This window comes from Enterobacter sp. SM3, assembly GCF_009811935.2.
GTDB classification, from domain to species: domain Bacteria; phylum Pseudomonadota; class Gammaproteobacteria; order Enterobacterales; family Enterobacteriaceae; genus Enterobacter; species Enterobacter asburiae_D.
Genome location: NZ_CP099971.1, coordinates 4,012,562 through 4,127,353, shown reverse-complemented (window position 1 = coordinate 4,127,353; position 114,792 = coordinate 4,012,562). Strand labels below are relative to the sequence as shown.

Here is a 114,792-nt window from a genome sequence, read left to right as displayed (position 1 = left end):
CGGCGGTATGCCGGGCTCGGTTTCTGTCGACCTCGGCCTGGACGATGACGCTCTGGCGCTGGAGTGGACCGTTGGCGGTCTGCCGGACGCCGCGCTGTGGGCGCAGTACGCCTCTCCTGGCGCGGACAGCGTGCCTCTGCGCTTTACCGGCTCTTATCAGCGCGATGATACCGGCGAAATCTCCGCCGTCGAAATCGTCATGCGCGGCCGTCATAAAGAGTTTGATGGCGGTGAAAACAAGCAGGGCGAGAGCGGCACCACCAAGATGTCCACCGAGTGCGCTTACTACCAGCTGACCATTGATGGCAAAGAGATCATCGAAATCGACATCATCAACATGGTGCTCAAAGTCGATGGCGTCGATCGCCTGGCAGAACACCGTAAGTCCATCGGCCTGTAACCCTTTAACCGGCCGGGATTACCGGCCGGTGAGTTAACTTTCTGAAGAGTAACGAAATGGAAAATATCAACGAGACCGCCATGAACGAAAGTGAAAACCCATATATCGTCACGCTTGATAGCCCCGTTCAGCGCGGTGAGCAAAAAATTGAAAAGGTGACGGTGTCTAAACCCAATGCGGGGACCCTGCGCGGCGTATCGCTGGCGTCGCTGGCGCAATCTGACGTCGATGCGCTGATTAAGGTGTTGCCGCGAATGACCTCGCCGGCGCTGACCGAGCATGAGGTTGCGCGCCTGGATGCCTGCGATCTGCTCTCTTTTGCAGGTAAGGTGATCGGTTTTTTGTCACCGGCTTCGGCTCGCTGAAATTTCCGGAAAATGTGTCGGTCGACGATCTGATGGCGGATATCGCGGTGATCTTTCACTGGCCGCCGTCAGAACTGTACTCCCTTAGCGTGACCGAACTCCTCTTATGGCGCGAAAAAGCGCTGCAGCGAAGCGGAAACCACCATGAGTAATAATGTCAGTCTTCAGGAGCTGCTTAAGGCAGTCGACCGGGCAACCCGACCGCTTAACGCTCTCCAGAACGCCAGCCTCACTCTCGCGAGCGATATCCGCGAGGCGCAGACGGCGCTGGGGGCGCTCGATGAGCAGGCGGGGCGTATTAACGGCTTCAGGAAAGCAAACGCCCAGCTCGCCGTGACGGAGCAGTCGCTTGCTCAGGCGAAACAGCAGGCAGCGGCGCTGGCGGTGCAGCTTAAAAACACGCAAAACCCCACCCAGGCACAGGCTGATGCGCTGACAGCAGCCCGAAAATCGGCGGCCGACCTTAAGCTTGAGTACAACAGCTTACGCTACTCGGTACAGCGTCAGCGCACTGAACTCGCTCAGGCGGGAGTCAACACGCGCACGCTCTCGTCTGATGAGCGTCGTTTACGAACGCACATCAGCGAAAAAACGCAGCAGCTTAACCGACAGCGTGATGCGCTGGCCCGCGTCAATCAGCAGCAGGAGCGGCTGAGTACCGTTCAGAATCGCTACGAGTCAGGCAAACGCATTACCGCGCGGGTGCGTCAGCTTGCGAATGCGGGCGTGGGCATGGCAAAAGCGGGCTTTGACCAGACGTCCCGGTTTATGGCGCCTGGCATCAGCTTTGAAAAGCAGATATCGGCCATTCAGGCAAACCTTGGTCTGGCGAAGGGGGATCCCCGGCTTGAGGCGATTCGCCAGCAGGCGCGGGAGGTCAGTGCCAGCACCGGAGTACCTGCAGATACGGTCCTCCGGGCACAAACCGAACTGACTCGTTCAGGCTATGACGCCGATGGGCTGCTTGCGGCCACCGCGCCAACGGTCAACCTCAGCCTGGCGGGGAGTGTCGACGCGGCTAACGCAGCCGATATGATCGCCAGCACGCAGGCCGCGTATAGCCTGGCCGATACTGACGCGGGACGCATCGCAGATGTGCTTACGCGCGGATCTACCTCTTCAAATTCCAGCCTCGCTGAGATGGTGGCGGCCGTCACCTCCGCTGCGCCCGCTGCGGGTGCATCCGGTATGGGGCTTGAAGAGACCACCGCGCTGCTTGGCGTTCTGGCGGAAAAAGGGATGAAAGGCGCCGCCGCCGGGGACGCGCTCAGCGCGATGTTGCGCCATGTTCAGACTCCGGATGCCATAAAAGCCGCGGGAGCGCTGGCTTCCGCTGCGGGTGATGGATCGCTTGATGAAAAACGCCAGCAGTTGCAGGGGGCAAAAGGCAGTACCGCGATTGCGGCGTCCGTGCAGACCGACAATCTTGACGGCGATATCAACCGATTCCAGGCCGCGTGGAACGGGTTGAAGATTGATGTATTTGATAAAGCGGATGGCGCACTGCGCAACCTGATAACAACCGCAACCGGCTGGCTTGGCACGGCCTCTCTTTGGGTGAATGCCAACCCTGAGCTGACGCAGACCCTCGCCAGCATCGTTGTCGGCGCCCAGGCGTTCTCTGGCGTACTGGGTGGCGTAGGCACGGTTGTCGGCCCGGTTCTGACGGGCGTCAATATGGTTATTACCGCGGCCGGGATGTTGGGAACGGTATTCAGCGTGGTAGGAGGCGCCATCATGACGGTGCTGGGTGCCCTTAGCTGGCCGGTAATTGCCCTTGGCGCGGCGATTGCTGCCGGTGCCTTACTGATTTTTAAATACTGGGAGCCCATCAGCGCCTTCTTTGGCGGGGTGATGGAAGGGCTTTCGACGGCTTTCGCACCGCTGGGTGCGATGTTCTCACCGGTGATGGCGGTATTTGACTCTATCTCGGAGAAGCTGGGCGGTATCTGGCAATGGTTCACCGACTTGATTACGCCGATCAAGGCGACGCAGGAAACGCTGGATGGCTGTAAAAACGCTGGCGTAATTTTTGGTCAGGCGCTGGGCGATGCGTTAATGGCCCCGCTTGATCTCTTTAACAGCCTGAGCGGCAAGGCCAGCTGGCTGCTGGAGAAGCTCGGTCTTATCAAAAACGAGTCGGGCGATCTCGACGCCGCTGCGGCAAAAGCAGAAGCGGCTTCCTCTCCTGCGGGCAGCACTTATATTCCAGGCGCGGGGATCTCTGGCGGCAGCCTGGGGTATCAGCCGACCATCGCTACTGGAGGACGCTCTTACGTCGATCAGAGTAAAAGCGAATATCACATCACGCTGCAGGGGGGCACGGCCTCCGGAACGGATCTGACGCGTCAAATCCGGGAGACGATAGATAATATTGAGCAGGATAAAGCGAGACGGCAGCAATCCAGCTTTATGTATGGTTGAGGAGAGAGAAATGTTAATGGTGCTGGGTCTGTTTGTCTTTGAACGACGAACCTTACCGTATCAGTCAATGATATTCACAAAAGACTACCGCTGGGCATCCAGCGCTCGCATCGGGAAACCCAAAGCCTGGCAGTACCTTGGCGAAGGGGAGACATCCTTCAGCCTCTCCGGCTTACTCTACCCGGAACTCACGGGAGGGCGGCTTTCTCTCAAGGCGGTTGAGCTGATGGCGAATGAGGGGCGGGCATGGCCGTTGATAGACGGTACCGGCATCATTCACGGCATGTTTATCATTGAGAAAGTCACGCATACGCATTCGGATTTTTACAGTGACGGTACCGCACGAAAAATTAATTTTACCCTGTCGCTAAAACGCGTGGACGAATCACTGATGGCGACGTTTGGCGACCTGCGAACGCAGGCCTCAGAGCTGGTGGAAAGCGCACGGAATAGCATTGGAGGGCTGGTGGGATGATCGCCGAAATGAATATCCGGGCGGGTGGGAAAATCGCCCCTGATTTTATGCTTAAGCTTGACGATCGTGATATCACGCAAAATTTCAGCCATCGTCTTATCAGTCTGAGTATGATCGACAAACGGGGGCTGGAAGCCGATCAGCTGGATATTCAACTGGATGATTCCGACGGGCTGCTGGACTTGCCTGCCCGGGGGGCAAGGCTGTCCTTATGGCTGGGATGGGAGGGAACCCCGCTCGAGGAGAAAGGGGACTTTACGATTGATGAGATTGAATTCCGGGGCGCGCCGGACACGCTGACCATCCGGGGATGCAGCGCAGATTTTCGTGGAAAGCTAAACGTGCGGCGCGAACAGTCGTGGCATGATACGACGATTGGCGTGATAGTCGATACCATCGCTCAGCGTAACCAGTTGACCGCCAGCGTCGCGTCGGGGCTTGCAACCATCGCCATCTCTCATATTGACCAGTCTCAGGAGACAGACGCGGCGTTTCTCGCCCGCCTTGCCGAACGTAATGGTGCATTTGTTTCAATCAAAGCCGGGAAGATTATCTTTATGAAAGCGGGCCAGGCCGTGACGGCCAGCGGCACCCCGCTTTCCTTAATGGTGATTGAGCGTGGGGATGGCGATAAGCATCTTTTTTCCGTCACTGACCGTGAAAACTATTCCGGCGTAACGGCCAAATGGCTGCAAACGCGCGACCCTAAACAACAAAATCCTCAATTGAGTATTTCTCGTCAGCCCGGAGGACAGCCGGCAGCAGCACTGCAGCACCCGGATGCCGCCGCACCGGTAGCGGAAGCAGGAGGCAAGGAGCAGAAACCGCAAGAGAGGCTGGTGGGATCGGCGGAAAACGTATTTGAGCTCACTACGGTTTATGCTTCTGAAGAGCAGGCGCTCAGGGCCGCAGAGGCGAAGTGGCGCGCGCTTCAGCGGGGAACCGTGAAGTTTTCCATCCAGCTTGCGCTGGGACGCGCCGATCTGTTCCCCGAAACGCCGGTGCTGGTAAACGGTTTTAAACGCGTCATTGACGAGCAGGCGTGGATCATCAGCGAGGTGGTGCATACCCTCAACGACAGCGGATTTACCACGCAGGTTACGCTTGAGCTGAACGTCACCGACGAAAAATTTACTGTTGATAGTGAGTAATGTAGTTGCTATTGGTTTTGTTTTGGGTATTATTGATTCACAAAATGTGAATCAAGTGGAGGGGTACATGTTTCATTGTCCTAAGTGCAAGCACTCTGCGCATGCGCGTACCAGTCGCTATCTAAGTGAAAATACCAAAGAGCGCTATCACCAGTGCACCAATGTGGACTGCAGCTGTACGTTCGTGACGATGGAGTCCGTGGAGCGCCTGATTGCGACTCCCGCTGCGTCTGAGCGGGTCAGAACGGCTTCGCTGAACCACGGTTAGCGGCTGCGTCATCGGCTCTTAAAAACCAATAAAAAAGCCACTCAGTCGAGTGGCTTAATCATATGATTCTAAAACTAAAATCTGGTGGCCCCTGCTGGACTTGAACCAGCGACCAAGCGATTATGAGTCGCCTGCTCTAACCACTGAGCTAAGGGGCCGTGGCGGTGAATTATAAAGTAACTCCCCGCAGCAATCCAGCCATTCACACCTGCCTGCTGTTTTTATAAACAACGCATAATCAATCCTTTATACTTCTCTGACGATGTATCGAGCGGGAGTAAAGATGATCAACGATATTCTGGCCCCGGGCCTGCGGGTGGTGTTCTGTGGAATCAACCCGGGTAAGTCCTCGGCGCACACCGGTTTTCACTTCGCCCATCCGGGGAATCGCTTCTGGAAGGTGATCTACCAGGCCGGGTTTACCGACAGGTTACTCAAGCCCGAAGAGGAGCAGCATCTGCTGGACACGCGCTGCGGGATCACCATGCTGGTCGAGCGGCCTACGGTACAGGCGAGTGAGGTCAACCTGCATGAGCTGCGCAGCGGCGGGCGGGAGCTGGTGAAGAAGATTGAAGACTACCAGCCTGCCGCGCTGGCGATTCTCGGCAAGCAGGCCTACGAGCAGGCATTTAGCCAGCGCGGGGCTAAGTGGGGTAAGCAGAGCATTATGATTGGCGTGACGCAGGTGTGGGTGCTGCCGAACCCGAGCGGGCTCAACAGGGCGACGCTGGATAAGCTGGTAGAGGCGTATCGGGAGCTGGATGAAGCGCTGATGGTGCGGGGGCTTTAGGGTCTCTGCGGCCTGATGCCCTCACCCTGGCCCTCTCCCACAGGGAGAGGGAATAAACAAAAAAAGCTCCCGATTGGGAGCTTTTTGCTGTTTACCTGTATTAGTCGTCCAGGAAGCTACGCAGCACTTCAGAGCGGCTTGGATGACGCAGCTTACGCAGCGCCTTCGCTTCGATCTGACGGATACGTTCGCGGGTAACGTCGAACTGTTTACCCACTTCTTCCAGCGTGTGGTCGGTGTTCATATCAATACCGAAACGCATACGCAGGACTTTCGCTTCACGGGCGGTCAGGCCGGCCAGAACGTCGTGCGTCGCAGCACGCAGGCTCTCGGTGGTCGCAGAGTCCAGCGGCAGCTCGAGGGTGGTATCCTCGATGAAATCACCCAGATGCGAATCTTCATCGTCACCGATTGGTGTTTCCATGGAGATTGGTTCTTTGGCGATCTTCAGCACTTTACGGATCTTGTCTTCCGGCATCAGCATGCGCTCGGCCAGCTCTTCCGGCGTCGGCTCGCGGCCCATCTCCTGCAGCATCTGGCGGGAAATACGGTTGAGCTTGTTGATGGTCTCAATCATATGCACCGGAATACGGATGGTGCGCGCCTGATCCGCGATAGAGCGGGTGATAGCCTGACGGATCCACCAGGTTGCGTAGGTGGAGAACTTGTAACCACGACGGTATTCAAACTTATCTACCGCTTTCATCAGACCGATGTTGCCTTCCTGAATCAGATCCAGGAACTGCAGGCCACGGTTGGTGTATTTCTTGGCGATAGAGATAACCAGACGCAGGTTCGCTTCAACCATCTCTTTCTTCGCACGGCGGGCTTTCGCTTCACCGATGGACATACGACGGTTGATGTCTTTAACCTGCTCGATGGTCAGGCCGGTCTCTTCTTCGATCTGCTGCAGCTTCTGCAGACCACGATAGACATCGTCCTTCACGTCGTGCAGTTTTTCAGACCACGGCTTGTTCATCGCGATAGCCGCGTTGAACCAGGTTTCGCTGGTTTCGTTGCCGGTGAAGAGGGTGATGAAGTTCTTCTTCGGCATTTTGCACTGCTCAACGCACAGCTTCATGATGATGCGTTCCTGGGTGCGTACGCGATCCATCATCACGCGCATGCTGTTTACCAGGTAGTCGAACTGTTTTGGCACCAGGCGGAACTGTTTGAATACTTCAGACAGTTTCAGGATCTCATCCTGAGCGGCGGCATGGCTGCGGCCTTTCGCTTTGATGGTGTCACGCGTCACTTCGTACTGGGTACGCAGCTCGGCAAACTTCTCACGCGCCAGCTCCGGGTCGATGCTGTTGTCATCGTCCGCGGTGTCGTCGTCGCTCTCTTCCTCATCTTCGTCTTCGTCATCATCCATCTCTTCCTGAGACAGTTCAGAACCGACGTGAGTGGCGGTAGGCGCCATATCTTCTTCAGCGTTCGGGTCGACAAAACCGGTGATCAGGTCAGACAGGCGCGCTTCTTCCGCTTCAACGCGATCGTACTGCTCCAGCAGATAGGTGATCGCTTCCGGGTACTCGGCAACGGAGCACTGAACCTGGTTGATCCCGTCTTCGATGCGTTTTGCGATGTCAATTTCGCCTTCGCGGGTCAACAGTTCAACGGTACCCATTTCGCGCATGTACATGCGGACCGGGTCAGTGGTACGCCCGATTTCAGATTCCACGCTGGACAGTACCTGTGCAGCAGCTTCTTCCGCATCTTCGTCAGTGTTGTTGGAGGTTTCAGCCAGCAACAGATCATCGGCATCAGGTGCTTCTTCCATCACCTGAATGCCCATGTCATTGATCATTTGGATGATATCTTCGATTTGATCTGAATCGACGATATCTTCCGGCAGATGGTCATTGACCTCGGCATAGGTCAGATAGCCTTGCTCCTTACCGCGTTGGACAAGAAGTTTCAGCTGTGACTGCGGGTTTTGCTCCATAAGACGGTATCCACACTTAATTCGTTTGATTGGTGTCGGCGATGGGGCTGCCAACCTTTAAAGCGAGGGCGTACTTATATTTTTGCCGCTGCCTCTCAGTGCGGCTGCCGGGGGCTTCCCGATCGATATTCGGCACTTAAGCCGTTAAATTTTTTATTTCTTCGCCAGTTCCTGGTTAATCATCCAGAGCTCCCGGCGTTCTTCGCTGCTCAAACCGTGTGTGCGCTCGCGAGCAATTAACTCTTCCTGGCGCAGCTCAAGCATCGAATCAAACATATGGTTGAGTGAGTCGGTGAACGTTTTTTCTGCAATGTCCTTATCTGCTATATCGTCCCACATCGACAATTTTTCAAGGGTAGCGGCCTCTTTTGTGCCGCGATAGTGCTCTAAAAGTTGTCCGGTGGTCAGACCTGGCTGAGACAAACACGTGTTGACCAGTTCTGAAAATAAGCCAAGCCCGGGCAATTTCTCATGGTTAAAACCCGCCAGCGACGGCACCTGCGGTGCGAGCTCGGGGTTTTGTACCAGCAACCCTATCAGTATACGCATGGTTGTGCGTTTTAGCTGAGGCGCGGGGCGAACCGCACCGTTTTCAGCCTGTTTAGGCATTAAACGTTCAAGCTGGCTGTCATCCAGAATGCCGAGCTTGTTGCCTAATTCCTGACGCAGATAGATGCGCAGCGTTTCGCCGGGCACCTGGCTGATTAACGGCAGCGCCAGCGTACTGAGCTGCGCGCGCCCGTCAGGGGTACTCAAATCGACCTGCGGCATCAGGCTGTTAAACAAAAACGTGGAGAGCGGCTGAGCCTGCTCCATCCGCGCTTCAAACGCCGCTTTGCCCTCTTTACGCACCAGCGTATCCGGGTCTTCGCCGTCGGGCAGAAACATAAAGCGTAGCTGACGCCCGTCGGTCATATACGGCAGTGCGGTTTCCAGCGCACGCCAGGCGGCGTCGCGTCCTGCGCGGTCACCGTCGTAACAGCAGATGACGTTGTTGGTCACCCTGAACAGCAGTTGAATATGATCGGCGGTGGTGGACGTGCCTAACGACGCAACCGCGTAGTTGATGTCGTACTGCGCCAGTGCCACGACGTCCATATAGCCTTCGACGACCAGAAGACGCGGAGGTTCCGCATTATTCTGCTGCGCCTCATAAAGACCGTACAGCTGGCGGCCCTTATGGAAAATATCGGTTTCCGGGGAGTTGAGGTATTTCGGCAGGGCATCACCCAGCACGCGACCACCAAAACCAATTACCCGGCCACGCTTGTCGCGGATCGGGAACATCACCCGTTCGCGGAAGCGGTCGTAGCTTCGTCCCTGGTCGTTGGTGACCAGCATGCCTGCATCGATGAGAGACTTACGATCTTCGCTATTGCCGCCAAAACGCTTTAACACGTTGTCCCAGCCGGGCGGGGCGTAACCAATAGCGAAACGCGCAATGACATCGTCGCTCAGTCCGCGCTTGTTCAGATACTGACGCGCAGGCTCAGCCGCAGAGTGCTTAAGTGACTGTTGGTAAAACGAATTCAGGCCATCCATCAGTTGATACAGCGTTTGCCGTTGATGGCGCTCGATCTGACTTGGCCCACTGCCTGCTTCATACGGCACTTCAAGGTTATGCATCGCCGCCAGCTCTTCGACGGTTTCAACGAACTCGAGCTTGTCGTAGTTCATCAAAAAATCGACGGCATTACCGTGTGCGCCACAGCCGAAGCAATGGTAGAACTGCTTTTCACCGTTTACGGTGAAGGAGGGGGTTTTTTCGTTATGGAACGGACAGCACGCATGGTAGTTCTTGCCCTGCTTTTTTAGCTTTACCCGCGCGTCGATGAGATCGACGATGTCGGTTCTGGCAAGCAGGTCATTGATGAAAACGCGTGGGATTCTTCCGGCCATATGCCCCAAAATTTTAAGCGACTTATAAACGAAAACAAGCCGCGCATTCCTTCCGGAAGCACGGCCTTACGACTATTACTCTGTCTGTCAATTGAGGGCTGAGGCCCTCAACCAATTAGTACAGACGAGTACGGCGTGCGTTTTCGCGAGCCAGTTTCTTCGCGTGACGTTTCACAGCGGAAGCTTTAGCGCGCTTACGTTCGGTCGTTGGTTTTTCATAAAACTCACGACGACGAACTTCAGCCAGAACACCTGCTTTCTCGCATGAACGTTTGAAGCGACGCAGTGCTACGTCGAACGGCTCGTTTTCACGTACTTTAATTACCGGCATGTAACTCTCACCTTTAATAAATTCGGTTTGCCGCTGGCATCAACGCCAGCTTATTTCAAAATGGTGCGGAATTTTACTGCAAATGCTGCTGCTTTGTAAAGCACCGATGCGATTTTGAAAGGGACTTTAATAAGGGTGAGGAGTATACACGAGCCTTCTTCCTGGGGCGAACAAAGTTTTACATCAACCCGCCCAGGCTCTACACTGCGCGGTATTGAAACGAGGTAAAACAAGTCATGCGTGTACTGGGTATTGAAACATCCTGCGATGAAACCGGCATCGCCATTTACGACGACGAAAAAGGGCTTCTGGCCAACCAATTGTATAGTCAGGTGAAATTGCACGCTGACTACGGCGGCGTCGTGCCTGAACTGGCCTCTCGTGACCACGTGCGTAAAACGGTTCCCCTGATTCAGGCGGCTCTGAAAGAAGCGGGATTAACGGCAAAAGAGATTGATGCAGTGGCGTATACCGCAGGCCCGGGACTGGTCGGCGCGCTGCTGGTTGGCGCAACGGTGGGTCGTTCACTGGCGTTCGCGTGGGATGTGCCGGCCATTCCGGTTCACCATATGGAAGGGCACCTTCTGGCGCCGATGCTGGAAGAGAATCCGCCTGAATTCCCGTTTGTGGCGCTGCTGGTCTCCGGTGGCCATACGCAGCTGATTAGCGTAACGGGCATTGGCAAGTACGAGCTGCTGGGCGAGTCGATCGACGACGCTGCCGGTGAAGCCTTCGATAAAACCGCCAAGCTTCTGGGGCTGGATTACCCTGGCGGCCCGATGCTCTCGAAAATGGCGTCTCAGGGAACGGAAGGGCGCTTTGTCTTCCCGCGTCCGATGACCGACCGTCCGGGGCTGGACTTCAGCTTCTCCGGGCTGAAAACCTTCGCGGCGAATACGATCCGTAATAACGATGACAGCGAGCAGACCCGCGCCGATATCGCCCGCGCGTTTGAAGATGCGGTAGTGGATACGCTGATGATCAAGTGCAAGCGCGCACTGGATCAGACCGGCTTTAAGCGTCTGGTGATGGCCGGTGGCGTGAGCGCTAACCGCACGCTGCGCGCGAAGCTCGCCGAGATGATGCAAAAGCGTCGCGGAGAAGTGTTTTACGCCCGTCCGGAATTCTGTACCGATAACGGCGCGATGATTGCTTACGCCGGAATGGTGCGCCTGAATGCGGGTGCGACGTCCGACCTGAGCGTGTCCGTGCGTCCGCGCTGGCCGCTGGCGGAACTGCCGGAGGCGTGAGTTTTTTTGCCCGGTGGCGCTGCGCTTACCGGGCCTACAACACCCACGTGTGCCAACGTGCAATAAACCGCACTACACCCTCAGCATCCCTTTCTCTTCCAGAAACGCAATAATCGTCGCTAACCCGTCACCTGCCTTCAGGTTGGTAAACGTCCACGGACGATCGCCGCGCATGCGGTTGGTGTCGCGCTCCATCACCTCCAGCGACGCACCGACGTACGGCGCGAGGTCGGTTTTGTTGATCACCAGAAAATCGGATTTGGTGATCCCCGGCCCGCCCTTGCGCGGAATTTTTTCCCCTTCGGCCACGTCGATCACGTAAATAGTGAGATCCGCCAGCTCCGGGCTGAAGGTGGCGCTGAGGTTATCGCCGCCGCTTTCAACGAAGATCAGATCCAGATTGCCGAACTTCTCGCTTAACGCTTCCACCGCCGCCAGGTTCATTGAGGCATCTTCACGGATGGCAGTATGCGGGCAGCCGCCTGTCTCCACGCCCACGATGCGCTCCGGCTCCAGCGCGCCAGCCTCGGTCAGAATGCGCTGATCCTCTTTGGTATAGATATCGTTGGTCACCACCGCAAGATGATAGGTATCGCGCATCGCCTTGCAGAGCGCTTCCAGCAGCGCGGTTTTGCCCGACCCTACCGGGCCACCCACGCCCACGCGCAGGGGATGTTTGTAATCAGCCATGTTGACTCCTCAGGAACGGAATAGTCGTGAATATTGGGTTTCGTGGCGAGTGGAGGCGATGGCTGACAGCGGCGTTGCTGCCCCCAGCGCGTCGTCGCGACGTAAAAATGCCTGTTCAAAACCAGCGGCGTAGTGGTCGCTCAGTTCGATAATCAGTTGCTGCGCGGCCTGCTGCCCAAACGGCACCAGCTTGACGCCCGCCATCACCGCGCTCTCCATCCAGCTGTAGCCGAGACTCAGCGCCAGCTCGCGCGCGCTAATGCCCCAGCGCACGCCGAGCCAGGCCATTCCGCAGAGCTGGCTCTGCATAAACAGCGGCAGCCATTCGGGCGGACTGTCAGGTTCCCAGCTCTTTATCAGCCGCGTAAAGGCCGCCCCGCGGTTGCGCTCTTCTTCTCGCAGCTCGCGCGTTTCCCGGCAGGCGAGAAGGTATGCCGTCCAGCGTTTTGCATGAGTAAGATCGCGTTGCTCACAGGCCTGATAAAGACGGATAAACAGCGGCAGGTCGACGCAGAAAAAGCTTTGCTCCATCTGCTGGATTTGCCAGCGTTTAAAGGCGTCGGCGTCGGTGACCCAGCCTGCCTCAACGGCCCACTCCAGCCCCTGCGACCAGGTAAATGACCCGACCGGCAGGCTGCTGCTGGAGAGCTGCATCAGGCGCAGCCTCTGGCGGGCGTGCTCCATCAGCTCATCAGCGCCAGCAGGGCGGAGACAATCAGCCCGCCGCCGAAGGTTTTACGCAGGCCGTCGTGACGGCGCAGCAGCAGCCCTGCGGCGAAACTGGCGCACAGCACCGTGGCGCTGGCGAGCATAAACCCGCTGGTGAAGAGCCAGAAGCTGTGGCCGGACATCTCCACGCCGTGCGCCCAGCCGTGGAACATTGCCAGGGCAGGCACCGCCAGCAGCAGACGGTTTTCAGTTTTAAACATCATCACGCCGGATACCGCCAGCGAGGCGATAATCAGCATCTCCATACCGCTGAAGCCGCCGAGCAGGCTACCCGCAATGGCGCCGACAAGCATCATCCCGAGGGTGGCAAACGGCAGCAGGAGCCTGCGACCGCTCAGCGCCGAGAGCACGCCTGCTCCCGTCAGCATCAGCAGGTGATCGAGCCCGGTCAGCGGGTGGAGAAAACCGGCCTGAAAGCTGTCGGCGCCGTGGCCGGGATGCGCGAGCGCGGGAACGGAAAAAGCCAGAAGCAGCAGAGGTAAATACTTACGCATGATTAATCCTTAATGTGAATGAGCGTGAGAATGGCTGTGGGCATCGCTGGTGTACGCGCCCGCTTCCGGTTCAAACGGCAGGCTGGCGTAGGCCACCTCCAGCCCGAACTGGCGCAGCATGTCGTCGAGAACGTGGTCGTGGTGATAGCGCAGCTCGCCGGGCATGATCTGCAGCGGCACGTGGCGGTTGCCGAGGTGGTAGCAGGCGCGGGCGAGCAGGAACGGATCGGCGCAGCGCACCACGGATACGGACTCCGGGGCGGCGATCACCTCGACAACCTCGCTGCCGTCGTCGGTAGTCAGCAGGTCGCCCCCGCGCAGCAGCAGGCCGCGTGGCAGCATCAGCCCGGCTTCGCGGCCATCGTTCAGCGATACGCGGGCGCGGCTTTTCACCCGCACGTCAATCGGCAGCGTGACGCTGGCGGTAATCGGGTGCGCATGGTCCAGGCGTTGGGTTAAATAGATCATCATCACTCCTCAAAACAGGAAATAGCGTTGCGCCATCGGCAGAACGTCAGCCGGTTCACTGGTTATCAGTTCGCCGTCGACGCGCACCTCGTAGGTTTGCGAGTCGACGGTGATATTCGGCTGCAGGCCGTTGTGGATCATGTCCGCCTTTTTCACCGTCCTGCAGCCTTTCACCACCGCGGTGGCGCTTTGCAGGTTGAGCTGCTGCGGGATGCCGTTCGCACTGGCGGCCTGCGAGATAAACGTCAGCCGGGTGGCGTGGCGCGTGGCGCCCAGCGATCCAAACATCGGGCGGTAATGCACCGGCTGCGGCGTAGGGATCGAGGCGTTGATATCGCCCATCGGCGCACAGGCGATCATCCCGCCCTTGACGATGGTGGCGGGCTTCACGCCGAAGAACGCCGGGGACCAGACCACGAGATCCGCCAGCTTGCCCGCCTCAATCGAACCGACTTCGTGGGCGATGCCGTGGGTGAGCGCCGGGTTAATGGTGTATTTGGCGACATAGCGCTTCACGCGGAAGTTATCGTTATCGCCGGTCTCTTCCGGCAGCGCGCCGCGCTGGACCTTCATGCGGTGCGCCACCTGCCAGGTGCGGATAATGACTTCTCCGACGCGGCCCATGGCCTGCGAATCTGACGAGGTGAGCGAGAACGCGCCGATGTCGTGCAGCACGTCTTCAGCGGCGATGGTTTCACGACGAATGCGGGATTCGGCAAACGCCACGTCCTCGGCGATATCCGGATCGAGGTGATGGCAAACCATCAGCATGTCGAGATGCTCGTCGATGGTGTTCACCGTGTAGGGCAAGGTCGGATTGGTAGAAGAGGGCAGAATATTCGGGTGCGCGCAGGCGGTGATGATATCCGGCGCGTGGCCGCCGCCCGCGCCTTCGGTGTGGAAGGTGTGGATGGTGCGCCCTGCGATAGCCGCCAGCGTGTCTTCGACAAAACCGGACTCGTTCAGCGTGTCGCTGTGCAGCGCCACCTGAATATCCATTTCTTCCGCGACTTCCAGCGAGCAGTTGATCGCCGCAGGCGTCGCGCCCCAGTCTTCGTGGATCTTCAGCCCGATAGCACCGGCGGCAATCTGCTCGCGCAGGGCATCCGGGTTGGAACCGTTGCCCTTACCGAGCAAGCCGATATTTACCGGCAGCGTATCGGCAGCCTGCAGCATGCGGGCGATATACCACGGCCCCGGCGTGCAGGTGGTAGCGTTGGTGCCCGCCGCCGGTCCGGTGCCGCCGCCGATCATAGTGGTGACGCCGGAGACCAGCGCCTCTTCCGCCTGCTGCGGACAGATCCAGTGGATGTGGGTGTCGATCCCGCCAGCGGTGACGATCTTCCCCTCGGCGGCAATCACCTCCGTTGCCGCGCCAATCGGAATCGTCACGCCGGGCTGAATGTCCGGGTTTCCGGCTTTGCCAACGGCGAAGATCCGCCCGTCCTTGACGCCAATATCGGCTTTTACGATCCCCCAGTGATCGACGATCAGCGCGTTGGTGAGAACCAGATCCACGCAGCCGTCAGCGGTCATCTGCCCCTGGCCCATGCCGTCGCGGATCACCTTTCCGCCGCCGAACTTGACCTCTTCGCCGTAGACCGTGAGATCGTCTTCCACTTCGATCCACAGCTCGCTGTCGGCCAGCCGCACCTTATCCCCGGTGGTGGGGCCGAACATATCGGCATACGCCCGGCGTGAAATCTCAGCCATGTTTCACCTCTCCCATCACCTCGCCGCGAAAGCCGAAAATGCGCTGCGCACCGTTGACCTGAACCAGCGTCACTTCCCGCTTCTGGCCGGGCTCGAAGCGCACAGCGGTGCCCGCCGGGATGTTCAGCCGGTAGCCTTTGGTGGCTTCCCGATTGAACTTCAGCGCCGGGTTGACCTCGTAAAAATGGTAGTGCGATCCGACCTGGATCGGCCTGTCGCCGTGGTTTTCGACAACCACGCGTTGGGTTTCACGCCCGACGTTGAGGGCAATGTTTCCGGGCTGGATCCGGTATTCACCTGGGATCATCTCGCGCTCCTTAGACGATCGGGTTATGGACGGTGACGAGCTTGGAACCGTCCGGGAAGGTGGCTTCGACCTGAATATCCGGGATCATCTCCGGAACGCCCTCCATGACCTGATCGCGCCTCAGGACGTGGCGGCCCGCCTCCATCAGCGAAGCGACGGTTTCGCCATCGCGCGCGCCTTCCATAATGAAGGCGCTGATCAGCGCGACCGATTCCGGGTAATTGAGCTTTACCCCGCGCGCAAGGCGGCGTTCGGCAACCAGCGCGGCGGTAAACAGCAACAGCTTGTCTTTTTCTCTGGGGGTCAGTTCCATAACGTTTCTCTTATGTCTGCCAGATACGCGGCGAACAGGCGGGTTTGGTGGTGAGAAGCGGGCGAAGCGACTGCCAGATATCGCGCATCACCCGCTGGCAAATCAGGTTGTCGTGGGAGAGAAAACGCACCGACAGCAGGTCATCGGTGAGCGTTGCACCCGCATAATTTTCCAGCAGTGCGAGCCGTTCGCGCACCGCGTCGAGATGTTCTTCCCGGGCTGGGTAGAACAGCAGCGTGCCGATCCACGGATGCCCGGCGACGGGCGTGAGATCGCCGTCGCTAAGATGCTGGCGCTCAATCAGGCGCGGTTCGTCTTCAACCCAGATTTCAAGGCGGCTCTCCAGCGCGCCGTGGCTGAAGGCTTCGTTTATCACCGGGCGGCCCAGGCAGTACAGCTCCCACGCCAGCAGCGTGCTGGAGGCCTTCAGGTGGAAGACGGAGCGCAGCGCGGCATTCGCGCCGGGAAAAATAATCGTGTCCTGCGGCAGCCACTCGAGGGTGGAATCTTCATCGAGGTAAAAATGCTGGCTCAGACGAGCCTGCGGGCCGCTGCTGCGATAGAACTTACTGGCACCGGGCATGGTGATGAGCGCGTGGCTTTTGGCGTCCAGCCGAACGGAAATGTCCAGCGTATCGCCGCCCACAATCCCGCCGGGCGGGTGCAGCAGGTAAAGGTGGCAGGTTTCCCCTTCGGGGTAAAACGGACGTTGAACGGTGAGCGGCCCGACGTGGTGGGCGGAGTGCAGGAGGGTTTTCTCAGGGGTATGACAAAACTGCAGGGCAAGCGATGCCTGCCAGCCTTTGTACGTATTATAAGTGACCTGAGCTGCTAACATGCTGCATCCATTTCCACACCATCGGGATACGTTTCAGTATGCCCTGGCGGAAATGAAGCCTGTCATATGAGTCGCTTATGGATAAAAAACGGCTCATGTGATTTTCGCCCGGCGGCGCTACGCTTGCACGGGCCTACAAGATAATGCGCAGTGTAGGCCGGGTAAGCGCAGCGCCACCCGGCAGGAAAGGCTAGCGATAATCCTCCGCATCCACATCATACCCGGACGGCTCCCAGCGGATCGCCAGCAGCGACGCCAGGCCGATAAACGGCGCCAGCGCAATCACCCAGAACACGGCGGTATCCAGCGAGGCGACCAGCAGCGGGAACAGGAATAGCGACAGCGTCGAGCTGCTGCGCATCAGCGTCTGGTTGAGACCCACGCCCACGCCGCGCAGGGAGGTCGGGTAGCTCAGCGAGGCAAACGTCATGGTATGCGCGCCCGGGCCGAAGCCCTGACCGAACAGGAATAGCGCCAGCATCGCGACCGCGAGCACCCCTTCAGAGGCGCCTTCGGGGCGGCCAATCAGCGCCAGCCCGAGCAGCGCCACAAGCTGGCAGGCATAACCCGCAAGCGACATCCGCCAGGCGCCGAAGCGCGGCACGTAGCGTACCGCCAGCAGTCCGCCGACGAAGGCAAACAGCAGGTTAAGCACCAGAGAAATGAGAATGGTGGTGAGCATTGACTGGACAAAGAAGCTGGAGATGATCACCGGCAGACCAAACGCCACGGCGTTATAGGCGAAGGAAGAAACGACAGACAGCAGCGTGGCGAGCGTCGTGCGGCGTAAGTAGATGCCGCGGAACAGGTTCAGATAGTTTGACCATTTCGCTTTATTCACGACAGGTGCAGGCTGGCTGAGCGCGTCCTGAGGCACGTGGGCATTGATGTTATACGACTGGCGTAAAATCGACGCCGCCTCTTTCAGGTTGCCCTGATTCGCCGCCCAGACCGGGGATTCGCTCATATAGCGGCTGCGGATGGCGATAATCACCAGCGCGGGCACCGCGCCAAATCCGAGGATCAGGCGCCAGAGCCAGTCGCTGTGGCTTTCCGGCAGCACGGCGTAGAAGAAAAGTACCAGCAGGTAGGAGATGCTGATGGCGGCATACCAGGTGGGGCACCACATCGCGACGCTGGAAGCTTTATTTCCGGGCCCTTTCAGCCTGGCGAACTCGCTTAAAAACGCCATCGCCACGGGAAGGTCGATCCCGACCCCAAGCCCCATCACAAAGCGGGCGCCCGCGAGCACATATTCGTTCGGGGCCAGCGCACAGGCGATAGCGGCGACGACAAAGAAGACCATATCGGCCATAAAAACGCGGTAGCGCCCGATTTTATCCGTGAGGTAGCCGCCAAGCAGCGCCCCGACGATAGCGCCAAAGGTAATCGCCGAGGCTACCATGCCGGTACCGGCGGGCGTCAGGTTAAATTCGCGGGTGATGTCTTTAATGCCGAACGCCAGCGCGCCAAGATCGTAGGCGTCGAGGAAAATGCCGCCCAGCGCGATACCGACCACGATACGGGCGTTTGCCCGGCCCTGAGAACCATCATTAACGAGGCGTGATACATCCGATGCGCTGCGCACCCACTGGATGTCGCCATCAGGAGGATTACCTGCCGTTGAAAGGGGAGTTGTTTCTGTGATTTCAGCCATTTTCTTCTTGTATGGTTGTGTTGTGTCCCTAACAGTTACCACAGGCAGAAGGTGACCAAAATCACATTTGGCTATAAGGCATAACTAACCCTTCGGAGCGTCTTTTTTCTTCCTCTTGAGCTTCGTCCAGATTTTGGTCTCCTGACGACGCCACAGGCGCTGGATATTGTCGTGATGACGCAGCAGGATAAGACAGGAGAGCATCGACACCGGGAAGGTGAACTGGGGTTTGAACCACCAGACGTAGAACGGCGCGATCAGCGCGCTGACGATAGCGCCCAGCGACGAATAGCCGCTCAGAAGAATGGTCAGAAGCCAGGTCCCGGCCATGACGCCGGTTAAGTCCCAGCCGATGGGCGCAATGGCACCAAAGGCGGTCGCCACACCTTTACCGCCTTTAAAGCCGAAGAATACGGGCCAGATGTGGCCGACGCAGGCAGCAATAGCAATGAGCCCCAGCCAGAAAGGCGTGACGCCCAGCGCATACGCGCCCCAGACGGGTAGCATCCCTTTCAGAACATCAAAAATCAAAACCGCTACGGCTGCTCCCTTGCCGCCAATTCGTAGTACGTTGGTCGCCCCCGGATTCCCGGAACCATTTTCACGCGGGTCAGGTAACCCGGCAATGCGGCAGACCAGAATGGCGCTGGAGATTGAGCCGCAAAGATAGGCGAGGAGGATCATTCCAGGCGCGATTGCACTCATAACGCTGTTCCGTTTTGAAAAGGTATCTGTATTCTCAGCATCTGTGGATAATACGCATAATTCGCCGGAAGTGGTATCCGGTTTAGCCAAAAAGCAGGCAGGTCGTGATGGATATTGTATTTATAGAGCAACTTTCGGTAATCACCACAATTGGTGTTTACGACTGGGAACAGACCATAGAGCAGAAACTGGTGTTCGATATCGAAATGGGATGGGATAACCGCAAATCGGCAAAAAGCGATGACGTGAACGACTGTCTGAGCTATGCCGACATCAGTGAAACGGTCATCGCCCACGTTGAAGGGCAACGTTTTGCGCTGGTTGAACGGGTGGCGGAAGAAGTCGCAGAATTGCTGCTGAAAAAATTCAACTCACCGTGGGTGCGCATCAAGCTGAGCAAACCGGGCGCGGTGGCGCGCGCCGCCAATGTTGGCGTCATCATTGAGCGTGGCACAAATCTGAAAGGCAAGAATTAACGTCATAATTGCTAAACCATTTTAGGTTATACCGGTCTCAAGACTGTATCTTATCGGTTGTCCGTATGGGGCACCGTTTTTTTATATCTTTTTTAGGGGTTTATAGATGAGCGATATGCACTCGCTGCTGGTGGCGGCAATACTGGGTGTGGTCGAAGGATTGACGGAGTTTTTGCCGGTTTCCAGTACGGGCCATATGATTATCGTTGGCCATCTGCTGGGCTTTGAAGGGGATACCGCGAAAACGTTTGAAGTGGTGATCCAGCTGGGGTCTATTCTGGCGGTAGTCGTGATGTTCTGGCGTCGCCTGTTTGGCCTGATCGGCATCCATTTTGGTCGTCCGCCTCAGCACGAAGGGGCCGGTAAAGGTCGTCTGTCACTGATCCATATTCTGCTCGGGATGATCCCTGCAGTGGTGCTGGGCCTGGTTTTCCACGACGCCATCAAGTCTCTGTTTAACCCGATTAACGTGATGTACGCGCTGGTGGTGGGGGGCTTCCTGCTGATCGCCGCGGAAGTGCTGAAGCCAAAAACGCCGCGCGCGGAAGGTCTGGACGATATGACGTATCGTCAAGCGTTTATCATTGGCTGCTTCCAGTGTCTGGCGCTGTGGCCGGGCTTCTCGCGTTCAGGCGCTACCATCTCCGGTGGGATGCTGATGGGCGTAAGCCGTTACGCCGCGTCAGAGTTTTCGTTCCTGCTGGCGGTGCCGATGATGATGGGCGCCACCGTACTCGACGTCTATAAGAGCTATCACTTCCTGACGGCTGGCGACATTCCAATGTTCGCCGTCGGCTTTATCACTGCGTTTATCGTGGCGCTGATCGCCATCAAAACCTTCCTGCAGTTAATTAAGCGTATCTCGTTTATTCCGTTCGCGATCTATCGCTTTATCGTGGCGGCTGCGGTGTACGTGGTCTTCTTCTGACCGATGGCCCTCAGTCTTTCGGCTGAGGGCAATGCTTTTCCTTCCAGTCCGACACCGCCTGAATTCGCCGTTTCGTGAGTTCTTCGCGAATTTCTGGTCCTTTGAATCCTGCTTCGACAACGTCCTTCGTGGGCACCGCTTTCGCTACGTCCCAGGCTTTACGCAGTAAACGTCCCTGCGGGTAATCGCACGCTTCAAACCCGGTACGACCGCGCACGTCAGCTTCGCTGGTGAGCGCGATTTGCTCTACGCGCTGGGGTTTGCGCCAGGCGTCGATGTTATCGAAAAGCTTAACGATGGTGGCCGGTTTCAGGATCGGGAAAGTGTGGATCAGGTCGTGGAACTCGGCCACCAGTTTCGCCAGATCGCGGATCTCGTTCGGCACGCGCAGACGCTGACACAGCCCCTCGACCAGCTTCACCCCTGCCGGGCCGTGGCCGTGGTGGCGAGGCCAGAATTCTTTTGGCGTTAGGCCTTTGCCGAGATCGTGGCAAAGGGTGGAAAAGCGCACGTCCACGTCAGGGCTGAGCATGGCCGCCATGCTCAGGGTCATCAGCGTGTGTACGCCGGTATCAATTTCCGGGTGCCATTTTGCCGGGGCAGGTACCCCAAACAGCGCGTCTATTTCCGGGAACAGCACCTTCAGCGCGCCGCAGTCGCGCAGGACCTGGAAAAAGACCTGCGGGTTACGCGTGGTGAGCGCATTTTCCGTCTCTTTCCAGACGCGCTCTGGCGTCAGGTGTTCAAGCTCGCCCGCCTCGGTCATGGCTGTCATCAGTGCCATTGTCTCATGGGCAATACGGAAACTGAGATGGGCGTAACGCGCGGCAAAGCGCGCCACGCGCAGCACGCGGAGCGGATCTTCAGAAAACGCCGGGGAGACGTGACGTAAAAGACGGTTGCGCAGATCGTCCTGACCGCCATAGGCGTCAACGATCTGCCCGTGCTCGTCCTGCGCCAGCGCGTTGATGGTGAGATCGCGGCGCAGGAGATCTTGCTCCAGCGTCACGTCCGGCGCGGCATAGCAGGTGAAGCCCGTATAGCCCGAGCCCGATTTCCGCTCGGTACGCGCCAGGGCATACTCTTCACGGCTTTTCGGGTGCAGAAACACGGGAAAATCGCGGCCTACCTGCTGGTAGCCCGCGTCAAGCATCTCTTCAGGGGTGGCGCCAACCACCACCCAGTCTTTATCTTTGACCGGCAGACCTAACAACGCATCACGTACCGCACCACCGACCAGATAACTCTTCACGCCCAACTCTCCCGTTTTCTCTTTTCCAGAATGATACGTAAGTCTGGCAGAGAAGACGAATTAGTTCATCCAGCGGTCTTTACGCTTACGGCTTGGGATCAGATGCGGCAGCACCAGACCCAGTACCAGGCCCACGCCCAGCACGCCGCCGCCATACATAAACCACTGCATGATAATGGTGCGCTGTTTGTCGTCGAGCTGCAGATTGGCGGCATTCACCTTCTTCTGCGCGACAATCAGCTCGTTTTTCAGCTTCTGGTTCTCTTCTTTCAGACCGTTAATCACACCATCGCTTTGCGCCACTTTCTGCTGCATTTCAGCGGTGCGCTGGTTCCAGGTGCCGTCGATGTTGTTCAGCTTGTCGGTCAGGGTCTTCACCTGGTTTTCCAGATCCGGCACGCGCGTGCGCAGGCTTGGCACGGTGCTCAGCTCTTTCAGCGGGATCCAGGAAGTGCGACCGGTACTGTCGCGAACCTGACCATAGTTGGTGTCCGCGTTGGTCTGTAACAGGGTGACTTCCTCGCCGGCATTCACCGTGCCCACGAGGCGATAATTATCTCCGGGGCCACTGCGTACCCAGGTGTTCAGTTCGTCAGAAACGTAACGCTTCTCTTCAGCGTGCACTGCGGTTGCGGCGCTAAAAGCGAGTAAAGTAAGTCCAATCAGGCGTAATTTAAGCATCATTAGTCGTTATTTTCATAAATAGTGGAACGATAGTAGTGGCAACAGTGTCTCTACGCAAAGCATTCGTCAGCAATCAGAATCATCTGTGTCACGACTCTACAGATTTACGCCCGACAAATTGCTCATTGCATGGCAATTTGGCGCAAAATACTATGTACTGACAAACAAATGGCGAGGAAGTTCGCCCTCATTGACGCGTCTGTGACGCACGCAAAAGTACAAGGCTATGGCACAAGAAATCGAATTAAAGTTTATCGTCGAAAAAGACAGCGTTGACGCACTCCGCCAGCATCTGCATACGCTTTCCGGCGAACACCATGCACCGGTACAACTGCTTAATATCTATTACGAAACGCCAGACAACTGGCTTCGCCGCCACGATATGGGGCTGCGCATCCGCGGCGCGAGCGGGCGCTACGAGATGACGATGAAAATTGCCGGCCGCGTGGTCGGCGGTTTACACCAGCGCCCGGAATACAATATCGACATCAGCACGCCAGAACTTGAGCTGGACCGTTTCCCGGCGGAAGTCTGGCCGGAAGGCGAGCTGCCTTCCACGCTGGCGGAGCAGGTACAGCCGCTGTTCAGCACCGATTTCTGGCGCGAAAAATGGCTGGTGACCGAAGGCAAAAGCCGCATCGAAATCGCCCTCGATCTGGGGGAAGTAAAGGCGGGTGAGTTTCAGGAGCCGATTTGCGAACTGGAGCTTGAGCTGCTGGAAGGGGACGCGAATGACGTGCTGAAGCTGGCGCGCAGGCTGGTAAACCAGTCCGGATTACGTCAGGGAAGCCTGAGTAAAGCCGCGCGGGGTTACCATCTGGCCGCCGGAAATGCGCCGCGCGTGCTGAAAGAGACGACCATCCTGCACGTTGCGCCGAAAGCCAGCGTTGAGCAGGGTCTGGAAGCCGCGCTGGAGCTGGCGCTTTCTCAGTGGCAGTACCATGAAGAGCTGTGGGTGCGAAATGTGAAAAACGCGAAATCCCACGTGCTGGCGGCGATCGCCCTGGTGCGCCATACCCTGACGCTGTTCGGCGGTATTGTTCCTCGCAAAGCGAGCGCTCACTTACGTGACCTGCTGACGCAAACCGAAACGCTGATGCTCTCTGACGTATCGGCGCAAACGGCGATCTACAGCCCGCAAGCCGCGACGGCAAAACTGGCGCTGACCGAGTTCCTGGTGACGCGCGGCTGGCGCGCCTTCCTGGCTGCGAAAGCAGAGGCCAAAATCGCGGAAAACTTTAAGCGTTTCGCGGATATTCATCTTTCCCGTCATGCCGCTGAACTGAAGACTACGTTTGCTTACCCGCTGGGCGATCAGTATGGCGATCAGCTTCCCCGTCTGTCGCGCAACATCGACAGCATGGTGCTGCTGTCCGGTGCCTATGACGGCGTGAAGGCGCAGGCCTGGCTGGAGAACTGGCAGGGTCTGAAGCATGCCATTGAAACCCGCCAGCATATTGAGATTGAGCATTTCCGTAACGAGGCCATTTCGCAGGAGCCGTTCTGGCTGCACAGCGGAAAACGTTAACTCTGGCAAGGAACCCCTATAATGCCGCTTTCTTCAGCGTTACAGCAGCAGTGGCAGACCGTTTGCAAACGTCTGCCTGAGTCATTACCGGCGTCATCGTTAAGCGAGCAGGCGAAGAGCGTGCTCGCCTTCAGTGATTTTGTGCAGGAAAGTATCGCCGCCAACCCGAACTGGCTGGCAGAGCTTGAGAACGCGCCGCCGCAGGCGGACGAGTGGCGGCATTACGCCGGCTGGCTGCAAACCGCACTCGAAGACGTTGCGGATGAAGCCACGCTGATGCGCGTCCTGCGCCAGTTCCGCCGTCGGGTGATGGTGCGCATTGCCTGGGCGCAGTCGCTGGAGCTGGTGAGCGAAGAGAGCACGCTGCAGCAGCTGAGCGAGCTGGCGCAAACGCTGATTGTCGCCGCGCGCGACTGGCTCTACGCCGCCTGCTGTAAAGAGTGGGGCACGCCGTGCAGTGAGGAAGGGGTTCCTCAGCCGCTGTTGATTCTGGGGATGGGCAAGCTGGGCGGCTGCGAGCTGAACTTCTCCTCCGACATTGACCTGATTTTTGCCTGGCCTGAGAACGGCTCTACGCGCGGCGGCCGTCGCGAGCTGGACAACGCCCAGTTCTTTACCCGTCTCGGCCAGCGTCTGATTAAGGCGCTGGATCAGCCGACGCAGGACGGTTTTGTTTACCGCGTGGACATGCGCCTGCGCCCGTTTGGCGACAGCGGCCCGCTGGTGCTGAGCTTTGCCGCACTGGAAGATTATTACCAGGAGCAGGGGCGCGACTGGGAGCGCTATGCGATGGTTAAAGCGCGGATCATGGGCGACAGCGACGACGCTTACGCCAACGAGCTGCGCGCCATGCTGCGCCCGTTCGTGTTCCGTCGCTATATCGACTTCAGCGTGATCCAGTCCCTGCGTAATATGAAAGGGATGATCGCCCGTGAGGTGCGCCGTCGTGGTCTGAAGGACAACATCAAGCTCGGCGCGGGCGGCATTCGCGAAATCGAATTTATCGTTCAGGTCTTCCAGCTTATTCGTGGCGGCCGTGAGCCGTCCCTGCAGTCCCGCTCGCTGCTGCCGACGCTGAGCGCCATCGAGCAGCTGCACCTGCTGCCGGACGGCGATGCGCAAACCCTGCGCGAGGCCTATCTGTTCCTGCGCCGTCTGGAAAACCTGCTGCAAAGCATCAACGACGAACAGACCCAGACCCTGCCGGGCGATGACCTCAACCGGGCGCGTCTGGCCTGGGGCATGCGCGTGGACGACTGGTCAGCGTTAACCGAACGGCTGGACGCCCATATGGCGGGCGTGCGCCGCATCTTTAACGAGCTGATCGGTGATGACGAAAGTGAATCGCAGGACGATGCGCTTTCCGAGCACTGGCGCGAGCTTTGGCAGGATGCGCTTCAGGAAGATGACACGACCCCCGTGCTGGCGCACCTGAGTGACGACGCCCGGCATCGCGTGGTGGCGCTGATCGCGGATTTCCGTCTCGAACTAAATAAACGCGCCATCGGCCCGCGCGGTCGTCAGGTGCTGGATCACCTGATGCCGCACCTGCTGAGCGAGGTCTGCTCGCGGGCGGACGCGCCGGTGCCGCTGTCGCGCATGATGCCGCTGCTGAGCGGGATTATCACGCGTACCACCTATCTGGAGCTCCTGAGCGAGTTTCCGGGGGCACTCAAGCACCTGATTACGCTCTGCGCCGCGTCGCCGATGGTGGCCAACAAGCTGGCGCGTTACCCGCTGCTGCTGGATGAGCTGCTCGACCCGAACACGCTGTATCAGCCAACGGCGACAGATGCCTACCGGGACGAGTTGCGTCAGTATCTGCTGCGCGTGCCGGAAGAAGACGAAGAGCAACAGCTGGAGGCGCTGCGTCAGTTTAAGCAGGCGCAGATGCTGCGCGTGGCGGCGGCGGATATCGCCGGAACGCTGCCAGTGATGAAAGTGAGCGATCACTTAACCTGGCTGGCAGAGGCAATCATCGACGCGGTGGTGCATCAGGCGTGGGTGCAGATGGTGGCGCGCTACGGCCAGCCGAAACACCTGGCCGATCGTGAAGGACGAGGCTTTGCGGTCGTGGGGTACGGTAAGCTCGGCGGCTGGGAGCTGGGCTATAGCTCCGATCTGGATTTAATCTTCCTGCACGACTGCCCGGTTGACGTGATGACCGACGGCGAGCGTGAGATAGACGGGCGCCAGTTCTATCTGCGCCTGGCGCAGCGCATCATGCACCTGTTCAGTACCCGCACCTCGTCGGGCATTTTGTATGAAGTGGATGCGCGCCTGCGTCCGTCCGGCGCGGCGGGCATGCTGGTGACCTCAACGGACTCCTTCGCCGATTACCAGAAGAATGAAGCCTGGACGTGGGAGCATCAGGCGCTGGTGCGCGCTCGCGTGGTGTATGGCGATCCGCAGCTCAAAACGCAGTTTGACGTCATCCGCAGGGCGGTTATGACCACCGTACGTGATGGCAGCACGCTGCAAACGGAAGTGCGCGAAATGCGCGAGAAAATGCGCGCGCATCTCGGCAATAAACACCGCGATCGCTTTGATATTAAAGCCGACGAGGGCGGGATTACCGATATTGAATTTATCACCCAGTATCTGGTGCTGCTGCACGCCCATGACAAGCCGAAGCTGACGCGCTGGTCCGATAACGTGCGCATTCTGGAACTGCTGGCGCAAAACGACATCATGGACGAGCAGGAGGCGCAGGCCTTAACCCGCGCCTACACGACGCTTCGCGACGAGCTTCATCACCTGGCGCTGCAGGAGGAACCGGGGCACGTGGCGCTGGACAGTTTTGCTCATGAACGTGCTCAGGTAACGGCCAGCTGGCAGAAGTGGCTGGTGGAACCGTGCGTAACAAATCAAGTGTGATATTATCGCGCGCAAATTGTGAATCTTTCTGGAGTCAGGAATGAAAGTAACACTGCCAGAGTTTGAACGTGCTGGGGTAATGGTTGTTGGGGATGTGATGCTGGATCGCTACTGGTATGGGCCGACCAGCCGCATCTCTCCGGAAGCACCGGTACCGGTGGTTAAGGTCGACACCATAGAAGAGCGTCCCGGCGGCGCGGCAAACGTGGCGATGAACATTGCCTCTCTGGGCGCGCAGTCGCGTCTGGTTGGCCTGACCGGCATCGACGATGCGGCGCGCGCGCTGAGCAAGTCGCTGGCGGACGTGAACGTGAAGTGCGACTTCGTTTCTGTTCCGACCCACCCGACCATCACCAAGCTGCGCGTGCTGTCGCGCAACCAGCAGCTGATCCGCCTCGACTTTGAAGAAGGTTTCGAGGGCGTTGATCCCGAGCCGCTGCACGAGCGTATCAACCAGGCGCTGGGCAATATTGGCGCGCTGGTGCTGTCGGACTACGCCAAAGGCGCGCTGGCCAGTGTGAAGACGATGATTCAGCTGGCGCGTAAAGCCAACGTCCCGGTACTGATCGACCCGAAAGGGACCGATTTTGAGCGCTATCGCGGCGCAACCCTGCTGACGCCAAACCTCTCCGAGTTTGAAGCGGTGGCGGGCAAGTGCAAAACCGAGGAAGAGCTGGTTGAGCGCGGCATGAAGATCATTGCTGATTTCGAGCTGTCCGCGCTGCTGGTCACCCGCTCCGAGCAGGGGATGACGCTGCTGCAGCCGGGCAAAGCGCCGCTGCATATGCCAACCCAGGCGCAGGAAGTGTACGACGTGACCGGTGCCGGTGATACGGTGATCGGCGTGCTGGCGGCGACGCTGGCAGCAGGAAACTCGCTGGAAGAGGCGTGCTACTTCGCCAACGCTGCGGCGGGTGTGGTCGTCGGTAAACTCGGGACCTCAACCGTTTCGCCAATTGAGCTGGAAAACGCGGTGCGCGGTCGTGCGGATACCGGTTTTGGCGTCATGACCGAAGACGAGCTTAAGGTGGCCGTCGCCGCCGCGCGCAAGCGTGGTGAAAAAGTGGTGATGACCAACGGCGTATTTGACATCCTGCACGCGGGCCACGTTTCGTATCTGGCGAATGCGCGCAAGCTGGGCGATCGCCTGATTGTGGCGGTTAACAGCGACGCGTCGACGAAGCGCCTGAAGGGTGAAACGCGTCCGGTGAACCCGCTCGAACAGCGCATGATTGTGCTCGGCGCGCTGGAAGCGGTGGACTGGGTAGTGTCGTTTGAAGAAGACACGCCGCAGCGTCTGATTGCCGGCATTCTGCCGGATCTGCTGGTAAAAGGCGGGGATTACAAGCCGGAGCAAATCGCGGGTAGCGAAGAGGTCTGGGCCAACGGCGGCGAAGTGATGGTGCTCAACTTTGAGGACGGTTGCTCAACCACCAACATCATCAAGAAGATCCAGAAAGACAGTCAGTAAAAAACGGGCCTGTTGGCCCGTTTTTTTCTCCCTCTCCCTGTGGGAGAGGGCTGGGGTGAGGGCATCAGGCCGCACTTACTCCTGGTCGTCCATCGGTGGAATAGCCGGTGCCGGCTTCACTTCTTCCGGTGCATTACGGTTTTCCAGCTCGGTCAGACGCTGTTCCAGCAGCGCCAGCTTCTCGCGGGTGCGCAGCAGAACCTGGGTCTGCACGTCAAACTCTTCGCGGCTGACTAAATCAAGGCGAACCAACTGCGCCTGCAGCGTCTGGCGGATTTTTTTTTCTACGTCATCACCAAATTCACGAATGCCTTTTGGCATAGATTCATGAACCTGACGCGCGATCTGCTCAATTTTTTTCGGGTCAATCATTGTCGTTTCCCTTGATGGAAAGGTGTTAGTGTCCATTGTAGCGCGTCATGCCCGGGGTAAACAAAATTGTTTGATGCTTATGCATTGCCCAGGATAATCAATAGCGTTATAGTTATCTCGCTTATTCTCAGGGCGGGGCGAAATTCCCCACCGGCGGTAAATCAGCGTGACGCTGAAAGCCCGCGAGCGCTTTGGGTGAAAACTCAAAGGTCAGCAGATCCGGTGTAATTCCGGGGCCGACGGTTAGAGTCCGGATGGGAGAGAGTAACGATCCAGTCGGGCATGGGCCCGCTCACGTTATCTTTTTGCCGCTTATACGGCGCTCCTAAGACTGCCCTGATTCTGGTAACCATAATGTTAATGAGGTTTTTTTACCATGAATCAGACGCTACTTTCCTCTTTTGGCACTTCAACTCAACGTGTTGAACATGCACTGGATGCACTGCGCGAAGGCCGCGGTGTGATGGTGCTTGACGATGAAAACCGTGAAAACGAAGGCGACATGATTTTCGCCGCCGAAAACATGACCGTTGAACAGATGGCGCTGACCATCCGTCACGGCAGCGGCATCGTATGCCTGTGTATTAATGAAGATCGTCGTAAGCAGCTCGACCTGCCGATGATGGTCGAAAACAACACCAGCGCCTTCGGTACCGGTTTTACCGTGACCATTGAAGCGGCGCACGGCGTGACCACCGGTGTGTCTGCGGCTGACCGTCTGACCACCGTTCGTGCAGCGATTGCAGACGGTGCGAAGCCATCCGATCTGCATCGTCCAGGCCACGTCTTCCCTCTGCGTGCGCAGGCGGGCGGCGTGCTGACCCGCGGCGGTCACACCGAAGCGACCATCGACCTGGTGACGCTGGCAGGCTTCAAACCTGCAGGCGTGCTGTGTGAACTGACCAACGATGACGGCACCATGGCGCGTGCGCCGGAGTGCATCACCTTTGCTCGTCTGCACAATATGCCGGTCGTGACGATTGAAGATCTGGTTGAGTATCGCCAGGCGCACGAGCGCAAAGCCAGCTGAAATGGCTGATGTGAAAAAGCCGGGGAAACCCGGCTTTTTTGTTTTTAGTGATAGTTAATTTTGAACAGCACCACCGTTTCGAACGGGCCGGACTGGATTGCTTTTCCTTCGACCGGCGACAGCTCTGCGGTGTAATCCTGCTGATACTGCAGCGTGCTGCCCGTAAAATCCGCGTATTCGTCGTAGTGGTTAAAGGCGTAGGGCTCGGTCCCGTTAAGGATCCTCAGCTTCAGGCCATTGCCTATTAGCAGCGCGGTATCGTTGGCGGTAAGCGATTCACTCGTATAAAACGACGAGTCCATTTTGAACCCATCTGAACACTGAGCATCCTGCACCTTCGTTGTCTTCACCGAAAAGGTCCTTTTACGCGTCTGTTGATTCACAATATCGCGCGCGCTAAAGGTTCCGAAATCAATCTCCTGGTTCTCAGGGTAAATACTGAACGTCGCCCCGCAGTCCAGCACGGTAATGTTCTGCAGACCGTTAATGTGATATTTGAGGTTTTTCGCGTCCGCCATCTGGTTCACGCCGCCTTTACCGTCAAACTGGACAACGATGTAATCGCCCAGCGAGCTGACGTAGCCATGGGGCGGCATGGCTTTGATTTTTACGTAAAGGCGCAGACGAGCGATAAAGGTGCGTGAGGTGTGGATATCATCCGGATTACCGGAGCAGATGAGATTTTCCCAACCCATCTGACGGATTTGGTCAGGGGTATAAATCAGAATACTGTGGTTATCCAGACATTGCCGAGTGTCAACGCCGTTAGGCTGGCCGGTTGCATCGTAATCCATCCCTTCATAGGTCACGCCAAGCTCATAGTAAGGGTCCGAAGCCGCAGGGTAAGGGTTTACCCATGCGAAGATATCTTCTTTTTCAAAACCGCTGACAACGTTGTGATCGCAGGTGACCGGGATTTTGATGTCATCCGACTCCCAAATTTTTTCACCCACCTGCGCATTACTGGGGATAGCAAACGGCGAAATGGTTTTGGTCTCCTCAACGGGGCCTCCGGAGCCACCCAGATAGCAGTCGAGCGCCAGCGCCGCTTTCATAGGCAGCGCTGATACCAGTAAAATAAACAGTAAGTTAGCGAGTTTTCGCATCTTTTTCGATCTTCCGTTCGGTGAGCTTGCAGTGCGCTGTTGCTGCGCACTGCACGTCGACTTTTTTCAGCGCACCGTAATCGTCGATGTAACCGATGCTGTAGTAGTTGCCGTGATAGTCACCTGTAGACGTGGTTGCCGTTGCGAAAGGCGCAATCATCAGGCTGTCAAAGCCCGGCAGCATGGTCTTCGCATTCTTGCTGAGCCACGCGAGGGTGATGTAATACGGCGTGGGGTTATGCACGGTCAGTCCTTTGGCATTGGCTGAAATTTCCATACGCATTTCCGCCAGCTCACCGGGCTTTTTGGTAATCGCTTTAGGACGCCAGAACAGTTTTATCCTGCTCTGCATCGCGACCTGCATGACGCTGCGTTCCTCGCTGGCGCTGCTGCTTTTCGGCGGCACTTCGCGCAGGTTGAAATAGAACAGGGATTCTCTGTCTTTCGGCAGCTGGCTGGTGGCCGCTTGCTTAACGATCCTGACCTGCGATGCGGATCCCGCTTCAAGGCGTTGAATAGGGGGGAGGGCCATGAAATGCGTGTCTTCTTTGCGGCCCTTTTCATCTTCAATCCAGGAGAGCGCCAGATAAGGCAACGCCTTGCTCTGGTTTTCAACCTTCAGGCTGCTGGCTTTGTCGCTTTCCGGGAAGACAATGCGCGTACGGTCGAGGTTTACGGCCGCGTGGGTGGTGAATGCTGTGCCGACCAGCATCAGGCACAGGCTTTTGAGTGAGGTTAATTTCATCATGGTTTCTTACTGACATGGCAGTATCAACTGCATACTGTTTTCAAGGTGTGAAGGTAACGCGAAGCGACACTGCTGATTGTCTCCCCACGTCACGCGGAACTGCTGCTCTGGCTCGACGGCACCGAGCCAGACGTGGCCGTCATCGGCGACCATGGCAATCTGCTTACCGTTTTCCAGCAGGCGAACAACCGCGCCCAGCGGCGGCGTACCGGAAGCGGTACGTAAGATGCCTGCAATATCGTTGCCTGCACGCGTGGCAATCTGCCGGTATCCAATCGCGCCTTCCGTCCAGGTTGAGGTAACCACGCGGGTGTCCACGTCCACGCCATCGGGCAGGTTGTTCATATTGACCTGCACGCTGGAGGGCGAATAGCTGGAGATGGACGGTAAAACGCCAATGCCAAACCGGTTGGTTTCATCCCGCGACATGTTTAGCGGAATGTTGCCTACGCCGTCGGTGCTGACCATCACGCGCGGTTCATTACCGTAGCTGCGGCGGTGCAGTGCGGCACCTTTGGCCGTCGAGGTGAACGAACCGTTCCAGCTGGCGCTCAGGGAATTGTATTCATTAGCCTTATAGCTACCGGAGAGATTCAGATCGCCATAAGGGGAATAATGCTGATAGTTGCCGCTCACCTGCGCGCCTGCGTCTGACTTCTCGCTCTCGGTGCCTGCGGAAACGCCCCAGGTATTATTGCGGTCTGATGTGTCATACCACGACACGTTCTGGCTCAGGCTGTCGCTGTTGCGCAGGTCGTAATTCAGACGATGATCGGGATCGAGCGGTACGCTCAGTGAGAGATAGAACTGCGTATCGTCTTCTTCATCTTCATAATGCGTTTTACTCCACGACAGGGTGACACCCAGGTTTTTCCAGCGGCCCAGATCAAAGTTGTAGCCTGCGGTCACGCTGCCCGTTGTGGAGGGCGAGTCGTTCCACCAGGTCTGGCGCAGCATGTTCACATAGAGGTTGAGCGATAACGCAGAAATGTACTGGCTTGCGGTCACGCTGAGCGTCTGTTTTTCGGACTGCCGATCGTTATTGTCATAATCCAGGAAACGAGCGTAGCTCAGGAACTGTGGGTCGGAGTAGCGATAGCTGGCGAGCGTCAACTGGCTGCCTGTGGTATCGAAACGCTTGCTGTAGTTAAAGCGGTAGCTGTAGCCCGTCTGGCTATTCTGATTAGGCAACTGGCTGGTCGCCTGCGTGACGTCGAAAGAGAGGGCGCCCAGGTACTCCATGTTTTGGCCGATCCCGGCGGCGACGGACCGATAATGATCGCCATCGGCGAGCGTACCGCCATAGAGGGAGGTTTGTGACAGCATCCCCCAGGAGAATTCCCCGCTCAGAAACGCGTTATCTTCAACGTCATGCGAGGCGTCCTTGCGCGCTTTCCCGGTCGCCAGCTTGTAACGAACCTGACCTTTGCGGGTTAAAAACGGCACCGATTCTGCCGAGACCTGGAAGGTGCTAACGCGCCCATCTTCTTCCGTCACCTTAACGTCCAGCGTACCCTGGACAGACTGGTTAAGATCCTGAATCACAAAGGGACCAGGCGGGACTTTGCTCTGGTAAATCACGCGATCGGCAAGGCTGACGGTAACCGTGGCGTTGGTTTGCGCGATGCCGGTAATTTGCGGCGCGTAACCGCGTAGCGACCACGGCAGCATACGCTCATCGCTAATCAGGGATGCACCGGTATAGGTGAAAGCATCAAAAATGGCAGACTGGAAATCCGTTTCGCCCAGCGTAAGTTTGGCGCCGAGCGAGGGGAGAGGACGGAACATATAAACGCGTGAAAAGCGTCCATCATGTTCAGAACCGGCATCGGTATGCGTTTGCGTGTACTGATAATCGCTGCGCAACCGCCACGCGCCCATATTAGCACCCGCGGTGCCGTAGGTGTTGGCGTTGTCCGTGCCTGAGCCGTTATTAGGCTGGTAATGACTGGCGAACAGGTTGTAATCCAGCAATACGCCAGGCACGCCGTTGTCCCAGGTGGATGGCGGCATCCAGTCTGCGGCACGGTACTGCAGCCATGCCTGCGGGACGGTCACCTTGAGCGTCTGGCTGGCCTGGTCAAAGGTAAACTTAATATCGGGTCTGGATGAAAAATCAATGCATCCCTCTTTTTCTGGCAGGGCGCTGCGAATGGAGTCCTGCAGAGCAAAGGTATCGGCCAGTTCAGGTGGAATACAGACCTGTACCTGATCATTCATTTCTCGCCAGCGAAGCTGCCAGCCGTTTGCCAGCGGAATATCATTAATAGAAACCGTAACAAAATAGCTACCTGGAATTACGGCGATTTGATCTTTGAAAAGAGATAAGTCAACGCTACCGCGCTGATCTTTATCAATAGCATTAATGTTAAATTCAGTCGCGGAGGCAATTTGCGTCATTAACAGGGACGTAATAATGATTATCCATTGTAATTTGTATGTCATCGTCCTGTTACTCAAAGAATATAGAATGCCGGCTGCATTACATGCCAGCCGGTTTATACCGTGACGCGAAGTTATTATTTATACGCAAGAACGTAGTTAGCGGTGGCTTCAACCTGACCCGCCGTAGCGGTTTTGCCTGACAGTACTTCCATTAACGCTTTGAAGTGCAGCGTTTGCGTGGTGGAACCAGCCAGCAGATCAACTTCGTTAGCCGCACCCAGCGTAATGTTGGCTTCGGCGTTATCCAGAAGACGAACACCCACGTTCTGTGCGCCACTTGCGTAGGTGTTGGTCATCAGGCTGGTATCCGTCGCGTCTGTTGCTGAGCTGGTGAAGGTGACATCGACTTTGGTAATTGGCGTGTCCGTTTCATCCGCCGGATCGTCAAGCTGGCAGTTTTCCAGGTTGATATCAACCGGAACAGCGGTAGACTTTTTGTTGGCGTTGATGACGGCAGTGGTCACTTCACCGAGATCGACTTCTTTATCAACGCTGTCTGGTGCAATACTGCAAGGCGCATCAATAACAACGCCTTTGAATTTGATTTTGCCCGAACCCTGGTCGTCAGCAAAGGCAGAACCCGATACAATCGCAGCCATAGCAACGGCTAACAGAACTTTTTTACCCATATACATGAAAATATCCTTTTTCAAATGAATTCATAAACTGAATATTAAATTTCAGAATGCTCGTAAAGTATACGGTCTAAAGAGGAGGGGGTGCGATTAAATTGGCTAAAACTCATTTTAAGGGAATATTAAATTATAAGCCCGGATTATTCTAAGCAGCGCATATGATTACTGTTTTATTCTGAGATAGTCTAAATAATTAAACAGAATAAAAATAGTGTAGATTGTCTTCGACAAAATAAAGAAATAATGCCTCCGCGTTTAACGGAGGCAAAATGCTCAACCGATACCTGCTGTTTGCAGCAACACCAGGCTCAGGCCCATCACCGACATTCCGCACAGCACGCCATAGCTGGGGTTGTTATTCGGGTCGATCTCTTTCGCCAGCGGCATGAGTTCATCGACGGAGAGCGCAACCATGATCCCGGCTACCGCGGCCATAATGGCAGCCATCACAACAGGGGAGACCAGACTTCCGAGGATCAACCAGGCCAGCACGCCTCCAAGGATTTCAGCCATCCCGGAAATACCCGCCCAGAACACCGCGGTGCGTTTTGAGCCCGTGGCGGCATACACCGGTCCGGCGACGGCCAGTCCTTCAGGAATATTGTGTAAGGCGACCGCCAGGGCGATGCCAAAGCCCATCTCAAGATTGCTGCTGGCCGTCACGTAGGTCGCAACCCCCTCCGGGAAGTTATGCAGGCTGATGCCAAGCGTTAACAGCACGGCGGTGCGCTTGATATTACGCGGCATGGGCGTCACGTTTTGCTGCATTAAATCCTGCGGATGCGCGTGCGGTAGCATCCGATCGAGGGCAAAGTATCCCAGCAGGCCAAAGACAAACATGCCGTAACCCAGAAGCGGAGACATGCCTTCTGTGCCCAGTGCGGCAGGCAGCATCTCCATCAGCGAGATGAGCAGCATGATCCCGGCGGCAAAACCCAGTGAGAAGGCCAGTACGCGGTTAGAGGGCTTTTGGCCGAGCACGCCGAGGATCGCACCGATAAAGGTCGCGGCGCCCGCCAGTATGGTCAGGATCAAGGGGACTGACATGCATTGCTCCTTATGATAATGATTCTCATTAATATAAATGATTCATTTCTGGCAAAGCGAGGGGGGAACCCCGGCTTTACACATTCCTTACATTCAAATTTCCTGATGATGATCTTCACGCTTATCTGCGTTCATCTTTGCCGGATTGCGCGTAATGTAGCACCATTAAATTGACACCTTCTGTAAGGATATCACCATGACTTCTTCCCGTATGCCAGCCCTGTTTTTAGGCCACGGTAGCCCAATGAACGTTCTGGAAGACAACGTCTATACCCGAGCCTGGCGTCATCTGGGCGAGACGCTGCCGCGTCCGAAAGCGATCGTGGTGGTGTCTGCGCACTGGTTTACCCGAGGGACGGGCGTGACCGCCATGGAAGCGCCAAAAACCATTCATGATTTTGGCGGCTTCCCGCAGGCGCTTTACGACACGCATTATCCAGCCCCCGGTTCGCCTGAGCTGGCTCAAAAGCTGGTTGATTTGCTGGCACCTGTCCCCGTCACGCTGGATAAAGAAGCCTGGGGCTTTGACCATGGCTCATGGGGCGTGCTGATCAAAATGTATCCTGATGCGGATATCCCGATGGTGCAGTTGAGCATCGACAGCACTAAACCAGCCGCCAGGCATCTGGAGATGGGCCGCAAGCTGGCAACCCTGCGTGATGAAGGCATCATGCTGGTGGCAAGCGGTAACGTGGTGCATAACCTGCGCACGGCACGCTGGCACGGTGAGAACACGCCGTACCCGTGGGCGACCTCGTTTAACGACTACGTCAAAGCGAACCTGACGTGGCAAGGTCCGGCTGAGGAGCATCCGTTAGTGAACTATCTGGATCACGAAGGCGGTTCGCTCTCTAACCCGACGGCGGAACACTTCCTGCCGCTGCTTTATGTATTAGGCGCATGGGACGGTCAGGAACCAATTACCATTCCGGTTGATGGTATTGAGATGGGCAGTTTGAGTATGCTGTCGGTGCAGGTGGGATAATAAAAGCAAAACGGCAACCTCAGGTTGCCGTTTTTAGTGTTTGCACCCTCTCCCTGTGGGAGAGGGCTGGGGTGAGGGCATCAGGCCGCAGTCTTACTCCACAAAAATATGCGGATAGAACCGTGACAGATCCTGCGTGATCAGGGCGCGATCTTCGCGAATGCCAATCCCGGCCGGTTGATCGTTGATGAGCCAGCTGCCAATCAGCGTATAGCTGTCGCCAAACTTCGGCAGCTGGTAGAACTCCTGGACGATCATCCCCTCTTCGCCGTACGGCCCTTCAACCGCTTCCAGCGTCTTACCGTTTTCGATAATCGACACGTTTGCGCCTTCGCGGGAGAAAATCGGCTTCACGACGTACTTATCCAGCTGCGGATGGTCATCTTCCGCAAAGTACGCCGCCAGCAGGTTCGGATGGTTCGGGAACATCTCCCACAGCATCGGCAGCAGGGCTTTGTTAGAGATAATGCTCTTCCATGCCGGCTCCAGCCAGCGCACGCCAGCATCTTCCAGCTTGGTGGAGAACATCTCGCGCAGCATATATTCCCATGGGTAGAGCTTGAACAGGTTGCTGATCACCTGGTCCTGCATATCCGTAAACTGACCTTTTTCACCCAGGCCGATATCCTCGATATAGAGGAACTCGGTCGCCACTTCCGCTTCGGCGGCGCAATCCTGCAGATACTGAACCGTGCCACGGTCTTCTTCCGTGTCGCGGCAGCAGGCGAGATGCAGCAGGTTGAAGCCATGCTGTTCGCGCAGCTCGGCAAAACGCTCAATCAGCTTTTCCTGCAGGCTGTTAAACTGGTCGCTGCCCTCCGGCAGGTTTCCGGCATTGGCCTGGTCTTCCAGCCAGATCCACTGGAAGAACGCCGCTTCGTACAGAGAGGTTGGCGTATCGGCGTTGTTTTCCAGAAGCTTCGGTTCACCTTTGCCATCCCACGCCAGATCCAGACGAGAGTAAAGCGAAGGTTGATTCGTTTTCCACGAGTGGCGCACAAAGCCCCAGGTGTGCTTCGGAATGCGGAACTTTGCCATCAGCTCGTCGCTGTCGATGACCTTTTCCACGACCTTCAGGCACATCTGGTGCAGCTCGGCGGTCACCTCTTCCAGTTTTTCCACCTGGGCCAGCGTGAGCTTGTAATAGGCGTCTTCACACCAGTACGGCTCGCCGTACATGGTGTGGAAGTTAAAACCGTACTCGGTGGCTTTTTCACGCCAGTCCGGGCGCTCGGTGATACTGACTCGTTCCATGATCAGCCGCCCATTGAGCGAGTAGAGGAGGTACCTGTCGCACTGCGCTGCATGCTGGTCTGCTTCGCCACAGATTCACCAAACCCGCCGCGGGTGATGGTGCTGGTCGTCGCGGGCTTCGGCGCCATCGCCGTTTTCGGTACCGTCACAGTGCGGCCAGGGGTCGCTGCGCCGTAGCCTTTGCCGCTGGCATCGGTATATTGACCGTAAGCCGGGCTGGCCGGGTTTTTCGAGCTAAACAGCGGCTGCTGCTGGTAGCCTGCACCGCCGCCCATCAGACGACCCATCATGTAGCCTGCCATCAGCGGCATCCAGAAGCTGCCGCTGGACTGAGCCTGCGCCTGATTTTCAGGGGCGGTGCCTGCCTGCGCCGGTGCCTGCTGGCACTGACCTTCACCAAACTCCGCCACGCAGTCTTCGCGTGAGGCATATTTCGGTGCGGTACGTTCCGCTTCTTTCAGCGCGCTCGTATAAGCGGTTTTACATTCGGCGGCTTTGCCGGTTGCGGCGGAGCAGTCGTCTGCGTTTTGATACAGCGAAACCGTTTCGTCATTTTTCTCACAGCCTGCCAGCATAAAGACAGCCGTGACCGCCAGCGCAACAGGGGTGAGGTGACGCGCGTTCCAGCTTTTGCGGAACGAAGCGTGATTTATAGATTTTGTCCGTTTCATCTTTGTCTTCCAGGACCCAGTGGTAATAACGCTCAGGATAGAGGATGAGTGGTTGAAAATGAAGCGAAGAGGGGCGGAATCAGGGGGATCTTTACGTTGGCTTACGTTCGGGTGTGATTTTGCGCCGGGTGGCGCTGCGCTTACCCGGCCTACGATTAAGTAGGCCCGATAAGCGAAGCGCCATCAGGCAATGCTTAGTTACGGAACGGATTATTGCCTTTGCTGGCAGGCGCGGTGGTACGCGCGGCGGCAGGCTGTGCAGCAGGGGTATTGCCGTTAGCGTTGAAGTTATCAACCGCGGCAACCTGCTCCGGGTTCTCCGGCGCAACGCTGTCAGGAGAGGTGGAGACCGGCTTGCCCAGCGCGCTGTTCAGCATCTGCAGATCCTGCTCGTTCAGCGTACCCAGAGCCTGCTTAATGTTCAGCTGGTTAATCAGGTACTGGTAACGTGCGCTGGAGAGCTGCTGCTTCGCGTTGTACAGCGTGGTGGTCGCATCGAGCACGTCAACGATAGTACGTGTACCGACCGAGTAGCCCGCTTCCATCGCGTCCAGAGAGCTCTGGGCAGACACAACGGCCTGTTTATAGGCGTTGATGCTGCTGATCGAGGCGTTCACGTTGTTGAAGGAGGAACGCACGGTCTGCACCACGTTGCGGTGGGCGCTTTCCAGCTGCTCGCTCGCGCCAACAAAGTTGTACTGCGCTTGTTTCACCTGAGAGTTGACCTGACCGCCCTGGTACAGCGGCAGGGAGAAGCTCAGACCCACTTTGTTCTGGCCCATATTGCTGTCGTCGTACTGGGACGTATTGGTTTTAGAGCCGCTATAGGTCGTATCAGAGACACCGGTAGACGCGCTCAGGCTCAGAGTTGGCAGATGGCCATCCTGCGCCTGACGAATTTGCTCGCGGGCCAGGTCCTGGCTCAGACGCGCCTGCAGTAAACTCAGGTTGCGGTTTTCCGCCTCTTTCAGCAGGGCGTTAACGGCCTGCGGTTTATCCGTTTTAAAGCTGTCCACGTTCAGCGACGCCAGCTCAGGATAGTAATTCCCGGTGACCTGACGCAGGGATTCCAGCGCGTTATCGAGGTTGTTACGCGCGGTCACTTCGTTGGCCAGCACGGTGTCGTACTGTGAACGGGCGTTCTGCACGTCGGTGATCGCGACCAGGCCCACGTTGAAGCGCTGTGTGGTTTGATCTAACTGGCGGTAAATCGCCTGTTTCTGCGCTTCGGTGTAGGAGAGCGCGTCAATCGCGCTCAGCACGTTGAAGTACGCCGTGGCAGTGTTCAGGATCAGCGTCTGCTGGTCGGTCTGATAGGTCACATCCTGGATACCCGCGCTCTTTTCCTGCAGAGTCAGGGCGCGCCATTTGGACATATCAAACAGCGTCTGTGTCAATTGCAGTGAGGCGCTGGTAGCATTGGAGTTAACGCCGTTAGCGTCGCGGAAACCGTTGCTGTAGGTATAATCTGCACCTAACCCTAACTGTGGCAGCAAGGGGCTACGCGCTTCGTTAATCTTTTCAAACGCAGCATCACGATCGGCCGCTGATTTACGTAAATCAGGGTTGCCCAGACGTGCCTGCTGGTAGACCTGTAACAGGTTTTCCGCCTGGCTCATTGCACTGAAGCCCGTCAGGCTCAGGCCGATAAGGATGGGGAGCAATTTCTTCATTTGCATTCCTTGTTGTGAAGCAGTATTAGCGCTGATCTAATTAAAAAATAATTGCCGATTCTAACAGAATCTTCCATACCAAAAGGTTGGCGTTACGTGCCATCTGGCGGTAATTTGCACCAATCTACCATATAGCCTTGCAAACGGCAGCCAAACAGCCTTGAAATTCACAATTTCATCACCATTGCTACCAGGACTCGACTCATGCAGAAACCAGAAAAGTTGCCCGTGACATTCGCCAAAAACGATGTAGAAATTATTGCACGAGAAACGCTTTATAGCGGTTTTTTTTCAATGGATCTTTACCGTTTCAGGCATCGTCTGTTTAACGGGGAAATGAGCGGTGAAATCAGACGCGAAATTTTTGAACGCGGGCATGCGGCAGTCTTGCTACCCTTTGACCCAGTGCGTGACGAAGTTGTGCTGGTGGAGCAGATCCGCATCGCCGCTTATGACGTCAGCGAGAGCCCGTGGCTGTTGGAAATGGTGGCCGGGATGATCGAAGAAGGTGAGTCGGTTGAAGACGTCGCCCGGCGCGAGGCGCTGGAGGAGGCGGGGCTGGTGGTGGGCCGCACCAAACCGGTGCTGAGCTATCTGGCAAGCCCGGGGGGCACCAGCGAGCGCTTGTCCATTATGGTGGGCGAAGTGGACGCCACGACGGCGGAAGGGATCCACGGTCTGGCAGATGAAAACGAAGATATTCGGGTTCATGTGGTGAGCCGGGAACAGGCTTATCAGTGGGTAGAAGAGGGGAAAATCGACAACGCAGCGTCTGTCATCGCCCTGCAATGGCTACAGCTGCATTATCAGACATTACGAAACGAGTGGAAAAAATGAAGCGCTATACGCCTGACTTCCCAGAAATGATGCGCCTGTGCGAAACCAATTTCGCACAGTTGCGCCGCCTGCTGCCGCGTAACGACGCACCCGGCGAAACGGTAAGCTATCAGGTGAGCAACGCGCAGTATCGGTTAACGATAACGGAATCAACGCGCTACACTACGCTGGTGGAGATTGAGCAAACGGCCCCGAGCATTAGCTACTGGAGCCTGCCGTCGATGACGGTGCGCCTCTATCACGACGCGATGGTCGCTGAAGTGTGTTCAAGCCAGCAGATCTTTCGCTTCAAAGCGCGTTATGATTACCCGAATAAAAAGTTGCATCAACGCGACGAAAAGCATCAAATTAACCAGTTTTTAGCCGACTGGCTAAGATATTGTTTAGCACATGGAGCAATGGCGATTCCGGTTTGTTAGCGTCATAAACCTACCTAAGGACACCATTTGGAAAGCCTGTTGAACCTGACTGTTGCTGGTGGGGCGCCAGTCAGGATATTACAAATCACCGATACCCACCTTTTTGCCGAAAAGCATGAGACGCTACTGGGGGTCAACACCTGGGAGAGTTATCAGGCGGTGCTTAGCGCCATTCACGCTGAAAACCGTGCATGCGATCTGATTGTCGCAACGGGCGATCTGGCGCAGGATCAGTCCTCCGCGGCCTACCAGCATTTTGCTGAAGGCATCGCGAGCTTTAGCGTGCCTTGCGTCTGGCTGCCGGGAAACCATGACTTTCAGCCTGCCATGTTCAGTTCTCTTCAGGATGCGGGGATTTCTCCGGCGAAATGTGTTTTTGCGGGTGAACAGTGGCAGATCCTGCTGCTGGACAGCCAGGTATTTGGCGTCCCGCACGGTGAGTTAAGCGAATTTCAGCTCGACTGGCTTGAGACCAAACTGGCTGCTGAACCTGAACGCCACACGCTGCTGTTGCTTCATCATCACCCTCTGCCGGCGGGCTGCAGCTGGCTCGATCAGCACAGCCTGCGCAACTCCGCGGCGCTGGACCGCGTGCTGGCGAAGTTCCCCCGGGTGAAAAATCTGCTATGTGGGCATATTCACCAGGAACAGGATCTCGACTGGAACGGACGCCGCATGCTGGCGACGCCGTCGACCTGCGTTCAGTTTAAGCCGCACTGCGCCAACTTTACGCTGGATACCATTGCGCCAGGCTGGCGCTGGCTGGAACTGCATGCCGACGGCACGCTGACCACGGAAGTCTGCCGTTTGACCGGTGCAAAATTCCGCCCGGATACCGCTTCAGAAGGCTATTGATGTCTACGCTCCTTTATCTGCACGGATTCAACAGCTCGCCGCGCTCCGCAAAAGCGACACAGTTTCGTCAGTGGCTGAGCGAGCATCACCCCGACGTTGAGATGATTATCCCGCAGCTGCCGCCTTACCCGGCAGAGGCCGCGGAGATGCTGGAATCTATCGTGCTTGCGCACGGCGGCGAAACCTTCGGCGTCGTTGGTTCATCCCTGGGCGGGTACTACGCCACCTGGCTTTCACAATGCTTCATGCTGCCCGCCGTTGTGGTTAATCCGGCGGTTCGGCCATTTGAGCTGCTGAGGGACTTTCTTGGCGAAAACGAGAACCCCTACACCGGCCAGCAATATGTGCTAGAGTCACGCCATATTTACGATCTCAAAGTTATGCAGGTCGACCCGCTTGAGGCGCCGGATCTCATCTGGCTGCTGCAACAGACGGGTGATGAAGTGCTGGATTACCGCCAGGCAGTGGCGTATTACGCCTCCTGCCGCCAGACTATAGAAGAGGGCGGAAACCATGCTTTCACGGGCTTTGAGAATCATTTCACCCAGATTGTCGATTTTCTTGGACTGCACAGCCACTGACAATCAATGCGAATTGCTAGTTTAAATCATGACGCAAACCTATAACGCTGATGCCATTGAGGTCCTCACCGGGCTTGAGCCGGTTCGCCGCCGCCCGGGGATGTACACCGATACGACGCGCCCAAACCATCTGGGCCAGGAAGTTATTGATAACAGTGTGGACGAAGCGCTGGCGGGCCATGCCAAACGCGTTGACGTTATCCTGCACGCCGATCAGTCGCTGGAAGTCATCGACGACGGGCGCGGCATGCCGGTGGATATCCACCCGGAAGAGGGCGTGCCTGCCGTTGAGCTGATCCTCTGTCGTCTGCACGCGGGCGGTAAGTTCTCCAACAAGAACTACCAGTTCTCCGGTGGTCTGCACGGTGTGGGTATTTCCGTCGTGAACGCCCTGTCCAAACGCGTGGAAGTGAACGTCCGTCGCGACGGCCAGGTCTATAACATCGCGTTTGAAAACGGCGATAAGGTGCAGGATCTGCAGGTTGTCGGCACGTGCGGCAAACGCAACACCGGCACCAGCGTCCACTTCTGGCCTGACGAAAGCTTCTTCGACAGCCCACGCTTTTCTGTTTCTCGCCTGACGCACCTGCTGAAAGCCAAAGCGGTGCTGTGTCCGGGCGTGGAAATCACCTTTACCGATCACGTTAACAATACCGCACAAACCTGGTGCTACGCCGACGGTCTGAACGACTACCTGTGCGAAGCGGTAAACGGCCTGCCAACGCTGCCGGAAAAACCGTTTGTCGGTAACTTTAGCGGCGATACCGAAGCCGTGGACTGGGCGCTGCTGTGGCTGCCGGAAGGCGGCGAGCTGCTGACCGAAAGCTACGTTAACCTGATCCCGACCATGCTCGGCGGTACCCACGTCAACGGCCTGCGTCAGGGGCTGCTGGACGCGATGCGCGAGTTCTGCGAATACCGTAACATCCTGCCGCGCGGCGTGAAGCTGTCGGCGGAAGATATCTGGGATCGCTGCGCCTACGTGCTCTCCGTGAAGATGCAGGATCCGCAGTTTGCCGGTCAGACCAAAGAGCGTCTGTCGTCACGTCAGTGCGCGGCGTTCGTCTCCGGCGTGGTGAAAGATGCCTTTACCCTGTGGCTGAACCAGAACGTTCAGGCGGCAGAGATGCTGGCTGAAATGGCCATCTCCAGCGCCCAGCGTCGTCTGCGCGCCGCGAAGAAAGTGGTACGTAAAAAACTGACCAGCGGCCCTGCGCTGCCGGGCAAGCTGGCAGACTGTACCGCGCAGGATCTCAACCGTACCGAGCTGTTCCTCGTGGAAGGGGACTCGGCGGGTGGATCGGCCAAGCAGGCGCGCGATCGTGAATATCAGGCGATCATGCCGCTCAAGGGTAAGATCCTGAATACCTGGGAGGTCTCTTCTGATGAAGTGCTGGCCTCGCAGGAAGTCCACGATATCTCGGTGGCGATCGGTATCGATCCGGACAGCGACGATCTGAGCCAGCTGCGCTACGGCAAGATCTGTATCCTCGCGGATGCGGACTCCGATGGCCTGCACATCGCCACGCTGCTGTGCGCGCTGTTCGTGAAGCACTTCAAAACGCTGGTGAAAAACGGTCACGTCCACGTGGCGCTGCCGCCGCTGTACCGTATCGACCTTGGCAAAGAGGTTTACTACGCGCTGACGGAAGAAGAGAAAGCGGGCGTGCTGGAACAGCTGAAGCGCAAGAAGGGCAAACCGAACGTGCAGCGCTTTAAAGGGCTGGGCGAGATGAACCCGATGCAGCTTCGCGAAACGACGCTGGATCCGAACACGCGCCGTCTGGTGCAGCTGACGATCAGCGACGAAGACGAGCAGCAAACCAACGCCATGATGGATATGCTCCTTGCCAAGAAACGTTCGGAAGACCGACGTAACTGGCTGCAGGAGAAAGGCGATATGGCGGATATCGAGGCCTGATGCTGAAAAAGCCCTGCGATGCAGGGCTTTTTTTTGCCCGGTGGCGCTGCGCTTACCGGGCCTACGATCGATCCCCTCGCCCCTCTGGGGAGAGGGTTAGGGTTAGGGTGAGGGGAACGCCCCGCACTGACGTCAAAACTCCATCTTCACCGTAAACTGCACTTCGCGCGGATCGCCAATCTGGTTGCCCAGGTTGTTGGTCGCAATGGACGATGTGTAGTAGGTCTTATCAAACAGGTTTTTCACGTTCACCTGCAGCGTCACCGGATACTGTAGCTTCATCTTGTATGCCGCAAACGCATCCGCCACGAAATAGCCCGGCAGATAATAATCCGCACCGTTGGTTGCAGAACGACGGCTTACGCCGTGCCCGCCGCCGCCCAGCGTCAGGGTATTCCCGGCAAACGCATTGTGAATATCGTAGGTCAGGAACAGGGAGCCGGTATGGCGCGGCACGTTCGGCAGCGGTTTGCCCGCATAGTCCGGATCTTCCAGCACCTTCGCGTCGGTATAGCCGTAGCTGGCGATAATGTTGGTGTTCTCGGTCAACGATCCGGCAAGATCCACTTCAACACCCTGCGAGCGCACGCGGCCCGCGGTTTTGGCGACGGTTTCATCTCCAATGCTCTCGGTGTACAGCACGTTGCGCTTGTGGATATCAAACAGCGCGATATTGGCGGTAATGCCGTCGAACAGGTCAAACTTAGCGCCGATTTCATACGCGTTCGACGTTTCCGGCGGCAGGTCACCGATGTAGCTCGCAATGGACGACTGCGGCATAAACGTCTGGGAATAGTTAGCAAACAGCGAGACCGCCGGGGTGAGCTTATAGACAAGGCCCAGCTTCGGCGTCCACTGGTCGTCGCGGCTGTCGGTGTTCACGTTAAACGGACGTCCTTTTCCCGCGTACTGGGTGTAATACTGGTAGCGCAGTCCAGCGACGGCGATCCACTTATCGGTCAGGTACAGCGCGTCCTGCGCGTAGGCGGAGTAGCTCTCCTGCTTGATGGTTTGATCGCTGTCGGATGCCGAGACGGTGGTGCACTTGCCGAGGCTGCCGTAGCTCGGGTTGTAAATATTGAAATCCTTAACGTTCTTACAGCGGATCATGTCCGTACGCAGCAGATCGTAATTCTCATACGACACGCCGGTCAGGATCTCATTGTAAAAGCCCGCGATGTCGACGTTCCCCTGCAGATCCGCGCGCGTCGTGTGCATACGCTGGGTCGAGCCCTGGGTCGCATCCACGCGGCGGGTCAGGTTGCCGGTTTTTGAATCGTAGGCCATCACGCGGGCCTGGTTATCGCTGTATTTATCCTGGCTGTAGCTGTAGTCAAACTTCGCGGTCCACTGGCTGTTGAGCCGATACTCCGCGTTGAGCTGAGCGAGATCGGACTGGCCGTCGGTCACGTTAAACGGCTCATCGAAGCGGGTTTTGCGATCCACGTCGACGGCTTTTTTAGTGTTGAGATCGAAGATCGTTCCGCGATCGAACGGCGTTTTATAGTCGCGATGCGAATAGAGCACGGTCACGGTGGCATCGTCGCCAAACCAGGTGAGCGACGGAGCGATAAAGGTGCTGCGTTCGGTGCCGAAATTGCGCCAGTAATCCTCGTCCTGATATTCGCCCGTCAGGCGATACGCCAGGCGCGTGCCGTCAATCGGGCCGGTAACATCGATTTGTCCGGTGCCGCCGCCAAAGCTGGAAGAGGTGGCGGAAAGGGAACCGCCGAAGGTTTTCTCCGGGCGTTTGGTGACGACGTTAATCAGGCCGCCCGGATCGAGAATGCCATAGAGCGTGGAGGCCGGGCCTTTCAGCACCTCCACGCGCTCGGTTGCGGCATTGAAGCTGCGCGGCAGGACGGTGCTCAGGCCGTTGGTCATGATCGAGCCGTCGCGGTTCGCGCCAAACCCGCGGCGCACGAAGGCATCCTGCGTACCGCCCAGGGTGTTGGTCTGCACCACGTTGCTGACGTTATAGAGCGCTTCATCCAGCGTGGTGGCGTGCTGATCTGCCAGCACTTTATCGCTGACGGTATTGACCACCTGCGGGATGTCCAGCATCGGCATGTTGGTTAACGTAGCCGTGGAGGTATTCAACGGCTGATAGCCATTGGTGGCCTCCGCCGCAGTAGTTGGATTGGCGGTGACGGTAAGCGTTTCGCCGTCTTTAGCCGCGGTGGTGCCTGCTGCCTGCACCAGCGGCGCCATAAACAGCAGTGAAAAGAGCGCGCGCCCTTTTACCCCAGAGAGTGAAGGTGTGAACGTAGCCATTACATCTGTTATCCCGAAATATCCCGCGAATGACGTTTCGCGGAAAAATGTGTGAGTCATTGCCCTTTACGGTCTGTCCGTTAGCCACGGCGGGCATCGGACATGTAATTGAGAATCATTCAATCATGCGCGAATGTAGTAGTAAATGGAAAAAAGAAAAAATCGGCTACAGCGTATAACCGGGCGTATAAGCGCGGCGGGATAACCATTAACTTATTGAAATAAATGTTTTTGAAAGCCGTTCTGTGTTCATTTTCTCTCAGGCTTACCCCTGGTTTTATCAGGGTGTTTCTTCTCTTGACTACTACATGGCGCAGCGTCAAACTCTCAAAAGAGAATGATTTTTATTTATATTTGTTGCGTTTTTTTATTACGTTGGCATTCACGTGGCACACAACACAAAACAACCGGGACTGGTTCTGGAGAACCTCTCTGCGGGCTATCAGAAAAAAATCATCGTTGATGATATCTCCCTTGCCATCCCACAGCAGAAAATAACCGTTCTGGTGGGTGCGAACGGCTGCGGAAAATCCACGCTGCTAAGCACCATTGCGCGTTTGCTCCAGCCGCTTGGCGGCGCGGCAGTTCTCGACGGCAAGGCGATCCACGAGCAGCCGACCAAAGCCGTCGCCCGCAAGCTGGGTATCCTGCCGCAGTCTCCGCTGCTCCCGGAAGGGTTGACCGTCTTTGAGCTGGTCTCGCGCGGGCGTTTTCCCTGGCAGAACTTTATGCGCCAGTGGAGCGACGAGGACGAACTGGCGGTGGAAGAGGCCCTGCGCCTGACCGGCACGGCAGAATTTGCCCATATGCCGGTGGAAAGCTTGTCCGGCGGCCAGCGTCAGCGCTGCTGGATCGCCATGGCGCTGGCGCAGCAAACGCCGTATATCCTGCTTGACGAGCCCACGACGTATCTCGATCTTCGCTATCAGGTGGAGATCCTGGAACTGCTGCACACCCTGACCCGCCAGCACGGGCGTACCGTGGTGGTGGTGCTGCACGATCTCAACTTTGCCGTGAACTACGGCGATTCGCTGGTCTTTTTACGCCAGGGAAAAGTTGAAGGCGTATTGCATGAGGGCGATGCCTGCACGCCGGAGCTGATCAAAGCGGTGTTTGATGTGGACGTGCATATGTCCATAAACCCGTTGACCGGCAAGCCGTTCTTTATGCCGTTTCGCCAGGGCACGGTTCAGCCATGATGCGCTCCTCTCTGGCCTTCCCGATCTTCGCATTGCTGCTGGTACTGGGGGCGATTATGCACCTGGGCATCGGCGCACGCTTTATCGCCCCGCAGACGGTGGTGGAGGCATTCTTTCATTTCGACCCGCGCAATTTCGACCATAGCGTCATTATCAAACTAAGACTGCTGCGCCTCTGTGCCGCGATGGTAACGGGCGCCGCGCTCGGCGTGGCGGGCGTGCTGCTGCAGTCCGTGATCCGCAACCCGCTCGGCGAGCCGCATATTCTGGGGCTCAACGCCGGGGCCGCGCTGGCGGTGGTGATCGCCAGCGCGCTTGGGCTGTCGCTGCCGTTTGGTCGCCCGCTCGTTGCCGCCGCCGGTGCCGCCGCGCTGTTTTTGCTGGTGCTGATGTTTTCCTCGTCCGGCCGCACCGGGCTTACGCCGATGAAGGTCACGCTGTGCGGCGTGGCGATGTCGGCGTTTGCCTCGTCGATTACCGCCGCGGTGTTAATCCTCGATGAACAGACGCTGCTCGCCATGCGCACCTGGCTGGCAGGGGACCTGGCCGGGGTCAGCGTGCAGACGCTCCAGAGCGCCCTTTGGGCGGCGGCAGCCGGTTTTGTTCTCGCTATCGGACTGTCGCCCTCGCTCAACATGCTGGCGCTGGGAGACCGGATGGCGCAGGGGCTCGGCGTGTCGCTGCTGAAAACTCGCCTGCTCGCCCTGCTGGCCATTGCGCTGCTCTGCGGTGCGGCCGTGTCTATCGCCGGGCCGATTGGCTTTATCGGCCTGGTCGTGCCGCAGCTCATTCGCCGTCTGGCGTCGGTCGATTTACGCGTGATGGTGCCGCTGTCTGCCCTGTGTGGCGCGCTGGTGTTGCTGCTGGCGGATATCGCCGCCCGCACGCTGTTTACGCCCTGGGAGCTGGCAACCGGCATTATGACGGCCCTGGTCGGCGCGCCCGTGTTCATCTTTATGGCATCGAGGATGTTCAAATGAACCGGGCCGGATTCCGCACGATCCGAATTGGCCGTTTATCGGCGCTGGTTCGCCCGCGGGCGCTGGTGTGCCTGACGCTTTTAGCGCTGGTGGCGCTAAGCCTGCTGGGCTTTGGCCTGACGCACGGTTCTCTGCCCATTCCTACCTCCGCCATCGGGCGCGCGCTGTTTTCTCCTGAGAGCCTGACGGCGGAGACGCGCTACATCGTGATGGATATCCGCCTGCCGCGCCTGCTGATGGCGGTGCTGTGCGGCGCGATGCTCGGTATGGCGGGGGCGGCGATGCAGTCCATCACCCGCAATGGCCTGGCTGACCCCGGGCTTATCGGCGTGAAGGAGGGCTGTAGCGCGGCGGTACTGCTGCTGATTTTTCAGTTCCCGGCGCTGGGCCTGGCCTGGCGTCCGCTGGTCGGTATGGCCGGTGGGCTGCTTACCGCGCTGCTGGTCATCGCCCTGGCGCGCGATATCTCGCGCCCGCGATTCATCCTGATCGGCATCGGCGTGTCATGGGCCTTTACCGCGGCAATGGGCGTCTTTATGACCACGGCGGACGTGCGGGACGTGCAGACGGCGATGCTGTGGCTGGCGGGAAGCCTGCATGCGGCGAACTGGACGCTGGTGGGGTTAGCCGCGCTCTGGGCTGCCCCCGCGTTTGCGCTGCTCCTGTTTACCGCGCGGGCAGCGGACGTGGCGTTGCTCGGCAATCAGGCCGCAGCGGGCCTTGGCGTACGCACAACCCGGCTGGCGCTGCTGCGGGTCCTTGCCCCGGTGGTGCTGACGGCGGCCTGCGTCTCCTGCGTGGGCAGTATTGGTTTCGTGGGGCTGATTGCCCCGCATATGGCGCGCCTGCTGCTGCGCGGTGGGCAAACCGCGCTCCTGACGGGAAGCGCCGCGCTGGGCGCGCTGCTGGTGCTACTGGCGGATAACGTCGGACGTCTGGCGTTCCTCCCGCTGCAACTGCCGGCGGGAATTGTGATTTCATTGATTGGCGGACCGTTTTTCCTGCTGCTGCTCTGGCAGCGTCGGGACAGATTTTAGGGGACTATAATGCGCGTAGTGTTTTCAATGCTGTTGCTGGTAGGGTTCGCGGTGAGTGCGGCGGAGCCTACGCAGACGTTTACTGACGATCTGAACCGAAAAGTGGTGGTGCCGGTTCATCCGAAACGGATTGTCTCCTTACACGATCTGGATATCACCATTCCGTTGATTGAGCTAGGCGTGCCGCCGGTGGCAAGCCATGGCCGCACGCGGCCGGACGGCAGCCACTTTCTGCGCTCCAGCGGCATGTTGACCGGCGTCGACTTCGATAATTCCGACATTACGTTTATCGGCACGGCCGATATCGACATTGAAGCCATTGCCGCCGCAAAGCCTGACCTCATTATTACCGAGCCGACCCGCAACACTCCGGTGGAACAGCTGGAAAAAATTGCCCCGACGGTGAGCATCGATCATCTCGACGGCGGCGCGCCGGAGATCTACCGCAAGCTGGCGCAGCTTACGGGCACGCAGGCAAGGCTAAACATTTTTGAACGCCGCTATCAGGAGCAAATCAAGGCGCTGAAGGCGACCATCGACACGCGCAAAATCACCGTGTCGGTGATTCAGGCTAATCAGGGGAAAATCAACGCCATGCACAGCTACCACTCGCTGGGCCGCGTGCTGCGTGATGCCGGGTTTACCTTCCCGCCGCTGATTGAGTCTATTCCGGAAGGGGGGCGGATTGACGTCAGCGCCGAGCGTCTGCCTGAGCTGGATGCCGATTTCGTCTTCGCCACCTGGCGCGGGGATACGGGCGGTAAACCGCAGGACGAGCTGGCGGCGATGGATGCGGTCATGCCGGGCTGGTGTCAGTTCCTGAATGCCTGCCGAACCGGGCACTACGTGCTGATCTCGCGTGAAGAGGCCATCTCGAATTCGTTCGCGTCTTTAGGGCTGATGGCCGCGCAGGTGCAGTCGCAGATTGCCGGGCGTCCGCTGCCGGAGGCGACACGGTGATCCGCAAAGAGAAAGGGCGCGTGGATGTCTACGGCGACCGCTTTCGCGCGCGCGCGCATCAGCTGACGCCGCGTCTGCTGCAGGTTGCACGCTATATCCATGACAACCGCGAAGCGGTGATGGAACAGACCGCAATGGAGATCGCGACGCTGTTGAAAACGTCGGATGCCACGGTAGTTCGCGCCATTCAGGCGCTGGGTTTCGCCGGGCTGCGCGATCTCAAGCAGACGCTGGAGCAGTGGTTTGGTCCGGTGGTCACCTCCAGCGAAAAGATGTCCACTACGGTGAATACGCTCGCCAGCGACGTCAACGCGAGCATTGATTTCGTACTGGAGGGGCATCAACACACCTGCGAGGTGTTATCCGAGCCGCACAACCGCTACGCGATGGCCCAGGCGGTCTCTCTGCTGGCGCAGGCAAGGCAGGTCGCCATATTTGGCATTGGCGCCTCCGGCATTCTGGCCGAGTACACCGCCAGGCTGTTCAGTCGTATGGGGTTACCCGCCACGCCGCTTAACCGTACCGGAATAGGGCTTGCCGAGCAGCTGATCGCGCTTCAGCGCGGCGACGTGCTGGTGATGATGGCGCAGAAATCCGCGCACCGGGAGGGGCAAACCACGCTGCGTGAAGCAAAACGTCTGGGCATTCCCACCATCCTGCTGACCAACGCCCTTGACTCACGCTTCAGCAAGGAGGCCAGCGTGGTGATCCACGTTCCACGCGGCGGCGAAAAAGGCAAAATCCCGCTCCACGGCACGGTGCTGCTGTGTCTGGAGATGATCATTTTATCTGTGGCCTCCACCGAGCCGCAGCGCACCATCAAGTCGATGAAGCGCATCAACGAGTTACATCGTGGGTTAAAACCGGGGAAGAAAAGCAGCTAAAACAAAGCCCGGTGGCGCTAGCGCTTACCGGGCCTACGGTTCAGGTTTTGTAGGCCGGGTAAACGCAGTGCCACCCGGCAAATGCCACGAACTTAAACCCCTTGCTCCAGAATACGGATGTGGGTTTCCAGCACGTCACCCTTCACCGCGTCGCTCCACGCTTTCATGTGCGGGGTCTGCAGGTGCGCTTCAAGATGCGCGACGGTTTCCCACTGCTCAACCATGATGATCGAGTCTGGCGCGGTCGCCTGGAAGCTGGCGTCAGTGGCGGCATCCACCATCGGCGCGTAGCCGTGGCAGCCTTCTTCTTTCAGTACGGTCGGGATAATTTTCGCGAACTGATCCAGCACCGCCTGACGGTGATGTTGACCTGGACGAGTACGGATTTCTGCGATAACGGTAAGCATGTTTACTACTCCTTTAATTCCAGGCTACCAGTTAAGCAAAAATTTCCGCGAGATGCTTGCGATATTCTGCGATATAGCTCGGGACGTCAGGCATTTTAATCACGTCGTTGACGATAAAGGTCGGCAGCGGATCCATGCCCAGGAACTGGTTAGCCTTGTGGAACGGCAGATATGCGCCGTCAACGCCAACGCCTTCGAAGAACTGATCTTTCTCGGTGAAGGCTTCCATTGGCGCGTTCCAGGTCAGGGAGAGCATATATTTTTTGCCCTGAATCAGGCCGCCTGAGCCGTATTTTTTGGAGGCGTCAGAGCGGGTGCGGCCATCGCTGGCATACAGTGAGCCATGACCTTCGGTGAACACGTCGTCCATGTATTTTTTCACGGTCCACGGCGCGCCCATCCACCAGCCTGGCATCTGCCAGATCACCACGTCTGCCCACAGGAAGTTCTGCACTTCGGCTTTCACGTCGTAGTTGCTGTCTGCGCGCACGACCTTAACATCATGCCCGGCGTCGCGCAGGAAACCGTCCGCGACCTCGGTCAGGGTGTCATTCAGCTGGCCTTTAGAGTGCGCAAATTCTTTTGCACCGTTGATAATCAGAATGTTGCTCATTATTTGTCCTCGATGATGAGAGTATGGCGAGTATTCTACGCGCGAGGACGGTGCGGTAAAATGAGCAAAATGTGCAAAGTCTTTTGCATTAAACGCAATAATCCCTTACCAGCTGACCTTCGCTTCAAAACCGCCTTCAGGGGCATTGCTCAGCGAAACGCGCATCCCGTGCAGGGTGGCGACGCGTTTGACGATGGATAATCCCAGCCCGCTGCCCGTGGCATCCTGGCCCGGCGGACGGTAAAAGCGCTCGCCGATGCGCGCCAGCGCGTCCGGTGAAATGCCGGGACCGTTGTCGCGCACGGTAAAGCTACGCGCGTCCAGCGTCACGTCCACCACGCTGCCGCGCGGGCTGTAGCGAATCGCATTATCCAGCAGGTTGCGCACCAGCAGGCTCAGGAGCAGCTGCTGGCCCGTGCGTGTGACCTCTGGTGCATGGATGTTCAGGCGAACATCAATGCCCGCCTGCTGCGCCGGATGCCAGATATCCAGCACGGCCGACTGCAGTAAATCGGCCATAACAATCGGCTCGACGCCTTCCAGGTTATCCAGCGAATCCAGGCGCGACAGCGTGAGGAGCTGATCCACCAGCCGGGAAGCGCGGTCGATGCCCGCATGCAGCTGCGTCAGCGCCTTTTCCCGCGCCTGAGGATCGTCATGAGAGAGCTGCGCCACGTCAGTTTGCACCTTCAGAGCCGCCAGCGGGCTGCGTAACTCGTGGGCGGCATCGGACGTAAAGCGGCGCTCGCGGGTCATCATCTCCTGGGTGCGTGCAAAGAGATGATTCAGCGCGTCGAGCAGGGGGCGCACTTCCGTAGGGACACCCTCCGTCGGCAGGTTATCGGTGGCATCCGGCGAGCGCGAGCGCAGGGTCTGCGCCAGCTTTTTCAGCGGCTTCAGTTCACGGCTCAACAGCAGGATCAGCAACAGCAGCATTACGGGTAGCGCCACCAGCCACGGCGTAAGCTGTGAGCTGACCACGTCCAGCGCCATCTCCTGACGGTACTCCCACTCCTGGCCGACCACCACGCGGTATTTCCCGTCGGGTGAGGTCAGCCATAAAAAACGCCATTCGTCGTTGTCGCCCTGCAGCTGCCCGTTATCGAACCCGTCGCGGCGATAGTGGTACGGGATATCGCGCCCGTTTTCGCCGTCGTTGAGGATCATTTTGCCGTCGACGGCGTAAATGGCGAAGGCCAGCGCGTCATCGTCCAGACGACCATGCTTCACTTTTTTCGGGATCTCGCGCATCCGCTCGGGAGCGCGGATCTCGTCCAGATCCATCGTCAGCAGCCGTTTCGCAAACAGCATCTGCTGGGTATCGAACAGCTTGTCGAGCTTGTGGGTCGTTTGCTGCCAGGCGACAACACTGGCGGCAAACCAGGCTGCCAGAGAGAGCACCAGGAAAACCAGCGTCAGGCGCAGCTTAAGGCTCAGGCGTTGCGTCAGCTTCATGCGTCACCCAGGGTATAGCCGATGCCGTGCACGGTGCGGATAAACTCGCTGCCAAGCTTGCGGCGCAAATGATGGACGTGAACCTCGATGGCGTTGCTGGAGACGTCGTCGTCCCAGGTATAAAGCTTTTCTTCGATCAGCTTTCGCGGCAGCACCCGGCCCGCGTTGCGCATTAACAGCTCCAGCAGGGCGAACTCTTTCGGCTTGAGCGTCAGCGGCTCACCCTCTAGCGTGGCGACAAGACGGGTCGGATCGAGCGTGACCTTCCCGTGACGTAGCTCGCTACGCGCCTGCCCGTGGCTGCGGCGGACCAGCGCTTCCAGGCGGGCACCCACTTCAATCAGCGCAAACGGCTTACAGAGATAATCATCCGCGCCCAGACGCAGCCCCTCGACGCGCTGGTTAAGCGCATCCCGCGCCGTCAGAATCAGTACCGGCTCGCTGCGCCCGCTTTCGCGCCACGCGCGCAGGATGTCCAGACCGTCAATTTCCGGCAGCGTCAGATCCAGCACCACGGCATCATAGGGTGCAGAAGAGAGCGCGGCCTGACCGGTTTTCCCGTCGGTAAACCAGTCCACATTAAAGCCCATTTTGCTTAACCCCGCCTTGATACCGTCGCCGATTAACCTGTCGTCTTCTACCAGTAAAATGCGCATGTTCCCTCCTTGATGCCGTCAGTAAACCCTCTGCAAGCGCCTGCTGTACAGCAATAATAAATAAATTTTTCCCTTAAGAAGTTGTTAAGGATTACCCTGTTAAATGGATTGCGAAACGACATTAAAGGGAGAGATGAAGATGAAAAAATTCGCTGCAATTGCTGCCATCATGATGATGACCACCGCGCCGGTCTTTGCTGCTCAGGGCGGTTTTACTGGCCCATCGGCCACACAGACCCAGACGCAAACTCAGCAGGGCGGTTTTGTCGATAACAACGCCAACCTCACCACCGCGGCAAAAGTGAAAGACCTGAAGGACGATGCATGGGTGAAGCTGCGCGGGAACATTACCGAGCGCCTGTCCGATGACCGCTACACCTTCCGCGATGAGTCCGGTACGGTGGTCGTTGAGATTGACCACAAGCGCTGGAACGGCGTGACCGTCACTCCGCAGGATAAAGTTGAACTGCAGGGTAAAGTCGATAAAGACTGGAACGAGTTTGAAATCGACGTGAAGCAGGTTATTAAGCTGAACAAATAACCCGAAAAGGGCCGCCTGTGCGGCCCTTTTTCTTTGTGACTCAATTCATCAGATGAGGTAGTATCTGCGGCAATATTGCCTGAAACCCTTCGGTTTCTGAGTTGAGGAATCACACGTAATGAGCGATATGGCAGAGCGCCTCGCGCTACATGAATTCACGGAAAACGCCTACCTGAACTACTCCATGTACGTCATCATGGACAGGGCGTTGCCGTTTATCGGGGATGGCCTGAAGCCCGTTCAGCGCCGCATCGTCTATGCGATGTCCGAACTGGGGCTGAACGCCACCGCCAAGTTCAAGAAATCCGCCCGTACCGTCGGTGACGTACTGGGTAAATACCATCCGCACGGCGACAGCGCCTGTTATGAAGCGATGGTGCTGATGGCGCAGCCGTTCTCATACCGCTACCCGCTGGTGGACGGGCAGGGGAACTGGGGTGCGCCGGACGATCCAAAATCCTTCGCGGCGATGCGTTATACCGAATCCCGCCTCTCTAAATATGCCGAAGTGCTGCTGGGCGAACTGGGTCAGGGAACCGTTGACTGGGTGCCAAACTTCGACGGCACGATGCAGGAGCCGAAGATGCTGCCTGCGCGTCTGCCGAACATCCTGCTGAACGGCACCACCGGTATCGCGGTCGGTATGGCGACGGACATTCCGCCGCACAACCTGCGTGAGGTGGCGAAAGCCGCCATTACCCTGATCGAGCAGCCGAAAACCTCGCTGGACGAGCTGCTGGATATCGTGCAGGGGCCGGACTACCCGACCGAAGCCGAAATCATCACCTCGCGCGCGGAAATCCGCAAAATCTACCAGAACGGTCGCGGCTCCGTGCGCATGCGCGCGGTGTGGAACAAAGAGGACGGCGCCGTGGTGATCACCGCGCTGCCGCATCAGGTTTCCGGTGCCAAAGTGCTGGAGCAGATCGCCTCCCAGATGCGCAATAAAAAGCTGCCGATGGTGGACGACCTGCGCGACGAATCGGATCACGAGAACCCGACCCGTCTGGTGATCGTACCGCGCTCGAACCGCGTGGACATGGAGCAGGTGATGAACCACCTGTTCGCCACCACCGATCTGGAAAAAAGCTACCGCATCAACCTGAACATGATTGGCCTCGACGGGCGTCCGGCGGTGAAAAACCTGCTGGAGATCCTCACCGAATGGCTGACGTTCCGCCGCGATACGGTACGCCGTCGTCTGAACTATCGTCTGGAGAAAGTGCTTAAGCGCCTGCATATTCTCGAAGGTTTGCTGGTGGCGTTCCTCAATATCGACGAAGTGATTGAGATCATCCGTACCGAGGACGAGCCGAAGCCGGCGCTGATGTCGCGCTTTGGCATCAGCGAAACCCAGGCAGAAGCGATCCTCGAACTGAAGCTGCGCCATCTCGCCAAGCTGGAAGAGATGAAGATCCGCGGCGAGCAGAACGAGCTGGAAAAAGAGCGCGATCAGCTGCAGGCGATCCTCGCGTCCGAGCGCAAGATGAACACCCTGCTGAAGAAAGAGCTGCAGGCCGATGCAGACGCCTTCGGCGACGACCGTCGTTCTCCGCTGCACGAGCGCGAAGAAGCGAAGGCGATGAACGAGCACGACATGCAGCCGTCCGAGCCGGTGACCATTGTCCTGTCGCAGAGCGGCTGGGTGCGTAGCGCCAAAGGCCACGATATCGACGCGCCGGGGCTGAGCTACAAAGCGGGCGACAGCTTCAAAGCGGCGGTGAAAGGCAAGAGCAACCAGCCGGTGGCGTTTATCGATTCCACCGGCCGCAGCTACGCCATCGACCCGATCACGCTGCCTTCCGCGCGCGGGCAGGGCGAGCCGCTCACCGGCAAGCTGACGCTGCCGCCGGGCGCGACGGTTGACCATATGCTGATGGAAGCCGATGACCAGAAGCTGCTGCTGGCGTCCGATGCGGGCTACGGCTTTATCTGTACCTTTAACGACCTGGTCTCCCGTAACCGTGCCGGTAAGGCGCTGATTAGCCTGCCGGACAACGCCCACGTAATGGCGCCGCTGGTGATTGAGAACGAAAGCGACATGCTGCTGGCGATCACTACCGCCGGACGTATGCTGATGTTCCCGGTCAGCGATCTGCCGGAGCTGTCGAAAGGCAAGGGCAACAAGATCATCAACATCCCGTCGGCGGAAGCCGCGAAAGGCGAAGATGGCCTGGCGCACCTCTTCCTCCTGCCGCCGCAGAGCACGCTGACCATTCACGTCGGCAAGCGTAAGATCAAGCTGCGTCCGGAAGAGCTGCAGAAGGTGGTGGGTGAGCGCGGTCGCCGTGGCTCGCTGATGCGCGGCCTGCAGCGCATCGACCGCGTGGAGATTGACTCTCCTGCACGCAGCGCTGCGGGTGACAGCGAAGAGTAATGTCGTGATATCCCCCCCTCTGCCCGGAGGGGGAATTTCAATAAAATTTCCCGTAAAATCGTTGTTAATTCGTGCGTTGCGATTAACAATACGCGCTCGTAATAAAGTCCTTACCTGGCCACAGGTGAAGTATAATTGTCAGCTGTTGGGGCTTCAGAGGTCGCTATGCTATATATTGTTCGTCTTATTCTTACCGTTATCTACTGCATTCTGGTCTGTATTTTCGGCTGCATCTATTGCCTGTTCAGTCCGCGAAATCCTAAGCATGTTGCCACCTTCGGCCATATGTTCGGTCGCCTTGCGCCGCTGTTTGGCCTGAAGGTTGAGAAACGTCTGCCTGAAGGGGCGGAGAATTTCGGTAACGCCATTTATATCGCTAACCATCAGAACAATTACGATATGGTGACCGCCGCAAATATCGTTTTACCGCCGACCGTGACGGTAGGGAAAAAAAGCCTGCTGTGGATCCCGTTTTTTGGCCAGCTGTACTGGCTGACCGGTAACCTGCTGATCGACCGTAACAACCGCGCCAAAGCGCACAGCACCATTGCGGAAGTGGTGAACCATTTTAAAAAGCGCAGAATCTCAATCTGGATGTTCCCGGAAGGAACGCGCAGCCGCGGCCGCGGCCTGCTGCCGTTTAAAACCGGTGCGTTTCATGCCGCAATTGCGGCAGGTGTTCCAATTATTCCTGTGTGCGTTTCCAATACTTCGAATAAGATTAATCTTAACCGCCTGAACAACGGGCTGGTGATTGTCGAAATGCTGCCACCCGTCGATACCAGCAAATACGGTAAAGACCAGGTGCGCGAGCTGGCAGCGCACTGCCGTGATTTGATGGCTGAGCATATTGCGCTGCTCGACAAAGAAGTCGCAGAGAGAGAAGCCGCCGGTAAGATTTAATCCGGCGTTGAAGGGAAAACGAATTCCCGCGTTGTTAGTCGTTTCAGATGGAGCTTATATGTCACTCAGTCGGCGTCAGTTTATTCAGGCTTCCGGGATCGCCCTTTGTGCGGGTGCGATGCCGCTGACAGCCAGCGCCGCCGGGCAGCAACAGCCGCTGCCTATTCCGCCATTAATTGAATCTCGTCGCGGTCAGCCGCTTTTCCTGACGCTGCAGCGCAGCCACTGGTCCTTCACCCAGGGGACGCGTGCGCCGGTCTGGGGTATTAACGGACGTTATCTTGGGCCGACCATACGCGTGTGGAATGGCGATGACGTTAAGCTCATCTACAGTAACCGCACCCCTGAAAATGTCGCCATGACCATCAGCGGCCTACAGGTGCCTGGCCCATTGATTGGCGGCGCGGCGCGAATGATGTCACCCAGCGCCGACTGGGCGCCCGTTCTGCCGATTCGCCAGAGCGCAGCAACCCTGTGGTATCACGCCAACACGCCTAACCGCACGGCGCAGCAGGTCTATAACGGCCTGGCCGGGATGTGGCTGGTGGAAGATGAGGTCAGCAAATCCCTGCCGATCCCGAACCACTACGGCGTGGATGACTTCCCTATTATCATCCAGGACAAACGTCTGGATAATTTCGGTACGCCGGAATACAGCGAGCCGGGCAGCGGCGGCTTCGTCGGCGATACGCTGTTGGTCAACGGCGCGCAAAGCCCGTATGTCGAGGTCTCGCGCGGCTGGGTGCGCCTGCGTCTGCTCAACGCCTCCAACTCGCGCCGCTATCAGCTGCAAATGAGCGATGGCCGTCCGCTGCACGTGATCTCCGGCGACCAGGGTTTTTTACCGGCGCCGGTTTCCGTCAAACAGCTGGCGCTCTCGCCGGGTGAACGTCGCGAAATTCTCGTGGATATGACCAACGGGGATGAAGTGTCGCTGACCTGCGGCGAAGCGGCGAGCATTGTTGACCGTATTCGCGGGTTCTTTGAGCCGTCGAGCATTCTTGTCTCGACCCTGGTGCTGACCCTGCGTCCAACCGGTCTGCTGCCGCTGGTGACCGATAGCCTGCCAATGCGTCTGCTGCCGCAGGAGATCATGAGTGGCTCGCCGGTGCGCAGCCGTGATATCAGCCTGGGTGACGATCCGGGGATCAACGGCGCGCTGTGGGACGTCAACCGTATCGACATTACCGCGCAGCAGGGCACCTGGGAGCGCTGGACGGTGCGTTCAGATATGCCGCAGTCGTTCCATATTGAAGGTGTGTCATTCCTGATCCGCAACGTCAACGGCGCGATGCCGTTCCCGGAAGATCGCGGCTGGAAAGATACCGTCTGGGTGGACGGTCAGGTTGAACTGCTTGTCTACTATGGTCAGCCTTCGTGGCCGCACTTCCCGTTCCTGTTCCACAGCCAGACGCTGGAGATGATGGACAGGGGCTCCGTGGGGCAGATGCTGGTGAATCCGGCACCGTAAAACGAGTCGGGTGGCGGCTTCGCCTTACCCGACCTACAGGCCCGTAGGCCCGGTAAGCGTAGCGCCACCGGGCAATAAATACCCCTTCATTTCCCACATTGATCCAGCGTATAATCCCGCTCCTTTTGTCTATTTTTTCTTCGGAAGTATTATGAGCGCAATTTCCCTGATCCAGCCGGATCGTGACCTCTTCTCCTGGCCCCAGTACTGGGCGGCCTGCTTTGGACCGGCGCCGTTCCTGCCGATGTCCCGTGAAGAGATGGACCAACTGGGCTGGGACAGCTGCGACATCATTCTGGTCACGGGCGATGCCTACGTTGACCATCCGAGCTTCGGTATGGCCATCTGTGGCCGTATGCTTGAAGCGCAGGGCTTCCGCGTAGGGATCATCTCCCAGCCTGACTGGAACAGCAAAGACGACTTTATGCGTCTGGGTAAACCGAACCTGTTCTTCGGCGTCACCGCCGGTAACATGGACTCGATGATCAACCGCTATACCGCCGACCGTAAGCTGCGCCATGACGACGCCTACACGCCGGATAACGTGGCGGGTAAACGCCCCGACCGCGCGACCCTGGTCTATACCCAGCGCTGTAAAGAAGCCTGGAAAGACGTGCCGGTGATCCTGGGCGGCATCGAGGCGAGCCTGCGCCGCACCGCGCACTACGACTACTGGTCAGATACCGTTCGCCGCTCGGTGCTGGTGGATTCCAAAGCCGACATGCTGATTTACGGTAACGGCGAGCGTCCGCTGGTGGAAGTGGCGCACCGTCTGTCGCAGGGTGAACCGGTGAGCAGCATTCGCGACGTGCGCAACACCGCCATTATGGTGAAAGAGGCGCTGCCGGGCTGGAGCGGGGTGGATTCCCGCATCATTGATATGCCGGGCAAAATCGACCCGATCCCGCACCCTTACGGCGAAGATCTGCCGTGTGCCGATAACAAGCCGGTTGAGCCGAAAAAAGCGGAAGCGAAGGCTATCGTCGTGCAGCCGCCGCGCCCGAAGCCGTGGGAAAAGACCTACGTGCTGCTGCCGACCTACGAGAAGGTGAAAGCCGACAAGGTGCTCTACGCGCACGCGTCCCGTATTCTGCACCATGAAACCAACCCGGGCTGCGCCCGCGCGTTGATGCAGAAGCACGGCGAGCGCTTTATCTGGATCAACCCGCCAGCGATCCCGCTCTCCACCGAAGAGATGGACAGCGTCTTTGCGCTGCCGTACAAGCGTGTGCCGCACCCGGCGTACGGCAACGCCCGTATCCCGGCGTACGAGATGATCCGCTTCTCGATCAACATCATGCGCGGCTGCTTCGGCGGGTGCTCGTTCTGCTCCATTACCGAACACGAAGGCCGTATTATCCAGAGCCGCTCTGAAGATTCGATCATCAATGAGATCGAAGCGATTCGCGACTCGGTGCCGGGCTTTACCGGCGTGATTTCCGACCTTGGTGGCCCAACCGCGAACATGTACATGCTGCGCTGCAAGTCGCCGCGCGCGGAGCAAACCTGCCGTCGCCTCTCCTGCGTCTACCCGAGCATTTGCGAGCACATGGACACCAACCATGAGCCGACGATCAACCTCTACCGCCGCGCGCGCGACCTGAAGGGCATCAAGAAGATCCTCATCGCTTCCGGGGTGCGTTACGACATCGCTGTGGAAGATCCGCGCTACATCAAAGAGCTGGCGACGCACCACGTCGGCGGCTATCTGAAGATTGCGCCGGAGCACACCGAGGAAGGCCCGCTGTCGAAAATGATGAAGCCGGGCATGGGCAGCTACGATCGCTTTAAAGAGCTGTTCGACACCTATTCGAAGCAGGCGGGCAAAGAGCAGTATCTGATCCCGTACTTCATCTCCGCCCACCCGGGCACGCGCGATGAGGATATGGTGAACCTGGCGCTGTGGCTGAAGCAGCGTCGCTTCCGCCTGGATCAGGTGCAGAACTTCTATCCGTCACCGCTCGCCAACTCGACGACCATGTATTACACCGGCAAGAACCCGCTGAGTAAGATTGGCTATAAGAGTGAAGAGGTGGTGGTGCCGAAAGGGGATAAACAGCGTCGTCTGCATAAGGCGCTGCTGCGCTATCACGATCCAAAAAACTGGCCGCTGATCCGTCAGGCGCTGGAAGAGATGGGTAAAAAACACCTGATCGGCTCGCGCCGCGACTGCCTGGTACCGGCCCCGACGCTGGATGAGATGCGCGAAGCGCGTCGCCAGAACCGCAATACGCGCCCGGCGCTGACCAAGCACACGCCGATTGTGCATCAGCGTTCGAACGGTAATTCGAGTGTGAAGAAGCCCGTGAAGCGCAAAGCATAAATAAAAAACCCCGGCAAGCCGGGGTTTTTTATGTAGACACGTAGGCCGGGTAAGGCGAAGCCGCCACCCGGCTTTTTTACGCGATTACCCGCCAAACTGATCCGGGTCCGGCCCGAGCCGCTTGCCCTTATCCAGCTTCGCAATCTCACCCAGCTCATCTTTATCCAGCCGGAAATCCCAGACGTCGAAATTCTCGGCGATGCGCGATGGCGTGACCGATTTCGGAATGACCACCAGGCCGTTGTCCAGATGCCAGCGAATGACGATTTGCGCCGGGGTTTTACCGTATTTATCCGCCAGCTCACGGATAATCTTTTGATCAAACACCCCTTCGCCGCCCTGCGCCAGCGGGCTCCAGGACTCGGTCTGGATTTTATGCGTGGCGTTCCAGGCATGAAGCTGGCGCTGCTGCATCAGCGGGTGCAGCTCGATCTGGTTAATCACCGGCGCAACGCCCGTCTCGTCAATCAGCCGCTGCAGGTGGTGAACCTGGAAATTACAGACGCCGATGCTTTTCACCAGCCCCTCTTTCTGCAGTTCAATCATCCCTTTCCAGGCATCAACGTAGTGATCGATAGCCGGAACCGGCCAGTGCATCAGCCAGAGATCGACGAAATCGAGCTGGAGCTTTTCCAGACTCTCCTGCAGGGCTTCGCGGGGGCGCTTTTGATCGTCGTTCCACAGTTTCGTGGTGATGAATAACTCATCGCGGGGGACGCCAGCGCTGGCAAGTGCCTTACCCACGCCGTCCTCGTTTTTGTATGCGGCGGCGGTATCAATCGACCGATAGCCGACTTCCAGGGCTTTATGAATGGCGGAGACGACCTCGTCGTTACCGGCTTTCCATACACCTAGCCCCAGCTGGGGCATCACGTTGCCGTCCTGCAGCTTGATTACGGTTTGGTTTGCCATTTTTCCTCCTTCAGGTGCGCATCGCCGGAGGGTTCCTCCGGCGATGGGGTGTGCATTAAGTCTGGACGAAATGTCAAAAAACGAAAGTCGGGAGGGCAAAAACGCTTAGCGCGCCGCTTCGTAAATGCGACGGCTCACGTCCAGCGTAATGTCGCCGTGCTCGCCCAGGTGGGTCATGCCGTGCTCTTCGAGTTTCGCCAGCAGGGCAGGGATGGAGCTGCCATCCAGACCGTAGCCGGACAGACGCGTTGGCACGCCCAGGCCTTCAAAGAAGCTGCGGGTTGCTTCGATGGCGGCATCAATACGCGCATCGTCAGAACCCTCGGTGATGTTCCACACGCGCTCGGCGTACTGCAGCAGCTTGGCGCGCTTGGTGTCGCGTTTTTCGTTCCACAGGGCAGGCAGCACAACGGCCAGCGTCTGAGCGTGGTCCAGACCGTGCATTGCCGTCAGCTCGTGGCCCAGCATGTGGGTTGCCCAGTCCTGCGGCACGCCAGCCCCGATCAGACCGTTCAGCGCCTGCGTTGCCGCCCACATGACGTTGGCACGCACGTCGTAGTTTTCCGGCTCTTTCAGCGCTTTCGGGCCGTCTTCGACGAGCGTCAGCAGAATGCCTTCCGCGAAGCGATCCTGGATTTTGGCATCGACCGGATACGTGACGTACTGCTCAACGGTGTGAACAAAGGCGTCGACCACGCCGTTAGCCACCTGACGCGCGGGCAGGGTGTAGGTGTAAACCGGGTCCAGAATGGCAAACACAGGCTGAACGTGTTCGTTCATAAAGGCCTGTTTGTCGCCGGTCGTTTTACGGGAGATCACTGCACCCTTGTTGGATTCAGAGCCGGTCGCCGGCAGGGTCAGCACGGAGCCCATCGGGATGGCGCTTTTAATGTCGCTGCCGCGGGTTTCCAGAATGTGCCACGGATCGATGCCGTCAGCGTAGTGCGCTGCTGCCGCGATGAATTTGGTGCCGTCCAGTACGGAGCCGCCGCCGACGGCCAGCAGGAAGGTGATGTTTTCTTCGCGGGCGATTTTCACCGCGTTCATCAGCGTTTCGTAAGACGGGTTTGGCTCGATGCCGCCGAACTCACGCACGTCCAGACCGTCCAGCGCGCTATATACCTGATCCAGCACGCCGGTTTTTTTCACGCTGCCGCCACCGTAGGTGATCAGTACGCGGGCGTCAGCAGGGATCTGCGCGCGCAGATCGGCGATAGCGTCTTTACCAAACAGGATGCGGGTTGGGGTGTGAAGATTAAAGTTGTTCATTGCTCGTTCCCTTTAGTGGGTGAAAAACCGTGGTGGCGCAGAGGGCTACCTGATGCTGCACATTGTGGCCGCCCGGGGCTATCCTCTCAATGCACATTCCTGCCGATGTCTTGCCCATTTCTACAGAGCGCTGGAGAAAGCGCGGAAAAGCACGCACACTGTTAACGTCGGAAACCGTACCCGGAGTAACGTAATATGAACCGTGAAGCGATCTGCCATCAGCTCACTGCGCAGATTAAGAGACTGATAGATAACGAAAATGGCGTCAGTGGCCTGCTTCCTGACATTCGCCTGCTTTATGGCACGCAGCCCGGGACGCGCACGCCGGTCATGTACCAGCCGGGCATCGTTTTTCTCTTCTCGGGCCATAAAATTGGCTATATCAACGAGCGCGTGTTCCGCTACGACACCAATGAATATCTGCTCCTGACAGTACCTTTACCCTTCGAATGTGAAACCTTCGCGACAGAGGCCGTTCCGCTGGCCGGTATTCGCGTCAACGTCGATATTCTTCAGCTGCAGGAGCTGCTGATGGAGATAGGTGAAGACGAGTTCTTCCAGCCTTCGATGGCGTCGAGCGGGATTAACTCGGCGACGCTGTCGGAGGAGATCCTCTGCGCCATTGAGCGTCTGCTGGACGTGATGGAGAGGCCGCTGGACGCGCGTATTCTGGGCAAGCAGATTATCCGCGAAATTCTCTACCATGTGCTGCTGGGCCCAGGGGGCGGGGCGTTACTGGCTCTGGTGAGCCGACAGACCCACTTCAGCCTGATAAGCCGCGTGCTCAAGCGTATCGAAAGCCAGTACACGGAAAACCTCAGCGTCGACCAGCTGGCGGCGGAAGCGAACATGAGCGTCTCGGCGTTTCACCATAATTTTAAATCGGTGACCAGCACCTCGCCGCTGCAGTACCTCAAAACCTACCGTTTGCATAAGGCGCGGATGCTGATGATCCACGACGGCATGAAGGCCAGCGCAGCGGCAATGCGGGTGGGTTACGAAAGCGCGTCGCAGTTCAGTAGGGAGTTTAAGCGCTATTTCGGCGTTACGCCGGGAGAAGATGCATCACGCATCCGAACCATGCAGGGAGCTTAGGCTTTTTCCCCTCTCCCCTATGGGGAGAGGGTCAGGGTGAGGGGATCAGGCGCTGCAGTACTTCTTCTTAATCACTACCGCAATAGTCCCCACCAGTCCCGCTACCAGCAGGAACATCGGCAGCACCATCAGGAAGGTCATCACCTGATCTTCGTGGTGTTTCACAAAGGGGATCATATTTAGCGCGTAGCCGAGGGTGGTGACTACACCCACCCACAGCAGGGCGCTCAGCCAGTTGAAGAACTGGAAGCGGCGGTTTGACAGACCGGAAATGCCCGCCATGGTAGGCAGAAGCGTGCGAACAAACGCCAGGAAACGCCCCGCCAGCAGCGCCAGCAGGCCATGCCGGTCGAACATGCAGGTCGCACGCTGATGATATTTATGCGGCAGCTGCGCCAGCCAGCCTTTCACGACGCGGGTATTCCCCAGCCAGCGGCCCTGCAGATAGCTCAACCAGCAGCCCAGGCTGGCTGCGGAGGTGAGAATAACCATCGTTGACGTGAAGTCCATAACGCCTTTGCCGATTAACGCCCCGGCAAGTAAAAGCAGGCTGTCACCGGGTAAAAAAGAGGCTGGCAGTAATCCATTTTCCAGAAACAGAGTTGCGAACATCACGAGGTAAACGATACCGACGACGTGAGGATCCGCCAGCGCGGCAAAGTCGTGTTGCCAGAGCGCCGCGATAATATCTTGAATAACAGCCATGGACTTTCCTGTGGAACAGCAGATATAGCGCTATTGTACTCCCTTATTCGCCCGTCGGGTTTGATCCCGGGCGCAACTCATGCAGACTTTTCTGCTTGCGGTGTCCACAAAAGCGTCCAGGGAGTACATTTTCAGCCAGCACTCTACACGATACGCTCGAACCCTGCTGCTAAATCGGCAATCAGATCGTCAACATTTTCTAAACCGATATGCAGTCGAATCAGGGTACCGCTGAAGTCCACTTCTCCGCCGGGACGCAGAGCCGCAACCTGTTCCGGCTGGTTAGGCAGGATCAGGGATTCAAAACCGCCCCAGGAGTAGGCCATGCTGAAGAGGGTAAAATTATCCAGATAGCTCGCCAGCTCGTCGTTATTCAGCCGTTTTTTCAGCACGAACGAGAACAGCCCGCTGCTGCCCGTAAAGTCACGTTGCCAGAATTCGTGGCCTTTACTGCCCGGTAGCGCGGGGTGATTAACGCGCTCAACCAGCGGATGCTGCGCCAGCCATTCGGCCACTTTCAGGCTGCTTTCATGGTGCTGACGCAGGCGAACGCCCAGCGTGCGGATACCGCGGCTGGTCATGTAGGCCGTGTCCGCGTCCACCATCTGGCCCATCAGGTAGGCATTTTCACGCAGCTGATCCCAGCAGCGCGCGTTGGAAACCGCCGTGCCAATCATGCCGTCAGAGTGGCCTATCAGGTACTTCGTCGCCGCCTGAATCGAGATATCAATGTCGAATTCCAGCGCCTTAAACAGCACGCCTGCCGCCCAGGTATTGTCGATCATGATAATCGCCTCTGGCGCTTTGCTGCGCACGGCCTTCACGATGGCAGGGACGTCGTGCACTTCCATGGTGAGTGACCCCGGAGATTCCAGGAACACAATGCGCGTGTTTGGCTGAATAAGTTCGGCAATGCCTTCACCGATCAGCGGGTCAAACCAGCCGGTGGTCACGCCGAGCTTGCTGAGGATTTTGGTGCAGAAGTCCTGGCTGGGCTCATAGGCGGTGTTGGTCATCAGGATGTGATCGCCCTGTTCCACAAACGCCAGAATGGTGTTGGCGACCGCCGCCGCGCCGCAGGGGAATAATGCGCAGCCCGCGCCGCCTTCCAGCTCGCACATCGCCTCCTGCAGAGAAAAATGGGTTAGCGTGCCGCGACGGCCATAAAACAGCCCGCCTTTCGCGCGGTTGCGCGTGGCGATTTTTTTCTCCTCAACGGTATCAAACACCAGCGAGGAGGCTCGTTGAATCACGCTGTTGACCGATCCCTGCGTATATTTTTTGCTGCGTCCTGCCTGTACCAGCGTGGTATCAAGATGCTTTTTTGTCATGTTCGCTAACCCTGTTTTTATACGTCTGGACGTCCAGACTACCACGATTGAAAAAAACTGCACCCCGAGGCTTATCGAATAAGCAGAAAATATTAGCAAAAATTCGCATAAGAAATTTTTACTGCGTAAGCGCAAGGAAAGTGAACGAAAATTGCGGCACCATGTAAATACTAATGAGAACGACTATCAATTCGACGACGTTTTGATATTATTACGCTCAGATTTTGTGATTTGCGTCCTGGAGATACAGAGTGGGTAATAATTTGATGCAGACGGATCTCTCCGTTTGGGGCATGTATCAGCATGCTGACATCGTGGTTAAGATTGTGATGATCGGCCTGATTCTGGCGTCCGTTGTCACCTGGGCTATTTTCTTCAGCAAGAGCGCCGAGCTGCTTTCGCAGAAGCGTCGCCTCAAGCGGGAACAATTGCAGCTGGCTGAAGCCCGCTCTCTGGATCAGGCTTCGGACATGACCTCATCCTTCCACGCGAAAAGCCTGACCAGCATGTTAGTTAATGAAGCACAGAACGAGCTGGAACTCTCCGCAGGCAGTGAAGATAACGAAGGCATTAAAGAGCGTACCGGTTTCCGCCTGGAGCGTCGCGTTGCGGCCGTGGGGCGCCATATGGGCCGCGGCAATGGTTATCTGGCGACCATCGGTGCGATTTCTCCGTTCGTCGGCCTGTTCGGTACGGTCTGGGGCATCATGAACAGCTTTATCGGCATCGCGCAGACTCAAACGACTAACCTGGCGGTCGTGGCGCCGGGCATCGCGGAAGCGCTGCTGGCGACGGCAATCGGTCTGGTTGCGGCTATCCCGGCGGTGGTTATCTACAACATCTTCGCGCGTATGATTGGCAGCTACAAAGCCACGCTGGGTGACGTTGCCGCGCAGGTTTTGCTGCTGCAAAGTCGCGATCTCGACCTGAATGCCAGCTCGGTTAAGCCGGTGCATGCGGCGTCTAAACTGCGCGTAGGTTGATTGTATGGCGATGCGTCTAAACGAAAATCTGGACGATAACGGCGAAATGCATGAAATCAACGTGACGCCGTTTATCGACGTTATGCTGGTTCTGCTGATTATCTTCATGGTGGCAGCGCCGCTGGCGACGGTGGATGTGAAGGTGAATCTGCCTGCCTCTTCCAGCCAGCCCCAGCCGCGCCCGGAGAAGCCTATCTACCTGTCGGTGAAGGCGGATAAATCCATGTTCCTTGGGAACGACCCGGTGACGGCCGACTCCGTCATCCCGGCGCTGGAGCAGCTTACCGGCGGTAAGAAAGACACCACGGTCTTCTTCCGTGCGGATAAAACCGTTGATTATGAAACCATGATGAAGGTAATGGACACGCTGCATCAGGCGGGTTACCTGAAGATTGGACTGGTCGGCGAAGAGAAAGCGTCCTCGAAGTGATAAAGAAGCTGGCGAAAGCCGGCTTTTTTGTTTGTTGCTATGTTAAATCGTTATTATTTTCTGCTGTATATCCCCATTCTTCATATTTATTTATCAATAAAGCCATAATTAATAATCCATTGATAGTTAAGTAAATATCAGTATTCGGCTGCGCCATTAAAATATATCGTTTGCTGAAATGGCGTCGTGGAATATCCCCACTACGCTTAAAAAAGATAATAAAAAACAGACCTTCTTCGAAGGATCTTTTCACCTGCACAGCAAGAGACTCCCTATGGCTACGATGACATGGCTGTATCAGCACGCGCCTCAAAACGACCAGTTTTCGCTTTCCGCAATTCGACGACGCGCCGACAGGCTCATTCTGGTGCTTATCTGGTCGCTGTGGGGGATCTCGCTGGGTGTCGGATATATGAACGACAATATTGTGCAGGGGGCTATTGTCGGTACCTCTCTGGCCAGTCTATCGACGCTGCTGACGCTGCTGTTTCCCGGCGCGCTGCTGCTCCGCCTGAGCTCTGCTTTTGTGCTAATGGCCTTTTCCGCGTTGCTCATTCATCTGGGCGAGGGTGAAACCGAATACCATTTCTCAGTTTTCGTCCTGCTTTCCGCGCTGCTTGCCTGGCGAGACTGGCGGCCCCTGGTGATGGGGGCGGCGGTCATCGCGTTACATCATCTGGTGTTTAACTATCTGCAGGAGAATGACCTTTATGGCGTTGTGGTGTTCATGCACACCGGCTTTCATATGGTGGTTTTTCATGGTCTGTTTGTGGTGGTCCAGACCGCGATCCTGGTCCTGCTGGCGATACGAATGGAGCAGGACGCCCGCTCTGCGAGCGAGGTGGCAGGACTGGCGGGCGTGATTAACCGCGAACCTGGGTACCTCACGCTTGCCGTCGATGCGGTGCCTGCAGAGTCTCCTTTTGCCCGCACGTTCAGCCTGACGCTTGGCACCATGCGCGCCACGCTTGAGCAGGTCAGCGCCAATATTGGGCAACTGCTGGAGGCATCCCGCGCGTTAGGACAGCGCAACAGCGCGCTGTCGGAACGTACCGATCACCAGGCAAGTTCGCTGGCAACGGCGGCCAGTGCGATGGAACAGTTAAGGGCCGTCGCTACCCTGACCAGTGAAAAAGCCAGTCAGGTCAGGGAGGTGGCGTTCAGCACCAGTAACGTGGCGGAGCAGGGGGGCCATAACGTACGGCAGGCGATTGCGGCGATGGAGCACATTCGCGAGGAGTCGCAGCGTATTTACGCCATTCTGGAGCTGATTGACGGGATTGCGTTCCAGACAAATATTCTGTCGCTCAACGCCTCGGTCGAGGCTGCAAGAGCGGGCGAACATGGTAAAGGCTTTGCTGTGGTTGCCTCAGAAGTGCGTGTATTGGCCCAGCGCAGCGAGGGGGCAGCAAAAGATATCCGCCAGCTTCTGACCACATCGCAGGCGACCACGCTGCAGGGCGTCGAACAGGTTGAGCACGCCGGTATGACAATGAAGTCGATTATTGAGAGTATCGAAGGGCTTCGCTCTCTGCTGGAAGAGCTGTCGCAGATGAGCGAGCAGCAGCGGGCAAGCATTGCGCAGATGAACGATAGCATTGCCAGCATCGATGCCAGCGTGCAGGAGAATGTGCGTCACGTTGCGCAAACATTGCAGGTGGCCGACGCGCAGCGGCAGCAGACGGGTCAGTTAAAAGAGGCGATTGCCGTATTCAGATTTAACTAGCTTTTCGGTTCGGCGGGGGCGCTGGTGCCAGACGCCAGCGCGTCCTCATCCAGCGCAACGCAGGTGACGTTTGAAGTACGGTACTCACCGTCTGACAGCTTGCGCGTCAGGCGCAGGGTGGCAATTTCTCTGGCAAGCAGATACTGATAATTGGCCTCAAGACGTCCGAGAAGCTTCTCTTTCAGCTCTGGCCGCTGTTCAATGATGGCGTTCATCACGGCACCGTAAATTTCTTCTTTGACCTGTAGCGGATAAATATCGCGGCGATTCTGCCATTTCAGACGAACCAGCGTCGCCGGGATCGATACCAGGTCTTGTGTAATACGCGTCATCTCGTCATTTTTTGTGTTTCTTAGTGCGTCGAGATTTTGCTTTAAGATAAATTCATCACTTTTTTTATCATCTAAAGTCAAATAAACGTCGTTATTTTTAACTTCTTTTTTCACGTTAATCTTCCCCCAGGCTATAAAAAATTGGGTTGTTTTTCTCGCGTGTAATTAAGTTAAGCCAAATTTCATTGCCCGCCTCATTAATTTCTTCGGTTTTTTCGGCTATTATTTGACTTAGTTTCTGGGCATCTATTTCACCTTCGGCCTGCAGGTCATTCAGCAGGTGGACAAAGGCTTCGATTTTTATGGCGCGAAATAAGCGGTCTTTTATATGGCGATCGTGCTCTTCCAGCAACATATTTCGGGATTTGCCAGTTCGGGAAACACCAATTAATATATCGGGCTCGAAATCAGAGAGCTTTCTTTTCCCCTGAGTGAAACTGGCCTCTTTTTCTGCTTCCGTCGGTTGCTGTTCCACAGGCGTGATGTGGTACTTAGCCGGGACGAGATAGTCGGGCAGCATTTTTAATTTCCTTTAATTTCAACAGGGTGGGGTTGGTAAAGGCGTGAGATTCGTTGACAATATCATGAGGCAATTTTAAAATCAAAAAAAATGGAGCCAACCCATGAACAGCATCTTTTTTACGGTCATCACATTACTATTACTGACCGCTGGTGTTCTTTTATTGATGCAGGAGTTCAATAAAACGAAAGTGTCGAAAGACACCAGTGAACCCCCGCAACCTGAACTGATGACAAAAGAGGAAGGTGAAGACCATTTCTCTGTATTGATGAACTCCGTTACGCCTGTCTGGTACTGGCGGGTGAACCACGAATATATCGACTTTTTACACGCGACAATTAAACGCATGAAAATGTCGGAAATTAATGACACGCCCGGACTGTTTGAGGCGCAGCGTCGCTGTAGCGACCTGAATTCAGCGGTATATAAATATTATGACAATATCAAAAAGCGCTGCCTTAACGGCGAGAAGGTCTCTTATTCCGATCTGGACGTATTAAATTTGCGGCAGTGTTTTCGCGAGTTCAGCCTGGAAGCCTATCCTGAGCTGGTGGCGCTTGTCTGGCCGGAGTACGCACGTCCCGAGGTTAACCCGGACAACGTCTGAGTGACGTACCGTTGAGTTATTGCAAACAGTCAGCGCCGTTGAGATATACTGGGCGCTGGTTTCTTTTGCAAACAGGACTTTATGGAACGCTTTTTTGAAAATGCCATGTACGCCTCTCGCTGGATACTGGCCCCCGTCTATTTTGGCCTTTCGCTGGCACTTGTCGCGCTGACGATTAAGTTCTTTCAGGAAATCTGGCATGTTCTGCCGAACATTTTTTCCATTGCCGAAGCGGATTTGATTCTGGTTCTGCTGTCGCTGGTGGATATGACCCTGGTGGGCGGGCTGCTGGTGATGGTGATGTTCTCCGGTTACGAGAATTTTGTCTCCCAGCTTGATATCGACGAGCGTAAAGAGAAGCTCAGCTGGCTGGGCAAAATGGATGCTTCGTCGCTGAAGAATAAGGTGGCCGCGTCGATTGTGGCGATCTCCTCTATCCACCTGTTGCGCGTGTTTATGGACGCGAAGAACGTGCCGGATAACAAACTGATGTGGTACGTCATCATCCACCTGACGTTTGTGCTGTCTGCGTTTGTGATGGGGTATCTGGATAAGATCAGTAAGAAGTAAAGTACACTTACCCCTCACCCTAACCCTCTCCCCAAAGGGGAGAGGGGACTGCTCGGTGCGGCCTTTCTCCCTCTCCCCTTTGGGGAGAGGGCGGGGTGAGGGGTGAGGGCATCAGACCGCACTATTTATCCGACGACGCCTGCCACAGATTCAACTCCCCATCCGCAACATGCTGGTCAATCCGCTTGAGTTCGTCTTCCGTAAAGCGCAGGTTTTCCAGCGCCTGAACATTCTCTTCCAGCTGTTCCGGGCGGCTTGCGCCAATCAGCACGGACGTCACGCGCGCATCTTTCAGCAGCCAGCTTAGCGCCATCTGCGCCATGGTTTGACCACGGGCATGTGCCATCTCATTCAGTAAACGCAGGCTGCTCAGGTTGGCGTCGGTCAGCATCTTCTGCGTCAGGCCGCGCGCTTTATTCCCTTCGCGCTGCATGCGGGAACCCTCAGGAATACCGTTCAGGTATTTTCCGGTTAGCAGACCCTGCGCCAGCGGGGTAAAGGCAATACACCCCGTACCGTTTGCTTCCAGCGCATCCAGCAAGCCGGTCTTATCGACCCAGCGGTTAAGCAGGTTATAGGACGGCTGGTGGATCAGCAGCGGGATCTTCCACTCGCGCAACAGCTCGGTCATTTTTTGTGTGCGATCGGTTGAGTAGGAGGAAATGCCCACATACAGCGCTTTTCCGCTCTGCACGGCGTGGGCCAGCGCAGCGGCCGTCTCTTCCATCGGCGTGTTTTCATCCACGCGGTGGGAGTAGAAAATATCCACGTACTCGACGCCCAGACGCTTCAGGCTCTGGTCGAGGCTGGCGAGCAGATATTTGCGTGAACCGCCCGAACCGTACGGCCCTGGCCACATGTCGTAACCCGCCTTGGTGGAGATAATCAGCTCGTCGCGGTACGCGGCAAAGTCCTCACGCAGCAGGCGGCCAAAATTCTCTTCCGCGCTGCCCGCCGGCGGGCCGTAATTATTGGCGAGATCGAAATGGGTGATGCCGAGGTCGAAGGCTTTTCGCAGCAGTGCGCGCTGGGCATCAAGAGGCTGGACGTGGCCGAAGCTATGCCACAGTCCCAGTGACAGGGCGGGCAGGCGCAGACCGCTCTTTCCACAGTAGCGGTACTGCATATGTTCATAGCGGGTAGCGTCAGGGTACCAGGACATGATGTCTCCTTTTCTTATCGATAATTTTTTGAAACGTCGTTTTCATTCTGAACTTATCACATCACAAAGAGCGAAGATAATGGTTAACGGCGGCTGTGCGACCAGTGAAGCCACGCTAATTAAAAATGATCACAAAACGTTATAATTTCCCTCGTTCCTGCCGATAACGAGAGTAGTACTCGCCTCTGGGCGAACTCACCCTCACGGCAAGGAAGACTTATGAATATGCTCCGTAATTTCACGATCCGCTTCGTCATGCTGACGATTCTCGGGATCTTTTGTTTAATGTGGGCGGGTGTTGGCTTGTACAGCACCTGGTCCCTTTCTCGCGTAACGGATGGCAATGAAGTCGATCGCCAGCTGGTTAAACAGATGACGGTACTCAGCCAGGGCAACGATCAGTATTTCCGCTTTGTGACCCGTCTGAGCCGCGCAATGGAAGTTAAAGCCGCAGGCGGCACGCCGGATTTGGCCTCTGCCCAACAGGCGCTGGATAACATGGGCAAGAAACTGGCCGAGATGAAAGCCATTTCCCCTGGCCCAATGGATGAGCAGGTCTCTTCCCGGGTGATCGGCACCTGGCAGGCGCTGCTCGAACAGGGCGTCACGCCGCAAATGCAGCAGGCAAAGCTGGAGTCTCTGGAAGGGTATCGTCAGCAGGCCAACAACGTCACGCCACCGCTGAGCCGGGCATTCGGCGCGGCCGCTGAGGAATTTAACAATGCTGCCGCGAAGTCGCTCGACAGCACCCGCGTGGTGGTGGACGGCCTGACCAGCATGACCCGCACGGTGATAATCGTCGCCACGATTATCGGCCTGCTGATCCTGCTCTTCACCGACCGCTATCTGGTGGCGATGCTGGTCAAACCGCTGGACCGCATTCGCCAGCAGTTCCGCCAGATTGCCCAGGGCGATCTCAGCCAGCCCATTGAGCCGTTTGGCCGCAACTGCGTGGGGCAACTGGTGCCGCTGCTGAGCGCCATGCAGGACAGCCTGCGCGAAGCGGTCAGCACGATTCGCTCCGGCAGTGAAAATATCTGGCGCGGCGCGACGGAAATTTCCAGCGGTAACAACGATCTCTCTTCCCGTACCGAAGAGCAGGCGGCTGCGCTGGAAGAGACGGCAGCCAGCATGGAACAGCTGACCGCCACGGTGAAACTGAACGCGGAAAGCGCGCGTCAGGCCAGCCAGCTGGCCGATGTGGCCTCAACCACCGCCAGCCGCGGCGGCTCGCTGGTGGAAGAGGTGGTAACTACCATGAGCGGGATTTCGGAAAGCTCGAAGAAAATTGCTGAAATCACCAACGTGATCAACAGCATTGCCTTCCAGACCAATATCCTGGCACTCAATGCGGCGGTTGAAGCGGCGCGCGCGGGTGAACAGGGGCGTGGTTTCGCCGTGGTGGCAGGTGAAGTTCGCAACCTGGCAAGCCGCAGCGCCAACGCGGCCAAAGAGATTGAGGGACTGATTACCGACTCCGTTTCCCGCGTAGAGCAGGGGGCGCAGCTGGTGAGCGACACCGGCACCACCATGGATGCGATTTTGCGTGACGTGACGGAGGTGACGACCATCATGAAGCAAATCGCTTCCGCCTCCGAAGAGCAAAGCAAGGGCATTTCGCAGGTCGGGATTGCCATTACCCAGATGGACGGCGTCACCCAGCAAAACGCCTCGCTGGTTGAAGAGGTTTCCGCGGCGGCGGCGGCGCTGGAGCGTCAGACCGAAGATCTTCAGCGATCGGTGCAAAAGTTCCGCCTGACGGCATAACGCAACGTTGCAAGGCCGACTTGTGCGGCCTTGCATTATTAACGCCTTCCCCCTTCAGCGCGCGCTGAAACTGCTATTCTTTTGCTAACCCCCCTGACGTTCTGGGCTCTCTTCTATGAGGTGTTGCTATGAACAGCTCGTTATCCGTCGTCCCTGTTCTCTCTTTCATTTTTCTGATGCTGTTCTCGGTTTTTGCCAGTGCGACCCAGCAGGCGCAGGAACGGCGCGTGGCGCGTGATGTCAGGCAGGAAACCCGCGACGCGTCACGGCAGGTGAAGCAGGCCTGTGTGGCGAACAATAACCAGAGTAATCACGACTGCCGTCAGGACAAGCGTCAGATGAAACAGTCCGGAAGACAAAAAGCGCGGGACATTAAGTATTAATCAGATTTGCGAGACGGCTTCCGGGAATGCCCCTTGTCGCCTCGCGCTAATCGCAGTATCTTCTTGCCGCGCCTGCAAAATCAGGCGTCGGGATTGGAACCCTGAGTGACTTTATCGGCGACATGAGAAACTTTATGTCGTACGCTTTGCTGCACCTCAATGGTGGGCTGGCGGGGGCATCGTAAGATGCGCCGGTATCCGATAAAGCCGGTAGTTCCAACCTCGCACAGTCCACCGCCATGAGATTGGAACCTCTGACGGTGGGTTTTAAACCATTTATCGGAGGCTGCCATCATGGCTACAACCCCAACCCAGACACACGCGTTATTTACCACGCCGTTTTCTCATACCACCGATTTCACCGAGCTGGCGGACAACTGCGAGCACTACGCTTATTCTCTGGTCGAGTGTGACGACATCACCGAGAAGCTGGCGTTATGCGGGCGTCTCTCCACCTGTCTGGCACTGCTGCAATCCACGCTCCATGAACCTGTTCCGGCGCATTTGATCCCGCATTTTATCGTGAACGATCTTCCCGCACGGCTGCCAGCTTTCGAACCGGAGAGCGATCAACTTGGGCAATACTGCCAGGCCTTAACCCAGTTGCTGATCGGCCGCGCCCTGCCAGAGGAGATGGCGCGCGTGATAGAGGATTTACTGTGTGAACTGGTGGGATATTACGCCGATACGCTGAAAGCGCCGCGCTGGATAAATACGCCGGAAGGTCAAATCGCGATTAATTAATATTGTTTTATGTTGCCGGGTGGCGGCTACGCCTTGCCCGGCCTGCGTTATTATTTTCATGTGTTAATGTAACAATATATTTGGCATTTTCTGCACCGTAAAGGCAATGGGAAGTAATATAGCCTTAAGCTCCTCCCGACATAATTAATGTTCTTATTTTCTCGGAAATAATTCAGTCTATGAAAAAGCTCTATATTGTATTGGCCGCCATGGCAGGGTTGGCTATGGTCAATTCAGCAATGGCGCAAAGCGTCACCGTGGATGTCCCGAGCGGTTATAAAGTAGTGATTGTCCCGTCATCCACCACGGTTCCGCAGGCGGTAACCGTCGCGCCAGCACCGTCACAAACTGTCTATACCGCGCCAGCTCCGGTATATCACCCGCGTGCGCGCCATGTGGCGAGCGTGGCGGAAGGGATGGTGATTGAGCATCAGTACGACGATCATCATTGATGCTTCGCCCGGGTAGCACATCCGGGCCTATTTTGAAGCACCTCTCACGCTGTTGCGTTTAATCCTGCTGTTGCAATTCGGGAAATCGGGTTTCCCGTTGCAGATGCCACTTCTGCGATACGCTTAAATGAGGGGTTACCGTTTGGTGAAAGTGATTTGTAGAGTGATTCGCGGGAAATACCTGCACGTTTTGCGATGACGGTCATCCCGCCAGAGGCTTCAATGACATGCCGTAAAGCCAGCATGAACGCCTCATAGCCTCCAGGCTCGTCAATTTCAATGAAAGCCTGATGAAGATATACGGGCGCGAAATCCGGAGAATCTTTCAGGAGCTGTACCATTGCGTCATCATGTAGTACTGATTTAGCCATTGCGATTTCCTCTTATATTCTTCGCTTATAGTCGTTGAGGTACTCAACGGCCCTTTCAATATCTGCATTTTGCTTTTTTTTCGTTCCAGTCAATAACACCAGACTCACTGCGCCATCTGCCGGATCGGAGACTTCGCTGAAATAGACACGGTAACCCGGCCCCTGGTTAATTCTGAGCTCTGAAACGCTCTCTCTGCATGGCTTGCAATCACCATAGTTACCCGTTGACATTCTGGCGACACGCGTAGCAATCATGGCCTTTGCTATGGGATCTTTCACACTTCTCAGATATGCATCAAAAGGGTCGTACCCGTCAGCTGTGACGTAGTGTTTAACCTTAGCCATTATTGTAGCCTGTAGTTTACGATAAGCAAATGCATTGTAATCTTCAGGCTACGACAGGCAACTGTTCACAGGGTTGTGACAGTGGGGAAGATGTGATTTCTGAAAGCGGATCGCAAAAATTTGAGACCTTGTGCGGAGGGATTACTGCATAACAACGAGGCCGGGCTCGCAGAGCGCTGCCCGGCTGTATTTATCAGTGTGTCGCTTCACCAATCAGCGCGCCTGAACCGGCACCAACGGCCGCACCTTTCAGCACGCTCTTGCCGGTAACCGCCGCGGCACCTGCGCCCACTGCAGCACCTACCGCACCACCTTTACGCGCGGCTTTGCCTTTCTCACCGTTTTTGAACATGGCACCGGTGCCTGCGCCCACGACGGCACCGCCAACGGTCGATTTCAGATCTTTGCCCGTGGCCGCGCCAATGGCAGCCCCTGCTACCGCGCCAGCGGCGGTCTTGTCGATGGCCATTCCAGAGGTGGAAAAAATGAGGGCGCTGATAACCAGCGTTGTTTTAATAAGTTTCATAACAGATCCTTTGTGACTGCTGTCGGTTGAGACGTCATTTCTCACTCTCTGACGCTAGAAAAACGTCCAGATAGTGCCAGCAATACCGACTCAACCTTTAAGCTAATCATGCCCTGGATAAGGATCTTTGCTGCCGGGCGGCGAACCGCCCGGTCAGTCGTCACGCCTGACGTTTGTCTTCGGTATTCGTCTCGAAGTCGCTCGCCGCGTGGCGTTCGTGAAGCTGCTCGTTCAGCTCGCCGCTGGTGCGGTTAACGATGCGTCCGCGCTTAACGGCATGGCGGTTCGCCACGTCTTTCGCCCAGCGCTGCACGTTAGCGTACTTCTCTGCATCCAGGAACTCGGCGGCGTTATAGACGCTACCCAGCGCCACGCAGCCGAACCACGGCCAGATGGCGATATCCGCGATGGTGTACTCTTCACCCGCCACGTAGCGACCGCGCGCCAGCTGTTTATCCAGCACGTCGAACAGGCGCTTGGCTTCCATGGTGAAGCGGTCAATCGCGTACTCAATTTTTACCGGGGCATAGTTGTAGAAGTGGCCAAAACCGCCGCCGAGGAACGGCGCCGCGCCCTGCAGCCAGAACAGCCAGTTCAGCGTCTCGGTGCGTCCCGCCGGATCCTTCGGCAGGAAGTGACCGAATTTCTCTGCCAGATAGAGCAGGATATTGCCGGATTCAAATACGCGCGTTGGCGGGTTCGTGGAGTGATCACGAAGCGCCGGTATTTTCGAGTTCGGGTTCACGTCTACAAACCCGCTGGAGAACTGATCGCCCTCGCCAATGCGGATCAACCAGGCGTCATACTCCGCGCCCGTCACGCCCAGCGCCAGCAGCTCTTCGAGCATGATCGTCACTTTCTGACCGTTCGGTGTCCCCAGAGAGTAGAGCTGCAGCGGGTGGGAGCCCACGGGCAGCTCTTTCTCATGCGTTGCGCCGGAGATCGGGCGGTTGATGTTGGCGAACGCGCCGCCGCCGTTCTTTTTCCATTCCCACACTTTTGGTGGCTGATACGTGTTGTCTGACATGTTGGCCTGCCTTTTGAGTGATGTGTTGAGGCAGTGTAGCAGGAGATTTGTGAAGCGTTTAACGAACTGAGCGTAATCGATCTGCCGCTATTCCTTCCGGCGCTTATATATATCAAATCCGGCATAAGCTTAATCGAAAATCGCATTTTCATAATTAATGCGTAAACCGATAAAGCTGAATATGATGCTTCAACATAAATAAAAGATGCAGTAATAAACACTTTATAAGGCAAGGAGTTAGTGAGATGCGCAAGCTTCTGTTTTCGGCAGTGGTGGTTTCGCTCGCGTTAGGCCTGGCTGGCTGTGATGATGCGAAAAATAAAGAGACAAACAGTGCGGCTGCGGCAAAAAGCGACGCGCCAAAAGAGGGCGGTTCGCTGATTATCGGGATTACCTCCGGCGACCCGTTAGCCGTTAATCCGCTCTATGCCAGTGACCGTACGACGTTAACGATCATGCAGGCGCTCTATGCCCCGCTGTACAGCTTTAATAACGGCAACATTGAGTGGGGCCTGGCGGAAAGCCTGACGCCCTCCGCCGACAACCTGAGCTATACCCTGACGTTAAAACCCAACCTCAAATGGCAGGACGGCCAGCCGCTGACGGCGGACGACGTGGTCTTCACCTTCAATAAGCTGCTGGATGCCAAGCAGCACAGCTTCTTCCGCAGCATGTTTACCTACGGCGGCAAGCCTGTTGAGGTGAGCAAGGTTGATGAGCGCACCGTTAAGTTCACGTTACCGCAGGTCAGCGCAGCCTTTACCGGCACGCTGGTACAGATCTACCCGATCCCGCAGCACGTGTTCGCCGGTGAAGGCGACCTGGAAAAGAGCACCAAAAACGATGCGCCGGTAGGCTCCGGGCCGTTCAAGTTTAAAGAGTATCGCGCCGGGCAGTATTACGCCCTGACCCGTTTTGACGATTACTGGAACGGCAAAGCGAAGCTTGATTCAGTCACCTACCGTTTCGCCAAAGACAGCAACGCCGCCAACCTGGCGCTGCAAAACGGTGAAATCAACCTCAAGATGGTTGACCCGCAGGATGTAAACCGCCTGAAAAATACCGGTAAGTTTGACTTCGTGGTCTATCCGGAAGGCCGTCTGGCCTATATGACGTTCAACCAGAACGTGCCGGTGATGAAGAGCAAAGCGCTGCGTCAGGCTATCGCGTATGCCATCAACAAAGACGAGCTAACCCAGACCGCGTTTACCTCGCTGGACTACGCTAAACCGGCGACCTCGTTCCTGACGCCAGATACGCTTTACAAGACGGATGACGTTGAACAGTACAAATTCGATCTGCAAAAAGCCAAAGACCTGCTGAAGACGTCCGGCGCGCCGGACAACCTCAAGCTGCGCCTGGCGTATGTGAACACCAACAAAACCCAGGAGAGCATGGCGCTCTACATTCAGCAGGCGCTGAAGGGCATTGGGGTGAACGTGGAGCTGATGCCGCTGGACTCCAACGCCATGTCTCAGCGCAGCCTCGATATGAACAATACCGCGTGGGAGCTGAACCTGGGCGGCTACATCATGGGCTCAGAGCCGGACGGTTACAAATCGCTGTTCATGAGCAACGAAGCCTATAACTACGCGCACTACAAAAATCCGCAGTTTGATGCCCTGTGGGATAAAGGCGCGGTGGAAACCGACGCTGCGAAACGTGCCGATATCTACAAGCAAATTCAGCAGACCGTGGCGAACGACATGACCTACTACCCGATTGCCTACACCAATGCGACCGTCGCGGTGGACAAGCGCTTCGGCGGCACCCAGGAGGCAGAGCCGAAACCGGTCTATCTGTTCCAGGATCTGTCAAAAATCTATCAGAAATAAGTGATTGCCCCGGCCGTCAGGCCGGAGCTTTTGTAAGGGCACGTCGTGAACACACTTCTCACGCGTCGGCTGCTGCAGCTGCTGCCGATGCTGTTCTTTATTTCACTGGTGGCGTTTTTGCTGGTCAAACTCGCGCCCGGCGATCCGGTGGCGGCGTACATTACGCCGCGCATGGCCCCGGAAGATATCGAACGTATTCGCCAGAGCCTGGGGCTGGATAAGCCGCTGGTCACGCAGTACGTCCTGTGGCTGAAAAACGTCCTGCAGGGCGATCTCGGCTATTCGCTGATTTACCACCGCCCGGTGCTGGAAATGATCGGCGAACGCATTCCGGCCACGCTGGGGCTGATGGGCGCGTCGCTGCTGATGGCGATCGTGCTGGCGATCCCGCTGGGCCTGCTGGCGGGGGCCTTTAAGCACCGCTGGCTGGATCACCTGCTGAACCTGTTCGCCTATATCGGCATCTCGGTACCGATATTCTGGTTCGGCATTCTGCTCATCACCGTTTTTGCCGTGCAGCTTAACTGGTTCCCCAGCATGGGGATGCGCACCATCGGCATGGAGGACAACGGGCTGGATCTGCTGCGTCACGGCGTGCTGCCGTGTATTGCCCTCACGTTCTACAACCTCTCCAGCTATGTGCGCTACATCCGCTCCAACACCATCTCGCAGCTCTCGGCCGACTACGTGCAAACCCAGCTTGCCTACGGCGCCACGCGTTCCAGTATTCTGTTCCGCCATGTGCTGAAAAACGTGCTGCTGCCGGTGATTACCCTGTTCGGCCTGTCGTTCGGCGAGCTGATTGTGGGGGCCTATGTAACCGAGAGCGTCTTCTCCTGGCCGGGGATGGGGCTGCTCGGGATCCAGTCGATCGCCTCGCTGGACTACCCGCTGATCATGGCGATCATCATGCTTTCGTCGATGATGCTGATCGTCGGTAACCTGATCGCCGACGTGCTTTATCGCTTCGCCGATCCCCGCATTCGTACGCTGAGGTAGCCCGGATGAGCAGACGCTGGCAGCAGGTTCGTCACCAGCTGCGCCGCAACCGTCCGGCGCAGTTCTCCCTGTTTGTGCTTTTTGTTTTCGTTGTCGCCGCGCTCTGCGCGGGGTTAAGCCCGTACGATCCGGATCGGATGGCGCTCGGCGCGCGCACGTTGCCGCCGGATGCCGCGCACTGGTTCGGCACCGACGAATACGGCCGCGACTACTTCACCCGCGCGCTGTATGGCGGCCAGATCTCCCTGATGGTCGGTTTTCTGGCGATGCTCTTTTCCACGCTGATCGGCACGGTAGTGGGAACGGTGAGCGGCTATTTTGGCGGCTGGCTGGATAACCTGATGATGCGGGCCGTGGATATCCTGATGGCCATTCCGGCCTTCTTCCTGCTGCTGGTAGTGAATGCTTACCTCAAGCCGGGCGTGGATAACATCATCCTGATTATCAGCCTGCTGACGTGGATGAACATGTCGCGGCTGGTGCGTGCCGAAACGCTTTCGGTGAAAGAGCGCGAGTACGTGCTTTATGCCCGCGCGTCGGGCGAGCATCCGCTGCGCATTATCGTGCGCCACATCATTCCCGGCGTGCTGCCGACCATTATCGTGGCGGCCACGCTCAATATCGCCTCAGCTATTCTGATGGAGTCAACGCTCAGCTTCTTAGGGCTGGGGGTGCAGGCGCCTGCGGCGTCGTGGGGAAGCATGCTTAACAACGCGCAGTCTTATATTGGCGAAGCGTCGTGGCTGGCGATGTTCCCCGGCATTCTTATCCTGCTGACGGTGTTCAGCTTTAACGTGCTGGGCGATGTGTTCCGTACCGCCTTTGAGCCAGGAGCGAATCGCGATGAGTAACTTATTAGCGCTTGAGAACCTGCAAACCACGTTCCGCACCCGCGAGGGCGAGGTTCACGCGGTGCGTGGCGTGAGCTTTCAGGTTCAGCCGGGCGAACTCGTCGGTATCGTTGGCGAGTCGGGCTGCGGGAAAAGCGTCACCTGTAAGTCGATTATCCAGCTTCTGGGGAGCAACGGACAGATAACCGGCGGCAGCATCCGCTTCCAGAATGAAGATCTGGCGCAGAAAACGCCCGCGCAGATGCGAGCCATTCGCGGCAACGAGATCGCGATGATTTTTCAGGATCCGATGACCGCCCTGAACCCGGTGTTGACCATCGGCAAGCAGATGGCTGAGATCCTGATGCGCAACAAAGGGCTGACCAAAAAAGCGGCCAAAGCGGCGGCGATCGCCATGCTGGAACAGGTGGGCATTGCCGAGGCGGAACGCCGATACGACCAGTATCCCCACGAGTTCAGCGGCGGGATGCGCCAGCGGGTGATGATCGCGATTGCGCTCTCCTGCAACCCGAAGCTGCTGATTGCCGACGAACCGACCACCGCGCTGGACGTGACCATTCAGGCGCAGATCCTGCGCCTGCTGAAAAGTTTGCAACAGCAGACCCGGACCGCGATTTTGTTGATCACCCACGATCTCGGCGTGGTGGCGCAGGTCTGCAGCCGCGTGGTGGTGATGTACGGCGGGCTGGTGATGGAGGAGGGGAGCGTGGAGGACATTTTTTATCGCCCTGCGCATCCTTACACCCAGGGTCTGCTGGCCTCGCTGCCGCGCCCGGATGAGGTGAATCAGCGTTTATCGCCGATTGAAGGTTCGCCGCCCGGTCTGCTTAACCCGCCGCCGGGCTGTCCGTTCGCGGAACGTTGCCCGAAGCGCATGCCCCAGTGTGAACGGCAGCCCGCATTTTACACCGCCGGAGAGGGCCATCGCGCCGCCTGCTGGCTATGGGCTGATAAGGAGATTCAGGCATGAGTGAACACCAGGCGCCATTAGTGAGCGTTCGCGATCTGCGCAAGCACTATCCGCTCAACGCCGGTTTGCTGCGTAAAGGCGTGGCCGTGAAGGCGGTTGACGGCGTGAGCTTTGATATCCAGCCCGGCGAGACGTTTGGCCTGGTGGGGGAATCCGGCTGCGGAAAATCCACCCTCGGGCGCGCCATCCTGCGCCTTTTCGATATCACCTCGGGCGAGATCCACTTTGCCGGGCAGGCAATCGCCCACGCCCGCGAAAGAGAGCTTAAGCCGCTGCGTAAGCGGATGCAGGCGATTTTTCAGGATCCCTACTCCTCGCTCAACCCCGGTATGACCGTGCGACAGCTGGTAGCCGAACCGATGCAGATCCACGGCTACAGCCGTGAAGAACAGCGGGAACGTACGGAAACGCTGCTCTACAAAGTGGGGCTGAAGCACGAACACCTTGAACGGTTCCCGCATGAGTTCAGCGGCGGGCAGCGTCAGCGCATCAGCATTGCCCGCGCGTTGTCCGTGCATCCTGAATTTGTGCTGTGCGATGAGCCGCTCTCGGCGCTGGACGTCTCGGTGCAGGCCCAGGTGGTGAATATTTTGCAGGATCTGCAGCAGGAGCTGGGGCTAACCTACCTGTTCATCGCCCACGATCTCTCCATGGTGCGCCATATCTCCAGCCGCATTGGGGTGATGTATCTCGGTAAACTGGTGGAGGTGGCTCCGGCGAATGAACTGTATCAGCGTCCGGCACACCCTTACACCCGCGCGTTGCTGGCGGCGGTTCCCCAGCCCGATCCGCGCATCCGCAATCTCGAAGATGCCACCCTGCGCGGCGACATTCCAGGACCCACGTCCGCGCTGCCGGGCTGTAAATTCTGCAGCCGCTGCCCGCACGCCATGCCGGTTTGCCAGACGCAGGAGCCTGCCATGCAGGAGATTGCGCCAGGGCATTTCGCGGCGTGCTGGCTATTTAAGATTTGAGCCTTAAACGTGTCGGGTGGCGCTTCGCTTACCCGACCTACAGGGTTTTGTGTTTCGTAGGCCGGGTAAGGCGAATTATTTGCCACGCAGGTGTATGATAAATCCACCTCTGTCAGGTTAATTACAACGTGCAGACGACAACAACCCCTCAAAAAATTGCCGCCTGCCTGTTTTAGGTTGGATACATGCGTAAAGGAAAGTTAAGCAGTGATGCGCCATTCGGGACGTTGTTAGGCTATGCGCCCGGTGGCGTGGCGATTTACTCTTCAAATTACGGCAGTCTGGACCCGCGCAGCTACCCGGAAGATGCGGATTTCCGCAGCTATATCGGCAACGAATACATGGGCCACAAGTGGCAGTGCGTTGAGTTTGCCCGCCGTTTCCTGTTTCTCAACTATGGCTTCGTGTTTACCGACGTCGGCATGGCGTGGGAAATCTTCTCCCTGCGCTTTTTGCGTCAGGTGGTGAACGATAACATTTTGCCCCTTCAGGCTTTTGCCAACGGTTCAAAACGCGCGCCGCGCGCCGGGGCGCTGCTGATCTGGCAAAAGGGCGGCGAGTTTCACGAGACCGGTCACGTGGCGGTGATCACCCAGCTTCTGGACGATAAGGTGCGTATTGCAGAGCAGAACGTGATTCACTCCCCGCTGCCGCTCGGCCAGCAGTGGACGCGCGAGCTGCGTCTGAGCGTGGAGAACGGGTGTTACACGATCCATGACACCTTCAACGACACGGAGATCCTCGGCTGGATGATCCAGACCGACGACACGGAACACAGCATTCCTCAGCCGGAAATCGACGGCGAGCTGCTGAAAATCAGCGGCGCGCGGCTGAAAAACAAACGTCAGTTCGACGGAAAATGGCTAAACGAAAATGACGCGCTGCAGCAGGCGTATATCCGCGCCAACGGCCATGTGATCAACAAAGATCCCTGCCAGTACTTCACCATTACCGAAAGCGCCGAGCAGGAGCTGATCAAGGCCACCAACGAACTGCACCTGATGTACCTGCACGCGACGGACAAGGTGCTGAAAGACGACAGCCTGCTGGCGCTTTTCGACATTCCGAAAATCCTCTGGCCGCGCCTGCGCCTCTCCTGGCAGTGGCGTCGCCACCATATGATCACCGGTCGTATGGATTTCTGCATGGATGAGCGCGGCATTAAGGTCTACGAGTACAACGCCGACTCCGCCTCCTGCCATACCGAGGGCGGGCTGATTCTCGAAGAGTGGGTGAAAAACGGCTATCGCGGCAACGGGCATAACCCGGCGGAAGGGCTGCTGGAAGAGCTGACCGGCGCATGGAAGCACAGCCACGCGCGGCCGTTTGTCCACATCATGCAGGACAACGATGTCGAAGAGGACTATCACGCGCTCTTTATTCAGCGTTCGCTGATGCAGGCCGGCTTCGAAACCAAAATCCTGCACGGGCTGGAGGCGCTGAGCTGGGATGCCGCCGGGCAGCTGATTGACGACGAAGGCCGTCACGTCAACTGCGTGTGGAAAACCTGGGCGTGGGAAACGGCGATAGAGCAGATCCGCGAGGTCAGCGAAACCGAATACGCCGCTGTGCCGATCCGCACCGGACATCCCGAGGGCGAGGTGCGACTGATTGACGTCCTGCTGCGCCCGGAGGTGCTGGTCTTCGAACCACTGTGGACCGTGATCCCCGGCAACAAGGCGATTCTCCCGGTACTGTGGCAGCTGTTCCCGAACCACCGTTACCTGCTCGACACCGATTTTGAGGTTAACGATCTGCTGAAGCAGACCGGCTATGCCGTCAAGCCGATTGCCGGACGCTGCGGCAGCAATATCGATCTCATCAGCGCCCAGGACGAACTGCTGGATAAATCCAGCGGCAAGTTTTTCGACCGTAAAAACATCTACCAGCAGCTGTGGTGCCTGCCGAAGGTCGACGGCAAGTACATACAGGTCTGCACCTTTACCGTGGGCGGGAACTACGGCGGAACCTGTCTGCGCGGCGATGACTCGCTGGTGGTGAAGAAAGAGAGCGATATCGAGCCGCTGATTGTGGTGAAGGATTCGCTATAAAAATACCCCCGCAGGGTTGAGGGTTCCCTACAAAATAATGCCTGCACAGACGACCCCCTCTCCCTTGAGGGAGAGGGCTGGGGTGAGGGGGAACATACGGCTCTGGTGGTCATTCCGTTCACTTTATGTTCCTTGCTACTCTTTAACGACATGGCCTGTGAACGTGCCAGGGTGGCTCAGTCGCCACCACCCTGGCGACCCGGGCTCCCGGCGGTAAATCGCCGCTTCGCGGTGCCCTCGGCTTATTCCTTCCGGCTTATCGGGGACGGGCGGAGGTAACGTCCCTGTAAAGCCCGCCCTCTCGGCGCATCCATGCGCCTCGCCCCGGCCGGAAGGCAACGCCTCAGCGATTTACAGCCGGACCAGGGCATCGCAGAAAGCCTTTAGTCGTTCTGAAACAAGGTTATTGCTTCTGCTTAAAAAATACTGTGGATCCCTCAGTCCGCAGGGCATCCTGCGGGTTTTTTTCGTTACTGTTCTTCCTCTTCCTGCCCGTTGATCTTCAGATCGATGATGTGGCCAATCTGGTCATGATACACCGTCAGCAGGTTGTACTGGCTCATCTCGGAGATGATCTGCGGTGAGACATTAAAGCTGCGGGCCAGCTCCTCCTGGTGAAAATAGCCCGGCTGACGCCGCCTCACTTGCGCACGACGGCGGTTGTACTGATACCACAAAATCAGCAGCCAGCCGTTGAGCGCGGCGAACAGCAAATAGATCAACACCGTATTAAAGGACGCGATAATCACGCCCCAGCGGTGGTCGCTCTCATCGGTTAGCTGTATCCAGAGCCTGGCATACAGGAAAAACAGAAATCCTCCCCACGCCACCAGCGTTAACGCGGCATCGAAAAGACGCGGCAAGAGCCGATGCTCGGTCAAAATTAAGGTGTTTTCGTTCATTGAATGCTTCCTTTTCCCCGGTCCGGACTGATCCAGCGCGCGCGGGCGCGCTGGCGTTTAAGCATCACTTTTGGAAATGCGACGAGGGTGGTAAACAGGCCTATCATCCAGTACACCATCGGGAACCAGATCACCCAGAAAAGCGAGCTGGCCACTTTTCGTTCATAGCGTCGCTCGATGAACAAGCTGACCAGGAACTGCAGCAGACACATCACGCCCAGCAGCAGCCCGGTAAACTCCGGTGGAAAAAGGCTCTCCACGGTCAGCCTGGCGGGAACAGGCGCAACCTGGCTGAGGAGGAACAGCAGCACCGTCATCGCGTACGCGAAGGCCCACAGCGTTGACAGCGCGTACTCCATAAACAGCGGCCACATGCGGTGATGCTCCCAGCGCACAATCCTGCGCAGGTTGACCAGAAACACCTCCGCGCCTCCCTGGGCCCAGCGCAGACGCTGTTTCCACAGGCCCTTCAGCGTCTCCGGCATCAGGATCCAGCACAGCGCCCGCGGCTCAAAAAAGATATCCCAGTGGCGCAGCTGGAGCTTCCAGCTGATGTCGATGTCTTCGGTGATCATGTCCGGGCTCCAGTACCCGACGTCCGCCAGCGCCTGCCGTCGAAAGGCGGCGATGACGCCGGAGACGGTAAAGACCCGGCCATAGATCCGCTGCGTCCGCTTAATAAGCCCGATGATGGAGGAGAACTCGCCCACCTGAATGCGGCCAATCAGCGTGGAGCGGGTGCGAATACGCGGGTTCCCGGTGACCGCCCCAACGTGGGGGTACTGAATCAGCGGGGCCACCAGATAAGCGGCGGTATCGCGATCGAGCAGGGCGTCGCCGTCAATGCAGACCAGCAGATCGCCCCGGGCCGCCGCCGCCCCGGCTTTGAGCGCCAGCGCTTTCCCCTGGTTCTCCGCGAGGTTAATCACCCGCAGGCGCGGCTGTTCCTGCGCCAGCACCTGCAATACCTCCGCCGTGTTGTCAGACGAACCGTCGTTGATGGCGATAACTTCTATATTTTCATACCGCTGATCCAGCGCGGCGCTGATGGTCTCCCGGGCATTTCGTCCCTCGTTGAAACAGGGGATAAGAATGGAGATGAGCGGCTCACCCGCGAGCGTTGGGGCGGGCGTGTCTTTATCCCACGACCAGTGGCGTTCAAGCTGATACCAGAAATAGAGGCCGCCGGTTATCCAGAGCACCGACATGAACAGCGGCCAGAAGAACACAAAATCCAGAATCAGTTCGCCGGTAAAGAGGGCGGCCACGCCTAACGGCAACCCGAATACCAGACATAAAATAGAGAATGCGATAATGCGATCAGTCATTGTCAGGGTACCAGTACGAAGAGAATTCAGGCCTGATGCGTGAGATATCAGGTTGGTTGTTGAGGAAGTCGTCGGGGTAGTAACCGTAGTTTTTGACGCCGTTCAGCTGGAGCACGCGCATCCACTGCGCAAGCTGGCTATCGGCAACGGCGCGCTGCGGTTTCTGTTCCCAGTCCTTGGCCTGCAGCTCGAAAATGGTTTTATCGAGCGCGCCGGGGCGCGTGGCGACCGCGTTAACCAGACGCGTCAGCCAGGCATCGCTCTCGTCTGCCGGGACGGACTCCATCAGCGGCATGGCCATCGGTACCGTCCAGTCATACTCCGCCAGAAAATCATCAAGATTCTGCGCGAACCACGCTTCGCTTTCGGGCTGCAGAATGGGTAAGGCGAACATGTTGCGCGCGGTTTTTATGTGCGGGCCACGGATATGCTTTACCGCCAGGCTCAGGGCGTGGGTAAACCCGATAAGCGTCTGGCTCTTCTGGCGAGTCGTGTCCTGTCCGGCATCGTCCACGTCCGTCAGCACCGCGTCGTCATGGAACAAAATCCCATTGAAGCTGGCATAGCGGGCCAGATCTTCATAGATGTCCGTCACCTGCTGGCGCACCTGCGGGTCCCACGGGGCGAGCCGGATATAGGGCTCGGTGGCTTCGCGCTGCTGGCCGGTTTGACGATCCCGGCGCTGCACGCGCGGCAGGGCAGGATCGAGATCGAACGAGAGCACCGGCATCCATGCGAAGACTTTTACCCCTGCGCGGGTTTGCAGCTGCCAGGCGACAAAATTAAAGAGATCGGCCCGGACCGGCAGACGACGGTTGGGGAAATAGAGCGCTTTGATCCTGCCGTCGCCCTGCGGGTCGGCAAACGCCTGCAGGAAAACATGGCTGATTTTCATGTCATAGACCCGCTGGATCAGCTTGTTGATGTTTTGGGTCTGCTGGGCCGGATCGGGATCGTAAACGTAGTCGAGATCGACGTGCATGACGCGCACGGGATCGCGCTCCTGAACCTGGCTGACCGTGCTGGCAAACGCCTTGAGCGAGGGATTACCGGCGATCAGCAGGCGGGGGATGTTGCCCAGATCCTGCACATTCCCCAGCCCGTCCTCAAGGGTGAAGGCCAGCTGATAACCCTGCTGTCTGGCGATAGCGAGCGACGTACCGCTGGCGGCGCCGTAGGGCCAGACCCAGGCGCGCGGCGCTTTGCCCGTCACCTGCGTGATTTTTTCAGTCACTTTGCGAACGTCATCGCCGATCCGCTGGCTGAACTGCTGGTCGGTTTCATAGCGGCCCGTGGCTTTGTCATAAAAGCGGTTGGCGATCGCCGGTTCCCGGCTGCCCTGCGGGTTGGCCGGAATGCCGTAATGCGAGGCCCAGGTATGCGATCCAATCTCAATCAGCGGGGACTGGCTGAGCTCGCGCACCATGTCCCACGTCGCGAAGCGATCGCGGGGCGTCATCAGGCCGCCGAAGTTAACTTTTTGATTTGCCGGCGTATCCACCCAGCTGCCCACCGGCGCCCACAGCGCAGGAACGTTCCACGCCTGAAGCAGCGGCCAGACGCGGGTGTAAAAGCTGCTGTAGCCGTCGTCAAAGCTGAGCAGAACGGCTTTTGGCGGCAGCGTTTTTTTGCCGTCATGGGCATCGAGAATGTCCTGCACGCTGATGGCGTGATAGCCGTTGTGCAGAAGCCAGCTTATCTGCTCGTTTAAGGCGCTGGTGCGAACGGAGAGATAGCGCTGATCGGCAGCATCGTCTTCGACGTCATGGTAGGCCAGGACCAGAAACTGGTTCTTCGGCCAGGGTTTACTTGCCTCCAACTGCGGCCGATCTTTGGGCGCAATGAACGAAATCGCCTGCGCGCAGACGCTCGCGCTGAGGCAGAGCCAGCCGAGGAGTATCAGTCTCACGGAAAAACGTGTGTTCAGCATATTCATCCTTAAAAGCGTAAAGTCGCGTCAAATGTGACGGAGAGGTTGCTCTCGCGTTTGCCGTCGTAAGGGCGTTTATCCCAGTTCAGCATCACGCCGGTATCAATAACGTTGTTCCACTGAACGCGTTGTCCGTAACCCAGCAGGGCGATGGCGCCAGCGGACTGATTTTTCTGCCAGTAGCTGCCGCCTCCGGCCACGAACTGCTGGCTCCAGAGGGTGTCGTAATGGCGGACCATTTCATGGTCAACGGCCAGGGCAGCCGTCACGGACAGATCCCGCGCCGGGTTGTAATAGAGCGTGTCCCGCAGGCTGTTTTTACTGGCGGCGATCCCCGGTTCGAGATCCAGCGTCAGGGACGGGGTCTGCCAGAGACGCTCCTTGCCCGTGAGGGTGTATTCCTGGCGGTGGTTACGATCGGAGAAGCGGCTGAGGGCGGCGCTGAACTGGTACTCACGCCGCTCGTTTTGATACCAGCGCACCCCGCCTTCACCCCGGTTGGCGCTAATTCCGTTGCGTAAGGCCCGAAGGGGCGTGGTGCGCGACAGGCGCTCAAGGCTGCCGCTGACCTGCCAGCTATCGGTCACAAAGTATGTTGTTGCGAGGCGAGCGCCCGGCTTGTTTTCACCGTGATAGCGGTTGCTGGAAAGCTCGGCTTCGAGCTGCAGGTCGCGTGGCCGCCATTCGACGCCGCCCAAAAGGTGACGGCTGGTGCCTTTGCCCTCATCGAAATTACTCTGCGCATAGCGGGTGCCCGCAAACAGCCGCCAGCTGTCCGCTACGGGTGGGCCATAGAGCGTGGCGTCCCAGCTCAGGTCGTGCGTCCCGCTGATGGGGCTATCGGAGTGCAAACCCTTGCTTGCGATGAGGCGCAGTTCGGACATGTGGTGGACCGTTCTGAGCCTGTCGAGACGCCTGGCGCTGCGATCGTTGGGCGCGCGCGCCAGCACGTCGTCGGCCAGTAAATCCATCTGTCGCCACTCCTGAAGATCCATCGCGACGTAGGCCTGCTGTTGCTCCAGCTCTGCATTGGACGGCTCCAGCGCCTCCGCCGTTTTCAGCTTTTGCTCGGCCGCGCGCGGCAGGCCCCGCGCCTGAAGCAGGGTGGCGTAGTCAATCTGTAACCCCTGATTGCCCGGCGCCGTTGTCGCCAGACGGTGCGCCAGCATTTCGGCTTCCGGCAGGGCATTCGTCGCCAGCAAATAGTTAAAGCGGAGCGACTGTCCGGTAAGCCACCTGTCGTTCGGCTGAGGGGTAGGGGAGCCGAAATCGTAACGGGTCCAGGGGACGTTGCGGGTCTGGCGCTCAACGTACTGGCGGGCGGCCTGGTAGTCTCCCGTATCCAGCCAGGCGTAGAAAAGCGCGTGCTCCTCGTCCTCTGGGTCGGAAGCGTATTGCGGGTAGCGTTGCAGAAGCGCGAAGGCGGCGGCCGCGTTTTGCTCCTGCAGATACGCGGAGATGACCCAGCCGATTGCCCAGCCCGGCACCGGATGCCGGGCTGTCGTAAGATCCTGATATTCGCTAATCACCTGTGGGTAATCCGCATGGGCGTATAGCGCGCCAAGCCTGTCGATACGTGCTAGGACGACGTCTTCCGCCGCCTGCGGATCGTTTTGCCAGCGAGCAAGCAGGGCGTCGTAACGATTCAGCGCAGATTGCGCAAGCTGCAGACGCTCCTTTTCCGTTCTGCCGGGCACATCGGCAAGGCGAACCCGTTCGGCGGCGGCATTACGCTCAAGACGGCGACGCTCCGCGGGGGGCAGCGTCACGCTTTGTGAAAGCTGGAGCGCGGGGGTATTCACCCGGTTATCCGTAAGCGCGTCGATCAGTTCGCTGAGGAGCGCTTTATTCTCGGGTGCGATATTCAGCGCGCGGGTTTCTCCCAGAAGCCGATCCCAGCTTTTCCCCTGGCGTAACCAGACATACGAGAGCGTCTGAAGATGCGCCTGAGAGGGATTTTCCGCCACCAGCCGTCGGGCTTCCTGCAGGGCAAGCGCATCCATGCGGGCATCGGCCAGGGTTTTGATATAGCCGATACGATAATCATCGTTATCCGGCGCAAGGCTACGCGCCTCTTTCCAGAGCGCCAGGGCCGGCTGCCACGCTTTTTGATTTCGCCTGGACTGCGCGACGGCAGCAACGCCGCGGGCGGGCAGCGGCATATAAATGCCGTAACGCTGCCAGACCTGAATAACCTCGTCATCATGACCCGCCCAGGCTGCAACCTGTAACCAGTCCGCAACTTGTTCAGGCGTCAGGGCATGCTGCTGCTGATAACGCTGAAGATAATCGAGAAACGGCGTGTAATTACCGTTACGCGCCTGTTGAATCTGTTGCTCATAAACGGATTCAGTCGCCTGAGACAGAACAGGAAAGAGGAATAACAGAAACAATAATGTTGGGGCGCGATAAAAGAATAACGTATTGAAGCGAAGTGAACTTTCCATATCTATTTGCCATTTGTTTATCATGAATCCATTGCATAACACGGCCGCCTTTAAACTCAGGGGTTAAAGGCCATAAATGAGAACATTAAATCTGAATGCAGTGATGTTACGGGGTACTTACCTAAAGGTAATTATGGATCCTTATCTCAGTGGACTGGGTGAAAGCTAATGTACACCTGATATGTTGCCGGATAAATATGCTGAAAAGCGGCTGAGTAGTTTTGAGATAATTCTGTAATGAGCAGGTTTTAATGATTATTTTGAATTGGTGATTTAATCATAACTCACTGAAATAAAATCATTTTATGTTTATTGTGACAGTTTTGTATATATTTTTAATGCTGTTTATCTGCCTCAATTAAAGTACTTTCTGGTGCATGTTTGGGAAGTTTCATGACAAAAATTCTTAATGTTTAGAGAAGTGACTTTTCTGCGATTGTTTTTTATTTATAATTAATGGCAGCCATTGAATGATAGTCTACAGGAAGTCTTTCTCATCAATGTCTGTATTGAGGGATGTCCAAAGCCGGAATACATTTATCGTTAATATAACAGCGCTATAAAACGAAGGCGGCCTTCTTTCCGAGGGATCGTTCTTGCTTTAATCTAAAAGGGATGGTTAGTGGCAACTTCAATAGTGTTAGTGACTCAGGATCGCTACCTTGTCAGGGGGATGCGGATATTTTTTCCGGATATTATCCTGCTCGACTCGATTGACAGAAACATATTTGATAACGGTGCAGATGAATATTCTGTATTGATTGATAGCCGTTCTCCGCTCCGTTTATATGATTATCTGATACGCCATCCGGCCCGAACGAAAAAAACGATCTGCTGCGTTATGCTTGATATGCGGCACCGCGAGGAGAATCTGCTCAGTATGAAGTTATTTATGAACACGTCGCTCACCGCGCCGGATATGGCCTCGCTGTTTAATCTGGTGCTCAATATGAAGGGCAGGCGCCTGACCACGAAGTGGCTGCTTAACTTACGGCTTAGCACGCACGAAGCGATCATGCTGCGGCTGCTGAGGGCAGGGATGCCGATGGAAGCCATTGCCGATGAGCTGAATACGTCGGTGAAAAGCCTCTATCGCAAACGCACGGCGCTCTCGGAACGTCTGGGGGCGGAGAACTTCAACGAGGCGTGTTTGTTTATCTTTAAAAACAAACTGCTGGACGCAGGTGGGAACGATCCCTAGTGAGGGGAGAAACCAAAAGCAAATTCAATCTTTCTGCGCCCCAGGCGGGGCACAGAAAAGTTTTGCAGATCACTCAACGCTAAGTGCAGTTTCCGTTGGGATAAAGCTGTTGATTATGCGGACGTAATGCTTGCGCTGCGCTTCGGTAAATTCGTTATAAGACGCCAGCGTAAACACCAGTAGTTTGCGCGACTCGGGGTTCAGCTTCGGGTGATGTGGCAGCGTTACGATGGAAGAGACCTGCCGGACCCAGGCGCCATCCTCCAGAAATTTATTGGCGGTTTGCAGCACCTGCAGTTTGGCTGGGCCAATTTCATGGCGCAGGTTTTTTCCTTCCACCTCAAATCCCGGCACATAAAGCTTCATTTTCTCCCACTGCTTCTCACAGAAATCGTCCACCGTTTGATCTTTTTCCAGCGTGGTGCGGTTTATCAGTATGTTGTACTGATTATTGTCCTCATCCATATAGCGCAGAATATTAATGGACTGATCTTCCTGAGGCGTAAGCGTCATGAAAGTGCCTTCATTAATAGGATAAGTCATGGGGGTTTTGTTCATGTAAGTCCTTTTCATCCTTAATGTTTTATCGGGATAAGGGAATGATCTCAACGCGGCGGTTTTGCGCCCGCCCTTCTTTGGTGTCGTTATTGGCGACCGGCCGGGTGTCACCAGCGCCTTCGGTAATGAACTGTTCGGCCGGGAGTCCCGTATACGCCACCAGCCAGTCTTTAATGACCTGCGCGCGTTCGGCAGAGAGCGCCATGTTCGTCGCGGCAGAGCCGGTACTGTCGGAATGGCCAATTATGAGGAATATTTTTTCTGGCGAGCGGCGAATTGCAGGCACGATCGTGAGCAGGGTTTTTTCGCTGTCGGGCATGAGATTGCTGCTACCGTTCGCAAAAAGCGGCACGGTATCCGCCAGAGGGAAGATCGATGCGTTGTCGTCTGCGGTAACATTTTCCCGTAACGGAGAAAATTGCCTTATCTGCTCGCGTATTTCGCCGATGTTATGCCGGGCATAGTAGTAAACGCCGCCGGCCAGACAGGCTAACAGTAATAGCAGCGTGATAATGGCGGGCAGTGGAGATCGACGCCGCGGCGCTGGCTTAACGAGAGGGACTGGCGCAGGCCATGCGGCCTCGGGTTCCGGTAGCGGCGGTAATGGCAACGGAGGTAAGGGCGGCATGGCAATCGTGGCAGAAAGGGCAGGCAGGATACCGTATCTTTCTCCCAGCCACTGCGACCAGGCGCCGTGACGGGTAAACCCCTGACCATAGTCGGCAAGGATGACGCCTGCGAGATCGAGCGGGGTGTTTTTAAACAAGGTTTGCATGACGTTCATCAACCGGCTTTCGGCAAGCCAGGCGATAAAGGTACTGCCGAGCGCATATCGCTGAATGGCGTAAAGATTCTGTCCGTCATCGCGGGCATTAAGCTTGTCCACCAGATCGTGGAAACACGATTCCAGCGTCAACTGACCGTGCGGCGTCAGAGAGCGGGTCCAGATCGCCCGGTCGGGATCGTGCGAATGGCGTTGCTGGCTCAGACGGGTATAAAAAGCCGGTATGCAGGGCAACTGCCTGTTAAGCCGTATGGAGGTGAAGGCGTATTGCCAGGACATCAGCTGTTCTGTCAGCAGAGCGCTGTTCTCCATACCATCGACGAGCACGGGAAACAGGGCCACTGTCGCCATGGGCGGGTGCGTCTCTTCCGCATGCGTGAGCCGGCTGGCGAGCGTAGTCGAATGTTCGGCTACCATCCAGACGATGTGTCCGTTATCGCTGGTTGATAAATTGGCATGGTGAAACCATTTTCGGGCGAAGGGGCCGGTAATCAACACCATCAACCGTGGAGAGGTTGCTGGTGTATCTTCGTCGCCTTTTTCCGGTTCAGGGTCCGCTTCCGCGCGCATCAGCCAGGTTCGGGGTGCGCAGGTGGCGCGCAGCGACGTCAGCGCGTCGGTTTGCCCTTCGACCTGTTCCAGCAGCGTAAGCAGCTTTCTGGCATAGCGGAAAATCAGCTTGCTGTCGGAACGAAGCAGGGCGGCAAGCAGTGACGTAATATCGTCATTCGCCTGGCTTTGGGTGTAGCCATAAAAGTAATGCATTAACGAGTAACGCTCCCAGGAGAGCGCATTATCTTTCTGGTTTATCATCAGGCGCTTGTCGAAATAACCGCATAGCAGCTGGCACAGCGCTTCGCTCTCTTCGGCAGCCTGGTTCTCCTCCTGCAAGGCTTTATTAAACTGCTCGATGAGCGAAATGAGTCTGAGCTGAAAATCCGCCGCTGAAGGAATGATGCCGTCGAAGGAAATCAGGGTATCAATGCCGATCAGTCGGCAGAAAAAATGTTCACTTTTCACCATGTTTTCTCCGTAACGGTGCCCCAGCCAGAGGTTATTGACCACGGACATATCCGCACGACAGCAGGCTGCGCGGCGGTGGCGGTTTTAAATTCGAGCGAGAGTGTGAGGTTGTCATCCGGGGATGCGGTATGCAGCGCTTGCAGTTCCCGGCCATCAAGCGTGCGTTTATAGAGCAGCATGTTTTGCGGGTTATAAACGCCAAGGTGCAGCTTTTCCGCGTCTCCATCGTCAGCGCGCCAGACGGCGGGCTCCAGCGTGAGGTTTTTTTTGTACCAGACGTACTGGCGGGCAAGCCATTGCGCGTGGTCATCGGGCGGCGTTGGGAAAAAATTGATCTTCTCCGCGCTCATTACCTCCGGCAGTACGGTGCCCTTTTGCAGGCAAATTCCAGTCTGATACTCAAACGCTCGCAGAGGACGCGCGGATCCCGTGGTGTAAGGCGACAGACTTGCGGCGTCCTCTGTTTCCAGCCCCAGTAGGGTTCGGACGCGTTTTTTCGAGATGTTGTCTCTTTCCCACCAGGCTTTATCCACTACGCCTTGCGCTTTGGCCTCGTTTGAGTGATCGCCCCAGACTTTGCTGTGCTCTTTACGCTGATAGAAATGCCAGAGCAGCGGCTTGTGCGGATGATAAATGTCATAGCCGTAGGTGAAGGCGCGTACCGCCATGGCGATCTCTTCGCCGGCGAAAAAAATCTGCGGATCGTTAGGTACAGTGCTGACGAAATCGCCGTGCGTAAAGATAAAACCGCCCGCGAGATAGCTTCCCCGCACCGGCTCGGTTGCCGTAAAAGGCGTGGAGGTAAGCATGGGAATACCCTGCGGATTAAATTCGCGAAATATCAGGCGGCTGACATAGTGCTTTTTGCTGGCCTCTTCATCTTCGCCTGGGCGATAAGGCGGGGGATAGGAGGAGAGTATGGGCCGCGCGCTTTTCTGCTGTAACTGGCGCAGCATGGCGATCATTTCGTCATCCCAGCCGGGAATAAAACGGCAGTGGGAATCGATTTGCAGGAAATAGACTTCCTGTTCAAACAGCGTTTCCGCCATGCTGCGTGCCCAGCATGCACCCTGGCTGGCGTAAAAATGGACGCTGATAAAATCAATCCTGGCCTGGCGGTAGCGGAAGGTAACGACTTCACGCCCCGCAACGATCCGGCTACCTTCCCGGATCATGCCGCTTTGTTCAAACAGCGACAGGTTTTCGTCGTCCTGCCAGCAAACGGCGAGATGCAGATTCTCCGGATGAGCGGCTTGCTGCAGCATGTTCTTTAGCGTTGGAATGAGTTCCGGGTCGCGGTAGCTTGCGATGCTGATAAAAATTGTCGCTGGGGTATCCATTTTTCCCAATCCATTCAAAAGCTGATTACGGAATATCAAAAACGACTTCCGCTTTGGCGTTAAAGGTTCCACCTGCGGGGGCGGTTTTACCGCTGGCGAACAGCGTGGCGTTCCAGGCAAATTCGGCGGGCCCCTGGCTGGTAATACTGGTTTTTTGTTCTGATGTGCTGCCGTCCAGCTTCATCGCCTTGCCTGCGCCATCGGTGATTTTTATGCCCAGCCGATCCAGATTGCCGTCTGCATCTTTTACGCGGATATACGAACCATCTGAGGAGGGGGTATCGGCGATCATCGAGGCGGTAGTGGAATAGGTGCCGTAGTCGCTTTTGCAGGTAATGGTGAAATCCAGATTGCGGCTCACGCCGCTACTGAGCAATGACGGGGTCACTTCGTTGAAATCAATCGTTTTGGCGCTGTCGACATCGCAGGTGGGAGTGCTGATGATTTTGATATCGCCAATCGCGAGCTTCATGACATACGAGGCCGGATCGGCCGTCATCAGGTAGTTATAGGCAATATCCCCGGCGGGCAGAACGGTATCGCCGTTCGGATCGCTCAGGCGCAAATTGTTCGCCGTTTTAAAAAACTGGATGCGGTAAAAAGAGGCGGCCACATAATCAAATGTGGCTTCTTGATTCCCCCCCGAAATGGTCAACTGACTGGTGGAGGGAAAGTTGCCGAATGCAGTGCCATTGCTCCACAGCAGCTTAATGCCGATGCCCGGTATAGTGGTCGGATAGATGCGGGTTGACGAGTCCTGTCCCGTCAGGTTGATCACTCGTTTCCCGTACTCGGTGCCGGCAACGCAGTGGTCATAGCCAATATTCTGGCCTGCCTGATTGCTGTCGAACTGGGCGATCGGGGTTGAGGTGTCTATGGGGGCATTTGCGTTGATACGAATAACCTGCGAAGGAATGGAAACCGCGGTCGGCGCGCCGCGCGCCAGCGTACAAACGGCGGAAGCGGCGGGCGTCAAAGCAAGGGCACAAAGTGTAATGGCGATCCTTAACATGTTTTATTCCTTCTCGTGATTCAGCATGGCGACTATCTCAGGGGGATACATTTTCAAGAGGTCGGCAAAGCTTTTGCCGATGCTCTCTTCCGCATACTTCAACACCTGAACAAGCGGGCTGCTGGGTTCGGTCATTGCAAACCAGCTGCGGATTTCCTGTAAGCGGTGCAGCGCATCGGCGCGGCTTTCGATACTGCGGCGCGCCTCCGCGACGGCAGGTGGCGCGATGGGGGGAAGATCCGCCACTGCGGGGAGCCCACTGTCGGGACGCTCCTCGATCTCCTGAGCCTGTGGCGTGTCGTCCTCCACGATGGACGGCGAAACGAGCGGGGCAGGGGCCAGGCCGCTGAAATCGTTAGCGAAGAAGACCAGCAGATTACCGAGTACGGCAAATTCAGGCGCATCATGCCCGAGCGTGTCGGCAAGCATGCTTTTTATCTCCAGCATGAAACCGTACGCCTGGGTAAGCGGGAAGAGCCTGTCACGGGCATTAAGTTGCCACTCATGAATAATGGCGGCCATGGCTGTATCCGACAGCGCCCCCTCTTCCCGCGGAACCTGATGCGCTTTTTCAAACTCTTTGATGGTGATTTGCAACCCGGAGGCTTTCGGTAGCGGTTGATTGCGCAGGTCGGCAAGCAGGCCGTTAGCATCCTCCAGCTCGGCGAAGGCGTTAGCGCGCAGCATCGGGGCGAACTCTCCCTCATCAAGAAGCTGCGGATGCAGGTCGTCCGGCCAGGCGCACAGTAAGGCATGAAGCGCTTCCAGACCTTCCGCCAGGGCGGGGAGTCCGACTTTACGTAGCCGACAACGCATCAGGATGATAATCAGCCGGACGTCTTTGCTTTTCTGCAGTAGGGTCTGACATTCGCGTTCGGTTTCGGCCCAGTTAATGGGCTCCGCCGCTTCAACAAAGTCGCCATATTCCACGCCCAGTTTGGGCTGGAGCCGGGACTGCAACATGATGAACGCAGGGTCGTAATCGAGCGTCTCGCCGCAGGCGTCGCTGCCCGCGATGGGGGACATCAGGGGCTGGTAATAATCAGAACAGGTCAGATGGTATGTTTGATTCATCGCACGTATCTTTTTGCTGTGGGTATAAGCGTTAACTAGCGGTGATACATTTCCGGCTCGAAGCTCATGCCGTAAACCGGATCATCACAAGAATGACGCTCCAGCCAGCTTGCGTAACCAAGCTGGTGGGAGCCATCAAGCCGGGCCTGCGGCACCTGATCGGCTGCCAGTACCAGTTGCACATCCCAGGCATATTCAAAACCGATAAAGCTGCGCACCAGTTCACGCAGCACAGACATATCGCTGCCCCACGGGCTAAACAGCATGTACTGGGGAAGGGTCAACGGCCCCATGAGCAGCTTGAATTTATGCTGTCTGTCCAGCACGGTGTTGCCGAGGATCGCGCCGTCTCCCAGTAGCCCGGCGCAATGGCTGTCGCCGAGCGCGGTTTGATCGTTACGCTCCAGGTAGATCCATTGCAGCTCAAACTCTTCCATGCGAACCGGAACGCCAAAGTAGTAATGCATCGCCCCCAGCAAGCCGTCCGGGTTACGGGCTTCGCGAATAAGGTGGGCGGAAGAGGCCAGCCGGGTGTGAATAGGTAGCGAATCGGGAGAGAGCTCTGCCGGATCGAGGCCGATCAGGCTGCCGACGTAAAACGAAAACCGTTCGTCGTCCTGCCTGTCCAGCGAGGCGGTGTCCTGCGATAAAAACCACGCGCGATAAAACAGGCTGAGCGCGCGGTGATGAAAAATATCAACAAAATCAATCAGCGTTGGGTCGTGCTGCTCGTAGCGGGAGTAAGCCAGTTCGGAAAGATGGAGCGGCATGGCGCCTTGCGCCCCCCAGATACCCAAACCAAAAAGCTGCAGCTTGATTTTGTCATCCTGCTGGCTAATGGCGGCGATTTCACGCGGCGCAAAAGTCATGCTGGCCACTTGCCCTAGCCGAAAACGCTCCTGTGAGGGCAGCAGGGCTTTTCCGGGGGGCGCTAACTCAGGAGTGCGGGCGGCAATTGCGCGCATTGTGCTGATAAAACCCGCTTCCCAGGGTTTGCTGTCATCGAACCAGGCGTCGACGGATTTCATAATGCGCCTCGTCTGCCGGGACGCGCTTTCCAGCGCGCGATTAAGCCGCGCTGCATGGAGTGCAGCTCGGTTTCGGTAAAGATATTGATTGCCGCGTGCCGCGCCAGGTAGTTTTCCATTACCAGGCCAAAGAGGTACGGACTGATGCCGGAGAAACCCTCTTCATCGACGGTTAAACTGCAGCGCACGCCGCGTCCGTAAACCAACAGCCCCTCCTCTGACAGGCGACGCACCACGGGCTCGGTTTTACACCCGACCAGACTGTTAATTTGCGTCAGGGTTTCCGTATCGGCGGAATTGGTGAACAGGCGCAGCATATTACGCAGCGATTCGCCGCCCCGGGCGTGTTCCATCTCGAAGAGAGGAAGATAGTTAAAGCTAAGCTGACGGATAAGTCGCCACGCTGCCTCACCGACGGCGAAAGGCGAACGCGGGGCGCTTGGCGAGCTGACGAAGCGGGCGCCGTGAATCGGAACGGAGTCCGACATGGTCAGCTCAAGGCTGCCGGTACTGGTCAGCAAGCGGGGCAGGTCGCGGTTGGTTACCATGGCGTCAACCAGCAGGTAGCGAATATGTTCGCTATAGGGCGCTTCCTGTTGATCGACCAGCGAAATAAAAATCTCCGTGCCGCTGTAGGGCGTGCGGGTGTCATATTTACGGTGGCTCGCCTCTTTCACCCTGACTTCACGTCTGATAGAGAAATAACGGCCAAAATTACCGGTGTCGCTGTGTCGGGTCTGATAGAGCGGATTAAAGGTTAGCTCTTCGCTGGTTTCCGCCTGTAAGCCGAAGACTTTATCGACGGAAAAGACTTCATAGTCCATAGGACGGCTGCGATCCGGCACAATGTGGAAATTATTCAGCGCGCGGTTAACTTCAATTCGGTCCACGCGTTTGGGAAAGAGGTTAATCACCGCAGTGCAGTGAAGTAAAAAGCGCGAGGCGTCCAGATGCGGCACCAAATCCTGCGGCAATGTGTTGAGCAGTATAATAATTTCTACTTCATTGGTATTATTCCCTTCCAGCGCGGTGGCCAGCTGAGCGATCGAGAAAAAATAAAATCGCTCGCGGCAGGCGATATATTCCTGAATCAGTGTGTGCCCGTGGAACATATTCCATTGCAAGGGCAACAGGCTCTGATCTGGTGCCAGGCCTTCAAACTTCAACGCATCTTTGACGATAACGTGATGCTGATTTTTTTCACCGTCTCCGCTACGTACCACCACCGCGACATGCCTGCTGTGAAGCAATTCAAAGGTATGTGATACCACGCGTTCATCACCCTGAATATAAATGGGTAACTCATCCAGTCCGTTCAAATCTGAAAATACTAAATCACCCTGTAAACGCAGCTTAATGCGCAGTGCACCCTTTAGCTGCTGGTGGTTGAGGCGATGAATTTCCAGGTTAGGAATATCAGGAGGGACAGAGGTTAACCGTACCTCTGCAATATCCAGCGGCCACAGCGTGACGTCCTGATTATTTCTGAATTCGCAACGCGTCATTTCTCCAGGCAATAACCGACTGTAAAAAGTGCTTTTTTTGGGAATGACATAGCCTTGCGTTAAATCGCCTTCTTTTAGATTCGGCTGTAGCTGAACGACCCCCATCGACGGCATTGGTGAATTGTAATTTGGATAGATGATATCCAGTAGTCGTTGGGTAAATTTTGGAAATTCTGCATCAAGTTTCATCTGCGTTCGCGCAGATAAAAAGCAGAATGACTCAATCAGACGCTCTACGTATGGATCGGCAGTTTCTATGCCCTGCATCCCCAGTCGCCCGGCGATTTTCGGATGCCGCTCTGCAAATTCACGCGCCATTTCCCTGACAAACGTCAGTTCCTGGTTATAGTAATCTAGAAAGTTGTGTTCCACATTGCATCCCGTCAATTTCGCGACTTTCTTTAATATCGCCCGGATTCTAGAATTAAATGGGTTCTTCACGATCACACTTTTTATCGTCCATGGCGAAATTAGGAATCCCGTTTGAGCGATTTTCTTAAATCCTGCCTGCTATTCTGATTAAAGGTTTTTCTTATTGCTAAGTATGTTTAGTATTAATCCGAAGTAGCCAGTTGTGCCTCTGTGAATACTCCAGCGCAGGCAGGGAAAATCTGTTCCACTACAGGAGTAGTGGCCGAAAACGACGTCAAATTAAAATGGGATGAGTTTTGTTGTGGCGATTACCAGAAAAAACCTATTCGGAAAACTTAATGTAAGCCTGTTTAAAAGCGTGGAGAGTGCCACTACGCTGTGTAAATTACGCGGTAATCCTTACGTTGAATTGATTCACTGGTTAAATCAGATTTATCAGCAGCAGGATAGCGATATCCGCCAAATTGTACGACATTTTGAACTTGATGCGGAAATACTCGAGCGTGATTTTTCGCAGGCATTAACGCGCCTGCCTGCGGGCGCCAGTTCTATTTCAGATTTTTCATATCATATTGAACTGGCTATCGAGCGGGCATGGATATTTGCCAGCCTGGAGTGTGAGAACTCGCGTATTCGTAGCGGCCATTTGCTGATGGCGCTGCTGACCACCATGGAATTACGCCGCGCGCTTTTCGGCATTTCGTCCGTATTCGAAAAAATTCCGCTGGAACAGTTAAGCAAAGATCTTGGCTACATTATTCGCGACTCTGCAGAAGAGAGCGAAGCGGGCGGCGCAATGGTTTCCGCCGAAGCGGGCGTACCGGGCGAAGCCAGCAACGCGATGGGCAGCACGCAGAGCGGCGGACTGGCGCAATATTCGACCGATCTGACCGCGCTTGCGCGGGAAGGCAAAATTGATCCGGTGCTGGGACGGGATAAAGAGATCAACACCATGATCGATATTCTGTTGCGTCGTCGACAGAATAATCCTCTGCTCACCGGGGAGGCGGGGGTAGGGAAAACGGCCGTCGTGGAAGGTCTGGCGCTCGCGTTAGCCGCCGGAGAAGTACCGCCCGCGCTGCAAAACGTTCGCCTGCTGACGCTGGATGTCACCGCGCTTTCAGCCGGGGCCAGCATGAAGGGCGAATTTGAAGCGCGTTTAAAAGCGGTACTGGAAGATGCCGCCAAATCGGTCGAACCGGTAATTTTATTTATTGATGAGGTGCATACGCTGGTCGGTGCGGGCGGTAATGCTGGAACCGGTGACGCCGCTAACCTGATGAAACCGATGCTGGCCCGCGGGCAGCTGCGCACCATCGGCGCGACAACCTGGAGCGAGTTTAAGCGCCACATCGAAAAAGATCCGGCGCTGACGCGACGCTTCCAGGTGCTGCAGGTAGACGAACCGTCGGAGGATCTGGCTATCGCTATGCTGCGCGGCCTGCTGCCGGTACTGGAAAAACACCACGGCGTCTGGGTAATGGATGAGGCGATTCGCGCCGCCGTGCGTTTATCTCATCGCTATATTCCGGCCCGGCAGTTGCCCGATAAAGCGATCAGCCTGCTGGATACGGCATGCGCCAGGGTCGCCGTTGCGCAGCATGCGCCGCCGACTGAGCTACAGCTGCTGAAATTCCATCAGCAGTCGGCGCAGGCTGAACTGTCCATGCTGGAAAAAGCCATCGGTTTTGGTAAAGAGGACGACAAACGGCTTCAGCCGATTCAGCGCGCTATCGACGACCATGCAGAAGAAGCGTCGGTGCTGGAGCGGCGCTGGGTGCAGGAGTGTGAACTGGTGGCGACGATCATCGATACCCGTCAGCAGCTGCTTGCCGCCACGGTGGAAGATCCGCAGATGCCGGAGGCGGAAAAAATCAGTTTCCTGCAGTCTCGTTTGAATGAACTGGAAGCGACGCTGAGCGAGATCCGCGGTGAAAAGGCGCTGGTGCAGACGGAAGTGAACGCCAGCATAGTAGCGGCGATTGTGGCTGACTGGACGGGCATCCCGGTGGGACAGGTGCTGAAAGACGACGTCAGCGCCGTCATGGAGCTGCCGCAACGTCTGGCGGAAAAAGTCATTGGCCAGACCTACGCGCTAACCTGCCTGAGTCAGAGTATCCAGACCGCGCGCGCCGGGCTTGCCGATCCGCAAAAACCCTTTGGCGTGTTCATGCTGGTTGGCCCTTCCGGGGTCGGGAAAACTGAAACCGCGCTGGCGATTGCCGACCAGCTTTATGGCGGCAAGCAGAATCTGATCACCATTAATATGAGTGAATATCAGGAAGCACATACGGTTTCCTCGCTGAAAGGGTCGCCGCCGGGTTACGTAGGCTATGGCGAAGGCGGCGTATTAACCGAAGCGGTTCGCCGCAAACCTTATAGCGTCATTTTGCTGGATGAAGTGGAAAAAGCGCACTCCGATGTCCATGAACTGTTTTTCCAGGTATTTGATAAAGGGTCGATGGAAGACGGTGAAGGTCGGCAGATTGATTTTCGCAATACCGTTATTTTGCTGACCAGCAATGCCGGTAGCGACATTATTAGCAGCACCTGCGCCGATCCGCAGACCATGCCTGATGAAGAAGGCTTGCTGAAATTACTCCAGCCCGCGTTGCTGAAGGTATTTCCGGCTGCGTTTTTAGGCCGCGTCACCGTTATACCTTACTTACCGCTGGCGACAGATTCATTGCAGCATATTGTCAGAATTCATTTGGACCGTATCGCTGAGCGTGCGAAAGCGCAGTATGACATGGCGTTAACCTTTAGCGATGAACTGGTTCAGCACGTTGTTGAACAATGTCCGGTAGCGGAAACCGGCGCCAGAATGCTGATTCGTTTTATTGAGAAAAATATTTTACCAAAGATTGGCAGTGCACTTTTAAACCAGGCTGATAAATCGGCGAAAAATAAAATAATAGCTATGCAGTGCATTTTATCTGAAGAAAAGGAAATTGATATTGTGATGCAAGTGGAGGGCAAGCTAAAAATTTAATCTACAGGAAGTAAGTAATAACCAAAAAGCGATCTTAGGGTCGACAAGTTTTAATTTGAATAACGCTAATATAGGGAATTTGTTATGTCTACTTTCAAAATGACATTATGCGCGCTGGCGATGGCGACAGTATCAACTTCTGCGCTGGCCGCCACGCAGGGTACCGTAACGTTTAACGGTGAACTGATTACCAGCACCTGCGAAATTGCCGCTGACTCTGTTGATCGCCAGGTACAACTGCCGACAGTTGCGATTCAGACTCTGGCCAAGGCCGGTGACACTGCGGGTTCTAAAGGTTTTGACCTGAACGTTGAAAAGTGTCCTACCGGTATTACTCAGGTAGCCGCGCACTTTGAAGCTATCGGCAGCACTGGCGTTGATAGCGCAACTGGCAACCTGACCAACCAGTTTACTGATGCGAGTATCCCTACGGCGGGGAACGTACAGGTCCGTCTGTATAACTCTGACGAGCAGCAGCTGAAACTGGGTGAAACCGGCGCGCCTGCTACCGTGACCGACGGTAAAGCGACCATGCGTTACTACGGCGGTTACTACGCGACGGGTGCGACCACTGTAGGTAAGGTTTACGCGCAGACAGCTTATACCATCGCGTATCCGTAAGTCTTTCCGCCAGGATTGAATCCGGGGCGAGAAATCGCCCCTGTTAAGCTCTTTTATCAGATAGACCGTATTACCTGCGGGACAGTACTATGAAATATCAACGTGCACTATTATTAAATGCTTTTCTCTTTTTCGCGCTGGCAACCCACGTTGCTTTTGCCGGGATGACCATATCCGGTACGCGGGTGATTTTTCCCGGTTCTGAAAAAGAGCAGACGGTGAGAACCAATAATAAAAATGATACACCGACACTGGTTCAGGTCTGGGTTGATGATGGCAATAAAAATACTGACATTAATAATATTAAGGTGCCATTTACCGCTACGCCGCCCGTTTATCGTGTAGAGCCTGGCAAAGGACAGAGTGTACGTCTTATTTATAATGGTATGCCATTGCCGCAGGATCGGGAGTCGGTGTTCTGGTTTAATATGCTGGAAATACCGCCAATGAATGAAAAGGTACAAAACACCGATCGTCTGGAACTGGCATTCAGAACCCGTATTAAAATATTTTATCGCCCGACCGCGTTAAAGAGTAGCAGTGCCAATGAATTCGAAAAACTGCGTTGGGAAATCATTAGCCCGACCCGAGGTATTAAAGTGAATAACCCAACGCCTTATTATTTTTCATTTGATTCGGCGATCGCCTATTCAGGGAGCACACAATATCCTCTGGTGGCGGATATGATCCCGCCGTTTGGCAATAAAGAATTTGCACTGGCGGGTAAAAATAAAGTGCCAGCAACGATCGGTAGCGTTGAGGTCCGCCTGATTAACGATTATGGCGGCGTTGTTAAATATCAGTTGACTCATTCAACGGGTAACACCCTGTCAATAAAGAAATAATAAGACGCTGAATCGCCTGGCGGGGGAGACAAGGACGTGGATCCGAAAGAGATAAAAAAACATGCACGCCGCGCAATCCGTGAATCAAAAATCGCGGCGGCGATACGCCATATCCTTATCGCTTCTTTTGGCGCCAGCGTTTCTGTGTTGGCACAGGCCAGCACCGGCGATCTGGCAACCAGCGGTAAAAATGACGTTGTGAAATTTAACAGCTCGTTCATTCACGGCCTTAGCGTTGATGTCTCTCGTTTTTACGAGGGCAACCCGGCGCCGGCAGGGGAGTATGCGGTGCAGGTCGCCGTCAATGGTCTGAGCCGGGGGCAGCGTAAGGTGCTGTTTAAGCCTGTTAAAGGCAATGTTAGCGCCCAGCCATGCTTCACGTATGACGAACTGAGTCATCTGGGAATTAAGGTGACGGCAAAACCTGAGACGTCAGAAAGCGGGCAATGCGCCAGGGTGGACGAGTGGGTGGAAGGCGCGAGCGCGAATTATTTGCCCGGCGATTTTTATCTCAATCTGGTTATTCCGCAGGCTTTCATGGTGCAGTTTCCGCGTGGTTATACCGATCCTGCGTCGTGGGATCCTGGCGTGCTGGCGGGGGTACTGGACTATAACGCCAACGCCTATGCTCAGCAGAGCGTCAATCAGTCCGGCGGAGGAAACGATCGATCCGCCAGCGGCAACCTGGGATTGATGATGGGACTGAACGTGTATGACTGGCGATTTCGTAAGCGGCTGAATACCAACTGGAGCAGTACGGGATCAACGCATACCCACTCCCTCATGACGTATCTGCAGCGCGACGTTCCGGTGCTCAGAAGTCAGCTGACGCTGGGCGATAGCTCGACCAGCGGGGATCTGTTCGACAGCATGACGGTGAGGGGGATACAGCTACAGTCTGACGACCGTATGCTGCCGGAAGGCTTACGTTACTACACGCCGATGGTACGCGGTATCGCTGAAACTAACGCCAAAGTCCAGGTGACGCAGCGGGGGCAGACGCTATACGAGACAACCGTGCCGCCAGGACCGTTTGAACTGAGCGACATTGGCGCAATGGGATATGGCGGTGACTTGCAGGTGACGGTGACGGAGGCGGATGGCCGCCAGCGGACGCAGGTGGTGCCCTTTTCCGCGCCGCCGATGCTGCTGCACGCCGGCGTAAGCCGTTTTGGCGTGACGGTCGGTAAGTTGCAGGACGATGCACTCGCCGAAGAACCCGGTGTGGCCCAGGGCTTTTACCAGTATGGCATTGGCAATATGTATACCCTGTACGGCGGCGGCCAGCTGGCCGATCACTACGCTGCGGTAGGGCTAGGAAACGCGTTTAATACCCCATTGGGAGGCGTATCGCTGGATGCGACCCGCGCGCGAAGTGAACTTGGCGGTGGCAAGGTCTCCTCCGGCAACAGTTTTAATATTGGTTTTAGTAAGTTCCTGGATACCACGTCGACAGACGTCACGCTGGCAGCTTACCGATACTCATCAACGGGGTTTTACAGCCTCCGCGATGCGGCGCTTGAGCGCTATGGCGCCAGAAACAATGATTACATGGTGGATTACCGTACCCGACAGCGCTTTACCGTGAGCATCGGTCAGCCGTTATGGAACGGCAGCAGGATAAATTTTTCCGGTAATTTTTATAACTACTGGGACGATCGACCATCGACCAGCCAGTACATGGTCTCGTATAGCAAATCCGAGCGCTATTTCTCGTGGTCGGTGTCGGCTTCCCGGTCGTATAACAGCGACGGCCGAAACGTGAATAACGTGATGCTGTCCGTCAGCGTACCGCTGGGACGCAGCATCACAGAAAAACCATTGTTCAACACGGTCTACTCCACCGCCACGCATGACAATAACGGCGGCAGTGGATTCCAGATGAATGCCATCGGCAGCCAGGGCGTACAGAATGAACTGAGCTACGGCGTGGGCACCTCGCTTAATAAAGCGCAGGATACGTCAACGCAGGCGGCGTTCAATGGCAACGTAAATTACAACGCGCCGGTAGGACAGCTTGGCGCGACCGCGTCGGTGGGGAATAAGACGCGTCAGCTCTCACTGTCGGCAAACGGCAGCGTGGTGGCGCATAGCGGCGGCGTTACGCTGGGGCCGCGACTGGGCGATGCGCCGTTTGCGTTGATTGACGCGCCGGGCGCAGAAGGGGCAAGGATGCTGAATGGCTATGGTTCACGCATCGACTCCCGCGGCTTTGCGATTGTGCCGTCGCTCACGCCCTATCGTGAAAACACCATTGCGGTGAATACCGTGGGACTGCCTGATAACGTGGATGTGCTGGAAAGTGAAAGCACGGTTATTCCGCGAATGGGCGCCGCGGTAAAAGTGAATATCAAAACGAAGGTGGGAGCGCCTGCGGTATTAATTGTCCGGGATCGAAAGGGACAGCCTTTGCCTATCGGTGCCGATATTTTCGATCAGCTGGATAATAGTCTGGGCATTATTGGCCAGGGTGGTATGGCGTTTATTCGTGGCTGGCAGGCTGAGAGCAGTAATTTATACGTGAAAAACGCATCTGGCGATCGTCTGTGCACGATTTACTCCAATAGTGATATCGCTAAAAAAATAAGTGAATCGGCCGGTTCTGTTACGCAGGTGGAGGTGGTATGTCATTAATCAAAAAAACACTCTTCCTGGCTCTGCTGGGGATCCCGACAGCCTGCGCCTATGCAGTTAATTACTCAATGGACGTATATTTTACCGGGACTTATACCGACGAAACCTGCGTCGTAGAGATTAATAATGGCAGCAATAATGAAGTCGTCACCTTGCCTAAAATTTCGGTTATTTCGCTGCAGACCAATGGCAGCGAAGCGGGCAGCGTACCATTTAATATCACCCTGAAAGAGTGCCCGGCCAGCAGGACCGTTGCGGTGTTTTTCAATAGCAGCATCTCCGGCACGGATACCGCAACGGGAAACCTTATTAACGATACGGGACCTGATATGAGCAAAAATGTTCAGATCAGATTACGTAAAGAAGACAGTTCGCAGGTCATTATCGATGATGCGACCTCAGGCCAGGACTATATTATTTCTGCCACGGCAGACCCATTAAGTCATAGGTTTTTAGCGAGCTATTATGCGAAGGGTGACTCAGCTGCTACTGCCGGCAAAGTCCAGACGGTAGCGGGAGTCGAGCTTGTTTATAAATAACAGGGAGTGGAATCAGCGAATTATCTGAACGTTAACTATCAGACCAGTCATGATTTATACATAAACGGTGATTAAAGAGTATATATCCATATGAGCAAGAGTAACTCACAAAAATTTATCGCACGTAACCGTGCGCCGCGCGTACAAATTGAGTACGACGTAGAAATCTATGGCAGTGAAAAGAAAATTGAACTGCCGTTCGTCATGGGCGTGCTGGCGGATCTATCCGGAAAACCGCTTGAGCCGCTGCCGCCTGTGGCGGACCGCAAATTCCTGAGTATCGATATCGATAACTTTGACGAGCGTATGAAAGCCATGCGCCCGCGTATGGCGTTCGCGGTGCCAAACACCTTAACGGGTGAAGGGCAGCTGATGGTCGATATGACCTTTGAAAGCATGGACGATTTTTCTCCGGATGCGATCGCCCGCAAAGTTGATTCATTATCTCAGCTTCTCGAAGCCCGTACGCAGCTCGCCAATCTGCAGACCTATATGGACGGTAAAGCAGGCGCGGAAAGCCTGGTGATGAAGGTGCTGAATGACAAGTCGCTGTTGAACACCCTGGCATCGGCGCCAAAACCTAAACAGGCTGACGAAGCCGCGTCCTGAATGTGAATCAGAGAGATCAAAATGGCAACTCAAGCACAAAACCATAAGCAGGCCGCGCCGCAGGCCGCAACGCAAAATGATTTTAATGCGTTACTGACCCGTGAATTTAAGCCGAAATCCGAGCAGGCGAAATCGGCGGTCGAAATGGCGGTGAAAACCCTGGCGGAGCAGGCGCTCTCTACCTCGATCACCATGGCCGACGATGCTTACAAAAACATCGCGGCGATTATCGCGGAGATTGACCTTAAGCTGTCAGAGCAAATAAACCTGATCCTTCATCATGAAGAGTTTCAACGTCTGGAAAGCGCCTGGCGCGGTCTGCACTACCTGGTGAACAACACCGAAACCGATGAGAAGCTGAAGCTGCGTTTCATGGACATTTCCAAAGATGACCTGCGTCGCAACATGAAGCGCTACAAAGGGATCGCATGGGATCAAAGCCCGCTGTTTAAGCAGATCTACGAAGAAGAGTACGGTCAGCTTGGTGGCGAACCTTATGGCTGCCTGGTGGCAGATTACCATTTCGACCACAGCGCGCCGGATGTGGATCTGCTCTCCTCCATCGGTAAGGTGGCGGCGTCTGCCCATATGCCGTTTATTACCGGCGCTTCGCCATCCGTTATGCAGATGGACTCCTGGCAGGAGCTGGCTAACCCGCGTGATCTGACGAAAATCTTTACCCAGAACCTGGAATATGCCGCGTGGAACTCCCTGCGTCAGTCTGAGGATTCTCGTTATATCGGTCTGGCGATGCCACGCTTCCTTGCTCGTCTGCCTTACGGTATCAACACTAACCCGGTGGATAACTTCAATTTTGAAGAAGATACCGACGGTGCGAATCACAGCAAATACGTCTGGGCTAACGCCGCATATGCGATGGCGGTCAACATCAACCGCTCATTCAAGCATTACGGATGGTGCACCATGATTCGCGGCGTAGAGAGCGGCGGCGTGGTGGAAGATCTGCCGTGTCATACCTTCCCGACCGATGATGGCGGCGTGGATATGAAATGCCCGACGGAAATCGCGATTTCTGACCGTCGCGAGGCTGAGCTGGCGAAGAATGGCTTTATTCCACTGGTTCACCGTAAAAATACCGATTACGCGGCATTTATTGGCGCGCAGTCATTGCAGAAACCGGCGGAATATTACGATCCAGACGCAACGGCCAACGCCAACCTTTCCGCGCGTCTTCCGTATTTGTTCGCCTGTTCACGTTTCGCACATTACCTGAAGTGCATCGTGCGCGACAAAATCGGTTCGTTCAAAGAGCGTGAAGATATGCAGCGCTGGCTGAATAACTGGGTCATGAATTATGTCGATGGCGACCCGGCTAACTCATCGCAGGAAACCAAAGCGCGCCGTCCGCTGGCGGCGGCGGAAGTGGTGGTGGAAGACGTGGAAGGCAATCCGGGTTATTACCAGGCGAAATTCTTCCTGCGTCCTCATTTCCAACTGGAAGGTCTGACCGTTTCTTTGCGCATGGTCGCTAAATTACCGTCACTGAAAGACGTGGCGTAATTCAGTCAATGAATTAATAAGAATAATAGTCTCATTATTCTTGAAAATGCGGTTGCGCAGGGATTTCTGCGCACTGTGAAAGGCAAAAACTATTTTGTCTTCATTTCGTTCGTTACTGTTTGAGTAACGTTGTTACTAAGAGCTAATTAAGGAAATCGTATGGCTCAGGATATGTTTATTAAAATTGATGGCATCGAAGGCGAATCTCTTGATGCTACCCATAAAAATGAAATCGAAGTGCTTTCCTGGCATTGGGCCAGCGCGCAGAGTTCAAATATGCACAGCGGTTCCGGCGGCGGTGCAGGTAAAGCAACGGTTGAAGATTTTTGCTTTGAGCACTATGTCGATAAGGCCAGTACTAATTTGCTGAGCTACTGCCTGTCCGGTAAGCATATTAAGGACATTCAGTTTGTGATTCGTAAAGCTGGCGGCGATCCGCTGGAATATCTGACCATTAAATTCTCCGATGTCATCATTACCCGCGTTGAAACAGCCGGTTC

At 56.6% G+C, this 114,792-nt stretch carries 108 protein-coding genes, 1 tRNA gene and 1 riboswitch (2 of these 110 only partly in view); of the genes, 56 read left to right on the top strand and 53 right to left on the bottom strand.

All coding sequences use genetic code 11. The annotated features are described in order from the left end of the window. The 7 genes from GVO84_RS19305 to GVO84_RS19275 all read left to right on the top strand — a co-directional run. Positions 1-400, top strand: partial view of a phage major tail tube protein gene (locus tag GVO84_RS19305; protein WP_159514936.1) — the 3' portion only. The gene continues 119 nt to the left of window position 1, outside the view; the window shows 400 of its 519 coding nt (coding positions 120-519); its start codon lies off the left edge, out of view; it ends in the stop codon at positions 398-400. 56 nt (positions 401-456) lie between these two features. Continuing rightward, positions 457-765 (top strand): phage tail assembly protein, encoded by a 309-nt coding sequence (locus GVO84_RS19300; RefSeq protein ID WP_159514935.1) that lies wholly within the window; start codon positions 457-459, stop codon positions 763-765. A gap of 32 nt (positions 766-797) precedes the next feature. Next, positions 798-917, top strand: a complete 120-nt coding sequence (locus GVO84_RS19295; RefSeq protein WP_023616176.1) for a GpE family phage tail protein — start codon at positions 798-800, stop codon at positions 915-917. Beyond that, positions 910-3,189: a phage tail tape measure protein gene (locus GVO84_RS19290; protein WP_159514934.1), complete on the top strand. Its 2,280-nt coding sequence runs from the start codon at positions 910-912 to the stop codon at positions 3,187-3,189. Before GVO84_RS19295 ends, GVO84_RS19290 begins: the two co-directional genes overlap by 8 nt. Positions 3,190-3,199: 10 nt before the next feature. Further along, a complete protein-coding gene (locus tag GVO84_RS19285) occupies positions 3,200-3,664 on the top strand; it encodes a phage tail protein (RefSeq protein WP_159514933.1) in 465 nt (154 codons plus the stop codon). Further along, positions 3,661-4,815 (top strand): phage late control D family protein, encoded by a 1,155-nt coding sequence (locus GVO84_RS19280; RefSeq protein ID WP_159514932.1) that lies wholly within the window; start codon positions 3,661-3,663, stop codon positions 4,813-4,815. Before GVO84_RS19285 ends, GVO84_RS19280 begins: the two co-directional genes overlap by 4 nt. 67 nt (positions 4,816-4,882) lie before the next feature. Then, positions 4,883-5,083, top strand: coding sequence for an ogr/Delta-like zinc finger family protein (locus GVO84_RS19275; RefSeq protein ID WP_159514931.1), 201 nt, complete (start codon positions 4,883-4,885; stop codon positions 5,081-5,083). Between the two features lie 82 nt (positions 5,084-5,165). Here GVO84_RS19275 and GVO84_RS19270 read toward each other — a convergent pair. Further along, positions 5,166-5,241, bottom strand: a tRNA-Ile gene (locus tag GVO84_RS19270). A 125-nt stretch (positions 5,242-5,366) separates the two neighbouring features. On the opposite strand from GVO84_RS19270, the gene mug reads away from it, so the two are divergent. Further along, complete coding sequence (mug, locus tag GVO84_RS19265) at positions 5,367-5,873, top strand: G/U mismatch-specific DNA glycosylase (RefSeq protein WP_008503183.1); 507 nt, start codon at positions 5,367-5,369, stop codon at positions 5,871-5,873. A gap of 100 nt (positions 5,874-5,973) precedes the next feature. On the opposite strand, the gene rpoD is transcribed toward mug, so the two are convergent. The 3 genes from rpoD to rpsU form a co-directional block, all read right to left on the bottom strand. Then, complete coding sequence (gene rpoD / locus GVO84_RS19260; RefSeq protein WP_121424706.1) at positions 5,974-7,821, bottom strand: RNA polymerase sigma factor RpoD; 1,848 nt, start codon at positions 7,819-7,821, stop codon at positions 5,974-5,976. Between the two features lie 153 nt (positions 7,822-7,974). Beyond that, positions 7,975-9,720: a DNA primase gene (dnaG, locus tag GVO84_RS19255; RefSeq protein WP_159514930.1), complete on the bottom strand. Its 1,746-nt coding sequence runs from the start codon at positions 9,718-9,720 to the stop codon at positions 7,975-7,977. Between the two features lie 115 nt (positions 9,721-9,835). Beyond that, entirely contained in the window at positions 9,836-10,051 is a 216-nt protein-coding gene (gene rpsU, locus GVO84_RS19250) for a 30S ribosomal protein S21 (RefSeq protein WP_001144069.1), read from the bottom strand. Positions 10,052-10,287: 236 nt separating this feature from the next. Here rpsU and tsaD point away from each other — a divergent pair, with 236 nt between their 5' ends. Further along, positions 10,288-11,301 (top strand): tRNA (adenosine(37)-N6)-threonylcarbamoyltransferase complex transferase subunit TsaD, encoded by a 1,014-nt coding sequence (gene tsaD / locus GVO84_RS19245; RefSeq protein ID WP_032650276.1) that lies wholly within the window; start codon positions 10,288-10,290, stop codon positions 11,299-11,301. A 72-nt stretch (positions 11,302-11,373) separates the two neighbouring features. Here tsaD and ureG read toward each other — a convergent pair whose 3' ends face one another. From ureG to plsY, 10 genes are all read right to left on the bottom strand, one after another. Further along, the gene (gene ureG, locus GVO84_RS19240) at positions 11,374-11,991 is read right to left on the bottom strand and encodes an urease accessory protein UreG (RefSeq protein ID WP_023333456.1); all 618 of its coding nucleotides are present in this window, start codon (positions 11,989-11,991) and stop codon (positions 11,374-11,376) included. 9 nt (positions 11,992-12,000) lie between these two features. Next, on the bottom strand, positions 12,001-12,675 hold the full coding sequence (locus GVO84_RS19235; protein WP_159514929.1) for an urease accessory protein UreF: 675 nt from the start codon (positions 12,673-12,675) through the stop codon (positions 12,001-12,003). Continuing rightward, on the bottom strand, positions 12,675-13,214 hold the full coding sequence (locus GVO84_RS19230) for a HupE/UreJ family protein (protein ID WP_125914750.1): 540 nt from the start codon (positions 13,212-13,214) through the stop codon (positions 12,675-12,677). The genes GVO84_RS19235 and GVO84_RS19230 overlap by 1 nt, the downstream gene beginning before the upstream one ends. Before the next feature lie 9 nt (positions 13,215-13,223). Then, positions 13,224-13,682 (bottom strand): urease accessory protein UreE, encoded by a 459-nt coding sequence (gene ureE, locus GVO84_RS19225; protein ID WP_159515672.1) that lies wholly within the window; start codon positions 13,680-13,682, stop codon positions 13,224-13,226. A 9-nt stretch (positions 13,683-13,691) separates the two neighbouring features. Further along, positions 13,692-15,395: an urease subunit alpha gene (ureC, locus tag GVO84_RS19220; protein ID WP_159514928.1), complete on the bottom strand. Its 1,704-nt coding sequence runs from the start codon at positions 15,393-15,395 to the stop codon at positions 13,692-13,694. Beyond that, the gene (locus tag GVO84_RS19215) at positions 15,388-15,702 is read right to left on the bottom strand and encodes an urease subunit beta (RefSeq protein WP_159514927.1); all 315 of its coding nucleotides are present in this window, start codon (positions 15,700-15,702) and stop codon (positions 15,388-15,390) included. The genes ureC and GVO84_RS19215 overlap by 8 nt, the downstream gene beginning before the upstream one ends. 10 nt (positions 15,703-15,712) lie before the next feature. Next, positions 15,713-16,015, bottom strand: a complete 303-nt coding sequence (locus GVO84_RS19210) for an urease subunit gamma (RefSeq protein WP_006811999.1) — start codon at positions 16,013-16,015, stop codon at positions 15,713-15,715. A 10-nt stretch (positions 16,016-16,025) separates the two neighbouring features. Beyond that, on the bottom strand, positions 16,026-16,853 hold the full coding sequence (locus tag GVO84_RS19205) for an urease accessory protein UreD (RefSeq protein ID WP_159514926.1): 828 nt from the start codon (positions 16,851-16,853) through the stop codon (positions 16,026-16,028). 190 nt (positions 16,854-17,043) lie between these two features. After that, positions 17,044-18,510, bottom strand: coding sequence for an MFS transporter (locus GVO84_RS19200; RefSeq protein WP_159514925.1), 1,467 nt, complete (start codon positions 18,508-18,510; stop codon positions 17,044-17,046). 84 nt (positions 18,511-18,594) lie between these two features. After that, positions 18,595-19,215 (bottom strand): glycerol-3-phosphate 1-O-acyltransferase PlsY, encoded by a 621-nt coding sequence (gene plsY, locus GVO84_RS19195; RefSeq protein WP_023309216.1) that lies wholly within the window; start codon positions 19,213-19,215, stop codon positions 18,595-18,597. Between the two features lie 107 nt (positions 19,216-19,322). On the opposite strand from plsY, the gene folB reads away from it, so the two are divergent. Next, the gene (folB, locus tag GVO84_RS19190) at positions 19,323-19,691 is read left to right on the top strand and encodes a bifunctional dihydroneopterin aldolase/7,8-dihydroneopterin epimerase (RefSeq protein WP_023333447.1); all 369 of its coding nucleotides are present in this window, start codon (positions 19,323-19,325) and stop codon (positions 19,689-19,691) included. Positions 19,692-19,797: 106 nt separating this feature from the next. Further along, positions 19,798-20,619: an undecaprenyl-diphosphate phosphatase gene (bacA, locus tag GVO84_RS19185; RefSeq protein ID WP_023333446.1), complete on the top strand. Its 822-nt coding sequence runs from the start codon at positions 19,798-19,800 to the stop codon at positions 20,617-20,619. Between the two features lie 10 nt (positions 20,620-20,629). Here bacA and GVO84_RS19180 read toward each other — a convergent pair whose 3' ends face one another. Together GVO84_RS19180 and GVO84_RS19175 are read right to left on the bottom strand one after the other, a co-directional pair. Continuing rightward, the gene (locus GVO84_RS19180) at positions 20,630-21,871 is read right to left on the bottom strand and encodes a multifunctional CCA addition/repair protein (RefSeq protein WP_159514924.1); all 1,242 of its coding nucleotides are present in this window, start codon (positions 21,869-21,871) and stop codon (positions 20,630-20,632) included. 60 nt (positions 21,872-21,931) lie between these two features. Then, positions 21,932-22,552, bottom strand: coding sequence for a TIGR04211 family SH3 domain-containing protein (locus tag GVO84_RS19175; protein ID WP_024906484.1), 621 nt, complete (start codon positions 22,550-22,552; stop codon positions 21,932-21,934). A 229-nt stretch (positions 22,553-22,781) separates the two neighbouring features. On the opposite strand from GVO84_RS19175, the gene GVO84_RS19170 reads away from it, so the two are divergent. Genes GVO84_RS19170 through hldE form a run of 3 tightly spaced genes read left to right on the top strand, consistent with a single transcriptional unit; the run spans position 22,782 to position 28,431 of the window. Continuing rightward, positions 22,782-24,083 carry an inorganic triphosphatase gene (locus GVO84_RS19170; RefSeq protein ID WP_159514923.1) on the top strand — a complete coding sequence of 434 codons (1,302 nt, stop codon included), beginning with the start codon at positions 22,782-22,784 and terminating at the stop codon, positions 24,081-24,083. Between the two features lie 21 nt (positions 24,084-24,104). Further along, positions 24,105-26,960, top strand: coding sequence for a bifunctional [glutamate--ammonia ligase]-adenylyl-L-tyrosine phosphorylase/[glutamate--ammonia-ligase] adenylyltransferase (gene glnE / locus GVO84_RS19165; protein WP_159514922.1), 2,856 nt, complete (start codon positions 24,105-24,107; stop codon positions 26,958-26,960). Positions 26,961-27,000: 40 nt separating this feature from the next. Next, positions 27,001-28,431 carry a bifunctional D-glycero-beta-D-manno-heptose-7-phosphate kinase/D-glycero-beta-D-manno-heptose 1-phosphate adenylyltransferase HldE gene (hldE, locus tag GVO84_RS19160; protein WP_029740691.1) on the top strand — a complete coding sequence of 477 codons (1,431 nt, stop codon included), beginning with the start codon at positions 27,001-27,003 and terminating at the stop codon, positions 28,429-28,431. 75 nt (positions 28,432-28,506) lie between these two features. On the opposite strand, the gene ubiK is transcribed toward hldE, so the two are convergent. Beyond that, on the bottom strand, positions 28,507-28,803 hold the full coding sequence (gene ubiK, locus GVO84_RS19155) for a ubiquinone biosynthesis accessory factor UbiK (protein WP_159514921.1): 297 nt from the start codon (positions 28,801-28,803) through the stop codon (positions 28,507-28,509). A 119-nt stretch (positions 28,804-28,922) separates the two neighbouring features. Continuing rightward, positions 28,923-29,073: riboswitch (FMN riboswitch) on the top strand. 106 nt (positions 29,074-29,179) lie between these two features. Between ubiK and ribB the strand changes: the two genes are divergently transcribed. Further along, entirely contained in the window at positions 29,180-29,833 is a 654-nt protein-coding gene (ribB, locus tag GVO84_RS19150; RefSeq protein WP_023309208.1) for a 3,4-dihydroxy-2-butanone-4-phosphate synthase, read from the top strand. A 44-nt stretch (positions 29,834-29,877) separates the two neighbouring features. Here the strand turns inward: ribB and GVO84_RS19145 are convergent, their stop codons facing one another. The 5 genes from GVO84_RS19145 to zupT all read right to left on the bottom strand — a co-directional run bounded on the left by GVO84_RS19145 (position 29,878) and on the right by zupT (position 35,814). Beyond that, positions 29,878-30,939, bottom strand: a complete 1,062-nt coding sequence (locus tag GVO84_RS19145; protein WP_159514920.1) for a fimbrial protein — start codon at positions 30,937-30,939, stop codon at positions 29,878-29,880. After that, positions 30,923-31,684, bottom strand: a complete 762-nt coding sequence (locus GVO84_RS19140; protein ID WP_159515671.1) for a fimbrial biogenesis chaperone — start codon at positions 31,682-31,684, stop codon at positions 30,923-30,925. The genes GVO84_RS19145 and GVO84_RS19140 overlap by 17 nt, the downstream gene beginning before the upstream one ends. Before the next feature lie 9 nt (positions 31,685-31,693). After that, the gene (locus GVO84_RS19135; RefSeq protein ID WP_159514919.1) at positions 31,694-34,132 is read right to left on the bottom strand and encodes a fimbria/pilus outer membrane usher protein; all 2,439 of its coding nucleotides are present in this window, start codon (positions 34,130-34,132) and stop codon (positions 31,694-31,696) included. Positions 34,133-34,206: 74 nt separating this feature from the next. Then, on the bottom strand, positions 34,207-34,767 hold the full coding sequence (locus GVO84_RS19130; RefSeq protein WP_121424688.1) for a fimbrial protein: 561 nt from the start codon (positions 34,765-34,767) through the stop codon (positions 34,207-34,209). Positions 34,768-35,040: 273 nt separating this feature from the next. Continuing rightward, positions 35,041-35,814 (bottom strand): zinc transporter ZupT, encoded by a 774-nt coding sequence (zupT, locus tag GVO84_RS19125; RefSeq protein WP_121424687.1) that lies wholly within the window; start codon positions 35,812-35,814, stop codon positions 35,041-35,043. Positions 35,815-36,010: 196 nt separating this feature from the next. Between zupT and ygiD the strand changes: the two genes are divergently transcribed. Continuing rightward, a complete protein-coding gene (gene ygiD / locus GVO84_RS19120) occupies positions 36,011-36,799 on the top strand; it encodes a 4,5-DOPA dioxygenase extradiol (RefSeq protein ID WP_159514918.1) in 789 nt (262 codons plus the stop codon). Positions 36,800-36,892: 93 nt separating this feature from the next. On the opposite strand, the gene GVO84_RS19115 is transcribed toward ygiD, so the two are convergent. The 3 genes from GVO84_RS19115 to tolC all read right to left on the bottom strand — a co-directional run bounded on the left by GVO84_RS19115 (position 36,893) and on the right by tolC (position 40,397). Next, a complete protein-coding gene (locus GVO84_RS19115) occupies positions 36,893-38,053 on the bottom strand; it encodes a glutathionylspermidine synthase family protein (RefSeq protein ID WP_159514917.1) in 1,161 nt (386 codons plus the stop codon). 2 nt (positions 38,054-38,055) lie between these two features. Beyond that, positions 38,056-38,724 carry a DUF1190 family protein gene (locus GVO84_RS19110; protein ID WP_023309204.1) on the bottom strand — a complete coding sequence of 223 codons (669 nt, stop codon included), beginning with the start codon at positions 38,722-38,724 and terminating at the stop codon, positions 38,056-38,058. 194 nt (positions 38,725-38,918) lie between these two features. Then, entirely contained in the window at positions 38,919-40,397 is a 1,479-nt protein-coding gene (gene tolC / locus GVO84_RS19105; protein WP_121424684.1) for an outer membrane channel protein TolC, read from the bottom strand. 204 nt (positions 40,398-40,601) lie between these two features. Between tolC and nudF the strand changes: the two genes are divergently transcribed. The 5 genes from nudF to parE are packed head-to-tail and all read left to right on the top strand — an operon-like array spanning position 40,602 to position 45,010. After that, positions 40,602-41,234, top strand: a complete 633-nt coding sequence (nudF, locus tag GVO84_RS19100; RefSeq protein ID WP_023333429.1) for an ADP-ribose diphosphatase — start codon at positions 40,602-40,604, stop codon at positions 41,232-41,234. After that, positions 41,231-41,653 carry a DUF1249 family protein gene (locus GVO84_RS19095; protein WP_003862516.1) on the top strand — a complete coding sequence of 141 codons (423 nt, stop codon included), beginning with the start codon at positions 41,231-41,233 and terminating at the stop codon, positions 41,651-41,653. Before nudF ends, GVO84_RS19095 begins: the two co-directional genes overlap by 4 nt. A gap of 27 nt (positions 41,654-41,680) precedes the next feature. Continuing rightward, positions 41,681-42,508: a 3',5'-cyclic-AMP phosphodiesterase gene (cpdA, locus tag GVO84_RS19090; protein ID WP_029740697.1), complete on the top strand. Its 828-nt coding sequence runs from the start codon at positions 41,681-41,683 to the stop codon at positions 42,506-42,508. Further along, positions 42,508-43,089: an esterase YqiA gene (yqiA, locus tag GVO84_RS19085; protein WP_008502976.1), complete on the top strand. Its 582-nt coding sequence runs from the start codon at positions 42,508-42,510 to the stop codon at positions 43,087-43,089. Before cpdA ends, yqiA begins: the two co-directional genes overlap by 1 nt. Positions 43,090-43,117: 28 nt before the next feature. Then, positions 43,118-45,010, top strand: coding sequence for a DNA topoisomerase IV subunit B (gene parE, locus GVO84_RS19080; protein ID WP_029740698.1), 1,893 nt, complete (start codon positions 43,118-43,120; stop codon positions 45,008-45,010). A 132-nt stretch (positions 45,011-45,142) separates the two neighbouring features. Here the strand turns inward: parE and GVO84_RS19075 are convergent, their stop codons facing one another. Continuing rightward, positions 45,143-47,284 (bottom strand): TonB-dependent siderophore receptor, encoded by a 2,142-nt coding sequence (locus tag GVO84_RS19075; protein WP_159514916.1) that lies wholly within the window; start codon positions 47,282-47,284, stop codon positions 45,143-45,145. 386 nt (positions 47,285-47,670) lie between these two features. On the opposite strand from GVO84_RS19075, the gene GVO84_RS19070 reads away from it, so the two are divergent. The 5 genes from GVO84_RS19070 to GVO84_RS19050 are packed head-to-tail and all read left to right on the top strand — an operon-like array spanning position 47,671 to position 52,344. Beyond that, entirely contained in the window at positions 47,671-48,483 is an 813-nt protein-coding gene (locus GVO84_RS19070; RefSeq protein WP_159514915.1) for an ABC transporter ATP-binding protein, read from the top strand. Continuing rightward, positions 48,480-49,463, top strand: coding sequence for a FecCD family ABC transporter permease (locus GVO84_RS19065; RefSeq protein ID WP_159514914.1), 984 nt, complete (start codon positions 48,480-48,482; stop codon positions 49,461-49,463). The genes GVO84_RS19070 and GVO84_RS19065 overlap by 4 nt, the downstream gene beginning before the upstream one ends. Continuing rightward, the gene (locus tag GVO84_RS19060) at positions 49,460-50,500 is read left to right on the top strand and encodes a FecCD family ABC transporter permease (protein ID WP_159514913.1); all 1,041 of its coding nucleotides are present in this window, start codon (positions 49,460-49,462) and stop codon (positions 50,498-50,500) included. The genes GVO84_RS19065 and GVO84_RS19060 overlap by 4 nt, the downstream gene beginning before the upstream one ends. A 9-nt stretch (positions 50,501-50,509) precedes the next feature. Beyond that, positions 50,510-51,460, top strand: a complete 951-nt coding sequence (locus GVO84_RS19055) for an iron-siderophore ABC transporter substrate-binding protein (protein WP_159514912.1) — start codon at positions 50,510-50,512, stop codon at positions 51,458-51,460. After that, on the top strand, positions 51,457-52,344 hold the full coding sequence (locus tag GVO84_RS19050) for a MurR/RpiR family transcriptional regulator (RefSeq protein ID WP_023309195.1): 888 nt from the start codon (positions 51,457-51,459) through the stop codon (positions 52,342-52,344). Before GVO84_RS19055 ends, GVO84_RS19050 begins: the two co-directional genes overlap by 4 nt. A 92-nt stretch (positions 52,345-52,436) precedes the next feature. Here GVO84_RS19050 and GVO84_RS19045 read toward each other — a convergent pair whose 3' ends face one another. The 4 genes from GVO84_RS19045 to qseB all read right to left on the bottom strand — a co-directional run bounded on the left by GVO84_RS19045 (position 52,437) and on the right by qseB (position 55,475). Then, a complete protein-coding gene (locus tag GVO84_RS19045) occupies positions 52,437-52,751 on the bottom strand; it encodes a putative quinol monooxygenase (RefSeq protein WP_032640570.1) in 315 nt (104 codons plus the stop codon). A gap of 31 nt (positions 52,752-52,782) precedes the next feature. Further along, positions 52,783-53,364 (bottom strand): NAD(P)H-dependent oxidoreductase, encoded by a 582-nt coding sequence (locus tag GVO84_RS19040; protein ID WP_047347835.1) that lies wholly within the window; start codon positions 53,362-53,364, stop codon positions 52,783-52,785. A gap of 105 nt (positions 53,365-53,469) precedes the next feature. Then, positions 53,470-54,819: a quorum sensing histidine kinase QseC gene (qseC, locus tag GVO84_RS19035; protein WP_159514911.1), complete on the bottom strand. Its 1,350-nt coding sequence runs from the start codon at positions 54,817-54,819 to the stop codon at positions 53,470-53,472. Further along, the gene (qseB, locus tag GVO84_RS19030) at positions 54,816-55,475 is read right to left on the bottom strand and encodes a quorum sensing response regulator transcription factor QseB (RefSeq protein ID WP_159514910.1); all 660 of its coding nucleotides are present in this window, start codon (positions 55,473-55,475) and stop codon (positions 54,816-54,818) included. Before qseB ends, qseC begins: the two co-directional genes overlap by 4 nt. Before the next feature lie 139 nt (positions 55,476-55,614). Here qseB and GVO84_RS19025 point away from each other — a divergent pair, with 139 nt between their 5' ends. The 5 genes from GVO84_RS19025 (at position 55,615) to GVO84_RS19005 (ending at position 63,090) form a co-directional block, all read left to right on the top strand. After that, complete coding sequence (locus GVO84_RS19025) at positions 55,615-56,016, top strand: YgiW/YdeI family stress tolerance OB fold protein (RefSeq protein ID WP_023309189.1); 402 nt, start codon at positions 55,615-55,617, stop codon at positions 56,014-56,016. A 118-nt stretch (positions 56,017-56,134) separates the two neighbouring features. Then, positions 56,135-58,393 (top strand): DNA topoisomerase IV subunit A, encoded by a 2,259-nt coding sequence (gene parC, locus GVO84_RS19020; protein WP_023333414.1) that lies wholly within the window; start codon positions 56,135-56,137, stop codon positions 58,391-58,393. 165 nt (positions 58,394-58,558) lie between these two features. Beyond that, complete coding sequence (plsC, locus tag GVO84_RS19015) at positions 58,559-59,296, top strand: 1-acylglycerol-3-phosphate O-acyltransferase (protein ID WP_121424676.1); 738 nt, start codon at positions 58,559-58,561, stop codon at positions 59,294-59,296. 58 nt (positions 59,297-59,354) lie between these two features. Then, positions 59,355-60,767, top strand: a complete 1,413-nt coding sequence (ftsP, locus tag GVO84_RS19010; protein WP_032659948.1) for a cell division protein FtsP — start codon at positions 59,355-59,357, stop codon at positions 60,765-60,767. A 151-nt stretch (positions 60,768-60,918) separates the two neighbouring features. After that, positions 60,919-63,090, top strand: coding sequence for a YgiQ family radical SAM protein (locus tag GVO84_RS19005; RefSeq protein ID WP_063145582.1), 2,172 nt, complete (start codon positions 60,919-60,921; stop codon positions 63,088-63,090). Between the two features lie 84 nt (positions 63,091-63,174). Here GVO84_RS19005 and dkgA read toward each other — a convergent pair whose 3' ends face one another. Both dkgA and yqhD read right to left on the bottom strand, forming a co-directional pair. Beyond that, positions 63,175-64,002 carry a 2,5-didehydrogluconate reductase DkgA gene (gene dkgA, locus GVO84_RS19000; protein WP_063145581.1) on the bottom strand — a complete coding sequence of 276 codons (828 nt, stop codon included), beginning with the start codon at positions 64,000-64,002 and terminating at the stop codon, positions 63,175-63,177. Positions 64,003-64,107: 105 nt separating this feature from the next. Further along, positions 64,108-65,271: an alcohol dehydrogenase gene (yqhD, locus tag GVO84_RS18995; RefSeq protein WP_121424674.1), complete on the bottom strand. Its 1,164-nt coding sequence runs from the start codon at positions 65,269-65,271 to the stop codon at positions 64,108-64,110. A gap of 195 nt (positions 65,272-65,466) precedes the next feature. Here yqhD and GVO84_RS18990 point away from each other — a divergent pair, with 195 nt between their 5' ends. After that, complete coding sequence (locus GVO84_RS18990) at positions 65,467-66,366, top strand: AraC family transcriptional regulator (RefSeq protein WP_159514909.1); 900 nt, start codon at positions 65,467-65,469, stop codon at positions 66,364-66,366. Positions 66,367-66,411: 45 nt separating this feature from the next. Here the strand turns inward: GVO84_RS18990 and yghB are convergent, their stop codons facing one another. Both yghB and metC read right to left on the bottom strand, forming a co-directional pair. Continuing rightward, entirely contained in the window at positions 66,412-67,071 is a 660-nt protein-coding gene (yghB, locus tag GVO84_RS18985) for a DedA family general envelope maintenance protein YghB (protein WP_159514908.1), read from the bottom strand. A gap of 143 nt (positions 67,072-67,214) precedes the next feature. Further along, positions 67,215-68,402, bottom strand: coding sequence for a cystathionine beta-lyase (metC, locus tag GVO84_RS18980; protein WP_159514907.1), 1,188 nt, complete (start codon positions 68,400-68,402; stop codon positions 67,215-67,217). 251 nt (positions 68,403-68,653) lie between these two features. Here metC and exbB point away from each other — a divergent pair, with 251 nt between their 5' ends. Beyond that, a complete protein-coding gene (gene exbB / locus GVO84_RS18975) occupies positions 68,654-69,385 on the top strand; it encodes a tol-pal system-associated acyl-CoA thioesterase (protein WP_159514906.1) in 732 nt (243 codons plus the stop codon). Between the two features lie 4 nt (positions 69,386-69,389). Next, positions 69,390-69,815, top strand: coding sequence for a TonB system transport protein ExbD (gene exbD / locus GVO84_RS18970; RefSeq protein WP_159514905.1), 426 nt, complete (start codon positions 69,390-69,392; stop codon positions 69,813-69,815). A 37-nt stretch (positions 69,816-69,852) separates the two neighbouring features. On the opposite strand, the gene GVO84_RS18965 is transcribed toward exbD, so the two are convergent. Beyond that, positions 69,853-70,074: a hypothetical protein gene (locus tag GVO84_RS18965; RefSeq protein ID WP_147430008.1), complete on the bottom strand. Its 222-nt coding sequence runs from the start codon at positions 70,072-70,074 to the stop codon at positions 69,853-69,855. 15 nt (positions 70,075-70,089) lie between these two features. On the opposite strand from GVO84_RS18965, the gene GVO84_RS18960 reads away from it, so the two are divergent. Then, positions 70,090-71,541, top strand: coding sequence for a methyl-accepting chemotaxis protein (locus tag GVO84_RS18960; protein ID WP_159514904.1), 1,452 nt, complete (start codon positions 70,090-70,092; stop codon positions 71,539-71,541). On the opposite strand, the gene GVO84_RS18955 is transcribed toward GVO84_RS18960, so the two are convergent. After that, positions 71,538-72,008, bottom strand: coding sequence for a cytoplasmic protein (locus GVO84_RS18955; RefSeq protein WP_201283100.1), 471 nt, complete (start codon positions 72,006-72,008; stop codon positions 71,538-71,540). The genes GVO84_RS18960 and GVO84_RS18955 overlap by 4 nt on opposite strands. After that, entirely contained in the window at positions 71,989-72,393 is a 405-nt protein-coding gene (locus GVO84_RS18950) for a hypothetical protein (protein WP_032659974.1), read from the bottom strand. The genes GVO84_RS18955 and GVO84_RS18950 overlap by 20 nt, the downstream gene beginning before the upstream one ends. 103 nt (positions 72,394-72,496) lie before the next feature. Here GVO84_RS18950 and GVO84_RS18945 point away from each other — a divergent pair, with 103 nt between their 5' ends. Then, complete coding sequence (locus tag GVO84_RS18945; protein ID WP_023309170.1) at positions 72,497-73,000, top strand: ESA_00282 family adhesion-associated protein; 504 nt, start codon at positions 72,497-72,499, stop codon at positions 72,998-73,000. Positions 73,001-73,081: 81 nt separating this feature from the next. Then, a complete protein-coding gene (locus GVO84_RS18940) occupies positions 73,082-73,570 on the top strand; it encodes a TIGR00645 family protein (RefSeq protein ID WP_047347852.1) in 489 nt (162 codons plus the stop codon). A gap of 121 nt (positions 73,571-73,691) precedes the next feature. On the opposite strand, the gene GVO84_RS18935 is transcribed toward GVO84_RS18940, so the two are convergent. Beyond that, on the bottom strand, positions 73,692-74,732 hold the full coding sequence (locus GVO84_RS18935) for an aldo/keto reductase (protein WP_159514902.1): 1,041 nt from the start codon (positions 74,730-74,732) through the stop codon (positions 73,692-73,694). 219 nt (positions 74,733-74,951) lie between these two features. Between GVO84_RS18935 and GVO84_RS18930 the strand changes: the two genes are divergently transcribed. From GVO84_RS18930 to GVO84_RS18915, 4 genes are all read left to right on the top strand, one after another. Beyond that, complete coding sequence (locus GVO84_RS18930) at positions 74,952-76,499, top strand: methyl-accepting chemotaxis protein (RefSeq protein ID WP_121424666.1); 1,548 nt, start codon at positions 74,952-74,954, stop codon at positions 76,497-76,499. Between the two features lie 128 nt (positions 76,500-76,627). Beyond that, positions 76,628-76,882: a hypothetical protein gene (locus GVO84_RS18925; protein WP_159514901.1), complete on the top strand. Its 255-nt coding sequence runs from the start codon at positions 76,628-76,630 to the stop codon at positions 76,880-76,882. 294 nt (positions 76,883-77,176) lie between these two features. Next, on the top strand, positions 77,177-77,626 hold the full coding sequence (locus GVO84_RS18920; protein WP_159514900.1) for a hypothetical protein: 450 nt from the start codon (positions 77,177-77,179) through the stop codon (positions 77,624-77,626). A 179-nt stretch (positions 77,627-77,805) separates the two neighbouring features. Next, the gene (locus tag GVO84_RS18915) at positions 77,806-78,078 is read left to right on the top strand and encodes a hypothetical protein (RefSeq protein ID WP_159514899.1); all 273 of its coding nucleotides are present in this window, start codon (positions 77,806-77,808) and stop codon (positions 78,076-78,078) included. Positions 78,079-78,122: 44 nt separating this feature from the next. Here GVO84_RS18915 and GVO84_RS18910 read toward each other — a convergent pair whose 3' ends face one another. From GVO84_RS18910 to yghU, 4 genes are all read right to left on the bottom strand, one after another. Beyond that, entirely contained in the window at positions 78,123-78,449 is a 327-nt protein-coding gene (locus GVO84_RS18910) for a DNA-binding protein (protein WP_023333393.1), read from the bottom strand. 12 nt (positions 78,450-78,461) lie between these two features. Continuing rightward, a complete protein-coding gene (locus GVO84_RS18905; RefSeq protein WP_159514898.1) occupies positions 78,462-78,794 on the bottom strand; it encodes a type II toxin-antitoxin system RelE/ParE family toxin in 333 nt (110 codons plus the stop codon). 193 nt (positions 78,795-78,987) lie between these two features. Further along, positions 78,988-79,320, bottom strand: a complete 333-nt coding sequence (locus GVO84_RS18900) for a glycine zipper domain-containing protein (protein ID WP_159514897.1) — start codon at positions 79,318-79,320, stop codon at positions 78,988-78,990. A 160-nt stretch (positions 79,321-79,480) separates the two neighbouring features. Beyond that, on the bottom strand, positions 79,481-80,347 hold the full coding sequence (gene yghU, locus GVO84_RS18895) for a glutathione-dependent disulfide-bond oxidoreductase (RefSeq protein WP_159514896.1): 867 nt from the start codon (positions 80,345-80,347) through the stop codon (positions 79,481-79,483). A gap of 245 nt (positions 80,348-80,592) precedes the next feature. Here yghU and GVO84_RS18890 point away from each other — a divergent pair, with 245 nt between their 5' ends. The 6 genes from GVO84_RS18890 (at position 80,593) to gss (ending at position 88,027) form a co-directional block, all read left to right on the top strand. After that, a complete protein-coding gene (locus GVO84_RS18890) occupies positions 80,593-82,182 on the top strand; it encodes an ABC transporter substrate-binding protein (RefSeq protein WP_159514895.1) in 1,590 nt (529 codons plus the stop codon). A 45-nt stretch (positions 82,183-82,227) separates the two neighbouring features. Continuing rightward, positions 82,228-83,181: an ABC transporter permease gene (locus tag GVO84_RS18885; RefSeq protein ID WP_010435561.1), complete on the top strand. Its 954-nt coding sequence runs from the start codon at positions 82,228-82,230 to the stop codon at positions 83,179-83,181. 5 nt (positions 83,182-83,186) lie between these two features. Next, positions 83,187-84,032 (top strand): ABC transporter permease, encoded by an 846-nt coding sequence (locus GVO84_RS18880; RefSeq protein ID WP_159514894.1) that lies wholly within the window; start codon positions 83,187-83,189, stop codon positions 84,030-84,032. Continuing rightward, positions 84,025-85,002, top strand: a complete 978-nt coding sequence (locus GVO84_RS18875; protein WP_159514893.1) for an ABC transporter ATP-binding protein — start codon at positions 84,025-84,027, stop codon at positions 85,000-85,002. Before GVO84_RS18880 ends, GVO84_RS18875 begins: the two co-directional genes overlap by 8 nt. Beyond that, complete coding sequence (locus tag GVO84_RS18870) at positions 84,999-85,976, top strand: ABC transporter ATP-binding protein (RefSeq protein ID WP_159514892.1); 978 nt, start codon at positions 84,999-85,001, stop codon at positions 85,974-85,976. The genes GVO84_RS18875 and GVO84_RS18870 overlap by 4 nt, the downstream gene beginning before the upstream one ends. Positions 85,977-86,161: 185 nt before the next feature. Then, entirely contained in the window at positions 86,162-88,027 is a 1,866-nt protein-coding gene (gene gss, locus GVO84_RS18865) for a bifunctional glutathionylspermidine amidase/synthase (protein WP_159514891.1), read from the top strand. A 470-nt stretch (positions 88,028-88,497) separates the two neighbouring features. On the opposite strand, the gene pgaD is transcribed toward gss, so the two are convergent. The 4 genes from pgaD to pgaA are packed head-to-tail and all read right to left on the bottom strand — an operon-like array spanning position 88,498 to position 94,634. Next, positions 88,498-88,929 (bottom strand): poly-beta-1,6-N-acetyl-D-glucosamine biosynthesis protein PgaD, encoded by a 432-nt coding sequence (gene pgaD / locus GVO84_RS18860; protein ID WP_159514890.1) that lies wholly within the window; start codon positions 88,927-88,929, stop codon positions 88,498-88,500. After that, positions 88,926-90,257, bottom strand: coding sequence for a poly-beta-1,6-N-acetyl-D-glucosamine synthase (gene pgaC, locus GVO84_RS18855; RefSeq protein WP_159514889.1), 1,332 nt, complete (start codon positions 90,255-90,257; stop codon positions 88,926-88,928). Before pgaC ends, pgaD begins: the two co-directional genes overlap by 4 nt. After that, on the bottom strand, positions 90,250-92,187 hold the full coding sequence (pgaB, locus tag GVO84_RS18850; protein WP_159514888.1) for a poly-beta-1,6-N-acetyl-D-glucosamine N-deacetylase PgaB: 1,938 nt from the start codon (positions 92,185-92,187) through the stop codon (positions 90,250-90,252). The genes pgaC and pgaB overlap by 8 nt, the downstream gene beginning before the upstream one ends. Positions 92,188-92,195: 8 nt before the next feature. Then, positions 92,196-94,634 (bottom strand): poly-beta-1,6 N-acetyl-D-glucosamine export porin PgaA, encoded by a 2,439-nt coding sequence (gene pgaA / locus GVO84_RS18845; protein ID WP_159514887.1) that lies wholly within the window; start codon positions 94,632-94,634, stop codon positions 92,196-92,198. A gap of 673 nt (positions 94,635-95,307) precedes the next feature. On the opposite strand from pgaA, the gene GVO84_RS18840 reads away from it, so the two are divergent. Then, a complete protein-coding gene (locus GVO84_RS18840; protein ID WP_045403948.1) occupies positions 95,308-95,835 on the top strand; it encodes a helix-turn-helix domain-containing protein in 528 nt (175 codons plus the stop codon). 69 nt (positions 95,836-95,904) lie between these two features. Here the strand turns inward: GVO84_RS18840 and GVO84_RS18835 are convergent, their stop codons facing one another. The 7 genes from GVO84_RS18835 to tssF are packed head-to-tail and all read right to left on the bottom strand — an operon-like array spanning position 95,905 to position 104,531. Next, on the bottom strand, positions 95,905-96,393 hold the full coding sequence (locus tag GVO84_RS18835) for a DcrB-related protein (protein ID WP_121424653.1): 489 nt from the start codon (positions 96,391-96,393) through the stop codon (positions 95,905-95,907). A 25-nt stretch (positions 96,394-96,418) separates the two neighbouring features. After that, positions 96,419-98,200, bottom strand: coding sequence for an OmpA family protein (locus tag GVO84_RS18830; protein ID WP_159514886.1), 1,782 nt, complete (start codon positions 98,198-98,200; stop codon positions 96,419-96,421). Further along, complete coding sequence (locus GVO84_RS18825; RefSeq protein ID WP_159514885.1) at positions 98,194-99,540, bottom strand: GlcNAc-transferase family protein; 1,347 nt, start codon at positions 99,538-99,540, stop codon at positions 98,194-98,196. Before GVO84_RS18825 ends, GVO84_RS18830 begins: the two co-directional genes overlap by 7 nt. 25 nt (positions 99,541-99,565) lie before the next feature. After that, positions 99,566-100,552, bottom strand: coding sequence for a fimbrial protein (locus GVO84_RS18820; RefSeq protein ID WP_159514884.1), 987 nt, complete (start codon positions 100,550-100,552; stop codon positions 99,566-99,568). 3 nt (positions 100,553-100,555) lie between these two features. Then, the gene (locus GVO84_RS18815; protein ID WP_159514883.1) at positions 100,556-101,626 is read right to left on the bottom strand and encodes an ImpA family type VI secretion system protein; all 1,071 of its coding nucleotides are present in this window, start codon (positions 101,624-101,626) and stop codon (positions 100,556-100,558) included. 35 nt (positions 101,627-101,661) lie between these two features. Next, entirely contained in the window at positions 101,662-102,654 is a 993-nt protein-coding gene (gene tssG / locus GVO84_RS18810; RefSeq protein ID WP_121424648.1) for a type VI secretion system baseplate subunit TssG, read from the bottom strand. Next, complete coding sequence (gene tssF / locus GVO84_RS18805) at positions 102,651-104,531, bottom strand: type VI secretion system baseplate subunit TssF (protein ID WP_121424647.1); 1,881 nt, start codon at positions 104,529-104,531, stop codon at positions 102,651-102,653. Before tssF ends, tssG begins: the two co-directional genes overlap by 4 nt. A gap of 301 nt (positions 104,532-104,832) precedes the next feature. Between tssF and tssH the strand changes: the two genes are divergently transcribed. From tssH to GVO84_RS18765, 8 genes are all read left to right on the top strand, one after another. Beyond that, positions 104,833-107,523 carry a type VI secretion system ATPase TssH gene (tssH, locus tag GVO84_RS18800; protein ID WP_201283076.1) on the top strand — a complete coding sequence of 897 codons (2,691 nt, stop codon included), beginning with the start codon at positions 104,833-104,835 and terminating at the stop codon, positions 107,521-107,523. Between the two features lie 84 nt (positions 107,524-107,607). After that, on the top strand, positions 107,608-108,144 hold the full coding sequence (locus GVO84_RS18795) for a fimbrial protein (protein ID WP_121424645.1): 537 nt from the start codon (positions 107,608-107,610) through the stop codon (positions 108,142-108,144). 89 nt (positions 108,145-108,233) lie between these two features. Next, positions 108,234-108,989 (top strand): fimbrial biogenesis chaperone, encoded by a 756-nt coding sequence (locus tag GVO84_RS18790; RefSeq protein ID WP_159514881.1) that lies wholly within the window; start codon positions 108,234-108,236, stop codon positions 108,987-108,989. Between the two features lie 36 nt (positions 108,990-109,025). After that, positions 109,026-111,623, top strand: coding sequence for a fimbria/pilus outer membrane usher protein (locus GVO84_RS18785; RefSeq protein ID WP_159514880.1), 2,598 nt, complete (start codon positions 109,026-109,028; stop codon positions 111,621-111,623). After that, positions 111,614-112,162 (top strand): fimbrial protein, encoded by a 549-nt coding sequence (locus tag GVO84_RS18780; RefSeq protein ID WP_121424642.1) that lies wholly within the window; start codon positions 111,614-111,616, stop codon positions 112,160-112,162. Before GVO84_RS18785 ends, GVO84_RS18780 begins: the two co-directional genes overlap by 10 nt. Positions 112,163-112,252: 90 nt before the next feature. After that, positions 112,253-112,771: a type VI secretion system contractile sheath small subunit gene (gene tssB / locus GVO84_RS18775; protein ID WP_121424641.1), complete on the top strand. Its 519-nt coding sequence runs from the start codon at positions 112,253-112,255 to the stop codon at positions 112,769-112,771. A gap of 21 nt (positions 112,772-112,792) precedes the next feature. Further along, complete coding sequence (tssC, locus tag GVO84_RS18770) at positions 112,793-114,292, top strand: type VI secretion system contractile sheath large subunit (protein WP_121424640.1); 1,500 nt, start codon at positions 112,793-112,795, stop codon at positions 114,290-114,292. A 159-nt stretch (positions 114,293-114,451) separates the two neighbouring features. Beyond that, positions 114,452-114,792, top strand: the 5' portion of a protein-coding gene (locus GVO84_RS18765) for an Hcp family type VI secretion system effector (RefSeq protein ID WP_121424639.1). The gene runs 145 nt beyond the window's last position; the window shows 341 of its 486 coding nt (coding positions 1-341); its start codon is at positions 114,452-114,454; its stop codon lies off the right edge, out of view.

Coding starts and splice junctions, on each gene's coding strand:
- GVO84_RS19300 (WP_159514935.1), top strand. CDS start 457: ATGGAAAATATCAACGAGACCGCCATGAACGAAAGTGAAAACCCATAT.
- GVO84_RS19295 (WP_023616176.1), top strand. CDS start 798: ATGGCGGATATCGCGGTGATCTTTCACTGGCCGCCGTCAGAACTGTAC.
- GVO84_RS19290 (WP_159514934.1), top strand. CDS start 910: ATGAGTAATAATGTCAGTCTTCAGGAGCTGCTTAAGGCAGTCGACCGG.
- GVO84_RS19285 (WP_159514933.1), top strand. CDS start 3,200: ATGTTAATGGTGCTGGGTCTGTTTGTCTTTGAACGACGAACCTTACCG.
- GVO84_RS19280 (WP_159514932.1), top strand. CDS start 3,661: ATGATCGCCGAAATGAATATCCGGGCGGGTGGGAAAATCGCCCCTGAT.
- GVO84_RS19275 (WP_159514931.1), top strand. CDS start 4,883: ATGTTTCATTGTCCTAAGTGCAAGCACTCTGCGCATGCGCGTACCAGT.
- mug (WP_008503183.1), top strand. CDS start 5,367: ATGATCAACGATATTCTGGCCCCGGGCCTGCGGGTGGTGTTCTGTGGA.
- rpoD (WP_121424706.1), bottom strand. CDS start 7,821: ATGGAGCAAAACCCGCAGTCACAGCTGAAACTTCTTGTCCAACGCGGT.
- dnaG (WP_159514930.1), bottom strand. CDS start 9,720: ATGGCCGGAAGAATCCCACGCGTTTTCATCAATGACCTGCTTGCCAGA.
- rpsU (WP_001144069.1), bottom strand. CDS start 10,051: ATGCCGGTAATTAAAGTACGTGAAAACGAGCCGTTCGACGTAGCACTG.
- tsaD (WP_032650276.1), top strand. CDS start 10,288: ATGCGTGTACTGGGTATTGAAACATCCTGCGATGAAACCGGCATCGCC.
- ureG (WP_023333456.1), bottom strand. CDS start 11,991: ATGGCTGATTACAAACATCCCCTGCGCGTGGGCGTGGGTGGCCCGGTA.
- GVO84_RS19235 (WP_159514929.1), bottom strand. CDS start 12,675: ATGGAGCACGCCCGCCAGAGGCTGCGCCTGATGCAGCTCTCCAGCAGC.
- GVO84_RS19230 (WP_125914750.1), bottom strand. CDS start 13,214: ATGCGTAAGTATTTACCTCTGCTGCTTCTGGCTTTTTCCGTTCCCGCG.
- ureE (WP_159515672.1), bottom strand. CDS start 13,682: ATGATCTATTTAACCCAACGCCTGGACCATGCGCACCCGATTACCGCC.
- ureC (WP_159514928.1), bottom strand. CDS start 15,395: ATGGCTGAGATTTCACGCCGGGCGTATGCCGATATGTTCGGCCCCACC.
- GVO84_RS19215 (WP_159514927.1), bottom strand. CDS start 15,702: ATGATCCCAGGTGAATACCGGATCCAGCCCGGAAACATTGCCCTCAAC.
- GVO84_RS19210 (WP_006811999.1), bottom strand. CDS start 16,015: ATGGAACTGACCCCCAGAGAAAAAGACAAGCTGTTGCTGTTTACCGCC.
- GVO84_RS19205 (WP_159514926.1), bottom strand. CDS start 16,853: ATGTTAGCAGCTCAGGTCACTTATAATACGTACAAAGGCTGGCAGGCA.
- GVO84_RS19200 (WP_159514925.1), bottom strand. CDS start 18,510: ATGGCTGAAATCACAGAAACAACTCCCCTTTCAACGGCAGGTAATCCT.
- plsY (WP_023309216.1), bottom strand. CDS start 19,215: ATGAGTGCAATCGCGCCTGGAATGATCCTCCTCGCCTATCTTTGCGGC.
- folB (WP_023333447.1), top strand. CDS start 19,323: ATGGATATTGTATTTATAGAGCAACTTTCGGTAATCACCACAATTGGT.
- bacA (WP_023333446.1), top strand. CDS start 19,798: ATGAGCGATATGCACTCGCTGCTGGTGGCGGCAATACTGGGTGTGGTC.
- GVO84_RS19175 (WP_024906484.1), bottom strand. CDS start 22,552: ATGCTTAAATTACGCCTGATTGGACTTACTTTACTCGCTTTTAGCGCC.
- GVO84_RS19170 (WP_159514923.1), top strand. CDS start 22,782: ATGGCACAAGAAATCGAATTAAAGTTTATCGTCGAAAAAGACAGCGTT.
- glnE (WP_159514922.1), top strand. CDS start 24,105: ATGCCGCTTTCTTCAGCGTTACAGCAGCAGTGGCAGACCGTTTGCAAA.
- hldE (WP_029740691.1), top strand. CDS start 27,001: ATGAAAGTAACACTGCCAGAGTTTGAACGTGCTGGGGTAATGGTTGTT.
- ubiK (WP_159514921.1), bottom strand. CDS start 28,803: ATGATTGACCCGAAAAAAATTGAGCAGATCGCGCGTCAGGTTCATGAA.
- ribB (WP_023309208.1), top strand. CDS start 29,180: ATGAATCAGACGCTACTTTCCTCTTTTGGCACTTCAACTCAACGTGTT.
- GVO84_RS19145 (WP_159514920.1), bottom strand. CDS start 30,939: ATGCGAAAACTCGCTAACTTACTGTTTATTTTACTGGTATCAGCGCTG.
- GVO84_RS19140 (WP_159515671.1), bottom strand. CDS start 31,684: ATGAAATTAACCTCACTCAAAAGCCTGTGCCTGATGCTGGTCGGCACA.
- GVO84_RS19135 (WP_159514919.1), bottom strand. CDS start 34,132: ATGACATACAAATTACAATGGATAATCATTATTACGTCCCTGTTAATG.
- GVO84_RS19130 (WP_121424688.1), bottom strand. CDS start 34,767: ATGTATATGGGTAAAAAAGTTCTGTTAGCCGTTGCTATGGCTGCGATT.
- zupT (WP_121424687.1), bottom strand. CDS start 35,814: ATGTCAGTCCCCTTGATCCTGACCATACTGGCGGGCGCCGCGACCTTT.
- ygiD (WP_159514918.1), top strand. CDS start 36,011: ATGACTTCTTCCCGTATGCCAGCCCTGTTTTTAGGCCACGGTAGCCCA.
- GVO84_RS19115 (WP_159514917.1), bottom strand. CDS start 38,053: ATGGAACGAGTCAGTATCACCGAGCGCCCGGACTGGCGTGAAAAAGCC.
- GVO84_RS19110 (WP_023309204.1), bottom strand. CDS start 38,724: ATGAAACGGACAAAATCTATAAATCACGCTTCGTTCCGCAAAAGCTGG.
- tolC (WP_121424684.1), bottom strand. CDS start 40,397: ATGAAGAAATTGCTCCCCATCCTTATCGGCCTGAGCCTGACGGGCTTC.
- nudF (WP_023333429.1), top strand. CDS start 40,602: ATGCAGAAACCAGAAAAGTTGCCCGTGACATTCGCCAAAAACGATGTA.
- GVO84_RS19095 (WP_003862516.1), top strand. CDS start 41,231: ATGAAGCGCTATACGCCTGACTTCCCAGAAATGATGCGCCTGTGCGAA.
- yqiA (WP_008502976.1), top strand. CDS start 42,508: ATGTCTACGCTCCTTTATCTGCACGGATTCAACAGCTCGCCGCGCTCC.
- parE (WP_029740698.1), top strand. CDS start 43,118: ATGACGCAAACCTATAACGCTGATGCCATTGAGGTCCTCACCGGGCTT.
- GVO84_RS19075 (WP_159514916.1), bottom strand. CDS start 47,284: ATGGCTACGTTCACACCTTCACTCTCTGGGGTAAAAGGGCGCGCGCTC.
- GVO84_RS19065 (WP_159514914.1), top strand. CDS start 48,480: ATGATGCGCTCCTCTCTGGCCTTCCCGATCTTCGCATTGCTGCTGGTA.
- GVO84_RS19060 (WP_159514913.1), top strand. CDS start 49,460: ATGAACCGGGCCGGATTCCGCACGATCCGAATTGGCCGTTTATCGGCG.
- GVO84_RS19055 (WP_159514912.1), top strand. CDS start 50,510: ATGCGCGTAGTGTTTTCAATGCTGTTGCTGGTAGGGTTCGCGGTGAGT.
- GVO84_RS19045 (WP_032640570.1), bottom strand. CDS start 52,751: ATGCTTACCGTTATCGCAGAAATCCGTACTCGTCCAGGTCAACATCAC.
- GVO84_RS19040 (WP_047347835.1), bottom strand. CDS start 53,364: ATGAGCAACATTCTGATTATCAACGGTGCAAAAGAATTTGCGCACTCT.
- qseC (WP_159514911.1), bottom strand. CDS start 54,819: ATGAAGCTGACGCAACGCCTGAGCCTTAAGCTGCGCCTGACGCTGGTT.
- qseB (WP_159514910.1), bottom strand. CDS start 55,475: ATGCGCATTTTACTGGTAGAAGACGACAGGTTAATCGGCGACGGTATC.
- GVO84_RS19025 (WP_023309189.1), top strand. CDS start 55,615: ATGAAAAAATTCGCTGCAATTGCTGCCATCATGATGATGACCACCGCG.
- parC (WP_023333414.1), top strand. CDS start 56,135: ATGAGCGATATGGCAGAGCGCCTCGCGCTACATGAATTCACGGAAAAC.
- plsC (WP_121424676.1), top strand. CDS start 58,559: ATGCTATATATTGTTCGTCTTATTCTTACCGTTATCTACTGCATTCTG.
- ftsP (WP_032659948.1), top strand. CDS start 59,355: ATGTCACTCAGTCGGCGTCAGTTTATTCAGGCTTCCGGGATCGCCCTT.
- GVO84_RS19005 (WP_063145582.1), top strand. CDS start 60,919: ATGAGCGCAATTTCCCTGATCCAGCCGGATCGTGACCTCTTCTCCTGG.
- dkgA (WP_063145581.1), bottom strand. CDS start 64,002: ATGGCAAACCAAACCGTAATCAAGCTGCAGGACGGCAACGTGATGCCC.
- yqhD (WP_121424674.1), bottom strand. CDS start 65,271: ATGAACAACTTTAATCTTCACACCCCAACCCGCATCCTGTTTGGTAAA.
- GVO84_RS18990 (WP_159514909.1), top strand. CDS start 65,467: ATGAACCGTGAAGCGATCTGCCATCAGCTCACTGCGCAGATTAAGAGA.
- yghB (WP_159514908.1), bottom strand. CDS start 67,071: ATGGCTGTTATTCAAGATATTATCGCGGCGCTCTGGCAACACGACTTT.
- metC (WP_159514907.1), bottom strand. CDS start 68,402: ATGACAAAAAAGCATCTTGATACCACGCTGGTACAGGCAGGACGCAGC.
- exbD (WP_159514905.1), top strand. CDS start 69,390: ATGGCGATGCGTCTAAACGAAAATCTGGACGATAACGGCGAAATGCAT.
- GVO84_RS18960 (WP_159514904.1), top strand. CDS start 70,090: ATGGCTACGATGACATGGCTGTATCAGCACGCGCCTCAAAACGACCAG.
- GVO84_RS18950 (WP_032659974.1), bottom strand. CDS start 72,393: ATGCTGCCCGACTATCTCGTCCCGGCTAAGTACCACATCACGCCTGTG.
- GVO84_RS18945 (WP_023309170.1), top strand. CDS start 72,497: ATGAACAGCATCTTTTTTACGGTCATCACATTACTATTACTGACCGCT.
- GVO84_RS18940 (WP_047347852.1), top strand. CDS start 73,082: ATGGAACGCTTTTTTGAAAATGCCATGTACGCCTCTCGCTGGATACTG.
- GVO84_RS18935 (WP_159514902.1), bottom strand. CDS start 74,732: ATGTCCTGGTACCCTGACGCTACCCGCTATGAACATATGCAGTACCGC.
- GVO84_RS18930 (WP_121424666.1), top strand. CDS start 74,952: ATGAATATGCTCCGTAATTTCACGATCCGCTTCGTCATGCTGACGATT.
- GVO84_RS18925 (WP_159514901.1), top strand. CDS start 76,628: ATGAACAGCTCGTTATCCGTCGTCCCTGTTCTCTCTTTCATTTTTCTG.
- GVO84_RS18920 (WP_159514900.1), top strand. CDS start 77,177: ATGGCTACAACCCCAACCCAGACACACGCGTTATTTACCACGCCGTTT.
- GVO84_RS18915 (WP_159514899.1), top strand. CDS start 77,806: ATGAAAAAGCTCTATATTGTATTGGCCGCCATGGCAGGGTTGGCTATG.
- GVO84_RS18910 (WP_023333393.1), bottom strand. CDS start 78,449: ATGGCTAAATCAGTACTACATGATGACGCAATGGTACAGCTCCTGAAA.
- GVO84_RS18905 (WP_159514898.1), bottom strand. CDS start 78,794: ATGGCTAAGGTTAAACACTACGTCACAGCTGACGGGTACGACCCTTTT.
- GVO84_RS18900 (WP_159514897.1), bottom strand. CDS start 79,320: ATGAAACTTATTAAAACAACGCTGGTTATCAGCGCCCTCATTTTTTCC.
- yghU (WP_159514896.1), bottom strand. CDS start 80,347: ATGTCAGACAACACGTATCAGCCACCAAAAGTGTGGGAATGGAAAAAG.
- GVO84_RS18890 (WP_159514895.1), top strand. CDS start 80,593: ATGCGCAAGCTTCTGTTTTCGGCAGTGGTGGTTTCGCTCGCGTTAGGC.
- GVO84_RS18880 (WP_159514894.1), top strand. CDS start 83,187: ATGAGCAGACGCTGGCAGCAGGTTCGTCACCAGCTGCGCCGCAACCGT.
- GVO84_RS18875 (WP_159514893.1), top strand. CDS start 84,025: ATGAGTAACTTATTAGCGCTTGAGAACCTGCAAACCACGTTCCGCACC.
- GVO84_RS18870 (WP_159514892.1), top strand. CDS start 84,999: ATGAGTGAACACCAGGCGCCATTAGTGAGCGTTCGCGATCTGCGCAAG.
- gss (WP_159514891.1), top strand. CDS start 86,162: ATGCGTAAAGGAAAGTTAAGCAGTGATGCGCCATTCGGGACGTTGTTA.
- pgaD (WP_159514890.1), bottom strand. CDS start 88,929: ATGAACGAAAACACCTTAATTTTGACCGAGCATCGGCTCTTGCCGCGT.
- pgaC (WP_159514889.1), bottom strand. CDS start 90,257: ATGACTGATCGCATTATCGCATTCTCTATTTTATGTCTGGTATTCGGG.
- pgaB (WP_159514888.1), bottom strand. CDS start 92,187: ATGCTGAACACACGTTTTTCCGTGAGACTGATACTCCTCGGCTGGCTC.
- pgaA (WP_159514887.1), bottom strand. CDS start 94,634: ATGGAAAGTTCACTTCGCTTCAATACGTTATTCTTTTATCGCGCCCCA.
- GVO84_RS18840 (WP_045403948.1), top strand. CDS start 95,308: ATGCGGATATTTTTTCCGGATATTATCCTGCTCGACTCGATTGACAGA.
- GVO84_RS18835 (WP_121424653.1), bottom strand. CDS start 96,393: ATGAACAAAACCCCCATGACTTATCCTATTAATGAAGGCACTTTCATG.
- GVO84_RS18830 (WP_159514886.1), bottom strand. CDS start 98,200: ATGGTGAAAAGTGAACATTTTTTCTGCCGACTGATCGGCATTGATACC.
- GVO84_RS18825 (WP_159514885.1), bottom strand. CDS start 99,540: ATGGATACCCCAGCGACAATTTTTATCAGCATCGCAAGCTACCGCGAC.
- GVO84_RS18820 (WP_159514884.1), bottom strand. CDS start 100,552: ATGTTAAGGATCGCCATTACACTTTGTGCCCTTGCTTTGACGCCCGCC.
- GVO84_RS18815 (WP_159514883.1), bottom strand. CDS start 101,626: ATGAATCAAACATACCATCTGACCTGTTCTGATTATTACCAGCCCCTG.
- tssG (WP_121424648.1), bottom strand. CDS start 102,654: ATGAAATCCGTCGACGCCTGGTTCGATGACAGCAAACCCTGGGAAGCG.
- GVO84_RS18795 (WP_121424645.1), top strand. CDS start 107,608: ATGTCTACTTTCAAAATGACATTATGCGCGCTGGCGATGGCGACAGTA.
- GVO84_RS18790 (WP_159514881.1), top strand. CDS start 108,234: ATGAAATATCAACGTGCACTATTATTAAATGCTTTTCTCTTTTTCGCG.
- GVO84_RS18780 (WP_121424642.1), top strand. CDS start 111,614: ATGTCATTAATCAAAAAAACACTCTTCCTGGCTCTGCTGGGGATCCCG.
- tssB (WP_121424641.1), top strand. CDS start 112,253: ATGAGCAAGAGTAACTCACAAAAATTTATCGCACGTAACCGTGCGCCG.
- tssC (WP_121424640.1), top strand. CDS start 112,793: ATGGCAACTCAAGCACAAAACCATAAGCAGGCCGCGCCGCAGGCCGCA.